Annotated in this window: 100 protein-coding genes and 1 tRNA gene (2 of these 101 running past the window's edge); 53 read left to right on the plus strand and 48 right to left on the minus strand. The window is 44.5% G+C overall.

The annotated features are described in order from the left end of the window. Positions 1–1,576, plus strand: partial view of a YfbK domain-containing protein gene (locus tag AC59JT_RS16435; protein ID WP_497400927.1) — the 3' portion only. The gene continues 413 nt to the left of window position 1, outside the view; only the last 1,576 of its 1,989 coding nucleotides appear in the window; its start codon lies beyond the left edge, outside the window; its stop codon occupies positions 1,574–1,576. A 203-nt stretch (positions 1,577–1,779) separates the two neighbouring features. Here the strand turns inward: AC59JT_RS16435 and AC59JT_RS16440 are convergent, their stop codons facing one another. Together AC59JT_RS16440 and AC59JT_RS16445 are read right to left on the minus strand one after the other, a co-directional pair. Further along, positions 1,780–3,000 carry a TlpA disulfide reductase family protein gene (locus AC59JT_RS16440; protein ID WP_497400929.1) on the minus strand — a complete coding sequence of 407 codons (1,221 nt, stop codon included), beginning with the start codon at positions 2,998–3,000 and terminating at the stop codon, positions 1,780–1,782. Between the two features lie 48 nt (positions 3,001–3,048). After that, positions 3,049–4,188, minus strand: a complete 1,140-nt coding sequence (locus tag AC59JT_RS16445) for an acyl-CoA dehydrogenase (protein ID WP_497400931.1) — start codon at positions 4,186–4,188, stop codon at positions 3,049–3,051. 813 nt (positions 4,189–5,001) lie between these two features. Here AC59JT_RS16445 and AC59JT_RS16450 point away from each other — a divergent pair. The 3 genes from AC59JT_RS16450 (at position 5,002) to arr (ending at position 7,338) form a co-directional block, all read left to right on the plus strand. Beyond that, positions 5,002–5,075, plus strand: a tRNA-Asp gene (locus AC59JT_RS16450). A 66-nt stretch (positions 5,076–5,141) separates the two neighbouring features. Beyond that, a complete protein-coding gene (locus tag AC59JT_RS16455) occupies positions 5,142–6,443 on the plus strand; it encodes a 5'-methylthioadenosine/S-adenosylhomocysteine nucleosidase family protein (protein ID WP_497400933.1) in 1,302 nt (433 codons plus the stop codon). Between the two features lie 487 nt (positions 6,444–6,930). Continuing rightward, a complete protein-coding gene (arr, locus tag AC59JT_RS16460; RefSeq protein ID WP_497401676.1) occupies positions 6,931–7,338 on the plus strand; it encodes an NAD(+)--rifampin ADP-ribosyltransferase in 408 nt (135 codons plus the stop codon). Here the strand turns inward: arr and AC59JT_RS16465 are convergent. Then, a complete protein-coding gene (locus tag AC59JT_RS16465) occupies positions 7,331–8,353 on the minus strand; it encodes an LLM class flavin-dependent oxidoreductase (protein ID WP_497400935.1) in 1,023 nt (340 codons plus the stop codon). The genes arr and AC59JT_RS16465 overlap by 8 nt on opposite strands. A gap of 153 nt (positions 8,354–8,506) precedes the next feature. Here AC59JT_RS16465 and AC59JT_RS16470 point away from each other — a divergent pair, with 153 nt between their 5' ends. Further along, positions 8,507–9,268 carry a DUF3667 domain-containing protein gene (locus tag AC59JT_RS16470; protein ID WP_497400937.1) on the plus strand — a complete coding sequence of 254 codons (762 nt, stop codon included), beginning with the start codon at positions 8,507–8,509 and terminating at the stop codon, positions 9,266–9,268. A gap of 69 nt (positions 9,269–9,337) precedes the next feature. Here the strand turns inward: AC59JT_RS16470 and AC59JT_RS16475 are convergent, their stop codons facing one another. The 5 genes from AC59JT_RS16475 to AC59JT_RS16495 all read right to left on the minus strand — a co-directional run bounded on the left by AC59JT_RS16475 (position 9,338) and on the right by AC59JT_RS16495 (position 16,834). Then, positions 9,338–11,158 (minus strand): glycoside hydrolase family 2 protein, encoded by a 1,821-nt coding sequence (locus tag AC59JT_RS16475; RefSeq protein WP_497400939.1) that lies wholly within the window; start codon positions 11,156–11,158, stop codon positions 9,338–9,340. 85 nt (positions 11,159–11,243) lie between these two features. Further along, a complete protein-coding gene (locus AC59JT_RS16480) occupies positions 11,244–13,556 on the minus strand; it encodes a GH92 family glycosyl hydrolase (protein WP_497400941.1) in 2,313 nt (770 codons plus the stop codon). A 121-nt stretch (positions 13,557–13,677) separates the two neighbouring features. After that, positions 13,678–15,087, minus strand: a complete 1,410-nt coding sequence (locus AC59JT_RS16485) for a sulfatase (protein WP_497400943.1) — start codon at positions 15,085–15,087, stop codon at positions 13,678–13,680. 285 nt (positions 15,088–15,372) lie between these two features. Further along, positions 15,373–15,879 carry a hypothetical protein gene (locus tag AC59JT_RS16490; protein ID WP_497400945.1) on the minus strand — a complete coding sequence of 169 codons (507 nt, stop codon included), beginning with the start codon at positions 15,877–15,879 and terminating at the stop codon, positions 15,373–15,375. Positions 15,880–15,940: 61 nt separating this feature from the next. Then, the gene (locus tag AC59JT_RS16495) at positions 15,941–16,834 is read right to left on the minus strand and encodes a hydroxypyruvate isomerase family protein (protein ID WP_497400947.1); all 894 of its coding nucleotides are present in this window, start codon (positions 16,832–16,834) and stop codon (positions 15,941–15,943) included. Between the two features lie 251 nt (positions 16,835–17,085). On the opposite strand from AC59JT_RS16495, the gene AC59JT_RS16500 reads away from it, so the two are divergent. From AC59JT_RS16500 to AC59JT_RS16530, 7 genes are read left to right on the plus strand one after another with little or no spacing between them, the layout of a single operon-like run. After that, positions 17,086–17,805, plus strand: a complete 720-nt coding sequence (locus tag AC59JT_RS16500; protein WP_497400950.1) for an HAD family hydrolase — start codon at positions 17,086–17,088, stop codon at positions 17,803–17,805. Beyond that, on the plus strand, positions 17,780–18,613 hold the full coding sequence (locus AC59JT_RS16505; RefSeq protein WP_497400952.1) for a phosphoribosyltransferase family protein: 834 nt from the start codon (positions 17,780–17,782) through the stop codon (positions 18,611–18,613). The genes AC59JT_RS16500 and AC59JT_RS16505 overlap by 26 nt, the downstream gene beginning before the upstream one ends. A gap of 4 nt (positions 18,614–18,617) precedes the next feature. After that, on the plus strand, positions 18,618–19,172 hold the full coding sequence (locus tag AC59JT_RS16510) for a TerD family protein (RefSeq protein WP_497400954.1): 555 nt from the start codon (positions 18,618–18,620) through the stop codon (positions 19,170–19,172). An 11-nt stretch (positions 19,173–19,183) separates the two neighbouring features. Next, entirely contained in the window at positions 19,184–19,789 is a 606-nt protein-coding gene (locus tag AC59JT_RS16515) for a TerD family protein (protein WP_497400956.1), read from the plus strand. 48 nt (positions 19,790–19,837) lie between these two features. Then, positions 19,838–20,959, plus strand: a complete 1,122-nt coding sequence (locus AC59JT_RS16520; RefSeq protein WP_497400958.1) for a toxic anion resistance protein — start codon at positions 19,838–19,840, stop codon at positions 20,957–20,959. Positions 20,960–20,968: 9 nt separating this feature from the next. Further along, on the plus strand, positions 20,969–21,925 hold the full coding sequence (locus AC59JT_RS16525; protein WP_497400961.1) for a hypothetical protein: 957 nt from the start codon (positions 20,969–20,971) through the stop codon (positions 21,923–21,925). A 49-nt stretch (positions 21,926–21,974) separates the two neighbouring features. Next, a complete protein-coding gene (locus tag AC59JT_RS16530) occupies positions 21,975–22,790 on the plus strand; it encodes a TerC family protein (RefSeq protein ID WP_497400963.1) in 816 nt (271 codons plus the stop codon). Positions 22,791–22,938: 148 nt separating this feature from the next. Here AC59JT_RS16530 and carB read toward each other — a convergent pair whose 3' ends face one another. Beyond that, complete coding sequence (gene carB, locus AC59JT_RS16535; RefSeq protein WP_497400965.1) at positions 22,939–25,755, minus strand: carbamoyl-phosphate synthase large subunit; 2,817 nt, start codon at positions 25,753–25,755, stop codon at positions 22,939–22,941. A gap of 304 nt (positions 25,756–26,059) precedes the next feature. Next, on the minus strand, positions 26,060–26,713 hold the full coding sequence (locus AC59JT_RS16540) for a DUF4397 domain-containing protein (RefSeq protein ID WP_497400967.1): 654 nt from the start codon (positions 26,711–26,713) through the stop codon (positions 26,060–26,062). 212 nt (positions 26,714–26,925) lie between these two features. Between AC59JT_RS16540 and AC59JT_RS16545 the strand changes: the two genes are divergently transcribed. Both AC59JT_RS16545 and AC59JT_RS16550 read left to right on the plus strand, forming a co-directional pair. Continuing rightward, the gene (locus AC59JT_RS16545) at positions 26,926–27,657 is read left to right on the plus strand and encodes a hypothetical protein (RefSeq protein ID WP_497400969.1); all 732 of its coding nucleotides are present in this window, start codon (positions 26,926–26,928) and stop codon (positions 27,655–27,657) included. Continuing rightward, positions 27,654–28,406, plus strand: coding sequence for a DUF1835 domain-containing protein (locus AC59JT_RS16550; protein ID WP_497400971.1), 753 nt, complete (start codon positions 27,654–27,656; stop codon positions 28,404–28,406). The genes AC59JT_RS16545 and AC59JT_RS16550 overlap by 4 nt, the downstream gene beginning before the upstream one ends. 299 nt (positions 28,407–28,705) lie before the next feature. Here AC59JT_RS16550 and AC59JT_RS16555 read toward each other — a convergent pair whose 3' ends face one another. Both AC59JT_RS16555 and AC59JT_RS16560 read right to left on the minus strand, forming a co-directional pair. Next, entirely contained in the window at positions 28,706–31,519 is a 2,814-nt protein-coding gene (locus tag AC59JT_RS16555; RefSeq protein ID WP_497400973.1) for a family 43 glycosylhydrolase, read from the minus strand. Between the two features lie 168 nt (positions 31,520–31,687). Continuing rightward, positions 31,688–33,250, minus strand: coding sequence for a S41 family peptidase (locus tag AC59JT_RS16560; RefSeq protein WP_497400976.1), 1,563 nt, complete (start codon positions 33,248–33,250; stop codon positions 31,688–31,690). A gap of 243 nt (positions 33,251–33,493) precedes the next feature. Here AC59JT_RS16560 and AC59JT_RS16565 point away from each other — a divergent pair, with 243 nt between their 5' ends. The 5 genes from AC59JT_RS16565 (at position 33,494) to AC59JT_RS16585 (ending at position 37,892) form a co-directional block, all read left to right on the plus strand. After that, positions 33,494–34,933 carry a glycogen synthase gene (locus tag AC59JT_RS16565; RefSeq protein ID WP_497400978.1) on the plus strand — a complete coding sequence of 480 codons (1,440 nt, stop codon included), beginning with the start codon at positions 33,494–33,496 and terminating at the stop codon, positions 34,931–34,933. Beyond that, on the plus strand, positions 34,930–36,192 hold the full coding sequence (locus AC59JT_RS16570; protein WP_497400980.1) for a glucose-1-phosphate adenylyltransferase: 1,263 nt from the start codon (positions 34,930–34,932) through the stop codon (positions 36,190–36,192). The genes AC59JT_RS16565 and AC59JT_RS16570 overlap by 4 nt, the downstream gene beginning before the upstream one ends. Positions 36,193–36,249: 57 nt before the next feature. After that, complete coding sequence (locus tag AC59JT_RS16575; RefSeq protein ID WP_497400982.1) at positions 36,250–36,441, plus strand: hypothetical protein; 192 nt, start codon at positions 36,250–36,252, stop codon at positions 36,439–36,441. 156 nt (positions 36,442–36,597) lie between these two features. Then, positions 36,598–36,795, plus strand: coding sequence for a hypothetical protein (locus AC59JT_RS16580; protein WP_497400984.1), 198 nt, complete (start codon positions 36,598–36,600; stop codon positions 36,793–36,795). Between the two features lie 83 nt (positions 36,796–36,878). Continuing rightward, on the plus strand, positions 36,879–37,892 hold the full coding sequence (locus AC59JT_RS16585) for a dipeptide epimerase (protein ID WP_497400986.1): 1,014 nt from the start codon (positions 36,879–36,881) through the stop codon (positions 37,890–37,892). A 24-nt stretch (positions 37,893–37,916) separates the two neighbouring features. Here the strand turns inward: AC59JT_RS16585 and AC59JT_RS16590 are convergent, their stop codons facing one another. Then, positions 37,917–38,369 (minus strand): 3-oxoacyl-ACP synthase, encoded by a 453-nt coding sequence (locus AC59JT_RS16590; protein WP_497400988.1) that lies wholly within the window; start codon positions 38,367–38,369, stop codon positions 37,917–37,919. A 351-nt stretch (positions 38,370–38,720) separates the two neighbouring features. On the opposite strand from AC59JT_RS16590, the gene AC59JT_RS16595 reads away from it, so the two are divergent. Continuing rightward, positions 38,721–38,942, plus strand: coding sequence for a FeoA family protein (locus AC59JT_RS16595; protein WP_497400990.1), 222 nt, complete (start codon positions 38,721–38,723; stop codon positions 38,940–38,942). Beyond that, positions 38,943–41,057 (plus strand): ferrous iron transport protein B, encoded by a 2,115-nt coding sequence (gene feoB / locus AC59JT_RS16600; protein ID WP_497400992.1) that lies wholly within the window; start codon positions 38,943–38,945, stop codon positions 41,055–41,057. Between the two features lie 60 nt (positions 41,058–41,117). On the opposite strand, the gene AC59JT_RS16605 is transcribed toward feoB, so the two are convergent. The 6 genes from AC59JT_RS16605 to AC59JT_RS16630 are packed head-to-tail and all read right to left on the minus strand — an operon-like array spanning position 41,118 to position 47,032. Further along, positions 41,118–42,125: an acyltransferase family protein gene (locus AC59JT_RS16605; protein WP_497400994.1), complete on the minus strand. Its 1,008-nt coding sequence runs from the start codon at positions 42,123–42,125 to the stop codon at positions 41,118–41,120. A 22-nt stretch (positions 42,126–42,147) separates the two neighbouring features. Next, complete coding sequence (locus AC59JT_RS16610; protein WP_497400996.1) at positions 42,148–43,167, minus strand: asparaginase; 1,020 nt, start codon at positions 43,165–43,167, stop codon at positions 42,148–42,150. 38 nt (positions 43,168–43,205) lie between these two features. Beyond that, positions 43,206–43,973, minus strand: coding sequence for a TatD family hydrolase (locus AC59JT_RS16615; RefSeq protein WP_497400998.1), 768 nt, complete (start codon positions 43,971–43,973; stop codon positions 43,206–43,208). Between the two features lie 47 nt (positions 43,974–44,020). Beyond that, complete coding sequence (locus AC59JT_RS16620) at positions 44,021–45,028, minus strand: FKBP-type peptidyl-prolyl cis-trans isomerase (RefSeq protein ID WP_497401000.1); 1,008 nt, start codon at positions 45,026–45,028, stop codon at positions 44,021–44,023. Positions 45,029–45,077: 49 nt separating this feature from the next. Beyond that, positions 45,078–46,019, minus strand: a complete 942-nt coding sequence (locus AC59JT_RS16625) for an FKBP-type peptidyl-prolyl cis-trans isomerase (protein ID WP_497401002.1) — start codon at positions 46,017–46,019, stop codon at positions 45,078–45,080. A gap of 2 nt (positions 46,020–46,021) precedes the next feature. Then, positions 46,022–47,032: a DHH family phosphoesterase gene (locus tag AC59JT_RS16630; RefSeq protein WP_497401004.1), complete on the minus strand. Its 1,011-nt coding sequence runs from the start codon at positions 47,030–47,032 to the stop codon at positions 46,022–46,024. A 174-nt stretch (positions 47,033–47,206) separates the two neighbouring features. On the opposite strand from AC59JT_RS16630, the gene AC59JT_RS16635 reads away from it, so the two are divergent. Both AC59JT_RS16635 and AC59JT_RS16640 read left to right on the plus strand, forming a co-directional pair. Continuing rightward, a complete protein-coding gene (locus AC59JT_RS16635) occupies positions 47,207–47,626 on the plus strand; it encodes a nucleoside-diphosphate kinase (RefSeq protein WP_497401006.1) in 420 nt (139 codons plus the stop codon). Between the two features lie 177 nt (positions 47,627–47,803). After that, entirely contained in the window at positions 47,804–48,001 is a 198-nt protein-coding gene (locus AC59JT_RS16640; protein ID WP_497401008.1) for a hypothetical protein, read from the plus strand. Here the strand turns inward: AC59JT_RS16640 and AC59JT_RS16645 are convergent. Continuing rightward, a complete protein-coding gene (locus tag AC59JT_RS16645) occupies positions 47,988–48,278 on the minus strand; it encodes a DciA family protein (protein WP_497401010.1) in 291 nt (96 codons plus the stop codon). The genes AC59JT_RS16640 and AC59JT_RS16645 overlap by 14 nt on opposite strands. After that, positions 48,265–49,371 carry a DNA replication/repair protein RecF gene (gene recF / locus AC59JT_RS16650; protein WP_497401012.1) on the minus strand — a complete coding sequence of 369 codons (1,107 nt, stop codon included), beginning with the start codon at positions 49,369–49,371 and terminating at the stop codon, positions 48,265–48,267. The genes AC59JT_RS16645 and recF overlap by 14 nt, the downstream gene beginning before the upstream one ends. Before the next feature lie 146 nt (positions 49,372–49,517). Between recF and AC59JT_RS16655 the strand changes: the two genes are divergently transcribed. From AC59JT_RS16655 to ytxJ, 3 genes are all read left to right on the plus strand, one after another. Next, a complete protein-coding gene (locus AC59JT_RS16655; RefSeq protein ID WP_497401014.1) occupies positions 49,518–50,165 on the plus strand; it encodes a tetratricopeptide repeat protein in 648 nt (215 codons plus the stop codon). A gap of 99 nt (positions 50,166–50,264) precedes the next feature. Beyond that, on the plus strand, positions 50,265–50,783 hold the full coding sequence (ribH, locus tag AC59JT_RS16660; RefSeq protein ID WP_497401015.1) for a 6,7-dimethyl-8-ribityllumazine synthase: 519 nt from the start codon (positions 50,265–50,267) through the stop codon (positions 50,781–50,783). Between the two features lie 217 nt (positions 50,784–51,000). Further along, positions 51,001–51,333: a bacillithiol system redox-active protein YtxJ gene (gene ytxJ, locus AC59JT_RS16665; protein ID WP_497401017.1), complete on the plus strand. Its 333-nt coding sequence runs from the start codon at positions 51,001–51,003 to the stop codon at positions 51,331–51,333. A 114-nt stretch (positions 51,334–51,447) separates the two neighbouring features. Here ytxJ and AC59JT_RS16670 read toward each other — a convergent pair whose 3' ends face one another. After that, positions 51,448–51,849, minus strand: a complete 402-nt coding sequence (locus tag AC59JT_RS16670; protein WP_497401019.1) for an OsmC family protein — start codon at positions 51,847–51,849, stop codon at positions 51,448–51,450. 177 nt (positions 51,850–52,026) lie between these two features. Here AC59JT_RS16670 and lipA point away from each other — a divergent pair, with 177 nt between their 5' ends. Genes lipA through AC59JT_RS16685 form a run of 3 tightly spaced genes read left to right on the plus strand, consistent with a single transcriptional unit; the run spans position 52,027 to position 54,317 of the window. Continuing rightward, the gene (gene lipA / locus AC59JT_RS16675; RefSeq protein WP_497401021.1) at positions 52,027–52,905 is read left to right on the plus strand and encodes a lipoyl synthase; all 879 of its coding nucleotides are present in this window, start codon (positions 52,027–52,029) and stop codon (positions 52,903–52,905) included. A 24-nt stretch (positions 52,906–52,929) separates the two neighbouring features. Beyond that, positions 52,930–53,481, plus strand: coding sequence for an RNA polymerase sigma factor (locus AC59JT_RS16680; RefSeq protein WP_497401023.1), 552 nt, complete (start codon positions 52,930–52,932; stop codon positions 53,479–53,481). 5 nt (positions 53,482–53,486) lie between these two features. Continuing rightward, the gene (locus tag AC59JT_RS16685) at positions 53,487–54,317 is read left to right on the plus strand and encodes an anti-sigma factor (protein WP_497401025.1); all 831 of its coding nucleotides are present in this window, start codon (positions 53,487–53,489) and stop codon (positions 54,315–54,317) included. A gap of 316 nt (positions 54,318–54,633) precedes the next feature. On the opposite strand, the gene AC59JT_RS16690 is transcribed toward AC59JT_RS16685, so the two are convergent. Next, positions 54,634–56,139 carry an NAD(P)H-hydrate dehydratase gene (locus AC59JT_RS16690; protein WP_497401031.1) on the minus strand — a complete coding sequence of 502 codons (1,506 nt, stop codon included), beginning with the start codon at positions 56,137–56,139 and terminating at the stop codon, positions 54,634–54,636. 446 nt (positions 56,140–56,585) lie between these two features. After that, a complete protein-coding gene (mfd, locus tag AC59JT_RS16695; RefSeq protein ID WP_497401033.1) occupies positions 56,586–59,930 on the minus strand; it encodes a transcription-repair coupling factor in 3,345 nt (1,114 codons plus the stop codon). A 162-nt stretch (positions 59,931–60,092) separates the two neighbouring features. On the opposite strand from mfd, the gene AC59JT_RS16700 reads away from it, so the two are divergent. The 5 genes from AC59JT_RS16700 to AC59JT_RS16720 all read left to right on the plus strand — a co-directional run bounded on the left by AC59JT_RS16700 (position 60,093) and on the right by AC59JT_RS16720 (position 63,396). Beyond that, the gene (locus AC59JT_RS16700; RefSeq protein ID WP_497401035.1) at positions 60,093–60,497 is read left to right on the plus strand and encodes a DUF4199 domain-containing protein; all 405 of its coding nucleotides are present in this window, start codon (positions 60,093–60,095) and stop codon (positions 60,495–60,497) included. Further along, positions 60,490–60,810 (plus strand): DUF2752 domain-containing protein, encoded by a 321-nt coding sequence (locus tag AC59JT_RS16705; protein WP_497401037.1) that lies wholly within the window; start codon positions 60,490–60,492, stop codon positions 60,808–60,810. Before AC59JT_RS16700 ends, AC59JT_RS16705 begins: the two co-directional genes overlap by 8 nt. A 253-nt stretch (positions 60,811–61,063) precedes the next feature. After that, positions 61,064–61,429, plus strand: a complete 366-nt coding sequence (locus tag AC59JT_RS16710; RefSeq protein ID WP_497401039.1) for a TM2 domain-containing protein — start codon at positions 61,064–61,066, stop codon at positions 61,427–61,429. 126 nt (positions 61,430–61,555) lie between these two features. Then, on the plus strand, positions 61,556–62,653 hold the full coding sequence (locus AC59JT_RS16715) for a Nif3-like dinuclear metal center hexameric protein (protein WP_497401041.1): 1,098 nt from the start codon (positions 61,556–61,558) through the stop codon (positions 62,651–62,653). After that, entirely contained in the window at positions 62,653–63,396 is a 744-nt protein-coding gene (locus AC59JT_RS16720; RefSeq protein ID WP_497401043.1) for a zinc ribbon domain-containing protein, read from the plus strand. The genes AC59JT_RS16715 and AC59JT_RS16720 overlap by 1 nt, the downstream gene beginning before the upstream one ends. A 67-nt stretch (positions 63,397–63,463) precedes the next feature. On the opposite strand, the gene AC59JT_RS16725 is transcribed toward AC59JT_RS16720, so the two are convergent. Beyond that, positions 63,464–63,919, minus strand: coding sequence for a DUF4920 domain-containing protein (locus AC59JT_RS16725; protein ID WP_497401045.1), 456 nt, complete (start codon positions 63,917–63,919; stop codon positions 63,464–63,466). Positions 63,920–63,995: 76 nt separating this feature from the next. On the opposite strand from AC59JT_RS16725, the gene AC59JT_RS16730 reads away from it, so the two are divergent. Next, on the plus strand, positions 63,996–64,505 hold the full coding sequence (locus AC59JT_RS16730; RefSeq protein WP_497401047.1) for a hypothetical protein: 510 nt from the start codon (positions 63,996–63,998) through the stop codon (positions 64,503–64,505). On the opposite strand, the gene AC59JT_RS16735 is transcribed toward AC59JT_RS16730, so the two are convergent. The 9 genes from AC59JT_RS16735 to AC59JT_RS16775 form a co-directional block, all read right to left on the minus strand. Beyond that, the gene (locus tag AC59JT_RS16735; protein ID WP_497401049.1) at positions 64,506–65,123 is read right to left on the minus strand and encodes an ATP-binding cassette domain-containing protein; all 618 of its coding nucleotides are present in this window, start codon (positions 65,121–65,123) and stop codon (positions 64,506–64,508) included. Continuing rightward, positions 65,120–65,791 carry a molybdate ABC transporter permease subunit gene (gene modB, locus AC59JT_RS16740; RefSeq protein WP_497401051.1) on the minus strand — a complete coding sequence of 224 codons (672 nt, stop codon included), beginning with the start codon at positions 65,789–65,791 and terminating at the stop codon, positions 65,120–65,122. Before modB ends, AC59JT_RS16735 begins: the two co-directional genes overlap by 4 nt. A gap of 5 nt (positions 65,792–65,796) precedes the next feature. Further along, the gene (gene modA / locus AC59JT_RS16745; RefSeq protein WP_497401053.1) at positions 65,797–66,573 is read right to left on the minus strand and encodes a molybdate ABC transporter substrate-binding protein; all 777 of its coding nucleotides are present in this window, start codon (positions 66,571–66,573) and stop codon (positions 65,797–65,799) included. A 107-nt stretch (positions 66,574–66,680) separates the two neighbouring features. Continuing rightward, on the minus strand, positions 66,681–67,907 hold the full coding sequence (locus tag AC59JT_RS16750; protein WP_497401055.1) for a DUF6515 family protein: 1,227 nt from the start codon (positions 67,905–67,907) through the stop codon (positions 66,681–66,683). Between the two features lie 144 nt (positions 67,908–68,051). After that, positions 68,052–68,621 carry a thiamine diphosphokinase gene (locus tag AC59JT_RS16755; RefSeq protein WP_497401057.1) on the minus strand — a complete coding sequence of 190 codons (570 nt, stop codon included), beginning with the start codon at positions 68,619–68,621 and terminating at the stop codon, positions 68,052–68,054. Positions 68,622–68,749: 128 nt separating this feature from the next. Beyond that, positions 68,750–70,432, minus strand: coding sequence for an alkaline phosphatase PafA (gene pafA, locus AC59JT_RS16760; protein ID WP_497401059.1), 1,683 nt, complete (start codon positions 70,430–70,432; stop codon positions 68,750–68,752). 82 nt (positions 70,433–70,514) lie between these two features. Beyond that, entirely contained in the window at positions 70,515–71,612 is a 1,098-nt protein-coding gene (locus tag AC59JT_RS16765; protein WP_497401062.1) for an acyl-CoA dehydrogenase family protein, read from the minus strand. A gap of 2 nt (positions 71,613–71,614) precedes the next feature. After that, the gene (gene pnuC, locus AC59JT_RS16770; RefSeq protein WP_497401064.1) at positions 71,615–72,244 is read right to left on the minus strand and encodes a nicotinamide riboside transporter PnuC; all 630 of its coding nucleotides are present in this window, start codon (positions 72,242–72,244) and stop codon (positions 71,615–71,617) included. A gap of 115 nt (positions 72,245–72,359) precedes the next feature. Next, the gene (locus AC59JT_RS16775; protein ID WP_497401066.1) at positions 72,360–74,750 is read right to left on the minus strand and encodes a TonB-dependent receptor; all 2,391 of its coding nucleotides are present in this window, start codon (positions 74,748–74,750) and stop codon (positions 72,360–72,362) included. 322 nt (positions 74,751–75,072) lie between these two features. Here AC59JT_RS16775 and AC59JT_RS16780 point away from each other — a divergent pair, with 322 nt between their 5' ends. From AC59JT_RS16780 to AC59JT_RS16795, 4 genes are all read left to right on the plus strand, one after another. Further along, on the plus strand, positions 75,073–76,140 hold the full coding sequence (locus tag AC59JT_RS16780; protein ID WP_497401068.1) for an acyltransferase family protein: 1,068 nt from the start codon (positions 75,073–75,075) through the stop codon (positions 76,138–76,140). A gap of 71 nt (positions 76,141–76,211) precedes the next feature. Beyond that, entirely contained in the window at positions 76,212–77,957 is a 1,746-nt protein-coding gene (gene aspS, locus AC59JT_RS16785; RefSeq protein WP_497401070.1) for an aspartate--tRNA ligase, read from the plus strand. Positions 77,958–78,041: 84 nt separating this feature from the next. Further along, positions 78,042–78,494, plus strand: a complete 453-nt coding sequence (locus AC59JT_RS16790) for an FKBP-type peptidyl-prolyl cis-trans isomerase (protein ID WP_497401072.1) — start codon at positions 78,042–78,044, stop codon at positions 78,492–78,494. A gap of 41 nt (positions 78,495–78,535) precedes the next feature. After that, the gene (locus AC59JT_RS16795) at positions 78,536–79,015 is read left to right on the plus strand and encodes an FKBP-type peptidyl-prolyl cis-trans isomerase (RefSeq protein WP_497401074.1); all 480 of its coding nucleotides are present in this window, start codon (positions 78,536–78,538) and stop codon (positions 79,013–79,015) included. Between the two features lie 3 nt (positions 79,016–79,018). On the opposite strand, the gene AC59JT_RS16800 is transcribed toward AC59JT_RS16795, so the two are convergent. Then, on the minus strand, positions 79,019–80,548 hold the full coding sequence (locus AC59JT_RS16800) for a serine hydrolase (protein ID WP_497401076.1): 1,530 nt from the start codon (positions 80,546–80,548) through the stop codon (positions 79,019–79,021). A gap of 144 nt (positions 80,549–80,692) precedes the next feature. Here AC59JT_RS16800 and AC59JT_RS16805 point away from each other — a divergent pair, with 144 nt between their 5' ends. Then, a complete protein-coding gene (locus AC59JT_RS16805) occupies positions 80,693–82,873 on the plus strand; it encodes a S9 family peptidase (protein WP_497401078.1) in 2,181 nt (726 codons plus the stop codon). Between the two features lie 71 nt (positions 82,874–82,944). Here the strand turns inward: AC59JT_RS16805 and AC59JT_RS16810 are convergent, their stop codons facing one another. Together AC59JT_RS16810 and mutY are read right to left on the minus strand one after the other, a co-directional pair. Next, positions 82,945–83,361: a single-stranded DNA-binding protein gene (locus AC59JT_RS16810; RefSeq protein ID WP_497401080.1), complete on the minus strand. Its 417-nt coding sequence runs from the start codon at positions 83,359–83,361 to the stop codon at positions 82,945–82,947. Positions 83,362–83,386: 25 nt separating this feature from the next. After that, complete coding sequence (gene mutY, locus AC59JT_RS16815) at positions 83,387–84,430, minus strand: A/G-specific adenine glycosylase (protein WP_497401082.1); 1,044 nt, start codon at positions 84,428–84,430, stop codon at positions 83,387–83,389. 174 nt (positions 84,431–84,604) lie between these two features. Here mutY and AC59JT_RS16820 point away from each other — a divergent pair, with 174 nt between their 5' ends. From AC59JT_RS16820 to AC59JT_RS16835, 4 genes are all read left to right on the plus strand, one after another. Continuing rightward, a complete protein-coding gene (locus tag AC59JT_RS16820) occupies positions 84,605–84,904 on the plus strand; it encodes an HU family DNA-binding protein (protein WP_497401084.1) in 300 nt (99 codons plus the stop codon). A gap of 11 nt (positions 84,905–84,915) precedes the next feature. Beyond that, positions 84,916–85,758 (plus strand): tetratricopeptide repeat protein, encoded by an 843-nt coding sequence (locus AC59JT_RS16825; protein WP_497401086.1) that lies wholly within the window; start codon positions 84,916–84,918, stop codon positions 85,756–85,758. Positions 85,759–85,986: 228 nt separating this feature from the next. Further along, positions 85,987–87,537 (plus strand): Rne/Rng family ribonuclease, encoded by a 1,551-nt coding sequence (locus AC59JT_RS16830; RefSeq protein WP_497401088.1) that lies wholly within the window; start codon positions 85,987–85,989, stop codon positions 87,535–87,537. Between the two features lie 118 nt (positions 87,538–87,655). After that, positions 87,656–88,120, plus strand: coding sequence for a hypothetical protein (locus AC59JT_RS16835; protein WP_497401090.1), 465 nt, complete (start codon positions 87,656–87,658; stop codon positions 88,118–88,120). Between the two features lie 5 nt (positions 88,121–88,125). On the opposite strand, the gene AC59JT_RS16840 is transcribed toward AC59JT_RS16835, so the two are convergent. Together AC59JT_RS16840 and AC59JT_RS16845 are read right to left on the minus strand one after the other, a co-directional pair. Continuing rightward, the gene (locus AC59JT_RS16840) at positions 88,126–88,287 is read right to left on the minus strand and encodes a hypothetical protein (protein WP_497401092.1); all 162 of its coding nucleotides are present in this window, start codon (positions 88,285–88,287) and stop codon (positions 88,126–88,128) included. Between the two features lie 13 nt (positions 88,288–88,300). Next, positions 88,301–88,735 (minus strand): helix-hairpin-helix domain-containing protein, encoded by a 435-nt coding sequence (locus AC59JT_RS16845; protein ID WP_497401094.1) that lies wholly within the window; start codon positions 88,733–88,735, stop codon positions 88,301–88,303. A gap of 101 nt (positions 88,736–88,836) precedes the next feature. On the opposite strand from AC59JT_RS16845, the gene radA reads away from it, so the two are divergent. Next, positions 88,837–90,285: a DNA repair protein RadA gene (radA, locus tag AC59JT_RS16850; RefSeq protein WP_497401096.1), complete on the plus strand. Its 1,449-nt coding sequence runs from the start codon at positions 88,837–88,839 to the stop codon at positions 90,283–90,285. A gap of 52 nt (positions 90,286–90,337) precedes the next feature. On the opposite strand, the gene AC59JT_RS16855 is transcribed toward radA, so the two are convergent. The 3 genes from AC59JT_RS16855 to AC59JT_RS16865 form a co-directional block, all read right to left on the minus strand. Next, positions 90,338–91,717: a hypothetical protein gene (locus AC59JT_RS16855; protein ID WP_497401098.1), complete on the minus strand. Its 1,380-nt coding sequence runs from the start codon at positions 91,715–91,717 to the stop codon at positions 90,338–90,340. A 224-nt stretch (positions 91,718–91,941) separates the two neighbouring features. Further along, on the minus strand, positions 91,942–93,063 hold the full coding sequence (locus AC59JT_RS16860; RefSeq protein ID WP_497401100.1) for an alpha/beta hydrolase fold domain-containing protein: 1,122 nt from the start codon (positions 93,061–93,063) through the stop codon (positions 91,942–91,944). 1 nt (position 93,064) lies between these two features. Next, the gene (locus tag AC59JT_RS16865; RefSeq protein WP_497401102.1) at positions 93,065–93,676 is read right to left on the minus strand and encodes a SprT-like domain-containing protein; all 612 of its coding nucleotides are present in this window, start codon (positions 93,674–93,676) and stop codon (positions 93,065–93,067) included. Between the two features lie 366 nt (positions 93,677–94,042). Between AC59JT_RS16865 and AC59JT_RS16870 the strand changes: the two genes are divergently transcribed. Beyond that, positions 94,043–94,825: a hypothetical protein gene (locus tag AC59JT_RS16870; RefSeq protein WP_497401104.1), complete on the plus strand. Its 783-nt coding sequence runs from the start codon at positions 94,043–94,045 to the stop codon at positions 94,823–94,825. Between the two features lie 101 nt (positions 94,826–94,926). On the opposite strand, the gene gcvP is transcribed toward AC59JT_RS16870, so the two are convergent. Further along, entirely contained in the window at positions 94,927–97,827 is a 2,901-nt protein-coding gene (gene gcvP / locus AC59JT_RS16875; protein ID WP_497401106.1) for an aminomethyl-transferring glycine dehydrogenase, read from the minus strand. A 154-nt stretch (positions 97,828–97,981) separates the two neighbouring features. Between gcvP and AC59JT_RS16880 the strand changes: the two genes are divergently transcribed. Further along, positions 97,982–98,440: an Lrp/AsnC family transcriptional regulator gene (locus tag AC59JT_RS16880; protein WP_497401108.1), complete on the plus strand. Its 459-nt coding sequence runs from the start codon at positions 97,982–97,984 to the stop codon at positions 98,438–98,440. Between the two features lie 76 nt (positions 98,441–98,516). Then, the gene (locus AC59JT_RS16885; RefSeq protein ID WP_497401111.1) at positions 98,517–101,957 is read left to right on the plus strand and encodes a T9SS type B sorting domain-containing protein; all 3,441 of its coding nucleotides are present in this window, start codon (positions 98,517–98,519) and stop codon (positions 101,955–101,957) included. On the opposite strand, the gene AC59JT_RS16890 is transcribed toward AC59JT_RS16885, so the two are convergent. Beyond that, the gene (locus tag AC59JT_RS16890; protein WP_497401113.1) at positions 101,954–102,670 is read right to left on the minus strand and encodes a pyridoxine 5'-phosphate synthase; all 717 of its coding nucleotides are present in this window, start codon (positions 102,668–102,670) and stop codon (positions 101,954–101,956) included. The two genes, AC59JT_RS16885 and AC59JT_RS16890, sit on opposite strands and share 4 nt — an antisense overlap. A 359-nt stretch (positions 102,671–103,029) precedes the next feature. Here AC59JT_RS16890 and AC59JT_RS16895 point away from each other — a divergent pair, with 359 nt between their 5' ends. Further along, positions 103,030–106,017 carry an outer membrane beta-barrel protein gene (locus AC59JT_RS16895; protein ID WP_497401115.1) on the plus strand — a complete coding sequence of 996 codons (2,988 nt, stop codon included), beginning with the start codon at positions 103,030–103,032 and terminating at the stop codon, positions 106,015–106,017. 81 nt (positions 106,018–106,098) lie between these two features. On the opposite strand, the gene AC59JT_RS16900 is transcribed toward AC59JT_RS16895, so the two are convergent. The 4 genes from AC59JT_RS16900 to AC59JT_RS16915 all read right to left on the minus strand — a co-directional run bounded on the left by AC59JT_RS16900 (position 106,099) and on the right by AC59JT_RS16915 (position 108,938). Beyond that, the gene (locus tag AC59JT_RS16900; RefSeq protein ID WP_497401117.1) at positions 106,099–106,467 is read right to left on the minus strand and encodes a response regulator; all 369 of its coding nucleotides are present in this window, start codon (positions 106,465–106,467) and stop codon (positions 106,099–106,101) included. 93 nt (positions 106,468–106,560) lie between these two features. Beyond that, positions 106,561–107,601 (minus strand): hypothetical protein, encoded by a 1,041-nt coding sequence (locus tag AC59JT_RS16905; RefSeq protein ID WP_497401119.1) that lies wholly within the window; start codon positions 107,599–107,601, stop codon positions 106,561–106,563. Between the two features lie 151 nt (positions 107,602–107,752). Next, positions 107,753–108,196, minus strand: coding sequence for a carboxymuconolactone decarboxylase family protein (locus AC59JT_RS16910; protein WP_497401121.1), 444 nt, complete (start codon positions 108,194–108,196; stop codon positions 107,753–107,755). Positions 108,197–108,356: 160 nt separating this feature from the next. Continuing rightward, positions 108,357–108,938, minus strand: coding sequence for a Crp/Fnr family transcriptional regulator (locus AC59JT_RS16915; RefSeq protein ID WP_497401123.1), 582 nt, complete (start codon positions 108,936–108,938; stop codon positions 108,357–108,359). 397 nt (positions 108,939–109,335) lie between these two features. Here AC59JT_RS16915 and AC59JT_RS16920 point away from each other — a divergent pair, with 397 nt between their 5' ends. The 4 genes from AC59JT_RS16920 to AC59JT_RS16935 all read left to right on the plus strand — a co-directional run. After that, complete coding sequence (locus tag AC59JT_RS16920) at positions 109,336–110,025, plus strand: Crp/Fnr family transcriptional regulator (protein WP_497401126.1); 690 nt, start codon at positions 109,336–109,338, stop codon at positions 110,023–110,025. Between the two features lie 342 nt (positions 110,026–110,367). Further along, the gene (locus AC59JT_RS16925; protein ID WP_497401128.1) at positions 110,368–111,177 is read left to right on the plus strand and encodes a hypothetical protein; all 810 of its coding nucleotides are present in this window, start codon (positions 110,368–110,370) and stop codon (positions 111,175–111,177) included. A gap of 52 nt (positions 111,178–111,229) precedes the next feature. Continuing rightward, a complete protein-coding gene (locus tag AC59JT_RS16930) occupies positions 111,230–113,536 on the plus strand; it encodes an Rv1355c family protein (RefSeq protein ID WP_497401130.1) in 2,307 nt (768 codons plus the stop codon). Between the two features lie 18 nt (positions 113,537–113,554). Next, positions 113,555–115,343 carry the 5' portion of a sensor histidine kinase gene (locus tag AC59JT_RS16935; protein ID WP_497401132.1) on the plus strand. It continues 341 nt past the right edge of the window, so 1,789 of the gene's 2,130 nt are visible here — the first part of the coding sequence; it begins with the start codon at positions 113,555–113,557; the stop codon falls past the right edge of the window.

Raw genomic sequence — 115,343 nt, forward strand, 5'->3', positions numbered from 1 at the left:
GCAGGCTTTAGCGGGCAGAGTGGCCGGATTGACGGTAACCCCCGCATCGCGCCGTTTGGCTAAAGCGAAGATCGCGAAGCCGGCTCAGGACGTGAATGAAATAGTTGTTGACAAATATCCTGGCACGGTTTACAGTCCCGGTACCGAGGATTATGAAAAAATAGTCGAAAATCAATTCATCAACCCTAAAGAAACACCACTTTCAACCTTCGCTGTTGATGTTGATGGCGCATCGTATGCCAATGTTCGCCGCTTTATAAATGGTGGCCAGCTACCGCCTAAAAACGCGGTGCGTATTGAGGAGCTGATAAACTACTTTAAATACAAACTACCCACCCCAACCAACGGAGAGCCGGTAGCTATTCAAACCGAAGTTGGTGCCGCGCCATGGAACACTAAACACCAGCTGGTGCGCATCGGACTGAAAGCTAAAGAGGTAAAAACCGATAAACTACCGCCATCAAACCTGGTGTTTTTAATTGATGTATCAGGATCAATGTATGACGAGAATAAACTGCCCCTGGTGAAAACTTCGCTAAAAATGCTGGTTGACCAGCTACGGGCTATTGACAAGGTTGCTATAGTAGTGTATGCCGGCGAGGTTGCTACTAAGCTCGAATCGACCCCGGCAACAGAGAAGGACAAAATAAAAAGAGTTATTGACGGTTTGGGCTCGGGCGGCGGCACCGCCGGTGGCGCTGGCATGCTGATGGCCTACCAGGTGGCGCAAAAGAATTTTATTAAAGGCGGCAACAACCGCATTGTAATGGCTACCGATGGTGATTTTAATGTAGGTGCATCAAGCAATAAGGATATGGAGGAGTTGATAGAAGAGCAGCGTAAAACCGGCGTGAGCCTATCTATACTAGGCTTTGGCATGGGTAATTATAAAGACAGCAAGATGGAGCTGCTGGCCGATAAGGGGCATGGTAACTACGCTTATATAGATAACATTACCGAAGCCACCAAATCAATGGTAAACGAGTTTGGTGGAACTTTGTTTACTGTGGCTAAAGACGTGAAACTGCAGGTGGAATTTAACCCCGCCAAAGTGCAGGCTTACCGTTTACTGGGTTACGAGAACCGCCTGATGGCCAAAGAGGATTTTAATAATGATACCAAACTGGGCGGCGATATGGGCGTTGGCCATACTGTTACCGCGCTGTACGAGATCATCCCGGTTGGTGTTAAAGATAGTTTTGTGGGAAGTGTTGACCCGCTGAAATACCAAAAGCCGGCTCCGGCCGAAAAAGCCAATAATTCCGACGAGTTGATGACTATCAAATTCCGCTACAAACAGCCGGATGGAGATAAAAGCAAAATGCAGTTAACCACCGTAAGCGATAATGTGGTTAGCCAACCGTCCGAAGACTTCCGTTTTGCGGCTGCTGTGGCCGGGTATGGGATGCTTTTACGTAACTCGGCCTTTAAACAAAATGCAGATTTTGATAAACTCATCGCGTTAGCAAAAAGTGCCAAAGGCAACGATGATGACGGCTACCGCGCCGAGTTTATACGTCTGGCGGAGAGTACTAAGAATATGATGAAGAGTAAGGAGTTAGCGGCGAAGAACTAGTTGATTTCGGACTTCGGATGTTCGATTTCGGGTTTGGCGTATCAGCAGGTCTCCTGAAAGGGACCCTGCGCGTGCGAAAGTCTGCATCGCAGGGTCCTCTACGAGAGACCCTGCTGGGACGAAAAGAGCTGGCGGTGAAGGAATAGTAGACACCTTGTTAGACTTACGAAGTTTTAAAAACTTCGTAAGTCTTGTTATTGAATTTACTCCGCTAGTAAATTATTGGTAAGCGTTTCAAACTCGTTGATAAACTCGGTGTAATGTTCGCCGGTGCCCGGGCCGCTAAAGCCGGTGTGTATTTTGCGTACATCGCCCTTTTTATCAATGATGATAGTTGTGGGGAAACCTACAACTTTAGCCAGCATAGGCAAGCTTTTAGCCGGTTCGCCTTTGGCAGGGGTGTAGCCGGTTATCAATAATGGGTAAGGAACATTAAACCTGTTTTTAAAGGGCAGTAATGATTTTTTTGCTTTCGCGAAGTCGGTACTACGCTCATAAGCCAGGCCAACAATTTCTACACCTTTGGGGTGATATTTTTTGTAATAGTTAACCAGGTAAGCGGTTTCGTCCATGCAGTTGGGGCACCACGAACCTAGTATCTGCACCATAACCACCTTGTTTTTAAAACGCGCGTCGCTTAGCGACACCTTTTTGCCATTGATATCTTTAAAGCTAAAAGCGATTTTTTTATAGCCGGGTTTAAGCGCGGTTAACGAGTAAGCATCGGGCAGTTTGGCGCCAGCATTTTTAATAGCCACCCAATTATCATTACTGGTTTTGCCCGAATAAAATTTACCGTTGGTGATCTTCTGGCCATTGATGATCCCGGTAAACAAATAAGCATGCCCGCCATCAAAGCACGACAGGTAAAAGAGGTTGCCGCTTACCACACCCTCCAGAAAACGGTAATCGCCCGTAGTGGAAAGAAAGGTGCCGGTTAATTTAGAGCCTGTTTGCGTAAACTCGCCCACCAATTCGTCCTTACCATCGCCTTCGCCAAAGGTAGCGGCCCAGCGGCCGGCAACATTGGCCAATGGCTTTTGAGTTTTAAAGCGCCAGGCGGTGTTATAAGTAGCGTTAAACGGCATAACCACGTCGCTATCCGCCAGGTGTTTTATCCATTGGCCTTCCAGCGCGCCGGCTTTCAGCTTTAGTTTAAACTCCGAATCAAACAAAGGCATTTTAACAAATACCGAATCGCCTTTTCCGCGTAAGTTGCTTACTTTAAAACGCTCGGCCCCGTTAATAATGGTTAATTGTTTTTTGCCCGCGGCATCGCTCACCTCAAAGTTAAAAGGTATATCAGTACCGGCAGCGGTTTTTAAAGCCCCGCGCCAGATGCCGCTTTTTAAACCGGTTTGGGCGTAGCCGACAGAAATAGAAAATAAAAATATAAGCGTAATGAAAAACCTGTTCGTTTTCATATGTATCGTCATTAATGTGTAGCTCAAAATTACAGAAAAATATAGCGCTTACTCCAACACCCCGCGCGATATGACAATACGTTGAATTTCGGAAGTTCCCTCGTATATCTGCGTGATCTTGGCATCACGCATCAGGCGCTCCACATGGTACTCTTTTACGTAGCCGTAGCCTCCATGTATCTGCACTGCTTCTGTAGTGGTGCGCATAGCCGTTTCGGATGCAAAGAGTTTAGCCATAGCGCTGGCATGACCATAAGGTTTGCCATTGTCTTTTAACCAGGCGGCTTTGTAAACCAGCAGGCGCGCGGCCTCAATTTCGGTAGCCATATCCGCCAGTTTGAATTGGATGGCCTGGTGATCAGCAATCGGTTTGCCGAAGGCTTTGCGCTCTTTGGAGTAAGCCAGCGCCAGTTCATAAGCCCCGGTGGCAATACCCAAAGCCTGCGCGGCTATGCCAATACGCCCGCCTTCTAACAACCCCATCGCAAATTTAAACCCGAAGCCATCCTCGCCTATGCGGTTTTCCTTGCTGACTTTTACGTCAGTAAAATTTAAGGAATGTGTATCCGAGCCGCGTACCCCCATTTTGTTCTCTTTGGGGCCAATTGTAAAACCGGGTGCGCCTTTCTCTACAATAAAAGCATTAATGCCGCGGTGGCGCTTGTCAGCATCGGTTTGGGCTATCACAATATAGGTTGATGCGGTGCTGCCGCTGGTTATCCAGTTTTTGACGCCGTTAAGCAGGTAATGGTCGCCCATGTCAATTGCCATGGTGCGCTGTGATGTAGCGTCGGATCCAGCCTCCGGCTCCGACAGGCAGAATGCGCCTATCACCTCGCCTTTGGCTAACGGCGCCAAATATTTTTGTTTTTGCTCTTCAGTACCATATTTCTCCAGGCCGTAACAAACCAATGAGTTTTGAACAGAAACGATCACCGATGTAGACGCGTCTACTTTTGAAAGTTCCTCTATAACAATAGCATAGGATATGGCATCCATACCACTGCCGCCGTATTGGGGTGATACCATCATACCCATAAAACCCAGTTCGCCTAGCTGTTTTATTTGTTCGGTTGGGAATTTTTGATGTTCGTCTCGTTCAATTACGCCGGGCTTGAGTTCGTTTTGAGCAAAGTGGCGGGCAGCCTGGCGTATCATTAGTTGTTCTTCAGAAAGGTCGAAATACATAATTGGCAGGAATTAGTGAGTTAAATATAAATATTATGCATGCATAATAAAAATGTTGAAACAAAAAAAGAGAGCACTTTTGGCGCTCCCTTTCCCCTAATTAATTTAAACTATTGATTAAACCCAAAACAAAGAACAAAAAACCTCAGCTTGGGCGTCTGAGAATTCAGCTTTAAAAAGTTTTTCATAGGTAGATGATTTAAACTTTTTTCACAGATTATCTGCAGGGCGTTATGCTTTAAACAAATGTAACGCCATAAAGCGGTTGCGGCAATGACTTATTCGTCAGAAATTGAAAATAGTTTTAATAAAAAATTTACTAATTTTAGTTTTGAAAGAGGCACCCCGATCTTTTTAATATACTAAGCCAATTTATAAAACGTTGCACCATGTTACTAACTGATTTTGAGTACCTTAACAATTCTGACGATGCCTTCAGGCGAAAAGTTTCGCTGCAGATTAAACGATTAAGGCGACAAAACCAGGTTACCCAGGAAAAATTTTATACCGATACAAATATTAATATTGGCAGGCTTGAATCAGGGAAAATCGACATCCGTTTAGAGACTTTACGCAAAGTTTGTTACTATTTTGACGTTTCATTGTCCGGTTTTTTTCGCGGTATTTATTAAAAAACTATACACTAGTATTAAATACTATACAGCGGGTGTTGTTTTTAAAGGACGGTTGTAGTGTTTTATGTACTAAAACAAGTATGTTAAATATTATTGACCTGAAAATGTGCCAATTAAATATTTTTTGAAAAAAGGATTTGTATAATAAAAACTGTAGCGTATATTTGCAGTCCCAAACGGAGTGGTAGTTCAGCTGGTTAGAATACATGCCTGTCACGCATGGGGTCGCGGGTTCGAGTCCCGTCCATTCCGCAAAAGCCTTTAGAGAGATCTGAAGGCTTTTTTGTTTTACTACATTTACGGGCAAATCCAAACTTTATGGCAGTTCCTCACTCAAAGATAAAAAGGGCGATAGCTCATCTAAAGTCATATTTAGAATATAATCAAGACGAATATAAAGACGCCGCACGCAGCATCCGCCCGGGAGAAGGCTGGAATATTAAAGATAGCGAGCCTGGCGACAGGCTTTACAACGCAATGTCCAGTTTGGAAGGCAACCTTTACGAAGAACTTTACCCTAAATTAACTGATGAGGTACCCGCAACAGATAATGAGATACTTGATTTTATTAGAGGTTTTTCCACCATCTTGGAAAATGATCGGTACTTTCTGTTCACCGAGGTAAAAAGTAATGTTGATGATTCGGCATTCAATACGTTGGCTAATATTGTGTTATCCTTGGTTGTCAAAACAATCTATCAATTGCAGGAAACAGAGGAACTTGCAAAAGAGGATCGTGGTCTGTTTGAAAAATACGCACGCGTTACGGATTCTGAAGAGGCGAAGGAAAATTTTCGAATCGGTATAGTAACGGCGACCACTGATGAACTTCAAGCAGTAATGGCGTTGCTAACTGATCAGAAAACATTACCAAGGTCGGAAGATGATGCCCATACTTACCATTTCGGACGATTTGAAAAAGACGATAAGAAACTTTCTGTGGTTGTTGCCAAGTGCCTTCATCAGGGAACTTCAGCAGCTGCCACGTTGACCACCAAATTGGTTTGGATTTATAAACCTGACATTATTGTAATGCTGGGCCATGCCGCAGGTAACCGAAACCTGGCGCGGGAGCAGAAAGTCGGGGACATCATGGTAGCCCAAGAAGCGGTAGACTACGATCAGGTTTCTATCATCGTTAAAAAAGATGAAAACGGAGAACCCTACACTACGGAGAAAGATCGTAAACACTATATTTCCGCAGATTCAACCATCATCGATATGATCGAGCAATATGCTGTGCAAACAAATGTGTTATCTCGGATCAAAGATAACTATCCCGATAAAGGCCTTTTTACCAACCCTCTCAATTTAAAATGTGGTAAAGTCATCACCGGTAATGCCCTTGTTCGTTCAGAAGAATGGTTTAAAAAGATGATCGAAGATAACACAGGGACCATTGGATTGGATATGGAAACACACGGATTCTATTACGCCGCACAAAACACACTTTTTAGAAAAAAGCCATTATTTGTGTCAATCAAATCCGTATCCGATTTCGGAAGTGAGCATAAAAGTTATCCTCAAGGCCTGGAAAATCATACTGTGCGAATTCCTTACGCTGTTTATACCAGTGCACACTTTTTCTTCAATTTTGCAATTGATCATTTACCGCTCTAAAACTATTGGTAACTACTATTTCGCGACAGCTTGTCGTATACTGTTACTCAAATTCTGCAAAAGCCTCCAGAGAAATCTGAGGACTTTTTTGTTTATCCCATTTTGCGTTATTTTGCTACTCACCTATTTAAACATTACATCTAGCCCAAAAATGGAATTCAACCCCAACAATCCTATTATTCAACTTTGCGTTCAAGGTATGAGCATGGAGGAGAAGGAAAAGCCTGAAAAAGCAAAACAGCTATTTTTACAAGCCTGGCATGATGCCACCAATGATTTTGAAAAATATCTGGCAGCTTATTACGTAGCTCGCCGCCAGGAAAACGTCGCTGATAAATTAAAATGGTATGAAACTGCGCTGCAATTTGCGCTTAAGGTTAATGACGTTGCTGTTAACGGAGCGCTGCCGGCCCTGTATTTAAAAATTGCCACATGTTACGAAGAACTTGGTAACACTGCTGAGGCAAAAAAGAATCATGAATTAGCTATAGTTTCAGCAGGCCAGCCGGCAGACGACGGGCCATTTTATCACGGTACCAGGGCTGATTTGCCGGTGGGTGATTTTTTAGTGGCAGGGCGCTTATCTAATTATAAAGACGGGTTCCAGATGAATCATATCTATTTCACGGCCTTGGCAAATGGTGCGGGGCTTGCCGCTTCATTAGCAAAGGGCGATGGGCGCGAACGTGTTTACATTGTTGAGCCTACCGGAAGTTTTGAAAACGACCCAAACCTTACCGACAAGAAATTCCCGGGCAATTTAACGCGCTCTTACAGAACTACCCAGCCGCTAAAGATTGTAGGGGAAGTAATAGATTGGACTAAACAAACCCCGGAGGACATTCAGAGATGGCGAGATAAGCTAGCTAATAATAAAGGAGAGATTATTAACTAACCTTTTTTATCAACGGTATCACCTTCTCCCCAATCAATTCAATAGCCCGCATTAACTGTGTATGCGTCAACCCGGCATTATCCATCTGGAAGGTGAAACGATCTACCCCTCCCAAGGCCTCGCTATGGCGTAGCAGCTTTTCAGCCACCTTTTCGGGGCCGCCAACCACCAGCACGCCTTTGGGGCCCGCCAGGTCGTCAAAATGCGGGCGGGTTACCGCCGGCCAGCCGCGCTCGCGGCCTAGTTTGGTCCACAGTTCAGCGTAGCCGGGATAGTATTCGTTAATGGCTTTCTCATCGATATCGGCAACATAGCCGGGCGAGTGTAAGCCAACTTTTAATTCTTCGGGCTTGAAGCCGGCACGGGCGCCTGCTTCACGGTACAAGTCAATCAACGGGCGAAAGCGATGCGTATGCCCGCCAATAATGGCTACCATTAAAGGCAAACCAAGCGTACCTGCCCGTGCAAATGATTCGGATGTGCCGCCTACGCCCAGCCAGATGGGTAGTTTGGCCTGTAGTGGACGAGGGTACACAGGTAAATTAGGTATCGCGGGGCGGAATTTGCCAGCCCAGTTAACGTGCGTATTTTCGTTTATCTGTAGCAGCAGGTTTAGCTTCTCGCGAAACAAGGCATCATAATCATTCAGATCAAAGCCAAACAAAGGATAAGCTTCTACAGAAGATCCGCGGCCAACCACAATCTCCGCGCGGCCTTTAGAGATCAGATCCAGCGTAGCAAATTGCTGGTACACCCTAACTGGGTCTGCGGCGCTAAGTACGGTAACCGCGCTACCCAGGCGAATGCGTTTGGTACGCGCTGCGGCGGCGGCCAGTATCACGGCGGTAGCCGAATCCAGGAACTCTTTTTTATGATGTTCGCCAATGCCGAAAACGTCAAGACCGCAGGTATCCGCGTGCACCATGCGTTCTAACAATTGCTCCATGGCAGCGTCGCTGCTCAATTCGTTTGAGCCGTACATGGCCGATGCAAAGCTATCTATCCCGATTTCCATACTGCAATTTCAGCAAACCGTGCAGATTTTGCGCAATGGGCCTGTCATTTTTTCGGTGTACCGATCATAAAAATGTTTAAACATTAATTTAAAGGCATTTTGCTTTAACTCCTTTTGTGTGTATTTTCACCCCCTCCAAATCACATTAACTGAATGATTACGCCTGATACCTTAATTGCCGCCGGAGATGCTGCTGCTAATTGTAAACATTGCGAAAGCCCGGTAAACGGGAAATACTGTTCGGCCTGCGGGCAGCCGGTAACCCTGCACCGGGTTGACAGCCACTATGTATCGCATGAGATACAACACCTGTTACATTTTGAAAAAGGGATATTATATACGGTTAAAGAGTTATTAATGCGTCCCGGGAAAAATGTAAGGACCTTTATTTCGGACGACCGGAGCCGCCTGGTTAAACCTATCGTGTATATTATCATCACTTCACTGCTGTATTCAACGGCCAACCACTTTTTTCATATAGAAAGAGCTTACGTAACATATAGTGGCGATAAAACCACAACAACAAGTTCAATATTTGAATGGGTAGAAGGGCATTACGGGTATGCTAATATCATAATGGGCGTATTTATAGCTTTTTGGCTGAAGCTGTTTTTCAGAAAACAGGGCTATAACTTTTATGAGCTGCTGATACTGTTATGTTTTGTAATGGGTACAGGGATGCTGATATTTTCGGTTTTTACCATAGCAATGGCGATATTGAAAATAGCTTTTATTATGCAGCTGGCGGCTGTTGCAGGGGTAGTTTACTGCTCATGGGCCATTGGCCAGTTTTTTAATTCGCGTAAAGTAGGGGGCTATTTAAAAGCCTTTGCAGCTTATCTGTTAGGTCTCTTCTGTTTTTCAATTACAGCGATACTATTAGGTTCTTTGATCGATTCGGTTTTGAAGCACTAATAGCTTCTGCATAAATAAAAACGCCCTTAATATTTTGGTTAAGGGCGTTTTTCGTTTATGAGATGCTATCTATTTCTTACTTATTTTGTTCATCTCTTCGCCCGCTTTTATCACCGCCTGGTTTACTTCATTTACCTTTTTGGTTTCCATTTTCTCCACTTTGCGGTCGTAAGTTAACAGGCCGTTCACTTCGTGCTCCACATCGGTGGTTTGAGTGTAAATGGCTACGCTGAGGCCTTTGTATTTCATCAGTTGCTCCACACGGTCCATTAAAAATACAAAGCGGTCTGTTAGCATGGCTGATGTTGGTTCATAAGCATAAGCATTGTTTTCTACGGGCCACATGTGTCCTCGTACAAATAACCCTACACCGCCAAATTCTCCGAGCGATGCCGCTCGTTTGGCGTCAGGTTCGGAAGCACGGTTGGGGCCTACATAAATGTGAGTGTCCACAAAGTCGCCGTTGCCCGGGTCGCCGTAAGCTTTTTGGTAGCCGGGATTGTTGTTAAAGCCCGAGTTACCATTAACCAGGCGCGATGGATCATAACGCTTGGTCCACTCGGTAATGCTTTTTACGTCAAACGCACCCCAGTTCTCGTTAAAAGGTACCCAGGTAATAATGGATGGCGAATTGTAATGATCATCCATAATAGCCTTCCACTCCTTGCGGAATGTGGCGCGGGTTTGCAAGGTATCCACATCCTGGTACCATATGCAAGGCATATCCTGCCAAACCATCAGTCCCAGTTTATCGGCCCAGTAATAAAAACGCTGCGGCTCGGTTTTCATGTGTTTGCGGATGAGATTGAAGCCGGCTTTTTTGCTGTATTCTACATCGTATTTTAAAGCTTCTTCGGTAGGCGCCGTTAACACACCATCTGGCCAGTAGCCTTGGTCAAGCAAACCCACCTGCATCATAAACTTGCCGTTGATGAACGGACGAACTACACCGTCAAGCTTACCCAATTTAATATCGCGCATGCCGAAATAACTGGTCACTTCATCGTCGGCATTGCCTGCGCCATCGGTCAAAGTAATTTTCAAATCATATAAAAAAGGGCTTTCGGGCGACCATAATTTTGGCTTATCAATAGGCAGGTAAAAAGCAGTATTGGATGCCGCAGTAGCTGTAGCAATTTGTTTTTTACCATCAAATGCAGTGGCTCTAACATTGCATTTAATGTTGGTGGTCACTTCAACTTTCAGGCGTTGTCCGTCAACATCGGGCAGTAGTCGGATATTTTTGATATAAGTTGGCGTTACCGGCTCAAGCCATACCGTTTGCCAAATGCCCGAACTAAAGGTATAATCGCCCCGCGGACCGTTTTTGCCCGACGGCGCCTTACCATCATTCGGATCATAGGCCGCTACTACAATGGTATTAGTTCCTTTTTTTAAAAAGCCCGTAATATCTAAGCTGAATGCGTCATAACCGCCGGCATGGCTTCCCGCTTTTTTGCCGTTAACAAAAACGGTAGCGTCATGATCAACCGCGCCAAAGTTAAGCTGCACATTATAGCCTTTCCAGGCTGCAGGTATTTCAACCGTACGGCGATACCACATGTTGATCTCCTGCTTACGCTGGATGCCCGACAGCACCGACTCGGGGCAATACGGCACTTTGATGCTTTCCTTCACGCCATCAAACGATGCCGCTTTCTCAGGATTTAAAGCATTAGGAGCATTTTTACCACCCAGGTATTCCCATTTACCGTTTAGGCAAAGCCAGTCTTTACGCTGCAGTTGCGGGCGTGGATATTCTGCTAAAGGCACTTCGGCTTTTAGGGCGCTTTCCGTCCACGGGGTGGGTAATTTGGCTTCCTGTGCCGTAGCCATGTTTGCTAACGCGATAAAGGCCAGGCTAAGCTTTATAAAACTTTTTGAGATCATATTTAATTGGTTGTATCCAAATATAAGCATAGTCATAAAAAAAGCGCCCGGTATGCCGGGCGCTTTTTTGCTCATCATAAAGATGTTACTTAGTCATAGAGAAAGGCCTGTCGCTCATGGCCGTGCCGCGCTGCGTATTCGGCTGCGCGCCCATGTTAAATTCTAAAGTACCGCCTTTATCTATATCGCCATAAACAATATAATTTTTGGTGTAGTTGCCGCCATTTAGCGTAGCCGATTGGATGTACACGTTTTGCGCGCTGTTGTTGTTAGCTTTTATTACGAAGGTGTTTCCATTCTCGAGTTTAAGGGTTACTTTTTTAAACACCGGGCTGCCAATAACATATTGATCGGTTCCCGGGCAAACGGCGTAGATACCCATGGCGCTTAGCACATACCATGATGACATGGCACCCTGGTCCTCATCGCCCGGGTAACCTTTTTCGGTAGCGTTGTATAGTTGCGATGTTACCATGCGTGCCTGTTTCTGGCTTTTCCAGGGCTGGCCGCTGTAGTTGTACAGGTAAGGCGTGTGCTGCGTAGGCTGATTGCCATGCGCATATTGCCCCATTTTGGCCAGCAGCATTTCCTTCATCTCGTGTATTTCCTGGCGATACGAACCGTATTTGATGCCCTGGTGCATGGTGAAGAAGGAATCCAGCTTAGCATTAAATCTGGCTTCGCCTCCAATAAGGTCTATCAATCCTTTAGGGTCATGAAAAACCGACCAGGTGTACTGCCACGAGTTCCCTTCGGTAAAGGCGCCGCCCCATTCAATCGGGTCAAAATTAGGCACCCAGTCGCCATTGCTTAATCGGCCACGCATAAAGTTTACTTTCGGGTCCCAAACGTTTTTGTAGTTGTAAAGCTGGCGGGCGAAAATGTTTTGATAATAGGTATTGCCGGTAACGCGGGCTAATTCGTACGCGCAGAAATCGTCGTAAGCATATTCCATTGTTTTGGCGGTAGACTCGTGCACCTTGCCCAGCGGAACAAAACCCTTGGTATAATAATCCTCCCAGCCTTCACGACCGTTTGAACCACCCCATGGGCCTTTGTTGGTTGCTTCGTGGAAATAGGCTTTCAGGGCGCTATCCGGGTTAAACGAACGTACGCCTTTTACCCAGGCATCGGTTAATAAGGAGATGGCATGGTTGCCCAGCATTACCCCACTCATGCCGGGGTTTGACCAGGTTGGGAAAAAGCCGTACTGCTTTTGCGCATCCAGCAGGCTTTGCATATACTGCCCCTGCATCTGCGGATGCAAAATATTGCTTAGCGGAAACTGCGCGCGAAAGGTATCCCAAAAACCATTATCGGTAAACATATAACCGTCATGCACCTTGCCATCGTACGGACTGTAATAATAGGGCTTGCCTTCTTTATTGATATCATAAAACTTGCGCGAGAACAAATTGGCGCGGAACAGGCATGAATAAAACGTAGCCTTATCCGCTTCCGAATCGCCTTCAACCAACACGCGGTTTAACAGCGTGTTCCATACTTTAAAGGCAGCTGCTTTGGTGTCTTCAAATTTCTTAAAGCTACCCAACTCACGGTTGAAAGTGATCTGTGCCTGCTCCGGGCTGATGTAGGACGATGCTATTTTCACTTCGACCGTAGCGCCCGCTTTAAACTCAATATAAGCGCCTACGCCTTTGCCACTATCGCTTTTGTTGCCGGCTTTAACTACGCCTTTGGTATTTTCCCAGGTGCCCACGGCTTTAAATGGCTGATTGAATTCCAGCACAAAAAAATTCTTAAAATCCTTGGGGATAAACAGGCCGTTATTTACCCAGCCTATGATTTTGTGTTCTTTCTCCAGGATGGTTACCTCGCAATCTTTGCGGTAGCCATCCAATACCAGGAATGCTTTTTCGCCCTTCGGGAAAGAGAAACGCATGTGCGCGCCCCGTTCTACCGGGCTTACCTCGGCTTTAATACCGTTATCAAATTTTACGGCGTAGTAGTTGGGTTTGGCGGTTTCGTTAGCGTGGCTGAAAGCGAGGGCACGGTCTTCCTCCATAACTTTTAACGAGCCGCTGTTGGGCATTAGCGAAAACACGGCGTAATCGCCCATCCAGGGGCTGCATTGGTGTACTTCCGGGAAGCCGCGAATGGTTTTAGCGGTGTACTGATATTTCCACCCATCGCCCATTTTACCTGTTTGTGCCGAAAAGAAATGTTCGCCGAAAGGCAAACCAACCGTTGGATAGGTACTGCCGTACGAGAGGCCGAAATTGGAATCTGTCCCCTGCAGCGTATTTACATATTTTACCAGGTCGGGCTGTTGTGCCGATGCCTGTAATCCGGCTACCGCCAGACCTAAAACAGTTAAGATACGCTTAAACGAAAATTGGCGAAAAGCAAGTGGCGCCCGTTTGGTAAAAATGATCATTGCTAAAAACTAATAATTTATGGGATAGGTATGTCGGTTATATTGGTTAGATAAAACGTTTTAGCAAAACTAGTATTAAAAAGGGAAACTTGCGAATTCCCTTTTAAAAAAGATTGATGAACTATTCTTCGCCACCACGGCCTTTAGGGCCTGATGGCACCATGTCGGTAATTAACCAGGTTTTCATTTTTTTGATAACAGCCTGCATCTCCGGCTTGCCGGCAATGTTGGTCCACTCGTTCGGGTCCTTTTCTTCGTCATACAGTTCCTCTTTACCGTCAGCGTAATGAATGTAGCGGTATTTGGTATCGCGCACCGCCTGGTTGCCTTGCATGTACGAGGTAACCGCCGGGTACTGCCACGCGGCTTTTGGGTTTTTCAGCAAAGGCACAATGCTACGTCCGTCAAGGTTTGATGCCGGTTTTGGCAAGCCGCAAAGCTCAACCAAGGTTGGGTAAATATTTAACAAGCTGGTTGGCTGACTGCAAACCGCACCGGCGGTAGTTACACCCGGCACGCGCCACATATGCAATACGTGGGTAGTTTGCTCCCACAAAGCAAACTTTGTAAAATGCAGCTTCTCGCCCATGTGGAAACCGTTATCGGCAAATACGCAAACAATGGTGTTGTTTTTATAGGCGCTTTTATCCAAAGCATCTATGATACGGCCAAAGTTATAATCCATAAACGAGATACAGGCCAGGTAGCTGCGCACCAGCTCTTTCCATTTGCCGCTTTTTTTCATGGCATCATAATCCACCGGCGATTTTGCCCAGCCTTTGGCGATCTCGGGCAGGTCGTCCCAATCATTTTCAAGCACCGTAGGCATTTTCATATCTTCCAGCGGGTATAGATCAAAAAAGCGTTTTGGGGCCGTCCACGGATTGTGGGGTTTGTACAAGCCGGCAGCCATAAAGAACGGCTTATCAAAGGTTTTACCCAGTTGCTCGGTGATGTAGTCTGCGGTAGCATTATCCGGGTGGTCGGTTTCGGGGCCTGTCCATGGCTGAAAGTTGAACATTGCGCCGGTCATGCCAGCCGGGAAACTTCGTGCAGTAACAGCCGGGCCGTAATTACCTATACCGCCTTTAAAATCCCACATAGCTTCTACGCGTTCTTTTGCGGGTTGCGTATGGAAAATTTTACCGCGCATAAGGGTAGTGTAGCCGTTAGCTTTAAAGTGCTCCGGCAAAAACACTGCTTTATCCAACACTTTTGAGCCGGTAATAGGGTTAGTATTTTCGTAGATGCCCGAGCGATACGGCGCAACACCGCTAAGTAACGACGCCCTTGAAGGGTTACAAATAGGCGCGGCACAATAAGCGCGGTTAAAGTTTACCGCGCTTTTTACAAACTTATCCAGGTTAGGCGTTTTTAAGCCGGGGAAGGCACGTAACTGATTAACATAATCGTTCAAGTCATCAATGGCAATGAACAGCACGTTGGGTTTGGTTCCATTTTTAGTTTGGGCAAAGCTCATGGTGCTTAAAGCAAGCATAAGTGTTACCGAGGCAAAAGCAAATTTTTTCATTAATATATATTTGAGCGCACCGGTGGCGCATTGGTTTATACTAAGTTAAAAGTAGAAAAAAGGAAGCTTAAAGAACTGATCAAACTGTTGCTGATTTATCTCAATCAGGGTGCGCCACTATGATAAGGGGTAGAAAGCAAAAATAAGTTAATTATCTGACTGTAAATTAGTTAGGCATTTTGGTGGGGTGCGCCGCATTGCGCCGCTTTTTTGCATAAAAATCTAAAAATAAACAAGTTATGAAAATTTGCTGCGCCACTTGCGCCACTTTAAAAGTGGCGCACCCTAGTGGTTTACCATCTCGCCTTCCATAATTTGGATAAGTTTATCCCGCGCCGGTCCGCTTTCTGATTTAAAACCACCCAAGGTAAGGAGATAGCCAAAAAGTATCATACCAAGAATCACGAATATGGCCGGTTCAAAATAATCTTCAATAGCCATTTTAAATAAAAGACCGATCATCGTTAAGCCAAGCACACCTATCCACATTATTATAAACCCTTTCACCACAGGGTGCAATTTCATTTTTACCTGCACTGTGCAGCCTTCCACAGCAGGTGTAACATCGCCTGTTATTTGGGGTACAAAGGAATTTCGATAGTTAATGATTGGTTGAATATCAAATTTCCCGGGGATTGTATAGCCTGCAAAGTAAAAGCCGGAAGGTTTGGCAAATAACTTCTTAAAAGTGAACCCGATATCGGAGTCGGTTTCTTTCCGAAGGCGCTCGTCTATTTCAGCTATGCTTAACGGGCTGGTGATACAAAAACTCTCATAAGGTAGGTATCTCATGTTTGCAGGTAAACTAAAAAAGCCTCGCCGTTAGGCAAGGCTTTAAAATATTATTCAATAGTTACACATCACATATCTGCACACCCTGTTTCAACGAAGCCAGCTTATCGGCACGTTTAGGTACAAACTCCTGTGCCAGGTAGCCCTTAAAGCCCGTGTCTAATATGGCTTTAATAATGGCCGGATAGTACAGTTCCTGTGTCTCGTCAATCTCGGCACGGCCCGGTACACCGCCGGTGTGATAGTGCGATATGTACTTGTTGTATTTTTTGATGGTGGCAATAACGTCGCCCTCCATGATCTGCATGTGGTAGATGTCGTATAGCAGTTTGAATTTTTCCGAACCAACAGCATCGCAAAGCGCGGCGCCCCAGGGGGTGTGGTCGCACTGGTAATCGTGGTGGTTAACCTTGCTGTTCAGCAGTTCCATTACCATGGTAACGTTATGTTTTTCGGCAATAGGCATCAAACGTTTAAGGCCGATGGCACAATTTTTTAAGCCTTCCTCATCGCTCATACCACGGCGGTTGCCCGAGAAGCAGATGATCTGTTTATATCCTGCAGCGGCCACTAAGGGGATAACTTTGGTATAGCTTTCAACCAGTTCGTCATGCAGTTTCAAGTCGTTAAAACCGTATTCAATGCCTTTGCCCGCGCCGTTTGCTATGGCTACGTCCAATCCGTATTTTTTGGCGGTTGGCCATTCGTCGGGGCCCAACAGATCCATGCCTTTTAAGCCTATTTCTTTGGCTGCCTTACAAAGGTCATCTAATGAAATTGAGCTATAGCACCAGCGGCAAACCGAGTGGTTAACGCGTCCTTTCAATTCATCGGGCAAGGCGTTCTCAGAAGCCTGTACGCGGTTAAGCAAGCTATCGCCAACCATAACCGCGGCGGTGGTTGTGGCCACTTTTTTTATCATATCTCTTCGTGAAGTATCGTTTTTGTTTTTCATTGTCTGAAAAAATTGAGGCCCCGCAGCGGTAAACAGGCTTACAAGGCAAGCGTAAAAATAGGGTATAATAGTGATTTGTTGAAATACTATTTTGTAAGTAGGCATCAGCCGGTTAGCGCTGAAATATCGTCTGACTAAATAAAATTTCGGCGTTAAGTTAGTGTAAGCAAGTGTTTATATTTCTGGTTAAAATTTTGCCCGCTCAAAATTATGCGTTACCTTACAAGGAACTTTATCCTTTAAAATTAGCAATGCTTCTATCATACAAGCACTATTCGTTCGATCTATGGCTTACGCTTATACGCTCTAATCCCGAGTTTAAGCGGCAGCGCGCGTTGCACTTTCATCAGCATTTTAACTTTAATCATAAATCGTTTGATGAGGTGTTGGCGGCCTTCAGGCAGGTTGATGTGATGTGTAATCTTATTAACGAGCGAACAGGTAAAAACATTGATGCCGAGGAGATGTACCTGATGGTGCTTAGCATGATCAATGATAATCACCCGAAGGTTTGGCAAATAAATGTTGCGCAGCTTTATGCAGATATGGAGGCCTTGATATTTAATTATATGCCGGTGGTTTACTGCGAGAACACCTTGGGTGTGCTGGCCCATATTAAAGAAAATACTAAAAGCACCTTAAGCATATTGAGCAATACCGGCTTCATCAAAGGTGTAACATTGCGCCGCGTTTTAAATCAAATAGGCGTGGACAGGTATTTTGATTTCCAGCTTTATTCGGATGAAGCGGGTATGTCAAAACCTAATCCCGACTTTTTTAAATTGATGTTAACGCATTTGCAACCCTACCATCAGCACATAAACCCCGAGCATATTCTGCACATTGGCGATAACCCGATTGCCGATATTGGCGGAGCCGATGCCGTAGGCATGCATAGCAGGCTCATCAATTCAAACAACAGCTATCTACCACAACTATTCAATTATGCACACAACGTATTCACTACATAAAATAAGCAGCACGGCCAATTTTGGTTTTAGCCCGGCTAATTATAGTCGTTTTAAGTTTGGCGATGACGAGGTGGCCCGCAGCTTTGGCTTGGAACTGGCTCTGGGCTTTATCGCCCAACATTTAAATGAACTAAGTGAGGGTAAGGAACTAGTGGTGATATCAAGCCCTTACTCGTTTATCCCAACGGCTACCTACACGCTTAAAAACCATTTTGTAGCTACCTTAAACCGCTGGCTGGCGCAAAACAACCTGCCTGTGGTGCAGGAAACAAAGGTGCATCGTACCATAACTTATAAAGAAGACTACGGCGAGTTGGATGCCGCCGAACGCCTGAGGCTGATAGGCAATGATTCGTTTCATATAGACAAAGCTTTTTTAAAAGGCAAAACCCTGGTGTTTTTAGATGATATAAAAATTACCGGTGGGCACGAGCGCATGATCATGAAAATGATACAGGAGTATAATTTGGAGAATACAATTTATATGCTCTATTTTGCCGAGCTGGTTAACCATGATATACACCCAAGCGTTGAAAATTATTTGAATTATTTTAGCGTTCAAACTATTTTTGACCTGGACGATATTATTAACAACGGCCGCTTTTGTATTAATACCCGTATAGTGAAGTATATACTAAACTATGAGCACGAAAGCTTTTGCGTGTTTTTGCAAAACAAGAGCGACAGTTTTATAAACAGCCTGTATGATATGGCGCTGGGCAATAGCTATCATACCATGGAAAGTTACCAGCGAAACCTGAATCACCTGGAGAATCAATTATCAATTTATAATAAAAACTTAGCATAATAACATGGCAATAAACTTGCAAAAAGGGCAGCGTGAAGCAATTGATGCGCCCAAATTTACCATAGGCCTGGGTTGGGATACCAACAGTTCATCTACCGGTTCGGCATTTGACCTTGACGCTTCGGTATTTATACTGGGCGATAGCAAAAAGATACTGAGCGATGAGCACTTTGTGTTTTATAACAATTTAAAAACCCCTGATGGCGCGGTTGAGCACAGCGGCGATAACCTTACCGGTGATGGCGATGGCGACGACGAGCAAATAAAAATAGACCTGTCGAAAATATCGCCGCAGGCAAGCGAGATATGCGTGGTAGTAACCATACATGATGCCGAGAACCGCCGCCAGAATTTTGGCCAGGTGCGTAACTCGTTCATCCGTGTGTTTGATGCGGCTACTAATGCTGATATTTTGAAATACGAGCTGGAAGAGGATTTTTCTATCGAGACAGCAGTAGAGTTCGGTCGCATTTACAAACGCGAAGGCAAATGGAAGTTTGAAGCTGTTGGCGCCGGCATGAAAGGCGGTTTACAGGATTACTTAAACAAATACAACTAAACCTTAAAGCAATGGCAATTAACTTAGAAAAAGGACAGCGCATTAGCCTTGAAAAAAGCAATGGCAGCAAACTAAATAACATTTGTGTAGGCATTAACTGGGGTGCCATCGTAAAAAAAGGCTTCTTTGGCTCAAAAACCGAAGCGGTAGATCTTGACGCCAGCTGCGCCTTGTTTAACGAAGGCAAGGCTTTGGAAGAGGTAGTTTACTTCGGGAACTTAAAATCAAAAAACAACTCGGTAAAACATAGCGGCGATGACCTTACCGGCGATACCGGTGGTGATGACGGCCTGGATAACGAAGTTATAACTGTTGACTTGGGGGCTTTACCTGCAAGCACCACTTATGTGGCTTTTGTACTGAACAGCTTCCGCGGACAGGATTTTGGCAGTATCCCTTTTGCATCATTACGTGTATACGAAGGAACGCCTACCCGTGTTAATGAAGTATTTGCTACGTACAATATTGCTGGCGGAAACTTTGCAGGCCACGTATCAATGGTTTTAGGTGTGTTTTACAAAAAGAACGGCGAATGGAAATTTAACGCCATTGGCGAGCCAACCAAAGACAAAAAACTACAGGAAACCGTGCAAACCGTTTCTCAGCGTTATTTATAGTATTAAAATTGCATTCAGCCATTTAAAAGCCGGATAAACAACAACATTATGGAACCTAACCTAAACAGTACCGAACCCGTTGCAGAAACAGTTAACCCTATCACAGCGGTAAAATTGATAGATAAAGAAGGCAATGTTGACCTGACACAGGCCAGCCCTGCCGACCTGACCAAGTATGCGGACCTGAACAAGAGCCTTAACCCTGCCGATTCAAATTCAATTTTGAATTATGGTGTGGAGGTGCAAAACTCCATGGAGAAGTATAGCAACCAGTTCTTGTCATCGGTGCGTACTTATAACTCGGGCGAGGTGGGTGGTTTGATCAATGAGTTGTTGACCGAGCTAAACTACATTGATGTGGATGAGTTGGAGCAAAGTGGTTTCAAAAAGTTCATATCGGCCATTCCGTTTTTAAAGAAACTGGTTTTTGATGCTAAAAAGTTGTTTCAGAAGTATGATCTTGTGGTTGCCAATGTGGATAAGATCACCAACAAGGTTAAAGCCGGCCGCTTAAACGCGATAAAGGATAACAGCTCGCTACAAACCATGTTTGATAGCAACGTTACCTACATTCATCAAATGGAGGAACTGATCATTTCCGGGCAGATCAAATACAAAGAGCTGACCGAGAAACTGGCCGAAATGGAAGCCAACCCATCAGCTTACCAGGACTATGAAATAGCCGATCTGCGCGAGTTTAACGGTCGCCTGGATAAACGCCTGGCCGATATGAAGATAGTACGCTTTATTATGCTGCAATCGCTGGCGCAGATCCGCGTGGTGCAGAATAACAATACTTCTATTGCCGAAAAAGCGCAGTCTATCGTATCAACCACTATTCCGGTTTGGAAAAACCAGCTGACCATTGCCGTGGCCCTGCAAAGGCAAAAGGCCAACGTGGAGATGCAGCGCAAAATATCAGACACAACTAACACCATCCTGCAAAAAAATGCCGACCTGCTTAAACAGAACAGTATTGACGTTGCACGCGAGAATGAAAAAACAGTTGTATCTTTGGATACCTTGAAGCGCACTACGCAATCGCTTATTGAAACGCTTAACGAGGTTAAACAAATACACGAGCAAGGTACAGAAAACCGCAAAGTGCTCAATACAGAGTTACAGAACCTGGAAACGGAACTTAAAAAGAACGTGACCAATGTAAGTTGATAGTACCTAATGGCTGATAACCCAATACTAAGTGAATCAAATAAACTTCTCAGTAAACTCCAGCTTTTATCGGCTTTTTTTGAAGACGAGATAGTTTATAAAATTTACTTACGTACACAGGTTATTCACCGCTTATATGAAACAAATCCCGAGCTTGATATTAACAAGCTCGAGATTTTTCATGTTCAGTTTACCGCCGCTGTTATTGATCTGCTCAAAAAGATCAAGAAGATAAACGAACGCAACACCAGCCTGCTTTTTGAAGAGATCCGCCTCAATAACGATCTTATCCTAAGTATAAAAGACAGCGACTTTGCCGAACCCGATTTTGATAATGATAAACAGCGGCAGGCACTTCGCATCAATACTTCTCTGCGTAAGCTATACCAGGTTTTAAGCGATGGCACGCAGGAATATCCCTTCGCCAAAAACATTAACGCCTTTAGTGCCCGCTACGCGCAGGATTACTTTTTTGATATCCCCGGCGATCTGCTGGCGCAGCTTACGTCTTACGAGCCTGTTGAGGTTTACACCAACTCATCTGCCATTATCGAAAAAAAGCTGATGGGCAGGTTATGCAAACATGATTTCCGCACGGAGTTTTACTGCGGCCTTAAAACCGGTATGCTGGCCATAGAGGTATATAAGTTTATGGATGAGGCAACCTATTACTTATTCTATCCATCGCGCAACCTGCTGCTGTTTTGCGACCATGAGCTGCTTAAAGGCGTTAACCCCAGCACCGAGGTTACCCGCAATAGCCGCATAGTGCAGGAGCTGCTGGATAAGAACGATCAGCTGCAGAGCAGTGCCTCTATCATCAAAGTAAATATACCGATGGAGGTTCGCGAGTTGTTGGCGGAGAACTACAAGAAAATATCCGACATTAACTTCCTGCAAAACATAGCCGGATTTGATGCCCAGGCCAATATTTTAAAAACTATGCTGAATACCGATATGATTTAGCATATTGTAACACCCTTGCACAATTTATATCTAAACAATAAAACACACAATGGACATTTTACATACGTTACTGGGCGATGATATACAGGCAGGCTTGCTTATTATATTAAACCTTATTGTAATTGAAAGTTTATTATCGGTTGATAATGCCGCGGTACTGGCTACCATGGTGCTTGATCTGCCTAAAGAACAACGTAATAAAGCGTTGCGTTACGGTATCATAGGCGCCTATGTATTTAGGGGTATCTGCCTGTTCCTGGCTGCCTGGCTGGTTAAAATTTGGTGGCTAAAACCACTGGGCGGTTTATACCTGCTTTATCTTGCATTTAATTATTTTAAAACCAAGCTGTCAAACAAAACAGCCGAGGAAGAAGCGGTTAATAAAAACGAAAGCTGGATCTATAAATCAACCGTTGGTTTGATGGGTAACTTTTGGGCAACCGTAGCCCTGGTTGAGGTGATGGACCTGGCCTTTTCTATTGACAACGTTTTTGCCGCGGTGGCTTTTACAGATCACGTTTTCCTGATCTATACCGGTGTATTCATCGGCATACTGGCCATGCGTTTTGTGGCACAGGCCTTTGTTAAGCTGATGGAGAAATTCACCTTCCTGGAAGCCATAGCCTTTATTGTGATAGGTGTTTTGGGACTGAAATTATCAGCTTCGCTATACACCCACTTCTACGCCGGCACGCCAATAGCTGAAGCCATAGAGGGCGAGAAAACCGACCTGTTCGTATCTATATTTACCGTAGCCATATTCATTATACCGGTAATAACATCCCTGCTGTTTAACTTCCCTAAGCGCAATGTGATAGACCCCGAAGTAGCCGAAAGCGCTGAAAAGGTATTGGATGAGAGTTAGTGGTTAAGTCTGTAGTCTTGAGTCGGAAGTCTTATGTCAGGCAATAGCATATAGAAAAGCTGCGGTGAATAAATCATCGCAGCTTTTTTGTTAAACGAAAAAGGCGAAAGAAACCTTTCGCCTTTAACCTTTTGCCTTTCGGCTTTAATTATTTACTCAAGTACATTGATTTCTCTTTGTACAAGTGTCTGAAGTATGGATCTTCCAGGTTTGGTATGAAGCGGATAGCTTCGCCTGTTGATTTCATTTCAGGGCCCAGTTGTTTTTCAACCTCAGGGAATTTATCGTATGAGAATACCGGCTCTTTGATGGCATAACCTTTTGGCTTGCGCACAATGGTAAAGTCTTTCAACTTGTTGGCTTCCAGCATTACTTTGGCCGCTATGTTAATGTAAGGTACATCGTATGCTTTGGCGATGAATGGTACCGTACGTGATGCGCGAGGGTTAGCCTCTATCACATAAACATCTTCATTTTTTATTGCAAACTGGATGTTTAACAAACCACGCACGTTAAGCGCTTTAGCTATCTTAACAGTGTACTCTTCCATTTTAGCTATCACGGTGTCTGATAAATCGAACGGTGGTAATACCGCGTACGAGTCACCTGAGTGGATACCCGCAGGCTCAATATGCTCCATTAAACCGACAATGTGTACATCGTCGCCGTCGCTGATCGAATCAGATTCGGCTTCCGACGCGCGGTCAAGGAAGTGGTCGATCAACACGCGGTTGCCCGGCAGGTTTTTCAGTAGGCTAACTACCGCTTTCTCCAGGTCCTCGTCGTTGATCACGATGCTCATGCCCTGGCCTCCCAATACATAACTAGGGCGAACTAATACCGGGTAACCCACCTGGTTAGCCACTACTAGCGCTTCTTCAGCGCTTTCGGCTACGCCGTATTTAGGGTATGGTATGTCAAGGTCTTTCAACAGGTCAGAGAAACGGCCGCGGTCCTCAGCAATGTCCATGTTCTCGAACGATGTACCGATGATCTTGATGCCATGCTCGTGCATTTTCTCAGCCATTTTCAAAGCCGTTTGGCCACCAAGCTGTACGATAACACCAACAGGTTTTTCCAACTCGATTATCTCACGTACGTGCTCCCAGAATACAGGCTCAAAGTACAGCTTGTCGGCCATGTTAAAGTCGGTTGATACGGTCTCAGGGTTACAGTTAACCATGATGGCCTCAAAGCCCGCTTCTTTCGCGGCTAGTAAGCCGTGTACACAGCTGTAGTCAAACTCAATACCCTGGCCAATACGGTTAGGGCCCGAGCCTAGTACGATGATCTTCTTTTTGTCTGATGATATCGACTCGTTCTCACCTTCGTAAGTTGAGTAGTAGTATGGCGTTTTAGCAGGGAACTCAGCCGCGCAGGTGTCAACCATTTTGTACACGCGTTTTATGCCAAGCTCTTTACGGCGCTGGTAAACTTCTTCCTCGGTAGTATTGTGCAGGATGTATGCGATCTGCGCGTCCGAGAAACCTTTTTGTTTCAGGGTGTAGAAGAAATCCTCAGGGATGTTATTCAACGAGTAACGACGCAGCTCGATCTCCAGGTTCACAATATCCTGGATCTGGTTCAAAAACCAGCGATCTATCTTAGTAACTTTACGTACAGATTCAATTGGTACGCCCAGGCTCAAGGCATCATAAATATGGAATAACCTGTCCCAGCTTGGGTGCTCCAGGCTGTGCATAATTTCGTCCAGATTGCGGCTTTGGCGGCCATCAGCACCTAAACCGGCACGACCGATCTCCAATGATTGACAGGCTTTCTGTAATGCTTCAATAAAGCTACGGCCAATACCCATTACCTCACCTACCGATTTCATTTGCAGGCCCAACTCGCGGTTAGCACCTTTAAATTTATCAAAGTTCCAGCGAGGGATCTTAACGATCACGTAATCCAGCGTTGGCTCAAAGTAAGCTGAGGTTGTTTTGGTGATCTGATTTTCAATTTCGTCAAGGTTATAACCTATGGCCAGCTTGGCAGCAATTTTAGCGATAGGGTAACCGGTAGCTTTTGATGCCAATGCTGATGAACGTGATACACGTGGATTGATCTCGATAGCGATGATCTCCTCGTTTGCCGGGTTAACCGAAAACTGCACGTTGCAACCACCTGCGAAGTTGCCAATGGCACGCATCATTTTGATGGCCTGGTTACGCATTTCCTGGTAACAACGGTCGCTCAGGGTCATGGCCGGGGCCACGGTTATCGAGTCGCCGGTGTGGATACCCATCGGGTCAAAGTTTTCGATAGAGCAGATGATGATCACGTTATCGTTACCATCGCGCAGCAACTCCAGCTCATATTCTTTCCAGCCCAGTACAGCTTGCTCCACCAAAACCTCGTGGGTTGGCGATGCTTGTAAGCCACGGCTAAGCGCCTGGTCAAAATCTTCTTTTTTATGTACAAAGCCGGCACCTTTACCGCCCAGGGTATAGCTAGGGCGAATTACCAGCGGGAAGCCGATCTCTTGCGCGCCTTCTTTACCTTCCAGGAATGAGTTGGCTATTTTTGATTTTGCTACACCCACGCCAATGTCTACCATTAACTGGCGGAAAGCTTCGCGGTTCTCGGTTTTCTCAATGGCGGCGATATCAACACCTATGATTTTTACACCATATTTTTTCCAAAGGCCCTGCTCATCCGCTTCTATACAAAGGTTTAACGCGGTTTGGCCGCCCATGGTAGGCAACACGGCGTCAATTTTTTGCTCGATAAGGATCTTTTCAAGGCTATCGGTGGTAAGCGGCAACAGATACACATGATCGGCAATAACATTATCCGTCATGATGGTGGCCGGGTTGCTGTTAATGATGGATACAGTAATACCTTCGTCTTTCAGCGAAAGCGATGCCTGCGAACCGGCATAGTCAAACTCACAGGCCTGGCCTATAATAATAGGTCCTGAACCAATGATCAATACGGATTTGATGGAAGTGTCTTTGGGCATAGTCTTTTTAAAGTCTTGAGTCTTAGGTCCTAAGTCTAAAGTCAAACAGGTCACTAAGGACTATCGACTATCGACTGTGGACTGAAATACTATGCGCTGACCGTCGGAAGCTGCCCGACCTCAGCGTCGGGATGCAAAGATAGAAAAAATAGACTATCGCAGTGTTAAATTTTCACATTAATGCGTTGGTGCCTGCGGCACCAGTTAATTAGTGACGGGTTGATTAGTGATTAGGTTACTTTCGGCAACACAATTAAGCGAAAACCGAGTCACTAATCACTAATCAACCAATCACTAAAGCCGCCTAATTTTGCGGCAGGTTATAACCGTAAAGTTCGGTTGCGGTTGTGCCGTGCAGAAAAATGGTATAAATTTTACCCGCCTGTAGCCCAAAATCAATTTCGGGGGCGGTGGTTACACTGGCAGCCTGAGGGGTAAATTTGGCGCCCGGGTCAACATTATAATAGGCCGAAGCATAACCGAAGCTAACTATAGGCACCAGTTCGGCACCGCCCGAAAGTACTTTAACGGTACCGGTTACCTGGTAATTTAAATTGATAAACCTTACACGAGCCTTGCCGGCAGGCGGAAGTGTCATGTCATCTTTAACAGCGCCTGCGACAGGTAAACCAACCGAGTTTGCATAATAAAACACGGTAGACCAATCACCGATAGCGACACCGTAGTTTAATAATGCGTTTGATGTAAGTGTACCCGTATTGGCAAAATCAATAGAGTTAAAGCCCGATGTATATGAGTAATAATTGGTACGTTGCCCAAAGGCTACTTTGCTGTTAGTCAGTTTTACGCTATTAAGGTAAACATCCTGATCTACTGAGCCCGAAACCGCGTTAACAAAGCGTATATGCGCTTCGCCTGTTGGTTCCTCTTCAATTTTTTTAGCACACGATGATAGTAATACAACCACACTCAGCACCCCAAGTAATATCCTTTTCATAACCTTATTTTTGCTTTTTAATAAATTGGTAAATCGTAATTGCAACGCAAAACGCTACTAAATTATATATAAAAAATATTTTTTGGCGAAATTTAACATCTCTTCACATTTAAAGAAGAAAACAAACCATCTAACTTTGTTTTTCAAAGTACTTTTTTATATTTTCTTTAGTGGATTTTTTGATTTAACCATAACGCCTTAAAGCCTGATTAATGAATAAACTTGAAGAAATATACAGGGAAGCAAAATCTGATAAATGGTTCCGGGCATTTACAGTGTTTTGCCGTATGGCGCTGGCTTTGAGTTTTCTGCCCGCAGGTTTTGTGAAAATTATGGGCGGACGCTTTGCAGCAGGTTTACCACACAACAATCCATTAGGCCATTATTTCGACGCGCTGCTAATTACCGGCTATTACTACACTTTTATAGGGATCGTCCAAATTGTGACTGCTGTATTATTGTTAATACCCCGAACAGCCCTGCTTGGTGCGCTGATGTATTTCTGCATGATCGTTAACATCACGGTACTAACCTACGCCACGCGTTTTGACGGAACCCGGATCGTTACCATGATGCTGATGGCCTGCAGTTATCTGCTGATATGGGATTATGACCGTTTGAAACCTACCCTAAGGCTCAAGCAAACCGAGACATCGCCCACGGCGATAAAAAAACCATTGGGTATACGTTTGAGGATCTTGTTTTTTGGAGGTTGTGTCGCCGCGTTGGCACTTTTGATTGTCGGTAACACCTATATTTACGAAATAGTACCGGGTAACTCGGAAGAAGAGTGCCGCAATCAATGTAGTGGAGAGCATCCAGAAGCTTGCAAGGTATTCTGCGACTGTATTTATACCCAAGGGTTACCGCTTCGCACCAGCTTAGCAAAGTATGAAGAGGCAAAAACGTCCCCGGGCCAAACACTAAATAAAATTAAGCAATGACCTACCATATTTTAAACGGAGACGCGCTTGCTTACAGTTTTCCGGAAGCTAAAATTGAAGGGGAGCTCATAGTTGCCAGGGAAGCGCTTATAGACGGAGACCTGTCGGGAAATAACCTGCAAGCTTTTTGGCAGTCGAGAGCAAAGTACCTCGGATTGACAGGCGCTGAATATCACGCCAACGTGGTTGCCGAATTTGAAAAAATAATGAATGCTCCTGCCGGTTCAGAATTCAATCTTTGGTTTGAGTATGATCTGTTCTGCCAGGTAAACCTGTGGTTTGTTATGTCCATCATCGATAGCGTGCCGGTAAACAAAAAGCTTTATGCTGTTTACACATCCCATTTAAGTACAACCGACAAAGATTTTTGGAATGGATTTGGGCCGGCTAATAGTGATGAGCTCCGGGTTTGTTATGCTGACAGGATCCTTTTAAGTGCTGCTGACCTAAAGTTGGGCTACAAACTCTGGACGGCCTATAAAAACAACGATCTTGATGAGCTAGATCATCTCGCAAAAAATCAATCGCCCGCTTTTCCATATCTGCAGGAAGTAGTAAAAGCACATATCGACCGTTTCCCGAAAGATGGCACCCAAGGCCGTCCCGAAAAAGTTATCGAAGACATCATCAAAAACATTTCTACCGATTTTCATGAGGTTTTTAAAGAGTTTTGGAAGAGGGAAAGTATTTATGGGTTTGGCGATACGCAGTTGAAACCGCTTTATGATAAAGTGATGCAGAGGCGCTAGTAGGGCATATCATTTACGTCAGCAAGACGAGGCCGTCGGTCAACGAGGCACCTACGGAGCCTATCTACTTGTTGGGTTGTTTGCTATAAACACGTAGCCCCTAGGGGGCTGCCAAGCCGCAGTTCAACTCCGTAGGAGTTACGTGTTTATAGAAAAGCCTTACGATATAAAAAGGGCTCCGTAGGCGCCCCGTTTATCAACATTGCCCGCCTTTACAACAATTTCCGCTTCCGCCATAAATAAAGCAACCCCGACCAAAGGCCGGGGCTGCATAAAAAAATCACAATTTTAACGAACTATTATTTTTCGAACAGGGTGATGCCATTATAATTAACCGCGGCGTTACTGCCCACCAGCCCTACCTGCGAGGCCGGCCATGAACCTTTAACCTCGGCCACCTGTTTACCATCAAGGAACACAATTACGCGGTCGTTTAACTTAACGGTGCGCAGGTTGTAATTTGATGTTTTTTCTTCGGTAACATAAAGCTTATATATCGTTGGCATTTGCGGAACGATGGCTTTGCTAACTATAGTTATCGCGTCAGCCGTTATTTTGTTAAACTCAATTTTATTGATGTTCTCCTCGCCGCCTTTCACCACTTTAAAATCAAGCGGGAACCATTCGCCTTTGTAGCGGTACGATACCATAACCGAATCAAAGATATTAACCGCAAAATCGCTACGGTTATAAACGCTTTTTACCAGCGTCAATGCTGATAGCTCGGTATTCTCTTTCAGTGTGTAAAAACGATTGTTCGAGTCTCCGTGCCTTGGGTCAGGGTACTGGATCTGAAGGTGTTTTAACGGAACATTGGTTACAGCTATAGGACTGCCGCCGTTTTTACCCGATAATACCAGGCTGTTGCTGGTAAAATCAAGCGAAGCCTGCAGATAATTATTTTTATCGGCATAAACCGGGTAAATCCCCGCGCTGCCTGTCCCCTGGTTGTGGTAGATCTGCGTGGCAAACTCGTATTGTTTTAGCTTATCGCCTTTAAATGCGGCAAAGCTTCCGGTGGCTTGGGTTTGGGCAATGCCGTTAATGGCTGTTTTCCATGTGCCGGTAGCCTTATCGCCATTTTGTGCATTACCCCAGCCGGTAATGGTGTTATTGTACTCATCAAAGCCAGGCGTATAGATAACGCCATCAAAATTAGCGGCGGTATTTTGAGTGAATATGCCTGGTAGGCCCTGTGCAGCAAAAGTTGAATAAACTTTATTGGCGCCCGGGGCTGGCATATCATCAATTAATACATCAAAACGTTTGTCGTTTTTAAAAACTGACAAGCTATGGTACACGCCAAAGTTGAACACTTTGGCCAGCTTGTTTTTCTTGATAGTTTCTTTGCCGTTGTTGACTAAGCGCGAGTACCAAACACCTTCGGCTTTGTTCAAACCTATTTCCAAAAAGTTTGTCGCGCCCGCATAATAAGCGATAATGCCGGTATTTGATTTGCCTGCCGCATTGCCTTTAACATTGGCTTTAAACAGGTAATTGCTGCTGGCATGTGCTTTTATTAAGGCATCTACTTTTCCGGTAGCAGCGGTTTGTACCAGCTCGTTATTTTGTATCTGCCATTGGCCGCCTTTAACGTTCCATTTGGTTTTAAATGCAGCAACATCGGTGTTCTCAAAAATATCGCCGAAGATGGGCTGCGATGGATCAGGATGATAGCCTGGGGTGCGAGGGCCGGTAGGGCCGTCAACAGTCAGTTCATGGTCGTTAAATAAAACTCGGTTAATAAACTGTCCGCGACGACCGCCATTTTTTATACCGAAATAGATGAGCCACCATTCCATCCCGTTAGGGCCTTTTAATATGTTTGGCTGACCTGGGTTCAGTAAAAAGTCGTCGCCCGGTTTGTTAATGTAGTCTATCAACTCCACATCAATATTACCTGCACGGCGGCTTTTTTTGCTGTGCATGGCTATTAAGTGGTTGCCGCTTTTCAGGCTTTGTATTACGTTGGCATCCAAGGCAACGGTAATGTAATTACTCGCGTCGCTTTTATAAACCTGTTTGCCATCAATATAAACTTCGGAGGCGCCGCCATGGTTAACCAGCAGTTGCAGGTTGTCTGATGGTGCCGAGGTAATGGTAAAGCTTTTACGCACCCAAATGTCGTCGCTGGTCCAGCTGGTTTGCTGGCGGTAGGTGTTGCTGCCTTTTACCGGCTGACCACCAAAGCCTTTATCGCCGGTGCTCCAGCTACCGTCGCTAAAATCGGCATTTAGCCATTTATCGCCCGGGTCGCTGGTGGTATATTTCCAGTTGGTAAAGTTTTTGGTTGACGAAGTGAACAGGTATTTCATTTCCTCAGGGTTGTCGCTAAGGTTTTGTTGTACCACGGGGTGGCGATATTTGTTGCCATCGTTAAAATCCAGCGGGCCATTAGCTTCGGCTACGCCTAAAGCATAATTACCGTACGAGTTTGCGGTATGGTTACCGTTATACATCATGTAGTATTTTGAGCGGTATTTCATTACCCATGGGCCTTCCATTACATTACTGTCATAACGTTCCCAGGTATCGGGCAGTGAGTTAAACATTTTTCTAGGCTCGCCAAGGTGGATGCGCGGGTCTTTAAGGCGCTGACCCCAGATAGTGTTACCGTCGGTAAACTTAACCATGTACAGGTAAAACGAGCTATCGGTATCCATAAACATGGCGGGGTCAATACGATCATCAAACCAGGTTTTTTTGTTAGGCTCATCATAGGGCCCTAAAATATTATCGGCTTCGGCATGGCCAACGTGTACCGTCATGTTACGCACGCCCCAATAGTTGGCCGACCAAAAAAAGTTGAATTTGCCGTTAAAGTAAGTGATATCGGCAGCATGGATCTGGTTGTCGCCAAAAGGCTTGCCCTTAACCCAATCGCCTTTCATAGAGAATACGTGGGTGGGGCCGGTCCATTTCACCAGGTCGTTACTAATATAATAGCCGCCATTGGTGGCAACACCGGCTATATAATATTTACCATTAAAGGTAATAACACCTGCATCGGCAACGCCTTCCAACACCGGGTTACTTTGGGCATAAAGTGCAGATTGCCTCGCGCCGGCCAGCAATAATGCCGCACATAGCGCATAAGTTTTTAAGAGCTTCATTTTTGTTCAGGAAATAGGGATTCAAGTACCCTTACGCAACACGGACGCTGTACGTTTAGGAGGTTTAACAAATCAGCACAACAAAAATAAAATAATAGGCGGCTGCGCAATGTATTATTTTAGTTTACAGCGTATTATTTTTATTACAATAATGAAGGTTGAAATGGCCTACTTCTTTTTACTGTCGGCCTGTATAAGGCCGACTATAAATTTCAGTTCGGTGTCTTCGCCTGTTGCCAGATCATTTACGTTGCGATTGATTGCATAGTCGGGCATTACACCGCGGCCCGGGGTATGCGGGTAGTTTTCCAAATTCATCACCCGCCTGATGAATGGAATATCAACCCTAATCTTTGATCCCGGCAGGGTAATATCCGTCCCCGAACCGGAAACCGGGCCCTCTATATCGCCTCCGCACTCTTCGCCTACAAAAATAGCATCGCGCCGGTTAACGCGGATTACCGTAGCCAGCATAGATGCTGCGGAACCTGTTGCGCCATCAATTAACACATACAGCTTGCCTTTAAAAGCATCGGGAACGGGTTGCATTGATCGGGACATAGCTTCGGTACGATATTGCGGATCGGAATGGTAGGTGCCGTTGCCCTGGGCTATAAATACCTCGGCCGGGTAATTGGGTGCGCTGGTACTATCGTTAAAATATTTGTTGAGTTGCGGAAATTTGTAATTGATAACCTGGTGATACTGGTAAGGTTTGTAAGGCGCCGTGCATACGTACTTTAGCAGATCGGCCCCGATAGCGAAATTGCCCCCCTCGTTACCCCGTAGATCAATAACCAGGTTTTGGATGTTCTTATTTTTGATGTGCTCAAAAATATTGCGATACTCGGTTGAAAAGCTGTAGTTATACTTTGACCATACCGGCGTATGAAAAGCCGAGAGGCGCAGGTAGGCTGTGGTGCTGTTCAACTGGTTAAAACCAAGCGGGTTTTCTTTCAGCTTTTTCGGGTCGTTAGTAGTAGAATATCTCCGCCAGTAATTATTGTATAAAGCAGCGGCGGTAAGCGCATCGGTTTTAATATTTTGTACCGTGCCTTGACCTATCTTTTTTATACCCAGTTCAAAAACATCGGGCCTGCCCATATATATGGCATAGTGCACCATAAAACGGTTGTAAGTTTGCTGTAGCGAAAACTGCTCCAAATGCCGTTGCCTGAACGTGCCCGAATAGCCATTGGTGGCTATGGTAGGCAGTAAAATATTCAGCACTTCGGCCATAGGTTTGCCATTAATGCTTACAATCTCGTCGGCACGGTTGAGGGATTGATCGGCACTCAGGTTGTTTTCTATATATACTTTATTATTGATGAGTTTGATGAAGAAGGGAAACAACTTGGCTTTAGTATTCAAGCTCTCGGCCGAGTATGTGGTTTGTCCAACCTCATTACGCATATAATTAGTAGATGGCATGGCAAAAGTATGTTCATCGCGCGCCGCGATTATAATAGGGTTAATAATGCGCAAGAACTCTATTTCTGTCATTGGTTCGGTAAGCCTGGCAAGGCCGGCGGCAAACAGGGAATCGTAGCTTGATTTTGGGGTATAGCGGTAGAGGCCGACATGCACGCTTTCCATCACTTTTTTTAAAATGCTGAGGTCATTGCGCAAAACTTCGGGAGGTATTTTATCGAAGGCATTATACGTTTGCGCGTTAGCCGATTGACATAGCGCTGTTACCAGCACTATCGCGGTGATTCTCAGTAGTTTCATGTGATTGATTTGGATTTGAATATAATAAAAATCTTTGACGGGTCTGCGGCGTAAAGGTTTTAATTGGTCAAGCCAATTGCCAAAATGGAAATTTTAGTCACGCACAATGTGGTTAAATTGCCAAAATGGTAATTAAACCTGCAAGACGATTAAATTTTAATAGCCGCAAAAACACATTTTTCAAAATATGTGTTTGTTTATTTGAATGAATGTTTAGTACCTTAAGCAACCTTATTCAGCCAAATGAGAATTTTCCACCTAAGTGCCGAGTGTTATCCTGTTGCCAAAGTTGGCGGCCTTGCCGATGTTGTGGGCGCTTTACCCAAATACCAGAACCGCATGGGCCATAGTGCCGCCGTGGTAATGCCTTATTACGACCGTAAATTTACCCGCGAAAACGAGTTTGACGTGGTATTTCAAAGTGCCACGCTACTGGGTACCCGCAGGCTATATTTCGAGATACAAAAGGAGAAAACCGACAAGCTGGGCTTTGAACTTTATTTGGTAAGGATACCGGGGCTGATAGACCGCGAGAACATTTACAGCTACCCGGATGAAACCGAGCAATTCATCGCTTTCCAGATAGCTTTTTTAGATTGGATAAGCTACTCGCAGCAGTCGCCGGACATTGTTCATTGTCATGATCATCATTCGGGTTTGGTGCCCTTTCTGCTTAAGTTTTCAAAGCTTTATACCCGTTTGGCTAAAACTCCAACGGTGTTTACCATTCATAATGGCCAGTATCATGGTGCTTTTGGCTGGGATAAACTATCTTATCTGCCCGAGATCGATCTGACTAAAACCGGCCTGCTGGATTGGAGCGGTGGAATCAATCCGCTGGCTTCGGCAGTTAGGTGTGCCGATACCTATACCACCGTATCGCCATCGTACCTGGAAGAACTCGCGCACAATAGTAATGGCCTTGAGTATTTATTCTTTTTAGAAAAAGCGAAAGGCGTAGGCATTATTAACGGCATTGATACCGAGGTATGGGACGCCAAAACCGACCCTATGCTGGTAGAGAAATTTACCGCAGCCAAAGTTGCCGCCGGTAAGCAAAAAAACAAAGAGGCCCTGTGCGCCCGCTTTAATCTTGACCCAGCCAAACCTTTAATAGCATTTATTGGCCGCCTGGTAGGCGAAAAGGGTGCCGATGTGCTAGCCAAAGCCATTACCACCAGCCTTAAAACCAATACCGGCAAAGTAAGCTTTTTAATACTGGGTGCCGGCGAAACCGAACGCGAAAAGGAACTGCAGGAGCTGAAAGAGAAATTCCCGAAAGACTGTAATATATTTATAGGCTATGACGAGGCCCTGGCACATAACATCTATGCCGGGTCTGATTTTCTGCTCATGCCATCGCGTGTTGAGCCTTGCGGGCTTAACCAGCTTTACTCGTTACGCTATGGCACCATGCCTATGGTACGTACCACCGGCGGATTGAAAGATACCGTTATTGACTTCGGCGATGAAGGCGGCTACGGCATACGCTACAATCATGTAAGTGTTGAAGACATCGTATATGCCATAAAGCGCGCCATAGCAGTATATCCGGATACCAAACAAATGCAATTATTACGCAAGCGCATGATGGCCCTCGATTTTTCGTGGGATGTATCGGCCAAACAATATATCAACCTGTATACCAATTTAAAACCCGTTTCAACAACAACAACAACATGACATCAAAAGTAATTTCCATTGTACTTGGCGGAGGCGCAGGTACCCGCTTGTCGCCGCTTACAGCAACACGTTCAAAACCGGCTGTGCCTATAGCGGGCAAGTACCGTTTGGTTGATATTCCTATCTCTAACTGTTTACATTCGGGTATTACGCGTATTTATGTGTTAACGCAGTTCAATTCGGCTTCGCTAAACAAGCACATTAAGAACACGTATCACTTCAGCAGTTTTAGCGAAGCGTTTGTTGATATCCTGGCGGCCGAGCAAACGCCTACCAGTGGTCACTGGTTCCAGGGTACGGCCGATGCGGTAAGGCAAAGTTTGCACCACCTGTCGGTGCACGAGTTTGAGTACGTGTTGATCCTATCGGGCGACCAGCTATACCAGATGGATTTTGACGAGATGATCAATCATCACGTAGAAAGCGAAGCTGATATTTCTATTGCTACCATACCGGTGCACGTGAATGACGTACCGGGTTTCGGCATATTACAAACCGACGATCACAGCAACGTTACGGCCTTTGTTGAAAAACCGAAGAGTGGTTTTGATAAGCTGGTATCAGAAGTTAGCCCCGAGATGGAAGCACAGGGAAGGGTTTACCTGGCATCAATGGGTATTTACATTTTTAACCGTAAGCTGTTATATAAGCTGTTGCAGGGTAATGAAAGTACAGACTTTGGTAAAGAGATCATTCCGCAATCTATCGATAAGCACAAAGTAGTTAGCTACCAATACGAAGGCTACTGGACCGATATTGGTACCATCCCTTCGTTCTTTGATGCCAACCTGGGTTTAACAGATGATATCCCGCAGTTTAACCTGTTTGATAAAAATCATATCTACACCCGTGCGCGTATGCTGCCGCCATCAAAAATATCGGGCACGCACATGGAAAAAGCTATCGTGGCCGATGGTTGTATCGTAAATGCCAGCCATGTTATACGTTCGGTAATAGGCGTACGTACCCGCATCGGTTTTGATACGCATATCGAGAACTGTTACATTATGGGTAGCGATAACTATCAAACGCTTGAGCAAATTGAGGAATGCCACGAAAACAACCAACCTATTATGGGTATTGGCGACCGTTGTAAAATAAAAAATGCCATCATCGACAAAAATACCTACATAGGTAACGATGTATGCATTAATTGCGGTGACCTGATCCCTGATGGTGATTATGGCACCCACACGGTGCAGGATGGCATTGTGGTAGTTAAAAAACGCGCCGTTATACCTAACGGAACTATAATTTAACACAACAATGAGCGGCCTTATTGGTTAAACATATAGTAACCTTTAAAAAGTGACTATATGAAAAAGATCATCATAATGGCGCTGGCCGCCATAACCGCAGGCAGTGTTTACGCGAAACCGGTGCAGCAACCGCAGAAGCCCGACACTACCAAAACCAAAAAAGTTAAGCCACGCAGCGGCACGGGTAACATCAGGATAAATGGTGATACCACCGAGGTTCGCGTTGCGAAGGATACCATTAAAAAGTAGGCATTCGCCAGATAAAACAACCGCCTTTGCATTTTGCAAGGGCGGTTTTGTTTTATAGGCGATCGCTGAATGATTTGCGACAAATTTTTAATTTTAAAAACATTTTATTTCTTTAATGCTTGATTATAGTACACTATAACACTAAAAATCAACACTATGAAAAAGCTAATTTGTATGATTGCCATAGCCGCAATTACCACCGGCACCTTCTATGTAGCCCCTGCGCAAGCCCAGGAAATGCAACAGGATACCAGCAAAATGAAGAAGAAAATGAAGATGAAGGATGATAAGAAAAAAATGAAAATGAAAGGCGACACCACCAAGTGGAAAATGAAAAAAGACAGTGTAAAATAATATCTTCGTTTTAATAGCAGAAAGCGTTCGCGGGTACAATCCCGCGGACGCTTTTTATTTAAAATACCTTAGCTTTATAGCACATGAAACTGACTTACCGGCCCTTTAGTCTAGAACTAAGGCACGCTTTTACTATCGCCAAATTCTCGCGCACCGCGACGCCTATTATGTTGGTGCAGTTGGAGCACGAGGGGCAAACCGGTTATGGCGAAGCCTCGATGGTGCCTTACATGGGCGAGAGCCACGCTACGGCCGAAGCTTTTTTGAGTAAGGTTGATGTTAGACAATTTAGTTACCCGTTTGATTACGCTGCTATTATACAATATCTGGATAGCCTGGCTCCCGGTCAACCGGCTGTAAAAGCTGCTATTGATATTGCGCTGCATGATCTGGATGGGAAATTACAAGGCAAACCCTGTTGGCAACTGTTAGGCAGCAACCCCGCGCAAATGCCGCCAACAAGTTTCACTATAGGGATTGATACGCCCGAAGTTGTGCTGCAAAAAGTAAAGGAAGCCGAAGGATTTAAAGTATTGAAAGTAAAGCTGGGCCGAGACAGTGATAAAGAACTAATAACCACCATTCGCACCCTTACCGATGTGCCGCTATATGTTGACGCCAATCAAGGCTGGACGGATCGCAAACTAAGCCTCGACCTGATCTATTGGCTGCATGAGCAAGGCGTACAATTGGTAGAGCAACCCATGCCCAAAACCGATGTGGAAGGCAATGCCTGGCTCACCCGCCAGAGTCCTATTCCCATCATAGGCGATGAAGCCATACAGCGCCTTAGCGACGTTGACCAGGCCGACGGTGTTTACCATGGCATCAACATTAAACTCATGAAATCGGCCGGGATGTACGAGGCCCAGCAAATGATTGCCCGCGCCCGACAACTTGGCCTTAAAATACTCATTGGCAGCATGAGTGAAACCAGCTGCGCCTCCATGGCCGCTGCAGCCCTGGCGCCGCAATGCGATTGGGCTGATATTGATGGACCGTTTCTTACCGTAAATAATCCTTACAAAACGCCGGAGATCATTGACGGAAGGTATGTGTTGAGTGGAGATGCGGGCTTAGCGATCAAGCACCAATAGCACTAATTTTTTCGAATACACGGATTAGTGTATCTCAATTATCAAATAATCTTTCCCATTCAACCCAAACCCATCACCAGCTTTAAGCCCCTTCATTTTAAAACCAATTGGTGCTGCCGGCGAAACGGCCATATACTGTTCGTCATCAACCATTAAAAAGCCTGCACTTATAGCGATGTAAAATTTGCCGTTGTTGGTTATAACCACGCTGCCAAGGTCGACGATATTATGCGTAGCAGAAGTGTTGACCAGGTTTAGCGCTACTTTTAATTTATTGGCTTCGTTAAGCTGGGCCAGGTTGCGATTGGTTTCCTGCTGCATCATTTCGCGGCCCGTTTCATACTTGTCGCCGGCGCTGCTTTTGGTGTCTTCGCCGGCGGCTTGCTGCGCTTCTTTTATGCCCAGTTCGGCGGCGTCCATGCGCTGCTGCACGTAAGCCAAACAGGCCTGGTATAGTTTTTCTTTAAGTGTGTTCATTTTTTGTCTCCCCTGCCGGAGATGATAAAGATAATGCGGATAACATTAGGTTGATGCCCGGAACTTTTAAACGGCAATTTTTGCCAAAATAAAAGCCCCCGTTGCACTCGCTGCTTGGGGGCTTTCAACCTAAACCTTATCACAATGTAAGCTTGCGCCTACATGAATAGTAACGTAAAAGTAATGCAATCGGTTGTGTTATGTATATTTTTTTTTAATTTTCCTTATAAAATTTTTGTGACTAAACCGGATTGTTTGCTTAATCGTTTAACAATCAATTATTTATGGCCAATTTCGCTTATTTGTATTTAATATAAATAAGACCTACTTTTGGTTGATAATTAATAATTCATGAAACTTTCGCAGCTTGAAGTAGGACAGACCGGAATTGTAAAGGAATTTACCGACCTCGAGATGTCGGTAAAATTGATGGAGATGGGATGCCTGCCCGGCGAAGAAGTTAAAGTTGCCCGTATTGCACCCCTGGGCGACCCCATTGCCATCACCGTTTCGGGCTACCAGTTAAGCCTCCGCAAACGCGAAGCTTCAACCATTATACTACATACTTTATAATTGAAAGCTGATATAAGGATAGCGCTGGTAGGGAACCCTAATACCGGCAAGTCGACGCTATTTAACGTACTAACCGGATTAAACCAAAAAATAGGCAACTTTCCCGGCGTAACCGTAGATAAAAAAGTTGGTTATACCCAGTTGCCCGATGGCCGCCGCGCCGAAATAGTTGATCTGCCCGGTACCTATAGCCTTTACCCCAAAAGTAAGGACGAGAGCATCGTGTTTTCTGTTTTAGCCGACAAGAAAAACGCGCTTACCCCCGATCTGATCGTGGTTATCCTTGATGCTACCAACTTAAAACGAAATTTATTGCTTTATAGCCAGGTGGCCGATCTGAAAATACCGGTCATCGTGGCTTTAAATATGATGGATCAGGCCAAGCGTTCGGGTTTGGAGATCGATGTTGATCAGCTGGCTAAAAACCTTGGTGTTATTGTGGTTCCCATTTCGGCCCGCAAGCAGGAAGGTATTGACGGATTGAAAACCGCCTTATCATACGCCAACAACGTAGCCTTACAGGCCGATAGTATTGACGTACGTAGCATAGCACCTACCCTGGTTGATGCCATCTGCGCCGAAATGAAGGTTGACAATCCATACTTTGCCCTGCAGCTGGCTCATCAGCATGAAACACTAACCTTCCTTACACCCGAACAATCCGATCGTATTGAGGCTTTGGAACACGAACACGGTTTCCATACCCAAAAAGCTCAGGGTGCCGAAACCATCGCCCGTTATAACAGCATCAACGACCTGTTGTACGATACGGTTAGGAAACCCGAAACGGCGCACGATGAAACCATTAGCAATAAAATAGACAAGATCTTAACCCACCGGGTGTTTGGCTTCATTATATTCCTGGGTATATTAATGTTCATGTTCCAGTCGATATTTGCCTGGGCATCATATCCGCAGGACTTGATAGACAGCCTGTTTGTTTGGATACAGGAATCTTTAAATGGCGCTTTGCCTGCCGGTCCGTTAACCAGTTTGCTGGTTGATGGCGTGGTTGCCGGTTTGGCAGGTGTAATGGTATTCATCCCGCAAATCGCAATCCTGTTTGCCTTTATATCTATACTGGAAGATACCGGCTATATGGCCCGTGTTACCTTTATGATGGATAAGGTGATGAGCAAGGTGGGCCTCAGCGGAAAATCAGTAGTGCCGCTTATTGGTGGCTTTGCCTGCGCGGTACCATCAATTATGGGTACCCGTACAATTGAAAGCTGGAAGGACAGGATGATCACCATCATGGTGACGCCATTAGTAGCTTGCTCTGCGCGGTTACCGGTTTACACGCTGCTTATAGCTTTGGTGGTGCCTGACCGTAACGTTTGGTGGATATTTAACCTGCAGGGCCTGGCATTAACCGCAATGTATGTGTTGAGTTTGGTAACCGCTATCATCGTAGCCTGGGTATTTAAATTTATACTTAAAAGTCGCGAACGCGGATACTTTATCATGGAGTTGCCGGTATACCGCATGCCGCGTTGGGCCAATGTTATATTTTCTATGTATGACAGGTCGAAGTCGTTTGTGCTGCAGGCGGGTAAGGTTATCATCGCCGTATCCATTATTTTATGGGTGATGGCATCGTACGGGCCCGGCGATAGCTTTGAACAGATCGACAAGAAATATCAGCAGGAACAGTATACAAAAAAATTGACGCAGGACGAGATCGACCTCGCGATAGCGACAGATAAACTGGAAAGCTCGTACGCTGGTGTGCTGGGTCATGTTATTGAGCCTGCCATAAGGCCCTTAGGCTTCGATTGGAAGATAGGTATCTCGTTGATCACCTCTTTTGCCGCGCGCGAAGTATTTGTGGGCACCATGGCCACCATTTACAGCGTACACGGCGATGCTGATACGACAGACTCCGTACTCGAGAAAATGCGTAACGCTAAAAATCCCGAAACCGGGCAGCCAGTATTTACCCTGGCAGTTGCTTTCTCGTTAATGATGTTTTACGCCTTTGCCATGCAATGCGTAAGCACCGTAGCCATTGTTTACCGCGAAACCAAAAACTGGAAATGGCCTGCCATACAGTTGGTATATATGACTGCGCTGGCTTATGTGGCTAGCTTGGTTACGTATCAGTTGTTGAAGTAATAACTTGCGACTTGTAACTTGACTTGCACTCGTTTGCAAACGAGTGCAAGTTAAAGCAGCTTAATCCAGCAATTGCTTACGCAAGCCTTTACGTACCGGTATGTCAAACCAATAAGTTATCATAGCAGAAATCATAACAACTGCTGCAATGGCTATTACAACAGCTGCTACATACCCAGTTGTTGGTTCTAGAATTTTTTCAAGATCAATACCGAACGAATGGTGTATGAGGTATAGCGGATAAGAGATAGCCCCGCCTATGGCAAGCACCTTATTATTTAACACACTCATTTTCCCGGCTACGATCAGCGCAAAAATCAGGTAAAACACGGCAGTACATGCCAGGTGTTCCCAAACATTTAAAAAGCTGATGATCATTACGCTATGACCGTGCGTCACCAGTACTGTTAACAGGCAGGCACAAAGCAATAGCAGGTATGTCAATTTAATGCCCCGTGTATGCACCAGGTAAAATACAATGCCGGCTGCAAAAAAATGGAAATGACTGATCAAAGGAAATACGCCACGCGTAATAATAAAGAAACGTGTAAAAGCCGCGTTGGTATTGCCGGTAAGCAGGTACGATCCGTTTATCAGCCAGGTAATTATCAAGCCGACAAAAAGCAACAGTTCTATGTTTTTTAGTTTGTTTAAACGCCATGCTAAAGCTATACAGGCGTAAAAGCACATTTCAACATACAAAGTCCAATAGGCACCTACCAGGTTGGTGGTTTTAAACAAGGGTTGCAGCATACTGATGTTGCCTGCCCAAAACTTAAAGCCTGTTGGCAATATGGTGTTGGTAAACAGCATTGTGCTGGCTATGGCTATTAATATAGATAGCCAGTAAGCAGGATATAGCCGTATAAACCGCGCCGTAAGGAAATGCTTTACATCGCGGGCATTTAGTAATGATAGGTAAATAACGAAGCCGCTGATCATAAAAAACAGATCGACCCCGGTACAGCCGTATTTAAACAGATTTAAATGAAATAGAAAAACGGCCATTGCCGCAATACCGCGCAGGGCATCAAGCTCGTAAAACCGTTTATGAGGGGTGGCGTTCAAGTACCCTAAGGTAGCAATATGTTTACGATACCGTCAACTCGCCGCGCAGATCAACTTCCAGGTAATGTTTAACCTGTTTGGGGTCGTCAAATTGGCCTAACAGGTACATCATTTTAGTTACGGCGGCTTCAAATGTCATGTCGTAACCGTTGGCTACGCCCATGTCTTTTAGCTCCTTGCTGGTTTCGTAGCGGCCCAGTTCAACAGTGCCTACTTTACATTGCGAGATGTCAAGAATCACTTTGCCACTATCTATAGCGGCTTTCAGCAAATCGGTAAACCATTTGTCGGTGGTAGTATTGCCGGCACCGAAAGTTTCCATAACAATGCCACGTACGTTTGCTTCCAACACGGCGGCTACTACTTTAGGGCTTATTCCGGGGTATAGTTTAAGTACGGCAACCTCGTTCACCAGGTTTTTATGCAGTACCAGTGGAGCATCGGTAGGATGCTTAATATCATTGACGCTGAAGCGTAAGTGTACACCCGACTCGGCCAGTATTGGGTAATTAGGCGAACGGAAAGCTTCAAATTTTGATGAATTATATTTAAACGAACGGTTGCCGCGAAAAAGTTTATAGTCAAAATAGATACAAACTTCAGGCACCCGGGCACGGTCATTCTTTTTTGATTTGGCAATTTCTATCGCCGTCATCAAGTTCTCCTTGGCATCGGTACGTATGGCGCTTATCGGCAGTTGCGAACCGGTGAAGATAACCGGCTTAGCCAAATTCTCCAGCATAAAGCTCAACGCCGAAGCAGTGTAAGCCATGGTATCTGATCCGTGAAGGATAACAAAACCATCAACCGTATCATAATTTGATTCGATAAGGCCGGCCAACTCGCTCCATATTTCGGGGTTCATGTTTGATGAGTCGATGATCTCGTCAAACGAATGTACTTTGATCTTGCAGTTCAGCTTTTCCAGCTCGGGTACATTATCCATTATCTGTTCAAAGTTAATGGGTTTAAGCACTTTGGTAACAGGGTCACTCATCATGCCTATAGTACCACCGGTATATATAATTAGTATCTGGCTCATTAATAGGGGCTCAAATTAACAAAAAAAATTTAAGCGTTTCACACGCCAAACACCTGTTTGGAGTTGTTGGTAGTTATAGCGGCCACGGTATCCAGATCGGTGTTGTACACATCGGCAACCTTTTGAGCCACATATAATAAATACGAACTTTCGTTAGGTTTACCCCGGTGCGGAACGGGCGAAAGATACGGAGAATCCGTTTCTAAAACGATATGACTCAGATCAAATTGGTGTAAAAATTTATCCAGTCCGCCGTTTTTGTAGGTAACCACGCCGCCTATGCCCAGGTAAAAGCCTAGGTCAATCGCGCGCTGTGCCTGCTCTGCATTACCGGTAAAGCAATGGAAAATACCACGCAGCAACTCATCCTTCTCTTCCTCCAAAACGGCAAACACTTCATCAAAAGCCTCGCGACAATGTATTACTATAGGCAGCTGTAGGCTTTTGGCCCAGGCAATTTGTTGTTTAAAGGCCTGTACTTGCTGTGGCAGGGTGGTTTTATCCCAATACAGGTCAATTCCAATTTCGCCAATGGCATAAATTTTCTGTTGGTTTTCGTTGGCGCGGATGGCAGCAAGCTCGGCCTCCCAGTTTTCCTTTACAGAACATGGATGTAGCCCCAACATAGGATAGCACATGTTGGGATAAGCATTAACCAACTCAAACACCTGCTCAACCGATTCTGCATCCACATTGGGCAGAAACAGGCGCTCCACACCGTTTTGACGGCAGCGTTGTATCAACGCCGCGCGTTTATCGGGGTCTTGCTCGTAGTATAGGTGGGTGTGCGTATCGGTGAGTATCATGCTGCAAAAATAAAAAAGCCTCCTGATATGTCAGGAGGCTTTCAAGCTTATTTCTTTTTCGGAGCCGGTTTGGCTGCCGGCTTTGCGGCGGGCTTTTTGGCTGTCACCGTTTTTTTAGCGGTGGGTTTGGTAGTCGTGGTTTTCTTTGCCGGGGTTTTGGTAGCGGCTTTTGGGGCAGGTACAACTTTTACCAGTTCAACATCAAATATTAAAGTGGCACTTGGCGGAATACCCTGGTTGCCTTGCGGGCCGTAAGCCAGATCTGACGGGATCACGAAAGTTGCTTTTGAACCTTCGTTCAACAACAGCAAACCTTCGTCCCAACCTGCTATCACCTGCTGTGTGCCAACCACCAATGGTAGTGGTGAATATGGCCTGCCGGGTTGCAGCACACCGGCTTTTTGCGCTTCGGCTTCAATGCTGGTATCAAATACCCTGTCATCAATGGTGCGGCCAACGTAATTAACATAAACCGAATCGCCGGCCATAGGCTTGCGTTTTACCGATGGTTTGGTAATAACGTATTTTAAACCGGATGCAGTGGTTTTTAAAGTCAAATTGTGATCAGCAATGTATTTATCACGACTGATAGATTCGCCTGCTTTAATTTTTTCCATTTGGGCGTTACGCTCGGCAATAGCCTCGTCAAGCGTTTGCACCTGCTCCATTTTAATAACAAAGTTTAACGCGCTGCCTTTAGGCAAAAACGGCGGGCGCGATTCTTCATGACCTTTAAATAAGCTATCAGTAGGTACTTTAACCCAAACGCTATCCTTTACGGTCATTAGCACAAAAACGTCCATCAGGTCGCCTTGTGGTTGTACCTGTGTTTTAACCGGGCTGCCGTTTAAATAGGTGCTAAATAAAACCGAGTCCTTATCAGTTTTTTGCACTACGTTAAAGGTAATAACCTGGCCTTCTTTAATGCGTTCGCCGGGGTTATTAGTAATGAGGCGGTATTGGGTGCCTTTGGTGGTGCGTTTGTATTCAACCTGGGCGCTCGCTTTAAAAGTAAACGCGGCTAATAAAGTCAGTAAGATGTATTTTTTCATCATATAAAAAAGCCTCCCTGGTACGCAGGGAGGCTATACTTTTGTTTAAAACTTATTTTGTTGCTAGCGGGGCAGATGGTTTACCGCCTGGTTTGATAATATCAGTTATCTCAATTTCAAACACTAACGGAGAATACGGAGGAATTACCGGATTGCCTTGACCGCCGTAAGCCAGGTTTGAAGGAATGATCAAAGTAGCTTTTGAGCCTTTGTTCAACAATTGGAAAGCCTGATCCCAACCTGCAATTACCGCACGCACACCTACCGCAAATTTTAAAGGCTCGTAAGGGCGTTGTTCAGCACCCGGTAGTTTACCTTTTAAAGCTTCTGCTTTAATGTTAGTATCAAATAGTTTACCGGTTGTAAATTTACCTACATAGTTAGCTACAACAGTATCGCCTTTGGCAATCAGCGGGCCGTTACCGGCTTTGGTTACGTTATAGTAGAAACCAGAATCAGCTTTGGTAAAGTTTTGTTTTGAATCGGCAATGAATTTCTGAATTTTGGCAGGTTCTTTATCCTGTAAAGCTTTTGATTGAGCCTGGATGTAAGTACCTACAGTTGTTTGAAACTCCTGGTCGGTCATTTTACCTTTCGGTATTACTTTCTCGATTTTGATGTCATAAACAATGTATTTGCCTTTAAAGCCCGGAGGACGTGTAGCTTTTTTGAAGATGCTGTCAACAGATACTTTTACAGTTGCGCTATCACCTTCGCCTAATAAAGCTAACGCGTCAATAACGTCGCCTTTAAATTGTGGCTTAGGTACTATAAGCGGCTGTTGCTGGCCAGAATCATATGAGTTTGATAATACCGAGTCTGCATCATTTTTCACTACTAAGTTAGCACTGATAAAGTCGCCCTCTTTAATTTTTGGTTTGCCTTTTTCAGTGTGTATATTATATAACATGCCACCTTCACCTTGCTTAAAACCACCGTTGCAGCTTGCAAAGCCAATGGCAGCAAGAGCAAGAAACACTACATTTTTTCTCATTTTTATTGAATTAACAGTTTTTTATATTTTGGTAAAATTAATTTAAATTGGTTAACCACCTCGGCCAGGCTATCAGATGATTGTCCGCCGGCCGCATTTCTGTGTCCGCCGCCGCTAAAGTACAATTTACAAATCTCATTTGCAGGAAACTCGTCCTTTGATCGTAAAGAAAGTTTCACTTTGTCTTCGCGCTCCACAATAAAAGCGGCCAGGCGTATGCTGGCGATGGATAATGCATAGTTAACAATTCCTTCTGTATCGCCGGTATTTACATCATATTTTTCCAGATCGGCCTTATTTACAACGATTAGAGCGGTGTTATATTCCGGCAAGATCTCCAAACAATTAGTTAAACAATGACCTAAAAAGCGCAGCCGATTCTCCGAAGCGCTGCTGTAGATCAGTTCATGTATCCGGTAATTAACCGCGCCCGCGTCAATCAGATCGGCAACCACACGGTGTACTGCTGAAGTGGTGTTAGGCAAGCGGAACGATGCCGAATCTGTCATGATACCGGTATACAGGCAGGTAGCCACATCCTTATTGATAAGCGCCTTGTTGTTTAATATGTTGACTATAAAATCATACACCAACTGTGCTGCCGCGCAGGCATTAATGTCCCAATGGCGGAAATCATCAAAATCCTCGGGCTCCAGGTGATGGTCTATCATTATTTTATAGGCACTGCTGGCGCGCACCAGTTCGCCCATATCATTTATCCGGCTCAGGTTGTTAAAGTCAAGACAGAAAATAATGGTAGCGTTGGCAATAAGCTCGGCGGCTTCGGCAGAGTGTTCAGTATAGATCATTACTTCCTCATTGCCGGGCATCCAGCTTAAAAAGTCGGGATAATCCGTAGGGGCGATAACTTTAGTATGGTGGCCCTGCTGTATAAGGTAGTTATACAAACCTAATGACGAACCCATGGCATCACCATCAGGCTTATGATGGGTGGTGATAACAATTTTTTGCGGCTGCGCTAATAGGTTATTAAGCGAGGTGATATCTAACATTAAATTTTTTAAAAAAGAGTTGCAAAGCTATGTAAATTAAAATAAAAGCGTTTATTATTTAACTAAAAAAGCTTTACCATTCAAGGCTAAAAGCCTACTTTTGCAGCAATATTAAAAAAAGGAGCGCATTTTGCACAGTTAACGCCGAAATACGCCCATCAATACAAAACAGAAATGGCAAGTAACAGAACTTTTACAATGATTAAACCCGATGCAGTAGCTAATGGCCACATCGGAGCAATTTTGGATAAAATAACTCAAAACGGGTTTAAAATAGTAGCCTTAAAATACACTGCTTTAAGCGCAGAAAAAGCAGGCGAATTTTACGCTGTACACAGCGAGCGTGGCTTTTTTGCCGACCTGGTGAAATTTATGACTTCGGGCCCTATTGTAGCTGCGATCTTGGAAAAGGACAACGCTATCGAAGATTACCGTAAGCTAATTGGCGCTACAGATCCTACTAAAGCCGAGGCTGGCACTATCCGCAACCTGTTTGCAAAATCAATTGATGCAAACGCGGTACATGGTTCAGATTCTGACGAGAATGCCGAGATCGAAGGCAACTTCTTCTTCTCTGCTTTCGAGCGTTTCTAAGAATAAAAATCTCACCCTACGTAAAAAGGTTTCTAAAGGTTTCGTAAAACGAGACGTTTTAGAAACTTTTTTTCGTTTACGCTTGTTTTCATTGCAATAAGTTGTAGATTTACATCAGTAATTACCCGAAATGGCCCGATAGTTGTTTGTTTAAGGGGAACACTAAAATAAAAGGATATGAAAGCACTAACTAAAATATTATTATATGCGCTTATTGTAGGCGTTGTAATACTAGTGCATACACTATTTTTCATCCACCACCCACCAGAGGTGCAATTGGCTTTTTTAACGCCGGGCGTAACATTACTGGGATACTCTATCATTCGCGATGACCTTTATGTAAGGCCAACAATGCGATGGATCAGAGAAAGATAATCTCTTCTATAAGCGTAGCTTTAGCTTCTGAATTTATTTTTTCGATGATTTGCGAGCGTATCATCATCAATTCGTTTTTTATTACGGATGATTCTATACGCAGAAAAAGCTTTTTATCGCTGATGAATAGCTCTTTCGTCCGATTGGCTACCGGCTTACCTACCAATTCGGGCCAATGCGCTATCACTGCCGATTCATTGTACTTGCGCTTCAGTTTGTAAACCTGAAGCATTTGCTCTATGGCTTCCTTCAGGGTTTTGTCGTTAGTTTTGCGCATATATCTCTCCCTGGTTTACGGTAAACAATTTAATAGGCACGCCCATGTTATTAAATATCTGCTCAACACGGGCTGTGCTGGTATCGGTAATTATAACCTGTCCAAAGTCATGATTTGATACCATTTGCATCAGTTTGGTAACACGCTTGTCGTCCAGTTTATCAAAAATATCATCTAATAACAACAACGGTTTAAAACCTTTTTGCTGATCAAGGAAGCTATACTGTGCTAATTTTAGCGCAATTAAAAATGATTTTTGCTGCCCTTGCGATCCAAACTTTTTCATCGGCATGCTATGCACCAAAAATTGTAGGTCATCTTTATGTATACCGGCCAATGTGCGCTCCATTACACGGTCGCGTTCTATGTTCTTTTTCAGCAGCGCTTCAAAATCGGCAGTTAACAGCTGCGACTCATAAGCCAGCTCAACTTGTTCGGCATCATCCGTTAAAAAACTGTAGTGCTTGTTAAACACTGGGGTAAACACTTCCATAAAGGCACGGCGCTTTTCAAAAATGCGCTGACCCGAGGCGATAAGCTGATCGTTTATGATCTCCATCAGGTTGGGGTCATAGCGGCCCGTATCAGCAATTGATTTAAGCAGGGCGTTGCGGTTGGCCAACACCTTATTATAGGCAATCAATTCATCAAGGTATGAATTGTCTGTTTGCGATATCACATTATCAATAAACTTGCGTCGCTCTTCGCTGCCTTCTATAATAATGCTTATATCATAAGGTGATACCATTACCAGTGGCAACAGGCCAATATGATCCGCCAGGCGGGTGTAGTCCTTCTTGTTGCGTTTAAACTGCTTTTTCTGGTTCCGTTTTACCGAGCAGGCAATGTTTTCGGCATTGTAGTTTTTGCTGAACGCTCCGGTAATGATAAAAAAATCGGCACCTTGCTTTATCTGCTGGCTATCAATAGGGTTAAAATAACTTTTGCAAAGCGATAGATAGTGCACGGCATCCAATAAATTGGTTTTGCCCGCGCCATTATCGCCCAAAAAAGCGTTTACGCCCTCGCTCAGCACAATTTCGGCCTCGGCGTAGTTTTTAAAATTGATGACTGATAGCTGCTTTAAATACATAAAAGTGCTTCAAATTTAGCAATAATATAGCCCGTTCCGGGCGGATTGCGCTTAAAAACGGCCGCATTTTTATTAACAAAAAAAGCTATTGCTATTACTTTGTAAAAAATGTAGTTTTGCAAACTTAATTTTATTTTAGCATAGAAATGTCAAACACCCAGGAAAATACCAACGTTGGTAAATTCGCACAAGAGAACAGAAAAAGCTTAGTATTTATAGCTTCGGCAGTTGTTGCCCTTATATTGGTTTATGTACTTTACCAAAAACTGTACCTGGCACCAAGAGAAGAGAAAGCCGCAGGCCAAATGCATGTAGCACAGGATTTTTGGGCGCAAAAACAATGGGACAAAGCTATTAAAGGCGATGCGGGCTACCCTGGTTTTGAAAAAATTATTGCCGATTACAGCAACACCAAAGCCGCTAACCTGGCTTATTTTTACCTAGGTGTAGCTTATTTAAATAAAGGCGAGTACCGTAAAGCTATTGACGCGTTTACCGATTTTAGAGCTGATGACAGCATGGTTGCTGCCGAAGCACTAGGTAATACCGGCGACGCCTATGTTGAATTGAAAGAGTATGCTAAAGCTGCTGATTTCTTTAAGAAAGCTGCCGACAAAGCAAGCAACGACTTTTTATCGCCATTATACCTTAAAAAGCTAGGAATAGTTTACGAGGCGCAAAACGACAACAAATCTGCGGCGGATACGTATAAGTCAATAAAAAACGATTATCCAAGAAGCACAGAAGCGCAATCTATCGATGGGTATATTGCCCGCGTAGAAGCTAAATTGTAATAATTTCGAATTTCGGATTTTCGATTTCGAATTTAGAGGTTCGTTAAATGGCTGATCATTAAATCCGAAATCGAAAATTCGAAATCCGAAATTCACACCATGGCTACCCAATATAAAAACTTATCAGATTTTGAAGGTATTGAGATCCCTTCGGCTGCGCCGTACCGCTTTGGTATAATTGTATCCGAATGGAATACCGAAATTACCAACGCCCTTTACCAGGGAGCTTTTAAAGAACTTTTGGAGCGAGGCGCTCTTCCCGATAATATTTTTACCTATACCGTTCCCGGAAGCTTTGAATTAACCGCCGGTGCTGAACTTTTATCAAAAACAGCCAACCCCGATGCAATAATTTGCCTTGGCTGCGTTATACAAGGAGAAACTAAACACTTTGATTTTATTTGCGATGCTGTGGCCCATGGCTTAAGTAACGTTGGAATTAAATACTCAAAACCTGTTATATTTGGGGTATTAACCACTAACAACCAGCAACAGGCCCTTGAGCGTGCCGGTGGTAAACATGGTAACAAAGGTGTTGAAGCAGCGGTTACCGCCATAAAAATGGCCGACCTTGCTAAAACTTTAGAGACCCGTTTTGCGTATAATAGAAAAAAATAGGAAATGAAAAAACTGATATACATAGGCTTGGTTGCATTTGCTTTATTTACACTGGCATCATGCTCGAGCAAGCTTTGCCCGGCATACAGCACATACCCACGTAGCGGCCGCAGGTAATAGCAGCCCCCCTGAATCACCATTTTTATATTGCTTAAAACAAATATTTGTTTGACGCTGTAATTACTATTAACAAAATGGTCATTCGTATCTTTGCACTATGGTGAATTGGATTTCTTTACAGTCGGCAGATCAGCTGAATAACATTAAACAGCAACAGGGTTATAGTTTAATTTTTAAGCACAGCACGCGCTGCTCTATTAGCATGATGGCCAAAAGGCGCTTTGAAATGGACGCCGACCAACTGCCGGCAAACCTTCCGCTGTATTTTTTAGACCTGATACAATACCGCGAAGTATCAAACCAGGTAGCACAACTGTTTGATGTTCATCATGAATCGCCACAAATGCTTTTAATAAAAGACGGCGAGTGTATCCTCGATCAATCGCACGGCGGTATTTCTGTTGATGAAGCAGTATCGGAAATTAGTTAATTAGTGATTGGAGGTTAGTTTAAAATATAAAAGCCCGATGTTTTTACATCGGGCTTTCTTTTTATCTGACAGAAACTAATCTCTAATTAACCAAATCACTGATTAACTAAATCCCTACCATCCAAAATCGATAGTTTTAACCACATCGGGATGCAAGCTTACAGCAACAGGGCAGCCCAGCGCGGCTTTTGTTAATATTTCTTTCTCTTTATCTGTATAAGTTTTCGGGAATTTAAAGTTGGTTATAACCTCGGCCACCCTGCGTGGGTTAGCAGCCATAACTTTAGTTACCTCGCATTCGGTTCCTTCCATTTCAATGCCATGTACATCGGCCGCGATAGCCATTGTAGTTAGCATACAGCCTGCTAGTGATTCTGCCAACAGGTCGGTTGGCGAAAAAGCTTCGCCCTTGCCTTTGTTGTCCGTAGGCGCATCAGTAATAATTTTAGTGCCCGATTGTAAGTGTGTAGCCTCGGTACGTAAGCCGCCAAGGTAAGTGGTGTGTATAGTTGCCATATAGCAAATTTATAAAAATATCGAACACCCAATATCGAATAATGAATATCGAAGTGCGCCTTCATTATTCGATATTCAGCATTTGGTGTTCGATATTAAAATAACCTTATATCAACCAACTGTAATAAAAATATTCCCCCTTTAGGGCGTTAAGCGGTTTTTACCTATTTTTGTATCATGATCGAATTGCCGGTAGTACCAGTTGAACAAAAACAACGTAAGCCAGATTGGTTGCGCGTTAGGCTTCCGGTAGGAAAAGAGTATGCTCACGTGCGTGGCCTTGTAGACGAACACAAGCTGCATACCATATGCGAAAGCGGTAATTGCCCTAACATGGGTGAATGCTGGGGCGCCGGTACAGCTACGTTTATGATATTGGGTAACATTTGTACCCGTTCATGTTCGTTTTGCGCGGTAGCGACCGGCAGGCCGCTTGCGGTTGATACTGATGAGCCTAACCGTGTAGCTACATCGGTTAAACTGATGCAGGTTAAACACTGCGTTATAACTTCGGTTGACCGTGATGACCTGAAAGATGGCGGTTCCATCATTTGGGCCGAAACCATCAATGCCATCCGCCGCGAAAGCCCTGAAACTACTTTAGAAACTTTATTGCCAGATTTTCGTGGCCAATGGGATAACCTGGCGCGTGTTATTGAAACCCGCCCTGAAGTGGTATCGCATAACCTGGAAACCGTACGCCGCTTAACTAAGGAAGTACGTATACAAGCAAAATACGACCGAAGCCTGGAAGCTTTACGACAAATATCAGAAGCCGGACTGCGCACCAAATCGGGCATTATGCTGGGTTTGGGTGAGCGCGAAGAAGATGTTTTAGAAGCCATGGACGATCTTTTGACCGCCGGTGTACACATCCTTACTTTGGGCCAGTATTTGCAGCCCACACGCAATCATCACCCTGTTGTTGATTGGATACACCCGGATCAATTTGCCTTTTACAAACAAATCGGGCTGGAAAAGGGTTTCAGATATGTAGAGAGCGGTCCCCTTGTGCGCTCATCTTATCATGCAGAAAAACACTTGTTTGAAATCTGATAATTCCTTTATATCTTCATTGCGTTGAGTAGAAGAACTAAAATATCCCTTTCGGAAGAGGAACTTATTCTGGCTTTGCGAAATCGCGAGAAGATAGCGATAGAGGCATTGTATGATATGTACTCCGCCTCGTTGTATGGTGTTATATCGCGTATTATTATCGATACCCCCACCGCCGAAGATGTTTTGCAGGAAACTTTTGTAAAGATATGGCACTCGTTTGCCGCTTACAGTGCTGATAAAGGCCGTTTGTTTACCTGGATGGTCAATATCGCGCGCAACCTTTCTATTGATAAATTAAGGTCGAAAGACTTTAAAAATCAAAACAAAAACCAAGAGCTTGAAAATAACGTAACTTTTATTGACGAACAAAGAAACACGGTTTACAAACCTGAGCTGCTGGGAATTAAAGATTTAGTGCAAACACTAAAACCCGAGCAAAAGGCCATATTGGATCTGGTTTACTTTAAAGGTTATACCCATGTTGAAGCAGCTGATGAGTTGGGCATCCCGCTAGGGACGATCAAAACACGCCTACGAATGGCCATCCTCGAACTGCGCAAACATTTTAATTAATTAAATTGGAAGACGTTAAGGTATATATTGAATCAGGCATCTTGGAGCTTTATGTTTTGGGCGACGTTACGCCCGAAGAAAAGCTACAGGTGGAAGCTACCGCCGCCCAACACCCCGTTATAAAAGCGGAGTTGGACGAGATAGCTATTTCGCTGGAGATATATGCACAGGTAAACGCTGTTGAACCTGAAGACAACACCCGTAATAAAGTGTTAAACAGCCTGCTCACCAATTTTGCCGACGACAGGACTTTCCCCACCAAACAGGTAAGCGAAGCTGATGAGGATAATGTAATTGCCTTACCAACCCCGCGTGCTAATAGTTTTTATAAATATGCGTTTGCAGCTAGTGTGGCTTTGTTATTAGCAAGCACTGTTGCATTGTATAACGTATACGGTAAATTGCAAAGATCGAATGAGCAGTTGCTTGCACTATCGGGCCAAAACCAGCAATACGCCAAAACGGTTAATTTGATGAGCGAAGAGATAGGTGTATTTCGCGATCCGTCATTTAAACTGCTAAAGTTAAAAGGTACGGCCAAAATACCTGATGCCGGCATGACCGTAGCCTGGAGCCCCACCAAGCAAAAGGTAATGATTGATATGGTAGATATGAAACTGCCAGCTAATGACGCGCAGCATCAATACCAGTTATGGGCCATTGTTAATGGCAAACCGGTTGACCTGGGTGTTTTTGATAAAACAGTGGCCGATACAAGCGATATGAAACCGATGAAATCGGTAGCCCTGGCAAGTGCATTTGCCGTAACCCTTGAACCCAAAGGCGGCAGCACTAATCCTACCATGGACGAGATGGTGGTTATCGGGCAATTCTAAAAAATCTTCGAATTTTGCGTTTAAAGTGGCTTTTTGGATAAAAAGACAAGCTTGTGCTATTTGTTAAATCCTACCTTTTTATTGAAAAAATGTATTATTTATGACCTTTGTAATATTAAATCAATAAATACGAAGGCAAATCAACCGATTGTATTATCATTTTAATATTAATTACTAAAACTAAAATTTAGGTGTAACGAAATGGGATATTTGTGTGTCTTATAGATATAAAACATCACACCAAGAGTATTAGTTCTTTATAAGATCAGTTAATATGTTATATCAAGCGGATGCATAATACTGGCATCCGCTTTTTTTATGCCGTTAATTTTGCCATGGTTATCGGCAACTGTTTGACCAGTTGTGTTGGCAATACCACATTAAGGCGATTGGGCAGCGCCAATTCATCTCCGGCTTTTCCATGAATATATACACCCGCCAGGCAAGCATCTAAGGGTGAATATTTTTGTGCCAATAGTGAAGTTATAATACCCGTAAGCACATCGCCCATACCACCGGTAGCCATAGCCGGATTGGCGGTAGGGTTGAAATAAACTTTCCCTTCGGGCGTGGCCACCATAGTATAGTCGTTTTTTAACACGATATATATTTGATGTTGTATTGCTTTTTTAATGGCGGTTTGCAAGCGTTGCCACCAGTTGGCACTATCGCCAAATAAGCGGTCAAACTCCTTCATATGCGGGGTTAGTATGCTCCCGACAGGTAATTTACTCCAAAGTCCCGGATGGGTAGCCAGCAGGTTTATCGCGTCGGCATCTAATACCACAGGTTTTTTATAGTTATCCAGTATATGGGCCATCAACGTGTACGCGTCATCATCCTTGCCTAACCCCGGGCCTATACCAATAGCGCTGTATTTTTGCCAGTCGGTATCGGGTAGTTGATCAGACTGACGGGTTACCGCCATCACTTCCGGATGCGCCGTGTTTAAAGCCGTTAAACCGCTTTGCGGGATACAGGCGGTTGTAAGCCCGGCACCGGCGTAAACGCTTGCCGAGGCCGCTAATAAAGCCGCTCCCATGGTTTGTTCCTGTCCGGCAACTATCAGCGCGTGGCCGTAGGTGCCTTTGTTGCTAAAATGATAGCGGGGTTTTAAAATTTCCCGCACGTCTTTCTCTTCAATAAGTTGATAAGGGGAATCAAGCAATCGCACAAAACCTTCATCAATGCCAATGTTCACCACTTCCCAGCAATTAATATGCGTTGCCGATTCGGGCAGCAGGAAGTTGATCTTGGGTTGTTGGAAGGTAATGACCAGGTCGGCTTTAATTACGGTCGCGTCGGGTTCTATTTCGCCATCGGTATAAAAACCGGTAGGTATATCAACCGCCACAACGGTTTTATCAAGATTATTAATAAACTCGGCCAGCCGTTTATAGTCGCCTTCCAAAGGTTTGTTAAGGCCGCTGCCAAGCAGGGCGTCAATGATAATACCTGATTTATCTTCCGGGAAATCGCGTTCGGGTTTGAGTTCCCGCATACTGAGGCCGTTGTCTTTCAGGCGCTCAAAGTTAGTGTCAAAATCTGCGGTCGATTTTTCAGAGAAACGTGCTACCCGCACTTCCAGGTTAGTGTACTTATGCTCATACAACATACAGGCTATGGCCAAACCGTCGCCACCGTTGTTGCCGGTACCACAGTAAATAGTGATGCCTTGCAGTTTTTCGGGGAAATGATTAACAAACCAACCCACAAACGCCCGGGATGCCCGCTCCATCAGTTGTATAGAGGGAATGGGTTCGTGCTTGATGGTGTGCGCGTCCGCTTCGCGGATCTGTTGGGCGGTGAGTAGTGGTAGCATATTTATAAAATTACGCTTTATGCTTTTTGTTTGGCGAAAAGAATTGGAAAACTCTTTTGTCATCCTGAGCATAGCGAAGGATCTTGTCTGCATTACAGGTCGCCTTTAGAAGATCCTTCACTATGCTCAGGATGACAAGTTGTTGGTTTCACCACCCGCTGTTTGTGTCCTTACAAACAGCATACATAACCTATAAAGAATTAACAATTGAAGACCCACTCAAAAATTACCAGCAGGGGTGCGCCACTTTTTAAAAGTGTAAATTATTAAATATTATAAATGGTTGATATTCAAGCAATTGTAAAATGAGTAGGGTGCGCCGCATTGCGCCGCTTTTTTGGCTAATTATTTGATAATGAGTTGTTTGTGAAATTGGGGTGCGCCAAGTGCGCCACTTTAAAAGTGGCGCACCCTAAGGGTAAAAGGGGGTGTTTTTTCTGGTTGTTTTACCAGCTCAATACCGCGTCCAGCAACTCCACCGCTTCATCAATACCCTGCACATTTTCGATGCTTAAACGCAAGGTGTTCTTCACCTCTTTTAAGTTAGTGCGGCGCGGATTGGTTTGTACAAAGGTGAGGATGTTTTTAAACGCGTCGCTCTCAAAGTAGGATGATTGCTGGTTGGTGATGAAATAGCCGCGCATCACGCCTTTTTTCAACGATATTTTTTCGAAGCCAATGGCCTTGCCCAACCATTGCAGGCGCATGGTGTTCAGCAGATCGTTTACCTGTGGTGGTACGGGGCCAAAGCGGTCGTGCAGTTGTTGTTGGAAAGCCGCTAGCTCCGCCTCATTCTCCAGTTTCGACATTTCCGAATAGAGGTTATACCGCTCGGATAAACTGGTTACATACTCGTTCGGGATCAGTATCTCCAGGTCGGTATCTATTTGGGTGAAGCTTACAAAAGCACGTGGTTTATCTTCAGGGAAGAGGCCTTTAAACTCATCGTCCTTCAGTTCGTGAATGGCTTCGTCCAGTATTTTATGATACATCTCAAAACCTATCTCGGCAATAAAGCCGCTTTGCTCGGCGCCCAACAGGTTTCCGCTGCCGCGAATGTCCAGATCGCGCATAGCCACGTTAAAGCCGCTGCCCAGGTCGCTAAATTCTTCAATAGCGCTCAGTCGCTTACGCGCCTCATTGGTCAGGGTTGACAGTGGCGGACTCAGCAAATAGCAATACGCCTTTTTATTGCTCCGGCCCACCCGACCACGCATCTGGTGCAGATCGCTCAAGCCAAACATGTGGGCATGGTTAATGATGATGGTATTGGCATTGGGAATATCCAGCCCCGCTTCAATAATGGTTGTAGCCACCAATACGTCATACTCATGGTTCACAAACTTCAGCATTACATCCTCCAAAGCATCGCCTTCCAGCTGCCCATGCGCTATACCAACGCGGGCCTTCGGCGCCAGTTTATGGATCATGCCGCCCAACTGCGGCAGATCGGCCACACGATTATGGATAAAAAACACCTGGCCGCCACGGTCAAGTTCAAATTCTACCGCTTCTTTGATCAGCTTATCATTAAACACATGCAGTTCGGTTACTACCGGCTGGCGGTTTGGTGGTGGAGTGGATATGATGGAAAGATCGCGTGCGCCCATCAAGGAGAAGTGCAGCGTACGGGGTATAGGCGTCGCGGTCAGCGTCAGCGTATCTACGTTGGCACGCATTTGTTTTAGCTTTTCCTTGGTGCTAACGCCAAACTTTTGTTCCTCGTCAATGATCATCAGGCCAAGGTCCTTAAACTTAACATCCTTACTCACCAGGCGATGCGTGCCTATGATGATATCCACCTTACCATTCTTCAGGTTCTCTAAAGTGTCCTTGATCTGTTTGCTTGATTTGAAGCGGTTAACGTAGTCGATATTTGCAGGAAAGCCCTTCAGCCTGTCGCTAAAGGTTTTAAAATGCTGGGCCGCTAAAATAGTAGTAGGCACTAGTATGGCCACCTGTTTGCTATCGGCCACCGCTTTGAATGCCGCGCGTACGGCTACTTCGGTTTTGCCAAAACCTACGTCGCCGCAAATCAGGCGGTCCATTGGGTGTGGCGATTCCATATCGCGCTTGAAATCGGTAGTGGCCTTTTCCTGGTCGGGGGTGTCTTCGTAAATAAAAGAAGCTTCCAGTTCGTTCTGCAAGTAGCTATCCGGCGAAAAGGCATTACCCACCTGCGATTTCCGCAACGCGTAAAGCTTGATCAGATCGCGGGCTATGTCCTTAACTTTTTTTTTTGTGGTTTTCTTCAGCTTCTCCCAGGCATCGGTACCCAGTTTGTTCATTTTAGGTACAGTACCCTCCTTGCCGCTGAACTTGGAAATGCGGTTAAGCGAGTTGATGTTTACATACAACAGGTCGTTATCCGCATAGATCAGGCGGATCATCTCCTGCTGCTTGCCGGCAACTTCCACTTTTTCCAGGCCGGCATATTTGCCTACGCCATGGTCTATGTGCGTTACGTAATCGCCGGGTCTCAGGTCGCGTAGTTCTTTCAGGGTTATGGCCTGCGAACGTTGGTAACCCTTCTTGGTTTTGTATTTATAATAGCGGTCGAATATCTGGTGGTCCGTATAAGCAGCCAGTTTTTGCTCGCGATCTATAAACCCTTCGCGTATAGCAATGCTGATTGGCGTGAACTTAACGTCCTTATCCAGATCATCTAAAATGGCGTACAAGCGCTCTACCTGTTTGGCTGAATCCGTCAGTATAAAGTTCTCTATCTTTTCGGCCTCGTTGTTCTTGAAGTTATGGATAAGCAGGCTAAAGTCTTTGTTAAACGACGGCTGTGGGCGCAGGTCGAAGTTGATGGCGGTAGTGGCCTGGTAAAAAAACTGCTTGCCAAATTCAACAATAGCAAAATCGCGTAGCTGATCGGCTATTAGCTTTTCGTCTGTAAAGCCAAACTTGGGGTCTATCCAATCCGGGTTTTTAGTTTTATCATCGGCTGATAGGGCGTTCCATAGTTGGGTAGCTTTTTTATAACCGCTTTGGATGATATCAAACGTAAACTGTACATCCTTGATCCATATCTGGCTATCGCTCTCAATGTATTCTAAAAGCGAAATGTTGTTTTCTGTCAAAAACTTTGATTGTACGTTAGGTACAATGGTGATGTTTTTAACATGCTCAACCGATAGCTGGCTTTCGATCTCGAACGTACGGATAGATTCGATCACATCGCCAAAAAACTCTACCCGGTAAGGCAGATCATGCGAAAAAGAGAATATATCAACAATACCACCACGTACAGAAAACTGGCCCGGCTCGTATACAAAGTCAACCCTGTCGAAATCATATTCCACCAAAAACTCATTGATGAAATCGATACTTAGTTTGGCGTTGACAGCAATTTCGAGGGTGTTTTTTTCCAGCGATGCGCGGTCAATTACCTTTTCGGCCAGTGCCTCGGGGTAGGTTACGATCAGTTTGCCGAACTCTGAGGAGTGATTAAGCTCATTTAAAACTTCGGCACGCGCCAAAACATTGCTGCTATCGGGCTGGGTAAACTCAAAAGGCTTGCGGTATGATGAGGGGAAAAGCAATACTTCTTTACCGGTAAGGTTCTCCAGATCGGCCTGGAAATAGCCGGCCTCTTCGCGTTCGGGCAGTACAAACACCATATGGCGATGCTGCAAAAAATACAATGCTACCGCCACTGTCGCATCGCCTGATCCAACCAAACCTCGTAGCTGCACTCGTGGATCTTTAGAGCTGTTTAGTGCCTTAGCCAGTTCTTCAATCCGCTCATCAGCTTTATATCGTTCTAATATATCACGGATGTTCAAAGTGCTGCAAATATAGGTAAAAAGGGGCTTTAGGCGGATATAAAAAGCAATATCATAACATTAATAAAACAAAGTGACACTCAAATCACTTTTAATGGTAATTGAAATAACGCAAGCTATTTGATTAAAAAACTCACAACATTAACCTAATACTTAAAAAAAATGAAAAATGCACTTATATGGGGCCTGGTTATCGGCGTGTTAAGCGGTGCCTGGCTATTTTTAATGCACGGAATGGGCTATGATATTACAGACAGTAAAGCATCGCCGTATGAATATTTCTCGATCATTATCCCTGCCGGCGGCCTGTTTTTGGGAATATGGAACTATCGTAACCAACTAAACGGAAACATGGGCTTTTTTGAGGCCCTGATAGAAAGCTTTAAAATTTTACTGGTTGGCGGTGTATTAGCCGTTTTTGCCGGTATTGTTTACATCAACTATATATCTGCCGATAATAACTTCAGCGCCTTCTCGGGCCGTATGTTCGGCGCACTGCTTATTGGTTTGTTAAGCGCATTAGCTGTATCTTTGGTGCTGGCCACCAAGAGCAACAAAGTTGATTAGAAAACTATTTTTAAAATACTTCGAATTAAGCTTCTGGGTCGCGGCGCTGATTGCTTTGGCGCTGAGCGACCCGGCAAGCCGCTCGCACTTTACCTTATGCCCGTTTAAATTAATGGGCATAACCTGGTGCCCCGGTTGCGGCATCGGCCACGCCATAGCCTACCTGTTGCATGGCGATATCAAAAATTCATTTCATGAGCATTGGCTGGGTGTACCGGCGGTGATTGTTATTGTTTACAGGATATATGAGTTGGCCCGCAGGGCATTCTATCCACAACGCCAGATATTTACCATTAATAATATCGAACACTGAATATTGAATACCCAACACCAAAGTACTTCATTATTCGATGTTGGATATTCAATGTTCAGTTTACTATAGGGGCGCTCTTCAGTAATTCACCGACATTCCTTTTTCTCCCGCCATTTTCACCGCCAAAATCCCACCATCTGCCGATATGTTTCTCGGCTTAGCCTATTTTGTGTTCGCGATTTTTTAATTGTACATTAGTTTTGAGGTATCAAATAAAACAAAACAATAACCAAAAACTAAAACAACAAAGATCATGGACTTCTATCAACAAAACCCATACATGTCATTACCTGGTGTCACCGCCGAAGAATTGGCATTTTTACAACAAGCAACTGCCGAGTTGAACGAGAATCAGAAAAAAAACTTTTTTATGATCTACACCGGAAAACGTAAAAGCCCGCAGGATATTTTGATATTCACCCTGCTTGGTTTCTGCCTGGTGGCAGGTATACAACGCTTTATGGTTGGCCAAACCGGCATGGGTCTGCTGTATTTGTTCACCGGCGGTTTCTGCGGTATAGGTACCATTATCGACCTGGTTAACCACAAAGACCTGGCTAACGAGTACAACCGCAAAATGGCTTTTGAAAGCTTCCAGTTTGCCAAATCAAGCAACTAAGCTCCTATGTAAGGACGATAGCTACGCCCTGAATCCATCATATATTGAAAAAGACGCGAGTTTTGCCCGCGTCTTTTTTGTTTGAGGGAGGATTTTTAATACATTTATCAATCTGCCCGAACATAAATGAAACTAGGACAACTTACCGCATATTTAGAAACGCTGGCCCCGCCCGCCTACCAGGAAGATTATGATAATTCGGGCCTGATAGTTGGCAACCCGGATATGGACGTGCAGCAGGCGCTGATATCGTTAGATTGCATCGAAGCCGTGGTTGATGAAGCTATTGCCACCAACTGCCAGGTTATCATATCGCATCACCCCATTGTTTTTAAAGGGCTGAAAAGATTTAACGGAAAAACGTACGTGGAGCGCGTGGTAGAAAAGGCTATCCGTAATAACATCGCTATCTACGCCATCCATACCAACCTGGATAGTATAATGGGCGGCGTTAATACCCGCATTTGCGAAACACTGGGTTTAGAGAATTGCCACATACTGGCACCCAAAGGTGGTTTGTTGAAAAAGCTGGTTACTTATGTGCCACTAAGCCACGCCGAGCAAGTACGCAACGCTTTGTTCCATGCCGGAGCGGGTAACATTGGCAATTACAGCGAGTGTAGTTTCAGCAGTGAAGGCACTGGCTCGTTTAAAGGTAATGATGATAGCGACCCATACGTGGGCCAACGTGGTGAACGCCACCTGGAAGACGAGATCAAAATAGAAACCGTTTATCCGGCCAACCTGGAAAGCAAAATCATCATGGCTTTGATACTGGCGCATCCTTACGAGGAAGTAGCTTATGACCTGTACAATATCACCAACCAGCATCAGCAGGTAGGCTCGGGCATGGTGGGCGAACTGGATGACGCGATGGACGAGGTTGCGTTTTTATACCATGTAAAAGAACGCATGCGCGCGCAGGTTATCAGGCACACTGCACTTACCGGCAAGCCCATTAAAAAGGTGGCGGTTTGCGGCGGTGCCGGAGGTTTTTTACTGAAGCAGGCCATAGCCGCCGGAGCCGATATTTTTATAACGGCCGACTATAAATACCATGAGTTTTTTGATGCCGAAGGGAAGATAGTAATTGCCGATATCGGACACTTTGAGAGTGAGCAATTTACACAGCAATTATTGTATGAAATAATTCAAAAGAAATTTAGTACCTTTGCCATCCGTTTAACAGAAATTAATACAAACCCCGTCAAATATTTTATTTAATGGAACAAACCGTAGAACAAAAGCTTAAAGCTTTATACGAGCTACAAACTATCCACACTAAAATTGATAAAATTCGCCAGATTAGAGGTGAATTGCCAATGGAAGTTGCTGATTTGGAGGATGATGTTGCTGGTTTAGAAACCCGTATCCAAAAGATCAAAAGCGAGCTGGATGATTTAGAAGATGATATTGTTACCCGCAAAAATCTGATCAAGGATGCGCAGGCTAACACCAAAAAATACGAAACTCAACTTAATGAAGTAAAAAATAACCGCGAGTATGACGCAATTTCGAAAGAGATTGAGATACAGGGTTTGGACATTCAGGTAAGCGAAAAGAAAATACGTGAGTATGGTTTTGAGATCACTTCAAAAACCCAGGTTTACGAAAAAGCTTTAGCCGATCTGGATTCTCGTAAGAGCGATCTTGATGCTAAAAAAGCGGAACTAGGTACTATAACTGCCGAAACTGAAAAAGAAGAGAACGAATTAAATGCGCAGGCCGAGAAATCTATCCCGAACATTGAAGAGCGTTTATTATTTGCTTATAACCGTTTACGCAAAAATGCTAAAAACGGCTTAGCGGTAGTAACTATACAGCGTGACTCATGCTCAGGTTGCTTCAACCAGATCCCGCCTCAGCGTCAGTCTGACATCCGTCAGCGTAAAAAGATCATCGTTTGCGAGCACTGCGGTCGTATTTTGATTGACGAGCAAATTGCTTTGGAAGCTGAAGAAGCGTAACCAACGCTTTTACTAAATAAAAAAGAGCATTTACCAAACCGGTAGATGCTCTTTTGCTTTAGGGCTACTATTGATATATCATCAACCCTTTTACTTCAAAGTCAATTTTGGGTTTGCGCGGCGGCTCTTTAGCTGCTTTAACCCCGCTGTCGCCGGCATAATGCTGCGAAGGATCGGCCTTGAATTGTTTGGCTGCCACTCCTTCTATCAGTACCGTACGCCCGGCCAATTGAAGTGGGATGCTTACGTTGTAATTTTTAAAATGTGCTTCGATGGTTTTGCCTTTGCCTATATCCAGCAAAAACCAGCCGCCTTTTTGTTTAATAACCTTGCTTACTTTGCCCCGCAGCGTAGTGCTTATGCGCACTTTACGACCCATGTAGGCTTCGATGCTAGTGGCCGAGATAATTTGTGTGGTATCGGGCTTGCTGCCGTAAACCATGCCGTGTGGTAGTGCAACAGGCTTTTGTGCCATCGCGTTAGTATAAAAAAACAAACCGAAAACCAGGAGTAGAGCGCGCATGCCTAAACAACAAGCAATATTGGCCATGGTTTTAAAAGCATAGTTTAAATTGGTTAACTTGGCGCTTTAATTCGTCATGAAAAAGCTTTTACTACTCCTTACATTTTGCAGTACGTTGGCCTTCGGCCAGGAAACCCTTAAGCAAACCAATAAATTCAGTATTACTGGCGTGGTAAAGAAAACCTCTGTTATTACCATGGACTCGCTTAAGCAATACCCTAGCGTTGCTATTGGCGATATGAGTATCACCAATCATCTCGGCGATTTTAAGCATAAGGATGACCAGCTCAAAGGCGTTTTACTGACTGACATTTTAAGCCATACCCTATTTAACGTTGGTGGCCCCAAGCTGTTGAGCACCCTGTATTTTCAATGTATCGGCAGCGATGGCTACCAGGTGGTGTACTCGTGGAACGAGCTATATAATACCGAGGTTGGCAAACACGTATTCATCATCACCGAAAAAAACGGCGTTAAAGCAGCCGACATGAAAGAAAGCCTGCAAATGACATCGACCATGGATTTTAAAACCGGCAGGCGCTATTTGCATAACCTGGACAAGGTTATAGTGTCGCAGGCGAAGTAGTTAGTGGATATACAACTCCCCATCACAAAGCCCTCCCAACTCCTGTGGGTTATGACTTACAATTAACACCGTAGCCTGCAGCTCTTCAAAAACTGTTTTTAGCTCCGCGATAAGCGAGAGGCGCATTTCGGGGTCAAGGGCTGAGAAAGGCTCATCCATTAATATCACTCTAGGCTTTATGGCCAATGCCCTTAAAATGGCCAGCCGCTGCTGCTGCCCGCCAGATAGGTGCGATGGCTTATGCGTTGTCAGCGTATCTAGTTTACCTAATTTCAATAATTTATCTATCCAGGCTTGGTCCTTGGTGGCATATTGCAGATGTTGCAATACCGTCATATTAGGAAACAGGGCATAATCCTGGAAAACGAAACCAACGCGGCGTTTTTGGGGTGATAGGTTGATCTTGCTTGTTGTATCCAGCCAGGGTTCGCCATCAACAGTAATTGTTCCTTTTTCGGTAGCTGTTAAGCCGGCAATTATTTTTAACACCGTGGTTTTGCCCGCGCCGGATGGCCCGTAAATTTTGGTGATGCTGCCGGTGGCGAATTGATGGTTTATATTTAGTATTCCATCGCCTGCATAAACCCGTAAGGTTTTTTCAATAGCAATGCTGATCATGAAAAAGGCCCTTTCCCCTGGTATTTATTGAACAGGAAAACACTCATCACCAACACAAAAGTTAATGCGAATAAAATCAATGAATAGGTATTCGCAGCCGCGTAATCCATTCGCTCAACAGAATCATACACCGCTATGGATGCTACGCGTGTAACGTTCGGAATATTACCGCCTATCATTAATACAACGCCAAACTCGCCCAACGTATGGGCAAAGGTGAGTACCGCAGCTGTTAACAATGATGGCTTGATATTAGGCAGCAGTACGCTTTTAAACGTTTGCCAGGGCGATTTACCTAGTGTGTATGATGCCTGCGCCAGCGACGGGGGCAATTGCTGTAACGCCGATTTAATAGGCCCTATCATAAACGGCATGCTGTAAATAAAGGAAGCCAGCACCAGGCCCGGAAATGAAAATACCAGCTGCACATCAAACGTATCCGCCAGCCATTTACCCAACCCTCGCTGCGGGTTAAACGCCAGCAACAGATAAAACCCCAATACCGATGGCGGCAAAACCAAAGGCATGGTAATTAAAGCTTCAATAATGAGTTTGATGATAGATCTCCCGCGCGATAGCCACCAGGCTACGGGCAAACCAATGGCTAGCAATATTAACGTGGTAGTTCCTGCCAGTTTAAGGGTGAGCCATATTGGGGATAGATCCATTGGTGTTATTGTGTGCGATATCCGTATTGCTCAAATATACGCCTTGCTTCGGCACTCAATAAATAGCGGTAAAACTTTTGTGCTTCGGGGTTGCCGGCAGCGCGTTTTAATAATACCATGCCTTGTTGTATAGGTACATACAGTTTAGGGTCGACGGCTTTCCAAAAGAGTGTTGTTTTGTTGGCGGGATCTTTAACCAGCGATAAGGTGGTGAATCCAATTTCGGTTACGCCTGTGATTATATAGGTATTTACCTGTGCTATGCTTTCGCCAAAAACTATCTTTTTTTCAATATCGTCCAGTATGCCCTTTTTCAATAAAGCTTCCTGCGCGGCCTTGCCATAAGGGGCTATACTTGGGTTTGCTAACGCGATTTTTTTTACCCGGCCGGTAAGCAGGGTGCGTGGCCAGTTTTCAAGGCCGATATCCTGGCTGCTGCAAATAATTAAACTGCCGTAGGCATATACCACGGGCACCGCGGTGCTTAAGCCATCTTTAAACAAAGCGTTAGGGAAATCCATATCGGCCGACAAAAAGATATCAAAAGGTGCCCCGGCTTTTATTTGGGCCACCAATTTGCCTGATGAACCAATGATAGGTTCGATGACCACTCCTGCCCTTTGCTTGTAGTCTTTCTGCAGAGCTTCCATTACCCCCTGTAAATTGGCGGCAGCGGCAATCCTTAAGTTTTGTGCCGAAGCGGACAGGCTCAACAATAACGCAATGGATAGGCACAAACCCGTAGATAATAGCCGGCGATAAACAGTAAGCAGCAAATTCATGATATAAACCTATCAATTTTAATGCTAAATAGGAAAGCCACTACAGTATATCAATAAAAAAGGGCGAAGATCAATAACCTTCGCCCTTTAAAATATGCTGTGTTTTACTATTGTTTTGGTTGCGTTACTTCCTCTTCTTCGGGTACGCCGGCTACTCTATAAACTTTGTTACCTTCGCTATCAACCGCATCCTGGAAATGATATCCATCAGGTGTTATGTAATATTTCTGGCCGTTCAGCTTAATGATCTTGTACTCGTATGGTAAAGCATCAACCAGTTCGCCTATTTGTAGTGGTGGTTCGTCGGCAAGCGGGCCATCGGTATTCAGTTCGCCGTCTTTACCGGCAATTTGGTACAGTATGCTGCCGTCATCCTGTTTTATTGGCTCATAATAAACACCGTTCGACTCATAGTACTGTACGCCATTAATTACAATTGATTGCGCATCATCCGGTAATGATTTAATAGCTGCACCAATTGGTGGCGCCACTACGCTGTAATTGTTGGCATCGGCATTACGCTGGTAGTACAAACCATCGCTGTAATAATATAATGAAGGCCCGTAATAAAACGGATAATAGCCATAAGGCAGCGTATTTAAACTAAAGCCCAACTGCGGCGCATAATAAGTGCCGTAGTAACCACGGTTACGATAGTAAAACCCTTGCGGACGAACCGTAATTTGGTTTTTACCATACTCCAAACCCGGATAGCTGCGGTAATAATAAGATTGCTGGCCCTGGCGGTAACCATTACCATAACCACTTCCGTAGCCGTTACGATTGCCATAATATCCGCCATTATTGTTACGACCGTAGTTGCCGTTGTTACGGCCGTTATAGCCGTTTTGACCTTGGCTACCACGTTGTGGCGCGCTGTTATTATTGGGGTTGCGCGATGTTGCTACGTTTGGCGCGGCATGCTCGGCACCACGTGGCTGCCCGCTGCCCCAGGTAGTAACCTGTTGCTGATCGGGACGCATGCCTTGTGGCATATTACGTTGTGGCGATGGCGCGTTATTGCTTTGCACACTACCACGTTGCGGTGGTGGCGTATAAGTTTGCTGTTGTGGTGCTGGCGCGCTACGTTGTGGCGGCGGGGTATAAGTTTGTTGCTGCGGGGCCGGCGCGCTTACTTGTGGCGGGGTGTAAGTTGGCCTTGCTACCTGCGGCGCGGCCTGTGCCGGCGGCGGCGTGCTGGCCTGTTGTGTTGAACCACCACCTCCGTTAGCTTGCTGGCTGCCACGTTGCGCGTGGGCAGCGGTGCTTAATAACAATAAGGCGCCAAAGGCTATCCTCATCGCGTTGTTATTTATCTCTTTCATCTTCATCATCGTATTATAAATGGCCGGGCATTGTTACACACCCTTGTTGCTTTTTTAGACTAAAAGTTTAGCAAAAAGTTTAATGTAAAGGTACTAATAAACGATGCGTTTTTATTTACCGTATAAGTCGCAAAAAATGTTGCAAAATATGCGCTAAATACCCTCTGCGATAAACAAATAAGGCTCATCAAACTGCAGGCTGAAAAAGCTGTCGGCAAGGGTTTCGAAGCGATTATCAGTAAGCGCCCGCAGGCCGGTATGGCTTAGTTTTTTTGTGGGGGATAAGATTGATATAAGCTCGCCGCCCGGCTTCCATTTACTAAAGCCAGGGGTAACGGTGTATATTTTCTGCTGATCGAAGAATATCACCAGGTTAATTTGTGTAGCGAAGCTGAGATAATCTGCCATATCAAATTCATCTGTAACTACATTAACTGCCGGATAGCCTGCCGTTAGCATGTAGCTAAGTGCGGCTTGCAAAGTAGCCTGCCCACCGGTGGGTAAATGTTTAACGTCTGATTGTAGTTGCGGGTCCACTTCGTCGGCTACTACCCAATCTACTTTAATCCCTTGCGCATTTAACTTTTCGGCCATTAATGGCGTGGCAAAAACAGATGGGCTCCACTCTAATAACTGCCCTAGCTGCTCGTCATCAAAGTTATCAAGCCCTAATACCAGTAAGGCAGGTTCCTGTTTTTCGCGAACAATGTGGTGAGATGACATAGGACCGTTGATTTATTTGATTTGATGATTGCGTTGATTTTTTGTTGTTGATGGCAAAGTAGCTAAATAAAAATGCCATTTCAAACCGGGGTTCGAAATGGCATTTGATTATTATTTCTGAAAGAAAATTATTTTTTAATAACCTCGTCGACCGCTTTACCTATTGAGCCATTTGGTGCCTGTATGTGCAGCAGGGCGGCAATAGTAGGTGCAATATCCGTCATGTTGGTTGGGCGGGCAATAGCGCCATGGTTAATGCCCCAGCCGAAGAATACCATTGGTACGTGGGTATCATACGGGTTCCAGGCGCTGTGCGTGGTACCGGTTGGGTATTTACCATTGCTAACGCGACCTGTTAGTCCATTTGGTTTTAAAATGATCTGGATAACGCCACTGTTTTGAGCATTGTAACCATTTACAATTTGCTCGCGCAGTAATTGCGGTACAGCAGCGGTAGCTGCTTTTTTCATATCTACCACAAATTGTATTTCGTTTTGCTGCTCCAGGTATTTGATGCAATCAGCTTTTATGGCCTCTTCATCCAGCTTGTTAGCTCTAATAGCTACATTGTTCAGGTTTACCTGGAAGTTGCCTAAGTTCAATATCAGTTTGGCTACTTTGTATTTGTCTTCCAACAGCTTGTTCATATCGCGTAAGGCAGTTCCACTATCCCAAAGCGGAGCAGGTATGTTATGATCGTTTAAAAAGCCTACATTTTGCACAGCACCATGATCGGCAGAAAGAAATACCGTGTATTGACCCTTGCCTACTTTAGCGTCAAGGAAACTGAAGAAAGCAGCCAGATCTTTATCTAAACGAAGATAAGTGTCTTCTGTCTCGATAGCGTTAGTGCCATATTGGTGGCCAACATAGTCGGTTGATGATAAACTCACCGCCAGGAAATCGGTCACTACATTGTTGCCCATTTTCTCGGCATTTACGGCAGCCATCGCCAGGTCAAGCGTCATGCTATTGCCGTAAGGCGTACTGCGTATCATGCCCATATTGCCTTTGTGTAAGGCTGACGTTTTGATAGGAAACGTAGCCGTAGTGGCGCCACTTAATTTACCCTCGTACTTGTTATCATCTTCAGTAGATTGCAGATAGGTGTTGATAGGATATAGCGTGTTCCAGTCCTTGTTTAAATAACTTAGTGGTACACCTTTGGCATTAAAATCCTTAACCCATTGCGGCAGGTCGTTCATGTAATAGGTGCTGGTTATCCAGGCACCATTTTTATCATCAAACCAGTAAGCCGCGTTCGCAGCATGGCCTGCGGGTAATATGCCACCGCGATCTTTCAAAGCTATACCAATAACTTTCGAGCGGAAGTTGGTAGCCAGTTTCAGCTCATCGGTAACTGTAGTAACCAACAAATTACGGGGCGACATTTTGCCCGCGCTTGAAGTGCTGCCTACACTTTGTACCGAAGTATCGCCGGCGCAGTACATATTTTTACCGGTAGCCTGTATGGTAAAATCGTTACCCGCAATACCATGTATCGCCGGAACCGAGCCCGTGTAAATTGAACTGTGACCGATAGCCGTAACCGATGGCAGATAATTAATGTAGGCGTTCTCGCAGCTAAAGCCTTCGCTAAGCATGCGTTTAAAACCGCCTGTGCTGTAACGGTCGTAATAACGGTACAGGTAATCCCAACGCATTTGATCAACCACTATACCTACCACCAGCTTAGGGCGGGGTAAAGTAGCCGTGGCGGGTGCAACCGCGGTTGTTTTTTTCTTGGTTTGAGCGTTTGCGTTAACAACAACACATGCGCCTAACACAAATAACAAGTGTTTAATTTTCATGATTGGAGGATAAATTGGAAAAGCCAATATTACACATTTTAACTTTAAAAGCTATTTAAGCCAGCGTTAACATAGCGTAACCTCATCGCCCTTCGGCAAAGGTTAATAAAGCATGCTGGCTCGCGGTATGTATATCGCGCCATACCCTGTTTACCTCCGTATCCGGCGATGCTGCCTGCAAACCACAGTAGGGATACAGTATATTAACCGTTTGTTCGGCCTGTTTGGCCAGGGCCAGGCTGGTTTTGGTAACCTCCTGTAAATGCGCCTCGCTCATATCAGTCCATGAGTTATCTACAGCCGTAAAAAAATTGTTACGTAATCCGTTCACCAGGTTGGTTTGGGTTGCCAACACTCCGTCAAGCTCAATTTTTTGCGCGGCGGTTACGCGTGGTTTTTCTTTTCTTTCCTCAAAAATGCGCTCACAAAGCTCCATAAAATGCAGGGCCATGCCCGATAGGTTTACCGCCAATGTAGCCTCGGCTAGTTGCAGGAACGGATATTGATAAAGCAGCCCCTTAACTTCGGCATAATTAGGGTCTATATGGAAGTATCGGTCATCAGCCACATGAAGGTTCTCGATAGAAAAAGAATGACTGCCTGTAGCCACCATGCCGATGTATTTCCAGGTCGGTAGCAGGGTGACGTCTTTCTTGTCGACAATGAAAGGCAAAACCCAAGGCTTGCCTTTATGATCAAGCACAACTTCGCCGTCTTTTTCGATGGTACAATTCGCAGTAAAATGTGTGGCATGGTGCGCCCCGCTGGCGTAGTTCCAGGTACCGTTTAAAATGTAACCGTTGGTGGCAATGCTTGCAGTGCCGCTAACGGCCCCGCTGCCGGCCAGGCAAACTTCCGGGTCGGTAAATATTTGAGATGCTATTTTGGGCGATATAAATCCGCCGAACCAGCCCGCGCCGCTGCACAAAGTAAGCACCCAGCCCAGGCTGCCATCGGCCCAACTGGCGGCTTCCTGCAGGCGAACAAGCTCGGGCAAAGTTATTTCCAATCCGCCGTAAACTTTAGGTACTAAAAGCTTGAACCATTGTTCGCGGTATACTACTTTAAGTTGCTCCGGGTGGAGCATACCCAGTTGCTCGGCTTCGGCGGCGGTGTTACGGATGATGGCGACATCGCGCCCTTTAATATATGTTGAAGGATGTAAAATGGTAGTTTCCATAATTAAGCAGATGCTTTGTTATCCAACCTTTCTTTCTTCCAAATGGCCCGCCAATCAAAGAAACCGAATATCGCCACCACAAATAAAAATAGCGTAAGCACCGCAAACATTACCAGTTGCTTGTGCCATAATAGCGGTATTGCAAATAGGTTGCTGATGTTGAGCAATACCCAGTTCTCCAGTTTGCGCCTTGCTAATAGCCACATGCCTGCCCATGCTGTTGACGATACCCAGGCATCCCACACAGGCACGGTGGATGGCGTAAAGTTTTTAAGTAACAGGTATAAAATCCCCCAGCCTAAAAATACAATGGCTAAAGTGGCTACCCATTCGTTGCGTGTAGCGGTGCTGATCTTTACCGGCGGTGCATCTTTTTTCCTGATCCAGTGCACCCAGCCGTAAATGCTCATTACCAGGTAATACAGGTTAAGGGCCGATTCGGCATACAAACCCGCCGTGGTTAAAATAGACATGCTTAAAACAATGCCCACTATCCCCGCAGGGTAAAGCAAAATATTATTAACCCGCGCCAGCAAAACTTCGGCTACGCCAAACGATACGGCTACCCACTCTAAAACGGTGGTTTGCTGTAGTTGACTGATGAAGAGATCGATGTAGGGTTGGATGTTCATTTACATAATAAATTATGTCATTTCGACGAGGAACGAGGAGAAATCTTATACGCCTTGCTACTTAGCAGAATGTATAAGATTTCTCGCTATCGCTCGAAATGACAGACTTATTTCTTTAAAACCTAACATTAACCGACGCCAAGAAATTAGCCGGTGCCTGGGTAAAGAAATAGTTATAGTTATCAATTTTACCGCCCGAAATACCCGGGTAAGTAGCACCGTCCGACGCATATTTAACGCTGAATATGTTATTTACCAATAAACCCAGGCCAATGTTTTTAACACCACGTACGCTGAAGTTATAATTCAGGCGCACATCGTTTACAAAATAGCCTGCTAACGATCGGCTTTGGGTTGATGTGTTATCCAAATACTGGCGGCTAACATATTTGCTGATAAAGGCAATTTCGGCATTTTTTACAGGTGCGTAGGCAATAGTACTTCCGCCGATAAAACTTGGCGAATAGGCTATATCTGTTTTGCTGTATTGGGTTAACTCCAATGCGTCGGTATCATAGTTATACAAATACTGCTGAAAGTTTTTAACCTTATTGGTGCTTAACGACGCATTAGCCAGCCAGGTTAAAGGCTGCGCGATCTTTACACGGGTACTTAGCTCAACACCGGCACGGTAGCTATCGTCAACATTGGTACGTATAGCGCCGCCCACGTCGTTTAATGATCCGGTTAGTATCAGTTGGTTTTTATATAGCATGTAAAAGCCGTTAATGTTGGCGCTAAACTCCGGCGAGCCAAAACGGTAACCTGCTTCAAAATCATTCAGGGTTTCGTGTTTAGGGCGGCTATCCGGCGATGAGTTTGTAAAATCATTACGATTAGGCTCGTGGTTACCCCTGGCAAACGATGCGTATATATTGCTGTTATCAGTTACATTAAGGGTAAAACCTACTTTAGGGTTAAAAAAGTCGAGTTTAGCAGCCTGCTGTACGTTGTTCAGGTTACGGTCGTACCCCAGGAAAGAGTAGTTGATGTGGCGGTATTGCAAATCTGCATAAAGAATGATATCACCTGCAGTATACTCGGCACGGCCAAAAATATTGAAGTCGGTTTTCTTAGCGTCATTGCGCGAATACTCATAACCTTGCGGGATATTGGTGCTTTGCTGCGTCCACTGGATATTATCAAAGTGGTCGCCTTTGTATTCGTTGTAAGCGCCGCCAAGTATAATGTTCCAGTTGCTTTTTGGGCGATAGTTAAAGTTGTAGGTAACGCCATAAAAATCGTTGGCTAACCAAAGCCGGCGTATCAGGTCGGTATTGGTAATAGATACACCGCCAATAACAACCGGGGTTAAGCCGTAGGCAGTAACTTCCTGGTCGTTTTTGTACTCCTCGTAATAACCAGAACCACGTGTATAGTGTAAAGCTCCGCTAAATGCCAGTTTGCTGCTCAGCTGCTGGTCGTACAACAGCTGGTAGTGTGTTTGGGTATAATTATCCGTTTGGTTATCATAAAACGTTTTGCTTTTTTCTATATAACCAACTTCATTATAACGGCGATCGCCTGCAATTACCCGGTCTTCGGGTACACCATTCCAGGCCTGGTAGGTTTTTTCGTGGCCCGAGAAAACATTTAATCGCAATACATTGCTCGCGCCGTAATAAGCAGTGCTTAAAAAGAATGAACGAAGGTCAGACTTAGCTCTTTCAATGTAACCGTCGGATTGGATCTTTGATAACCTACCATCTACACTAAAATGCCCGCCGAGCAAACCTGTACCCAGGCTTACGGTATTTTTTAACGTACCGTATGAACCGCCCGAGCTATTGATCTCGGCATAAGCCGAATCTTGCCGGGTATTGGTTTGTATATTAATGCTGGCGCCGAATGATGCCGCGCCGTTGGTTGATGTACCCACACCGCGTTGGATCTGTATACTATTAATTGACGAAGCCAGATCAGGCAGGTTAACCGAGTACGAGCCCTGCGACTCGGCATCGTTAATGGGTATGCCGTTTACCGTAAGGTTAATACGCGTACCATCTGATCCGCGAATGCGAATGCCTGTGTAACCGATACCTGCTCCCGCGTTTGAGCTTACTACCGTTGACGGCGTTTGCTCCAGCAGGTACTCAAAACCACGGCCCGAATTATTTTTGGCGATGTCTTTTTTGCTCAGGTTAGCAAAAGCCGTGGGCGATTTGGCCGATGCCCGGGTAGCATTAATAGCTACCTCGGACAGAACGGCATCATGGCTAAGTGCAAAATTGGAAGTAGTGTTGGTGTTTAATGTTATTGTTTTTTGTGATAGTAAGTAACCTACAAAGCTTACTTTAATGGTGTAGCTGCCGCTGCTTAGGCTTTCTAAGCGATAGTTTCCGTTTGCATCGGCAACGGTGCTTTGTTGTTGGTTTTGAATGCTGATGGTAGCGCCGGGCAGTGCTTCGCCGGTTTGCTGATCGGTGATTTTACCCGATACAGTGAGTTGAGCCGATGCCAAAACGGGCAACAGCAGGGCAAATAATGCCGCAAATAAATTTTTCAAAATGTGTAAAAAAAATAAAAATTGTTAAACCATCTGCCCACCAGGGTTGAATGTGCAGTACACTTAACTTTATTACCTCTCCCTACGCCGGCATTACCCGGATCAGGTGTATGTTGATCGGTTTCCTTGGATACTTCACAACAATGGGTTTGATCTCAGCCTGTCTTTCAGTTTGGTAAAATAACCTGCAGTTTATTTTATAACCAAAGCAAGGCACCCCTTGAGAATTATGAGGGCAAATATAGGTTTTGGTATCGACTAATAAACCCCAACGCTAAATTATTTAAAGCCATCTACGTAAATATGCTATTTTTGGAGGGCAATGAAACTCCTGAAACAGCTTGATTTAGATAGAAATAACAATTTCGACCTGCTTCGTTTTATAGGTGCCACGCTCGTTGTTTTTTCACACTCATTCCTGGTAACAGGTAATTTTACAACCGAGCCATTATTTAATTATACCAGGAACAATCTCGACCTGGGTGCCCTGGGAGTAGCCGTTTTTTTCTGCATCAGTGGGTTTTTAATTACCAAAAGTTTGGTACGCCAACGCAACTTAACCACATTTATCGCCGCCAGGTGCCTGCGCATATTTCCGGGCCTGATTGTAGCAGCATTATTTTGTGCATTGGTGATAGGCCCCCTGTGCACAACACTATCCCTGCCGGCATACTTTACAAATGGCGCTGTTTATGATTTTATTTGGCGGCACGCGGCTCTTATCAATTTTCCGGATAGTTTGCCTGGCGTGTTTTACAATTTGCCTTACCCCAAACATGTAAACGGCCCCATCTGGACATTGCCGGGCGAAATTTTACTATACGGCGTGGTGCTTTTGGCCGGCATTTTTTTATTCCTTTATAAAAGGCAATACAAAGCCATAAGCGCATTGCCGGTAATTGTATTGATAGCCCTTTGTTTTTGGGTTGCCCGTTTCCAGGATTGGTATTGGGGGTATTTTCAAGGTTGGCTGTACATGTTCGCTTTTGGCGCGGGCTATTTTTTGCTTCGCGATAAAATAATTATCAGTATCCGTGTATTAATTGCACTACTCCTCATACTGGCGCCGGTTACCTATTTAAATATGCCTCATAATTTCAAACTCTTTCGTTTTGTATTGGCTTACGCGATATTTGTGTTTACTTATCACCCGTTGTTGCAGTTTAAAAAGTTTCATAAACTGGGCGATCTATCCTACGGTTTATATATCCTTGCTTTTCCAATACAACAAATGCTTAGTTTAAAGCTTCCGGGACTCAATCCGGCGTTGCATTTTGCTATCAGTTTTACACTGGTATTTCCGTTGGCATGGCTATCATGGCATTTTGTCGAAAAGCCCATGCTCAAATTAAAACCGTCATCATCTGTAGCCGCAGGCGGCGGCAATTAAATTTGCAAAGCTTTACCTTTCGCCTTTCACCTCAAAACACTACTTTTGCAAACTTTACAAAATACACAACTATGCTACGTACACATACTTGCGGCGAATTAAATATCAGCAATTTAGGCCAGTCGGTAACTTTATGCGGATGGGTGCAGAAATCGCGCGACCTGGGCGGTACCACATTTATTGATGTGCGCGACCGTTATGGTTTAACCCAATTGGTGTTTAATACCGATACCAGCGACGCTATACGCGAAGCCAGCCGTACCCTGGGTCGTGAGTTTGTAATTAAAGTTGACGGTACCGTAATTGAGCGTACCAACAAAAACACCAAGATACCTACCGGCGAAGTTGAAATTGCAGTTAGTGGCCTGGAAGTATTGAACGCGGCCAAAATACCGCCATTCCTGATTGAAGACGAAACTGATGGCGGCGAGGAGCTGAGAGCGAAATATCGCTACCTTGACCTGCGCCGTAACCCTATACGTAACAACCTGGTGTTACGCCACAAAATGGCCCAGGAAGTACGCAAGTATTTAGACGGCCTTGATTTTATTGAGGTTGAAACCCCGGTACTGATCAAATCAACCCCTGAAGGCGCACGCGACTTTGTGGTACCAAGCCGCATGAACCCCGGCGAGTTTTATGCTTTGCCGCAGTCGCCGCAAACATTTAAGCAGTTATTAATGGTGAGTGGCTTTGACCGTTATTTCCAGATCGTAAAATGTTTCCGCGACGAGGATTTACGCGCCGATCGTCAACCGGAGTTTACACAGATAGACTGTGAGATGGCTTTCATCACTCAAGAAGATATCCTGAATATATTTGAAGGCTTAACCCGCCACTTGTTTAAAACAGTAAAAGGTGTTGAGTTTAATGATTTCCCGCGTATGCAGTATGCTGATGCGGCACGTTTATATGGTTCAGACAAACCGGATATCCGTTTCGGGATGCAGTTTGTGGAATTAAACGACGTAGTTAAAGGCAAAGGCCTGGGCATTTTTGACAACGCCGAACTGGTTGTTGGTATCAACGCCAAAGGTTGTGCCGAGTATACCCGTAAGCAAATTGATGAACTGACCGAATGGCTAAAACGCCCGCAGATTGGTGCAACCGGCATGATCTATTGCCGTTACAACACCGATGGTACCTTAAAATCATCAGTCGATAAATTTTACAGTGAAGACGACCTGAAAAACTGGGCAACCGCTTTTGATGCCGGGCAAGGCGACTTAATGCTGGTATTGGCCGGCACAACCGATAAAGTGCGCAAACAGTTAAACGAGTTACGTTTAGAAATGGGTAACCGTTTAGGCTTGCGCGATAAAAATACTTTCGCACCGCTATGGGTGCTAGACTTTCCGCTGCTGGAGTGGGATGAAGAAACAGAGCGCTATCACGCTATGCACCATCCGTTCACATCGCCAAAACCAGAAGATATTGCACTGTTAGATACTAAACCGGGTGAAGTACGAGCAAACGCCTATGACCTTGTAATAAACGGTACTGAAATAGGCGGCGGCTCAATTCGTATCCATGATCGTGCTTTGCAAGCCCTGATGTTTAAACATTTAGGCTTTTCGCCTGAAGAAGCGCAGAAACAGTTCGGCTTTTTAATGGACGCATTTGAGTATGGTGCACCTCCACACGGTGGTATAGCCTTTGGTTTTGACAGATTGGCTTCTATTTTCGCGGGGCTGGATTCTATCCGCGATGTGATCGCATTCCCTAAAAACAATTCGGGCCGCGATGTGATGATCGATTCGCCATCAACCATTGCCGATGCGCAATTGAATGAGCTTAAAATTAAAACAGCACTCTAATTATTATCCGCGAAAGCGTTAAAAGAAGTTAAATTTTAACCGCGTATAATTTTTATATATAATTTCGTTATTCAGAGTATAAATATGAAAAAATACCTTTTGTTGTTAAGCTTGCTGATTATTGGCTTGTCGTCGTGCGAGAAAGTTGATGTGGTAGCCGAACAAATAGCGATAGATGACGCCAAGATACAGGCTTATATAAAGGCAAATAACATCACCGCCACCAAAGATGCGTCCGGCGTTTATTACCAGATCATTAATCCGGGAACCACGCCTAATCCAAACCTGGCTTCAACTGCACAGGTAACTTATACCGGCAAATTTTTAAATGGTGAAACCTTTGACTCAGGCAGCGTTGTTAACGTTAAATTGTCCGGAACTATAAAAGGCTGGCAGGCTGTTATGCCTAAAATAGGTACCGGCGGTCGTATCCTGTTTATCGTACCCTCTACCAAAGCTTATGGCTCAAACGCGTCAGGCAGCATACCTCCAAACTCGGTATTGGTGTTTTCGGTAGATTTGATAGGCTTCTACTAAACAATATTTGATCAAGACAGCAAATAACAGTTACAGTTATTATGAAAAAATACTTTATACTTTCCCTTTTAATAATCAGCGTGGCATTTTCATCATGCCGTAAGGTGGTTAACACAACCGCTTACGAATTTAATGCAGAAGCACAAGCGGCCGAAGATGACGCCAGCATAAAATACTATTTACTTACCAATAATATAACAGCAACCAAAGATCCGTCGGGCCTTTATTATGTGATACATAACCCGGGTACCGGCGCACACCCTACAGTAAACTCAAGCGTAACTATTGCTTACAAATTGATGCTGGTTGATGGTACCGTAGTTGAAACTAAAAACAGCATCAACTTCCCTAAACTGGCCGACCTGGTAAAAGGCTGGCAAATTGGCTTACCAATGATCGGTAAGGGCGGATCGATCACGCTTTACATACCTTCCGGTTTAGGATACGGTAACCAGGAAGGTAGCATCCCTGCCAATTCTGTGCTTATTTTTGATATCAGCTTACAAGGCTTCGTAAACTAAAACCTAGTTTACTTTTTTAAATTCGTAAGGGTCCTGCTCAACAAAGTCGGCAACTTTTACGCGTACGCTTGTTATCCGCCCGTTTTGTACCGTAAACGGGAACACGGATTTACCGTATATAGGATCTGAAAACACGGCATAAAAACGATTTCCACCCAAAGGTTGCATGCGCACATACATTTTTGGGTGGTGTTCAAAGCGCATTTCCAGGTCGTTACCTTCGCCACGGGTTATAGTGGCATCTCCATACAGGTCATTGTGATATTTACCCGTATAGTTATTTACAGATTGTGCCGGTTGTAGTTTCAGTGTGGTCGAATCGCGTAGCTTTTTATTAGCCAGGTTTTTAGCAGTTGTATTGTTTTTATAGTTTGCCAGGTAGCTATCGCTGTAATTGCGGAAAGGCATCTTGAAATAGGCATCCAATATCTCCCAACGCAGGGCTTCATAAAACTGGTTCTCGTCGGTATTGGTCAATATAACAATGCCAAGGTTATCCTGCGGCGATAAGGTTACTGATGACACATAACCATTTACTCCGCCATCATGCATCACCAGGCGATGCCCTGAATAGTCCTGCAAAAACCATCCTAAGCCATATAACTGATAGTTGATCTCGCCGTTTAAATGGCTGCTGCTGCCCACAATACTTTGCGGCTGGCGCGTTGCCTGTATGGCTGATAAGGGGATAACCTGCCTGGCGCCTACTTTGCCATTATCCAACAAAGCCCTTACCCATTTACCCATATCATTGGCTGATGAGGAGATGCTGGCCGCCGGTGCCAGCCCGTCTAACTGGCCATAAGGTATAGCCGTTAAGCGTTCATCAACCAAAGTATGTGCTACGGTACGGTTTAATGCTTTTGGCAGGTCGGCAGTTAACGCCAGGGTGTTGGTCATGCCTATGGGAGCAAATATTTTCTCCTTCATAAATGCTTCCCAGGGCTGTACAGCTACTTTTCCTAATATTTCGCCTGCGGTTAAAAATGCCGCGTTGCAGTAACCCCATTTGGTGCGGAACGGGTAAGGGGCTTTTAAATGCCCCAACTTCTCAATAATTTGCGGGCGGGTGTAGTTACTGTTAAAGAATGTAAAATCGCCCTGGAAGGTTTTATAACCCAGGCGGTGGCTCAACAAGTCGCGAATATTAGTCTGGTCGGAGGCCGCTTTATTGTCCAATTTAAACCATGGTAGATATTTGGTTACAGGGTCATTTAAATTGAGTTTGTTCTCAGCTTCCAGCATAGCCAGGCCTGTGGCAGTAAAGGCTTTGGTGTTGCTGCCTATCATAAACAGGGTATTCTCGTCTACCTTGTCATTTAAGCCCAGTTCGCGTATGCCATAACCGCGCGATAGTATGATATAGTTATCCTTAATAATAAAAACTGCTGCGCCCGGTATGCGCCATTTGGTTAGGGCCTGGTTAATATAAAGGTCAAGGCTGTCGCGTATAAAAGCATCGCGGTTTACGCGTTGCGCGAAGGTTGTGCTTGCCAGCAAAATAAGACAGAATAACAGCCCTGTTTTTTTCATTTGTTTAACCATAGTGTATATATGCAACGGATAATTAAATTTGTGGTCTTATGGGTTTATTAAGATAACGTTAAACGCGCCTAAAAGTGCACATTTTATCCAAAATTTAAATAAGCCATAACCATTAACTGATAAATAAACTATATGAACATTAGCGTAAGACACTTACTACTAAACGCTGCCGCATTAATGCTGTTTGCCGGTGTGCAAACAAAAGCACTAGCTCAACGCGGCGGAGCCACCTACTGGGCCAAAGACGGCTACCAATACTACACCACGCAGGATGGTGAGATCGTTGAATTAGACACCCGCGACGCATCCAAAAAAACCGTTATCGTTACTAAAGCTATGCTTACCCAGCCGGGTAAAGCGCCTTTGGCTATCCGCAGGTTTACTATTACCGAGGACGGAAAAAAGGTACTGATAAACAACAACACCAAGCGCGTATGGCGCCAGGATAGCCGTGGCGATTACTGGGTGTATGATACCGAAGCTAAAACTTTAAAGCAATTAGGTATTGGCAAACCGGTATCGTCGCTGATGTTTGCCAAAATATCTCCGGATGGTACTAAAGCCGCTTATGTAAGCGAGCATAATGTTTATGTAGAAGACCTGGCAACAGGCGCTATTAAACCAATGACTACCGACGGCACATCGCGCCTGATAAACGGCACTTTCGACTGGGCCTACGAAGAAGAGTTTGGTTGTTTAGATGGTTTCCGCTGGGCACCGGATAGCCGTACGATAGCTTACTGGCAGATTGATGCCCGCAAGATCAAAAACTATTTAATGTTGAACACTACCGACTCGATATATCCGTACGTGGTACCGGTAGAATACCCTGTAGCAGGCGAAGACCCGAGCTCGGCTAAAATTGGTGTGGTTGAAGTAAGCTCGGGCAAAACAACCTGGATCAATGTTCCGGGCGATGCAGTGCAGCATTATCTGCCACGTATGGAGTGGACAAACAACCCGAACGAGATCATCCTGCAGCAACTAAACCGCGCGCAAAATGAAAGCCGCATTTTTATCGGCAATATATCAAACGGTACTACACGTGTTATCAGCTCAGAAAGCAATAACTCATGGGTTGATGTTAGAGGCACCTTTGGTAAATGGGATTGGATAAACAGCGGCAAACAGTTTATTTGGCTAAGCGAAAAAGACGGCTGGAAGCATATTTATAAAATAAGCAAAGAGGGGAAAGAAGAGCTGATAACCAAAGGTAATTATGATGTAATAAGCCTTACCCTGGTTGATGAAGCAGGCGGCTATGTGTACTATATCGCATCGCCGGACAACGCTACGCAGAAATACCTGTACCGCACTAAACTAAATGGCAGCGGTAAAGCTGAGCGCTTAACCCCGGCTAATTTACCCGGTACGCACAGTTATGAAATATCGCCTAATGGTAAAGTAGCCATACACGGCTTTCAAAACAGCTACACTGCTTCGGCCAGCGAAATCATCAGCCTGCCGGATCATAAACACATCAGCGGTGCCGAAATTAAGTTAAACGCCACCGCTAAAAACAAACCCGAGTTTTTCAAAGTAAAAACCGTTGATGGTATTGAAATGGACGGCTGGATGGTTAAACCAAGCAATTTTGATCCTGCCAAAAAGTACCCTGTTGTATTTATGGTTTACGGCGAACCCGCTACTCAAACCACTGCAGATACTTATAGCGCCGGCAAAAACCGCCTGTATGCAGGCAGTATGGCTGATGACGGATATATCTATATTTCTGTTGATGGTCGTGGCTCACCGGCGCCAAAAGGGGCTCCATGGCGCAAGGCGATTTATAAAAACATTGGTTTGATCAATATCCGCGACCAGGCGATGGCTGCTAAGGAGATATTGAAATGGCCTTTTACGGATTCATCTCGTGTGGCGGTACATGGCTGGAGCGGCGGCGGTTCGTCAACCCTTAACCTGATGTTTCAATACCCGGATATTTACAAAACCGGTATATCTGTAGCAGCCGTTGATGACCAGTTAACTTATGATAACATTTACCAGGAGCGTTATATGGGTGTGCCGATTGATGATGCCGGCAGAGCACCGTTTATCAAAGGCTCGCCGGTTACTTATGCCAAGAACCTGCGTGGTAACCTGCTATTGATACATGGTACCGGCGATGATAACGTACACTATAAAAACGCCGAGTTAATGATCAATGAATTGGTTAAGTATAACAAACAATTTCAATTGATGGCGTATCCTAACCGTTCGCATTCAATCTCAGAAGGCGTTGGTACATCATTGCACCTGCAAACTATGTTCACTAAATATTTAAGGCAGTATTGCCCTCCGGGAGGAAGATAGAGTTGCCAGAAAAAAAGGAAGCCCCGCTAAAACTAGCGGGGCTTTTCTTTTTTGGTTTGATATAGTTTTAATTAAAAAGGCATATTGTCCAGATCTTCCGGGCCGAAGCCGGCAGCGTCTGTTTTTGAGGATGACTGGCGGGTTTCGGGTTCGAAATCTGTTTTGCGGCCAAGCATGGTAAAGTTTTCGGCCACTACTTCGGTAGTATATTTTTTTACGCCCTCTTTGTCTTCAAAAGATCGTGTGCGTAATTTACCTTCGATGTAAACCAGTTTGCCTTTTTGCAAAAATTTAGCGGCCACATCGGCCAGGCTTCGCCATAATACTATGTTGTGCCATTCGGTTTGTTCAACCTTTTTACCGTCTTTATTAAAGGTTTCTGATGTAGCCAAAGGGAAACTGGCTACTGATACGCCGCCCTCTAAATAACGAACTTCGGGATCTTTTCCTAGGTGACCTACTAGTATTACTTTGTTTATTCCAGACATGGGGTTAAATGTACTCTCTTTATTTCTAATTTAAAATATTATCTAAAAATATAAAAATTACTTTAGGTAGGGCCACTTTTTTTAAATTTTCTACTTCTATGAAAAACCACTCTGGCGATATGCTTATAGGTTGTTTGCTTAAAATGATAAATCGCACGTACAAATGCTGGTGTGTTAGAATATGTTTTTTTATGGGAAAATTTTCGTTTAAGTTAATGTTGTTTCCGGCCAGGTCAATTGTTTCGGGCAATTCGGCTAGTTCATAAACGGTAAGCTGCGTTTGTGTTTCAATCAGCGGAAAATCATACATGTTGGCCCATATGTCCTTTTCATCACGCTTTTTCATCAGTACGCCACGCTCGTCCGTATAAACAAAATAGTTCAGAAAGCGCTCCCTTATTTTTACCGTTTTAAGTTTTATCGGCAAAGCGGTAGTGGCGTTATTTAAAAAGGCATAGCAGCCTTCCTTAACCGGGCAGGTACCGCAAGCCGGATTTTTAGGTTTGCAAAGCGTGGCGCCAAACTCCATCATGGCCTGGTTGTGCAGAGCCGGGTTTTGCCGGTTCAGTAAATCATTAGCCAGTTGCTGGAACATCTTCTTACCCTGCGTGCTGTTAATAGGCTCGCTAATGCCGAAATATCGCGCCAGCACACGGTACACATTGCCGTCGACTACGGCCCGCGCTTCGTTGGCAGAAAATGAGGATATGGCCGCCGCGGTATACTCGCCTATGCCTTTTAGTTTAATGAGCTCATCATATTGCTGCGGAAAAACCCCACCATACTCCTGCTGAACCAGTTGCGCCGTTTTAAGCATGTTGCGCCCGCGTGAGTAATAACCCAGGCCCTGCCATAGTTTTAGTATGTCGTCTTCGGGCGCGGCGGCAAAATGGGTAACGGTGGGATAATGTTCAACAAAGCGGTTAAAGTAAGGCAGGCCCTGCTCAACCCGGGTTTGTTGTAATATCACTTCTGATAGCCAAATAGTGTAGGCATCGGTGGTATGTCGCCAGGGTAAATCGCGCTTATTATTATGGTACCAGTTTATAAGTTCGTGGGCAAAATTCATGGGTAACAAAAGTAACTTATATGTGCCTAATTGTATGGCGTTTGTAAATATTCCACTACACTTTTAGCGCTAACGAAAAAAATGGTATAATAATTTCATTCTTTACTAATAAAGAGATACTTTTGCAACCCCAAATAAGTTAAGTAATTATATATTAATTAAGTAAAGTTAGATATGACTAAAGCAGAAATTATAACTGAGATCTCATCTAAGACAGGTATAGAGAAAGTTGATGTGCAAGAGACAGTAGAGGCGTTTTTCAAAGTGATCAAGAACTCGATGGTTGGTGGCGAAAACGTATATGTTAGAGGTTTCGGTAGTTTCGTTGTTAAAAAAAGAGCTAAAAAAACTGCTCGTAACATTTCAAAAAATACTGCTATTATAATCCCCGAGCATTTTGTACCTAGCTTTAAACCGGCAAAAACCTTTGTTGAGAAAGTAAAAACAGGTAACAAAGCATCAAAAGCAAAATAATTTTTAAACCGATGAAAAAAATCCAAATAGCTGTTATTGTAGCCGTTTTAGCGGTTATGGGCTATTTGTATGCACAACCGGTTAAAGGAATTAAATCAAGCGAAACCCATGATACGGCAACCGGCGCCCCTGGCGAACACACCGATGCCCATGTGGATGTAGCTACCGTATCAGAGCCTGCTAAAACTGCCATTGGCGAAGCTTTAGCAGGCCCTATTACTGAGCTGGAAGGCCAGTTAAAAGCAGCATCGACGGATGCCGATAAGATATCGTTAGAAAAAGAGTTGGCAAAACACTGGGACGATGTAAATCAGCCCGCGCCGGCAGCATTTTATTACCAGGCAATTGCCCGTAAAGATAATAGCTATGCCGCATGGTTAAACGCCGGCACCCGCTTTAACGATGCTTATAAGTTTAGTAAAGACACTATTTCGGCGCCTACGTTTGTAGCGAATGCTGTTGAAGCCTTTACCAACGCAAGCAAACTTAAGCCCGAAAGCCTTGAAGCAAAAACAGGTTTAGGTGTTGCCTATGTAAACGGCGGCGCCAGCCCAATGCAAGGTATAGCCTTGCTGCGCGAGGTAGTGGCTAAAGAACCAAACAATTTGAACGCTAACCTTAATTTAGGTTTGTTCTCCATGAAATCAGGCCAGTTTGATAAAGCTATACAGCGCTTTAAAACTGTTGTTAGTGTTAGGCCCGATTTTGAATCATACTTTTACCTGGCTGAAAGTTACAAGCAGATAGGTAATAAACCCGAAGCACTTGCGGCTTATAAAAAATGCAAAGAATTAATGCCTGATCCTACTTTCGGTCAGCGTATTGACGAGTATATAAACGAATTACAGAATTAACACATTTAAAAAATTATTATTATGCCAAGCGGTAAAAAACGTAAAAGACATAAAATGGCCACTCACAAACGTAAAAAACGTTTAAGAAAAAACAGGCACAAGAAAAAATAAGGGGCTAACCCCTTATTTTTTTTATTTGCTTTGTAGCGAGTAAATAAGGCATTATTGTTTTTTACCCTTTAAATAGTAAGCGGTAAAAATTTGCCGTTTCAAGAAATGGAGTAGCAGTTGATAAAAGAATTAATTATCGATTCATCCCCTAACGGGGCTACCATTGCATTATTACAGGATAAACAACTCGTAGAGCTTCATAAAGAGCAGATCAGCAACAATTATACTGTTGGTGATATTTATTTAGGCCGCATTAAAAAAATTATGCCCGGGCTAAATGCTGCTTTTGTAGATGTTGGCTACGAGAAAGATGCGTTTTTGCATTATCTTGATCTTGGTCCGCAGGTGCAAACGCTCCTGAAACTGACCAAGCAAGTGCGTGGTGGAAGTTACCAGTCAAAGCTATTAGATGGTTTAAAGCTTGAGGAAGATATCAGTAAGGGAGGAAAGATCTCTGAGATATTATCCAAAAATCAGCTCATCCCTGTGCAAATAGCCAAGGAGCCTATATCAACAAAAGGTCCCCGCTTAAGTTCAGATCTATCTATAGCCGGCAGGTATGTGGTACTGGTGCCGTTTTCCGAGGTTATCTCTATATCAAAAAAGATAAAGAGTAACACGGAGCGTACCCGTTTGCGCAAAATTGTTGAGAGCATTAAGCCTAAAAACTTTGGTGTAATTATCCGTACCGTGTCTGAAGGCAAGGGTGTGGAAGAGATGCAGAAAGACCTGTTAGACCTGATATCAAAGTGGGAAGCATTTACTACCCGCCTGCCATCGGTTGAGCCGGCTAAAAAAGTATTAGGCGAAATTGGCCGCACGTCAACTATCCTGCGGGATATATTGAATCCGGATTTTCAGCATATTTATGTAAACGACGCGGGCCTTTACGAAGAGGTGCGCCAATACGTACAAAACATATCTCCCGACCTGGAGAACATCGTTAAGTTACACAAACACAAGGATACCATATTTGAGCACTACGGTGTTGAAAAACAAATAAAAGGAGCCTTTGGTAAAACCGTGAACTTGGCCGGTGGCGCTTACCTGGTTGTTGAACATACCGAAGCCCTGCACGTTATTGACGTAAACAGTGGCAACCGTACAGCCAACAAAGAGAACCAGGAAGAAAACGCTTTCCAGGTAAACAAAGAGGCAGCTAAAGAAATTGCGCGCCAGTTACGCCTGCGCGATATGGGCGGCATTGTGGTGATCGATTTTATTGATATGCACAAGCCAAACAATCGTAAAGATCTGTTTGATTTTCTGCGTGCCGAAATGGCGCACGACAGGGCTAAGCACACCATATTACCGCCAAGTAAATTTGGCCTGGTGCAAATTACCCGTCAGCGCGTACGCCCGGAGATGAACATTGTAACTACCGAGGTTTGCCCTGCATGTAATGGTACAGGTACTATACGCCCAACAGTATTGTTGATAGACGATATAGAGAACAACTTTAACTATATACTGGGCGAGCAAAACGAGAAAGGTATAACCCTTTGTGTGCACCCGTATATTGAAGCTTACATTAAAAAAGGCTTAGTTAACCGTCAAATGAAATGGTTCTTTAAATATAACCAATGGATAAAGGTTAAAAGCAACCCGGCTTACCAGTTAACCGAGTTTCACTTTTTTAATGCGAAAGAAGAAGAGATCAAATTGTAATAGCGCCCCAAGCGGATGAAGCAAAAAGAGCAGATGTTGGTTAACGTCTGCTCTTTTTGTTTTTGGGCAATTAGATATGCATCTATCTTAATATATTTATGTGGCATTACATTTCAAAATGAATTGGGATCAGCTTAAAAAGCACGTTTATTTTATAGATGGTTCGTTGCGCGACATAGTTGTAAAAGGAACCACTAAGGAAGATTGGATCAAATGGTCGGACTTGGTAAATCGGAATTATGATACAACTTTTCATGTTCACGAAACCGACACAACGAAAAAGCAAATTGATATTAAGAAGGTTTTTCGATCCTGGGAAGATACAGACGCGTGGGTTTTATCAGCAACTGTTTTATTAGACGACATTAGTATTAAAATTTACTTCTTTACCGATGAAGAAATTGAAAATGATATAGATCCCAAAGAAATCAGCTCAATTGCCAAGCATAAAAGTCTGATTGAGTATATGTCCAATATTGCTCGTGTACTTAATAAGCCAGTGATACTAACTCCGGAAAATACGCCTGATGTCGAACTGATTTGTATTAATAAGGGCTCTATTAGCTTTATGATAAAAGACTAATCTAGTTAACGTCTGCTCTTTTTGTTTTTGTGCGATTTTTGGGTGGGATAGATGCCGGTGCTTTTTACAATGGGCGATATCAGCGATATTTCTCTTGCTTTACCTGGCGGGATGTTTTCCTGATAGGCGTTGGGTATCCATTCTAAATTTATTTTGTCAGGTTTCATATCGATTGTTCTTTTACTTAGGCCTCGTGGCTGGATAGCCATTCCGATTACGGAATGCCTTACGCTCAGCGGTAAAATCCCACCATTGCTTTTTGCTTTGCGGATTGTTAGCGTAATGAACAACTAACCTGAATTGATCTTCCACACAAGGATCAACCCGGGAACCCAGTTTTAGTTCATAAGTATCTAACAGATCGGGCCCGCTCTTATCTTTCAATTGAGCCAGGCTGTAATAGTTTAAAAATATCAGGTCTCTTGCAAACTGTAGGCCTATTGATGGAAGACTTTGAAACTCAAACAAGGCACTTAATGTTTTTTCGCGTTGGGGTAATGGTTGAAGAACTTCGATGATCTCGTCAATAGCCAAACCATCCAAGGCTTTTTGAGTTACTTTTTTCTGTTTCAAAACAAGCTTTTCAGCTTCTGTCAGTTCCAAATTTACCTTCATTGTATAAGCGCATCTTTATTGCTAATAAAATTAGTAATAAACTTTGCAATAAACCAATTAATCTGCACATTTGCACATCTGCATATCTGCACATCAAACAAATGGCAAAAACCAAATTCGCATATTTCTGTCAAAGCTGCGGCTTCGAGTCGGCTAAGTGGCTGGGTAAATGCCCATCGTGCCAACAATGGAATACTTTTGTTGAAGAAGTTATTGAGAAAGATAACAAAGCCATCCCGGCCTGGAAGACGGCGACCAGTACCACCAGTCAGCAACGTGCTAATAAGCCTGTAGAGGTAAATCAAATTACATTTACCGAAGAAGACAGGCTGATAACGCCTGATAAGGAATTTAACCGCGTATTGGGAGGCGGTGTGGTAGCGGGTTCGTTAACGCTGATAGGCGGCGAGCCGGGTATCGGTAAGTCAACCCTGATGTTACAGTTGGCCCTGAATATGCCGGGACTTAGAGTGCTATATATTTCTGGCGAGGAAAGTGAGAAGCAGATCAAAATGCGGGCGGAAAGGCTATCCGAAATAAATCATTTAAATAAATCCGAAATCCGAAATCCGAAATCCGAAATCACCCCCGGCTGTTTTATCCTTACCGAGACATCAACCCAAAACATATTTAAACAAATAGAAGAACTGGAGCCTGATCTGGTAGTGGTGGATTCGATACAGACTTTGCATTCCTCGCATATAGAATCAACGCCGGGCAGCGTATCGCAGGTGCGGGAGTGTACGGCTGAGTTATTGCGCTTCGCGAAGGAAAGCTCCACACCGGTTTTCCTGATAGGCCATATTACCAAAGACGGCATGATAGCCGGCCCCAAAATACTGGAGCACATGGTTGATACCGTACTACAGTTTGAGGGCGACAGGCACCATGTTTACCGGATATTGCGGACGGTTAAAAACAGGTTTGGCTCATCATCAGAATTAGGCATTTACGAAATGTTGGGCGAAGGATTGCGCGAAGTATCCAATCCGTCAGAAATATTATTATCCCAACGCGACGAGGCTTTAAGCGGCATCACCATATCAGCCACTTTAGAGGGCATGAGACCGATGCTGATAGAAACCCAGGCCTTGGTAAGCCCGTCGCCCTACGGAACGCCCCAGCGTAACGCAAATGGCTTTGACGCCAAACGAATGAGCATGCTGCTTGCCGTGTTGGAGAAACGTTGCGGGTTTAAACTAGGCGCGCAGGATGTTTTCCTGAACATTACCGGAGGTATTAAGGTAGAAGACCCGGCTATTGACCTTGGACTTGCAGCGGCCATCATCTCATCCTATCAAAATATCCCCATACCGTCAAAAACCTGCTTCGCCGGAGAGTTGGGCCTGTCGGGCGAGATACGCGCTGTTAACCGCGTTGAACAACGCATCGCCGAAGCACAAAAGTTGGGTTTTGAGCAGATCTATATTTCCAAATACAATATGCCATCTGCTGCGCAGGATAAAAAACGTATGGACCTATCGCGGTATACCATTGATATAAAAATGGTGGCCAATATTGAAGAGGTATTTACCTTACTTTTCGGCTAAACACAAAAGGCCATCTTTTTTGAGATGGCCTTTTGTTTATTTTTTTGATTCTTTACGGAACGTTAACTATCGCGATTTTACGAATGGCATTATTGCCAAAATCGCTTACATATAAATTGCCTGCATTATCAAAAGCCAGGCCTTGCGGCGAGCTAAAGCGAGCATCGGCACCAACGGCATTAACAAAACCGGTAGCGCCATATTTTCCGGTAAGGGTGGTTAATATGTTGCCATTTGCCAGTTTTAAAATACGGCCATTTTGGTCGGCAATAAAAAGAGAACCGGCTGCATCAATAGCTAAGCCCACCGGCGATCCGATTATTTTTGGATATAGTGTACCACCACCAACAGTAGTTACCACGCCGGCAGATGTTACTGTTCTGATAGCCATGTTTTTATAATCGGCTACGTACAGCGTACCTGCAGCATCAATTGCCAAAGCAACCGGTTGATTGAAAGTGGCGGCAGTGCCGGTGCCGTCGGCAAAGCCGGGTGTAGTTAAACCAGCCAATGTGCTCACTGTACCGGTTGAAGTTATTTTACGAATGATGTGGTTATTTCTGTCGGCCACGTATACTGTACCAGATGTGGCATCAACGACCACGCTTTGCGGATTGTTAAATTTAACTATCGATCCTGTGCCATCAGCGTATCCGGCTGTGCCGTTGCCTGCAAATGTACTTACCACGCCTGCTGCAGTAATTTTACGGATAACGTTATTACCGGCGTCGGCTACATAAGTGTTTCCGGCGGCGTCGGTAGTAGTCCCCCTTAAACCATAAAACTGAGCAGTAGCTAAATTACCCTCGATGTAACCCAACGTAGGGTTGGTTAAAGTGCCCGATGTGCCGCCAAGTGTAAGCGTGCGTATCAAATTGTTGTATGAGTCAGATACATAAAGGCTGTTTTTGCTGGCATTGTAACTAATATTCAAAGGGCCATTAAATAAGATGGCAGATCCGGCACCGTCGGCGTTACCATATTGGCCGGTACTGCTGCCCGCCAAAGTTGTAACCGTGGCGGTGGTAGATGCAGTGGCGCTTGCGGTTTTAAATGTGATAACACCACCATAACCTGCGCCGGCTTCATTAACTACATAAGCACGTATATAATAAGTGGTATTTGGCGTTAAGCCTGTTAACTTGCTCGTATAAGTAACACCCAGGGTATCGGTAGTTTTTGAGTCGGCTACGGTTGGGGTTTGGTTTGAAGAGCTCCAGCAAACGCCATTGGCACTAATGCCTGATGAGGTTGAATAATATGGATTAATTCCGCCGCTTATTGCTGTTGTTGCAGTAACTTCAGACACAATTTTTATAGTCGCTGCAACAGCTGTAGCGCCTTGACCAGAGTTATCATCTTTTTTGCAAGCCGTTATAAAAACGGAAGCGGTTAATAATACTATAAAAATGCTTTGTAGCGATTTTTTCATGCTTTTATAAATAATTAATTTTCACACAGGCAATAGTTAAATTACTAAATGCCAACCTGTCCAACGCGGGCAAAGATAGCGTTTATTGTGATTTACATAAACTGCTGCCCAATGCCCCTGCTAATATTTTTTAAATATATTAATTGATAGCTAATTATAGCGGCGCGCGATGGTTTCAGGAGGTTTTTTAACAAAAATTAACACCGAGGTACGCTGCATCAAATTTATTTTGTGGTAACAGTATTTAAAAATGCAGCTACAGCGAAGGTTGATAACTGCCCGCCCGGACCGGTAAAATCATAGTCGAACCCATGCGTGGCCCAGGGCAGCTTTAGCCAATAATGTTTAATGCCGTTTTGTTTAAGTTTTTCGGCCAGCCGCCGACTATGGTCATAGGCCACCAACACATCCTGCCTGCCATGAATGATCAGGGTAGGTACAGATTGTTTGCTCACAAACTCGACCGGAGAACTTTTTTTATACTTTTGCGGAACGTCAGCATACTTGCCACCCAGGTAAGCCTCCATCACCGCGCGCGAATCCATTACCCAGGGGTTGGCCGGCAATGAATACCCCCATACCATATCTGCCGGGCCATAAAAATCTATAACACCCACAATACCTTTGTTTGGCAGTGTGTATGCAGCCAGCAAGGCTATCTGCGCCCCTGCCGATCGCCCCAGCAGTACAAATCGGGTGGTGTCAATTTTATACTCTTCGTTATGAAGCTTAAGATAATTCAACGCGGCATCAACATCTTGCACAGGTGCTGGGTTATGATATCGGGGCGCCATTCGATAATTGATAGAGGCCACATTATAGCCAGCCCGCGCCAGGTAACTATTTAATTCGGGCAATTGCTGGCTATCGCCCAGGCTCCATGAGCCACCGTGAACTACTATCACGCAGGGCCTTTTACCCGGCAATTGTAATTGGTAAAAATCCAGGCTTAAACTTTGATCAGGGTAATTGACATAGTCGACTGTTTTGTAAGGAAGATCTGCCGTGGTGGTAAACATATGCCAGAAACTGAACGGACTTTGCGCAGGGAAATTACGGGTGCCAAATGCTGCCGCCATCTCTTCCTTTATTTGACCTGCCACGAAATAAGCCCGCACTGTTGGCGAAAAAAACAATACCAGTGCGGCAATACCCACTACGGTACCAGCCTGGCTATATTTCTTTATCCAATAGCCACTGCCCATAATTACCAATGTAATCCCACCAAATATTAACGGAAACTCGCTAACCCCGATGGCTAATAACCACAGGTAATAGGCCGGCGCATCAACTACGGTGAGCAGTGATGCAAGAAATAACAATATGAGGAGGATCAGCCGTACCATATCAATCGTCGATCAATTCCACCTCGGCAACAGGGCTGAACAGGTAAACGCGTTTGGTGGCCAGTTCGGTACATTTGTAACGCTTGCGCAGCTTTTCATCTTTGCGGAAAATGCGGCCGTCCTTCAGCTTGAATACCGCCAACATCGGCAATTTCTCTACTGTAAAAACATCCGCCTTGGGCGCGTCATATTTGCGCAGCGAGCGGTATAACGATAGGTCAGAACAACTGGAGGCTGCGGGGTTATTGAGGTAATTGGTGATGGCCTGCTTTACATCGGCCGGGAAAATTTCCTTTTCGAAAAAGGGCTGCATCATTTTTTTGAAATTGCTTTTCCACTCGGTACCGTGCGGTTTGGCTTTATGCTTATGCTCGTTCCAGGTGTGCAGGTGGGCAAATTCGTGCACGGTGGTTACCAGGAAGGCGTACGGGTTTAAATCATAATTTACAGATATGCGGTGACCCTTGCCCTGGTACGGCGCGCGGTAATCGCCGAACTTACTGTTACGGTTACGCGAAATTTTAAACTCGCACTTAAAATAATCTATCCAGCGGCCTATCAGCGGGGCTGCCTCGGGTGGAAGATACTGCGCTAATACTTTTACTTTATCCAATGCTTACCTCGCTGTAAATATACCGGTTTTCGCGCAAAAATTTTACAAACCGGGCGCGGTAAAAAAGGGCGAAGTGTAGCGCCGTATGCGTAGCACGCTACACTGCTACACCTGGTGTAGCACGTTACAGTGTTCGTTGTCAGGTGTTTGGGTTTTTTGGTGGCGCTGTTTTGTCAGTATCGCATTGCAAATGCTACACCAGATTAAGCGCTCGTTGCAAACGAGTGTAAGACCAGTTTTTTGGTGACAGAGTTTTGGTTTGCAGTGTATTGCAAACGAACGCTTATCTATTTATATTAGAGAGTGAGTTTTACATAACGGCTAGTTACGCAAGTCTTAAGTAATTTTACGAGTAATTGCGACAAAATGAAAAAATACAACAAATCTATTTTAACGATTTTCTTAGTATTAGCATATATTTTTTGGGTGTATGACAATTATTTGTTAGCAAATAAATCCGAGTTTGGTCCAATTGTAAGCCTTACCTCAACTTTTGTGTCTAGTCTAGCCCTTATATGGCTGATTTATGGTTATCAACAACAGTCAGAAGAGCTGAAGCTACAGAGGGTCGAGTTACAGCATCAAGTTGAGAATACGGCGAAGCTAGTGTCACAATCGGAACTACAGTCTCGTATTAATTTAGAACTTATTGAAATAGAAAAAGCTAAAATTAAAGAAGAGTACATCCATAATATAAGGCCAATGTTAGTTTTTGGTATTACTAGAATTAACGAATCCGGAAAAAATATGTGGTCAGTTAAAAATGTAGGAAACTCTTCAGCTATCAATGTAATTATCTCATGTTCTAATAAAGTAAGAACCTTTCTTGACGAGGATAGTTCAATTTTTCCGTCAGTAAACACAAATGATATTTTAGAATTATTCTGGACTAAAAAGCATGGAGTTCTTTTAGCGATATATTCAGATATTGAAGGGAACCAGTACACAACAACCTGTCACCATAATGAAAATAATATTGAAAAGGGTAATCTTTATCCCGATCTAAAACCTAAAGATGCCGCATGGCAAAAGAAAGATACGTCAAGACTACAAGAACAACCTCGTCGAATTTACAAACCCGATTTAAAATATCTTATACGACCAACTCGCCAGGAGGTGATTTATCGCTTAGGCAGATTTAAAGCCTGAGGAGAGTCAATAACCCAAAAAAGGGCCAACTCACGCCGGCCCCTTAATAAGATTATATCCATCTGCACATCTGCATATCCTCACATCTGCACATCAAAAATTCACGTTCCAAACTCAGGTGTGGTAACCTCTGTTTCTTCAAACTCATAGTCCGTTAGCGGAGGGCATGAACAGATCAAAGTTCTGTCACCATAAGTATCGTTCACCCTACCAACAGATGGCCAGAACTTATGAGCCAGTACATACGGCAGCGGGAAAGCTGCGGTGTTGCGGCTATAGGTATGGTTCCAGTCGTCGGCGGTGATAACGCTCATAGTGTGCGGTGCGTTTTTCAGCGGGTTGTCTGCTTTGTCTGACGCGCCTTTTTCAATGTCGCTTATTTCGCGGCGGATGGCGATCATGGCATCGCAGAAACGATCCAGCTCATGTTTAGGCTCTGATTCTGTAGGCTCAACCATTACTGTACCCGCAACAGGGAACGACACTGTTGGCGCGTGGAAACCATAGTCCATTAAACGTTTGGCAATATCAACCACCTCGATGCCTGCTGCTTTAAACGAACGGCAATCCAGGATCATTTCGTGCGCGCAACGGCCTTGTGAGCCTGAGTACAATACCGGGTAATGACCTTCTAAGCGTGCTTTAATATAGTTAGCGTTCAATATCGCATATTTGGTAGCGTTGGTTAAACCATCCGGACCCATCATAGCGATGTACGCATGCGAGATCAACAGGATTGATGCCGAACCCCATGGCGCTGCAGATACAGCAGGGATAGCTTTACCGTTGTCAATATCAACCACCGCGTGGCCCGGCAGGTAAGGTACCAGGTGTTTGGCTACGCCGATTGGGCCCATGCCCGGGCCGCCGCCACCGTGTGGGATACAGAAGGTTTTGTGCAGGTTAAGGTGGCAAACATCAGCACCAATAGTAGCCGGACTGGTTAAGCCCACCTGCGCGTTCATGTTGGCGCCGTCCATATAAACCTGGCCGCCATTGTCATGAATGACCTGGCATATCTCGATGATCGATTCTTCGAACACACCGTGGGTTGACGGGTAAGTAACCATCAAACATGAAAGATCATCTTTGTGCTGTTCGGCTTTGGCTTTCATATCGGCCACGTCAATGTTGCCGTTCTCGTCGCATTTCACTACGACTATCTTCATGCCTGCCATAGCTGCCGAAGCCGGGTTAGTACCATGTGCCGAAGCCGGGATCAATACCACGTTACGGTGATCATCGCCACGATCTAAATGATACGCGCGGATAACCATTAAACCGGCGTACTCGCCTTGCGCGCCCGAGTTTGGTTGCAAGCTCATGGCGGCAAAGCCGGTAATTTCGCTTAGCCATTTGTTCAGTTCATCAAACACCTGCATGTAGCCACCGGTTTGGTCGGCCGGCGCGAAGGGGTGCATGCGGCTAAACTCGGCCCAGGTAACAGGCACCATTTCGGTAGTGGCGTTCAGCTTCATGGTACATGATCCTAAAGCGATCATCGAGTGGCATAAAGAAAGGTCTTTTGCTTCCAGCAATTTGATGTAACGCAGCATCTCATGCTCTGAGTGGTGCAGGTTAAATACCGGGTGCGTTAAGTATGGCGCGGTACGTTGTAAGCCTGCCGGGATAATGGTTTCTACATCGCCGGTCAGGTCAACATCGTTCAGGGTTTTGCCTTTTACTTTGGCAAATACACGAACGATGGTTTTAATATCCTCAGGCAAAGTAGTCTCATCAACAGAGATAGTAACTACCGAACCATTATAGTTAAAGTTAAGCTCGTTATTCAGCGCTTCAGAATGTACGCCACTAACCAATTCGCCCAGGTCAAGCTGGATGGTATCGAAAAACTCGTTGTTAAGTTGTTTGTAGCCTAAAGAAGTTAAAGCGTTGCTTAACTGGATAGCCTGGCCGTGGATACGCTCCGCGATCAGTTTCAAACCTTGCGGGCCATGGTACACAGCATACATACCGGCCATAATAGCCAGTAAAGCCTGCGCGGTACAAATGTTTGAGGTTGCTTTATCGCGGCGGATGTGCTGCTCGCGGGTTTGCAGCGCCATACGCAGGGCGTAATTGCCCGCGCTGTCAATAGTAACACCGATGATACGGCCCGGGATAGAGCGTTTGTATTCCTCCTTCGTGGCAAAAAATGCGGCATGCGGACCGCCGAAGCCCATCGGTACACCAAAACGTTGGGTTGAACCAACCACAATATCGGCACCCCACTGGCCCGGAGGCGTTAACAGTACCAAACTCATAATATCGGCAACAACGGTTAGTTTAATGCCTTTTTCGTGAGCGCGGTTAGCAAAATCGGTATAATCATAAACCTTTCCGTTACCTGCCGGATACTGTACAATAGCACCAAAAATATCTTCGGTAAGTTCGGCAGTTTCATGGTCGCCCACCTGCAGGGTGATGCCGTAAGGTTGCGCGCGGGTTTTTAAAATATCTATGGTTTGGGCAAAAACATCTTTAGATACAAAGAAGGTTTTGGCAGCATCGTTTTTACGCAGGGTATATTGCAAAAACATAGCCTCGGCAGCAGCGGTACCTTCGTCAAGTAACGACGCGTTGGCTATTTCCATACCGGTCAAGTCAACCACCATGGTCTGGAAGTTTAACAGGGCCTGTAAACGGCCCTGAGCAATCTCGGCCTGGTACGGGGTGTATTGGGTGTACCATCCGGGATTTTCGAGGATGTTACGTTGAATAACGCCCGGTACGATCACATCATAATAACCCTGACCGATATAGCTTTTAAAAACTTTGTTTTTTGAAGCCGTTTGTTTCAGGTCCTTCAGGTACTGAAACTCGCTTTTGGCGGCAGGTAAATTTAAAGCAGCTTTAAGCCTGATAGCCGGTGGCACGGTTTGCTCTATCAGCTCATCCAGCGTTGCGGCGCCGGTAGCTTTTAACATTTGCGCGGTATCGCCCTGGTTAGGCGCGATGTGGCGTGCTTCAAATTTCTCTTCGTACGATGTGTTTAATTTCATGCTCAGCTAATTATCCGCCGCAAATTTACATATTAAAGATTTTTTATGCGATAAGATTAGTTGCATTGGTAAATTTTTCTGTCAAATACATTATTTTTATAAAAAAAATCTGTGAAAAGTAATTTTTGGGCTGATAATTAGAAAATTGTTTTTAATGTATACTATAGATGAAATTGACCGCAGTATTTTGCGCGAGTTGCAAAAGAATGCCAAGATAACCACCAAGGAGCTGGCGCAGCAGTTAAACCTCACCATATCGCCTGTTTATGAGCGTATTAAACGGCTGGAGAGCGCCGGTTTTATAAAGGATTATGTGGCCATTCTGGACAAAAATCTTATTGGTAAACCCTTCACCAGCTACTGCCAGGTATCCATGCGTTATCACGAGGAATATATCGACAAATTTGAAGAAGAAATTTTAAAGCTTGACGAGGTACAGGAATGTTACCACATAGCGGGGCAGATAGATTTTTTACTTAAAGTAAATGTGGGGAGCATTGATGAGTATCATGAGTTTATACGTTCAAAACTGACCAAGATAACCAATATTGGTACCGTAAACAGCGCCTTTGTTTTAAAGGAGATCAAGAAAACTTATGCTTATAATATCTAGCAGCAGAGGTATTTATAAAAATATATGATGACTTTATCGACATAAGTATTATTTTTAAAGAACCAATTATGCTGTTGTGATCACTAAGAAGGCCCTCCTACTGATCTTATCCATATTGCTGAACCTGAAAGTTTGGGCTACTGATTTTGTGGTGACCAGTAATGCCGATGCCGGCGCCGGCACCCTCCGCGAAGCGCTGACTTTAGCTGCCGCGAATGATAGCACACAAACAGACTATATTAAATTTAACCTGCCCGATATAAGCGAAGCCGGACGAACAATAACCTTGTTAACCCAACTGCCGGATCTGAGTGCCAATTTGGTTGTTGATGGTTCGACGCAGCCAGGCGCTAAGTTTGGGGTGAGCGATGCAAAGGTGAAGCTATTGTATATGCCTGCGGTGCCGCAGGCCATAAATGGTTTGCGGGCGGTTAACCATGCTAATATTTCTGTTTACGGTTTGTACATAGTTATGGGCGTGCCTTTGCCCCTGAGTGATGCCAGGATATATGCTGGTTTGCGGTTGGAAAACGGCAAAAACATACAGATAGGCGCGGCCGGCAAGGGTAATGTGATGTGCGGCTTTAGATACAACTTTGCCGTAAACTATTTTGATAACCTGCCGGAGAACTTTTATTTCCAGAACCTTACCGTGCAGTCTAATTTCTTTGATGTAGAAGCTGATGGAAAAACCACATCTGCCAATACTACCTGGCACACTACCATACAGTGCGTAGTTGGGCAGTTAACACTTGGTGGTAGCGCAGCCGAAGGCAATGTTTTTGGGCGGGGTGTGCAGCTGTACCAGATCAACAGTTCGGCATCAGTGGCTTTACAGCAACAGCCGGCTACCGTGCTGGTTAAAAATAATAAAATAGGTGTTGATTATGCCGGCGACCAAGCCATTGCCAGATCGGTAGGTTTTTCATTAAAAGCTCCGGAAGTTAACAGTAAAAACACCGTTAATATTGAAGATAACGTAATTAATGCCGATAGCCACGAGGGTATTTATCTGAGAAACATAGGGCGCAAGGTAACTATAGTACGTAACTACATTGGCACCAACCAAACCCGGCAAAAAAACTACACGGGTACTACGGCCGGCATCTCCGCCGAACAAATGAATGAAATGGTGATTGGCACCAGTAATCCCGCCGAGGCCAACTACATTGCCAATTGTGAAAACGCGGTAGATCTATATCCAAACGCTAAGGCTGCAGTTAACAAGAATAGTTTTTATTGCATAAGCAGCCCACGCCCTATGCATTCGTTTGATGTGGCCAATTCAACTAATTACCCCGAGGTTACCATCGGCTTTAAAACAGGGAACACCATAAGCGGTACTGCTAGTCGGCTGGCAACCGTCGAATTATTTAGCAGTGATAATTGTGGTACCTGCTCGCCGCAAACCTATTTTGCCTCCGTTACTGCCGATCAGGATGGTAAGTGGACCTATACCGGGCCCATGACCGGCACCATCATAGCCTCGGCAACGCGCTTTAATAATACTTCCGATTTTACTACAACGTCTATAGTTAGCACCAATATTAGAGCGTTTAGCATATGCGATGGAAATGACGGCTACATAACAGGCGCGCGCACTATTAACGCTACCAGTGTAAAATGGGTAAATGAAAATAACGTTGTGGTGGGCACAACCCTTAACGTGTATAATTTACCTATGGGTAAATACAGAATGATAGCCGAAAATGGCAACTGCAGCGTAGTGGCAGGACCCTATGAGGTGAGAAGGGCGCTAAAATTTTATGACGATTATAAGTTTTCGATAACGCCGGCAACTTGCGGCAAAAGCGACGGGCGGATCAGCGGCGGCGCTTACGAATATCATGTCCTTCTCGGAACAGTGGTTAAATGGTACTGGACCAATCAAAATGGTATTAAAGTAGATATAAATAACGGGCTTCCGGCCGGCAGCTACTATGTTGTTATGACAAGCGATGTCCCGAAATGTACCCAGGTTTTTGGTCCGTATGTGATCAAAAACATAGCCGGGCCTAATATAGACGACACGGGCAAAGTTATTGCGGCTAGTGATTGTTCAGCGCCAAACGGATCGGTAACAGGCATTACGGTTACCGGCACGGCCCCGTTTAAATATAGCTGGAAAGATGAGCTTGGGGTTGAGGTAGGCACAACCGCCGATTTGTTTAATGTAAAGCCAGGCAAGTATGTTTTGGAGGTGACAGATGCGTTGGCCTGCGGCAAATCGTATAGCGGCACCGTTACCATTCCCGAAAAGTACCCGGTTACGCTTGATTTTCAAAAACTGGAAATTGCGCCCATCGCCTGCGGCGAGCCCAAGGGCGCTATTAAAGGGATAACTGCCAACGGGGCAACAATGTATAGGTGGGTAAATAAATTAAATACCAACGTAACCATAGCTAATACGCCCGACCTGACAGACGTGCCTGCCGGCGATTACTTGTTTACCGCCTCAAATACAAACGGCTGCTCAAAGTCCGAGAGTTTTACTGTAAATGCATTATCGCCTACGGTTTATCCTAACTATTGGGTAAACAAAACGTCCGCGTGTTACGGCATGGCCAATGGCTCGGTAGAGGTTGTGGTAGATACCTTAGTAAAGTCGCAACGATGGGAAGATAGCACAGGAGCACGATTGGGTACCGGCTCATTATTAGCTAATTTAGCCCCGGGCACCTACAAGTTTTTTGTAACCGATACGAATGGCTGCGAAACCCCTTATGGCCAATATGTAATTGATGAACAACCCCAATTGATCATTAAACCCAACTCGGAAACCATCACTAATGAAACCTGTGGGGCGAGCAATGGCAGCATTAAAAACATACAAGTTACCGGTGGCTCAGGTGCTTATAAGTATGAATGGATCAATAGCAGCGGTACCATATTCGCTTACAGCGCCAATATTGATAAGCTGGCGGCGGGCACCTACACCATAAACGCTTTTGATATGCGCAATTGCAGCCAGGCCACTACAGAATACACGGTAATAAATACAGATAACACTATACCCTCCCCAACAGCAGATAATATATCTGTTTGCAGCCCGGGCGATATAACCATCAAGGTAAAAAGCCCTTCAACCCAATACGGGTACAGGTTGTATGATACGCCAACGGGCACTACCCATATTCAGCAACAAAGCAGCGGTATATTCACGGTAAATATTAAAAAAGCGGGCAGCTATTACGTGTCGCAATACTTAGGCACCTGCGAAAGTCCGCGTGCTGAAGTAAAAGTATCGGTTGGTTTATCCGCTTTGAGTATTGCCAATACATTCACCCCAAATGGCGATGGTATTAATGATTTTTGGCAGATACAGGGCCTCGAAAACAATGCCGTGGTGGCCGTGTTTAACCGCGCGGGGCAAAAGCTGTTTGATTCCATCGGTTACAAAAAGCCTTTCGATGGTACTTACAACGGCAAAATCCTCCCAACAGGTACGTATTACTACACCATTAACATGAGTGGCACCTGCGGGATGATTTCGGGCAGTATCACTATTATTCGTTAGGCCAGCTGCCTTAAATACTGCTGAATGGTGTTTTCCAAACCGTAATATAAAGCGTCGCATACCAAGGCGTGGCCGATACTTACCTCCAGTAAACCCGGTACGTTTTGGGCAAAGTATTTCAGGTTATGCAAATCAAGATCATGCCCGGCGTTAATGCCCAGTCCAACTTTTTGGGCAACCTCGGCGGCAGCTACGTAAGGTGCTATAGCGGTTTCTTTATTTTGATGATAGTTATGGGCGTAGCCTTCGGTGTAAAGCTCAATACGGTCGGTGCCGGTTTTGGCGGCGGCTTCTACCATCTCGGCAACAGGGTCAACAAAAATGGATACACGGATGCCGGCATTTTTAAACACCGAAATGATATCCTTTAAATATTGTTGGTGGGTGATGGTGTCCCAGCCATGGTTTGAGGTTATCTGCCCTAAGGCATCGGGCACTAAAGTAACCTGCTCGGGTTTGCTGGCCAGTACCAGGTCAACAAACTTTTGTTCCTGGCAGTTGCCCTCTATATTAAACTCCGTAGTAACAGTTTTTTTCAGGTCGAAAACATCCTGGTAACGTATATGGCGTTCATCGGGGCGTGGGTGCACGGTTATGCCCTGCGCGCCAAAACGTTCGCAATCTAAAGCAACTTTTACCAGGTCGGGGTTATTGCCGCCGCGCGAGTTGCGCAGGGTAGCTATTTTATTGATGTTTACAGATAAGCGGGTCATGGGCGTACAGTATATTTATGGGCAGATATTATTTCCGCAAGCAAATATCATTATTGTTACTTAATACATAAACATTTTAATTTTCATTTAGTTGCGTGGTTGCGCAATCCATTGCATAACAGGTAATTTACATCGTACTTAAAATGATACATTGTGATGTTGGTTGTATTGTTATTTTTGCGGCCTTAAATCATGCACAAACCGTTGTAGGATAGTGAATTTGTAACAATATGATAACATGCAGCTTCAACTCTGTAACAATCATATTAATTATAATTCTTAAGCGTAATTTAAATTGAACCTTTGCATTGTATTTGCATCAAAGCGTAAATATTAACAAACACACGACAATAATTTTTATGAAATATATAATTCTCCCCTTTCTATTTTTTGTGCTGATAACGCGCACGGCGTTTGCACAAACCCATGAATTGCATGGTACGGTGATAGATACCACAAAGGCTACTATCCCGGGTACAACGCTTAAGCTGATATCAGACGCAGGCGATAGCACCATCACCGTTACTGATATTGACGGTAAGTTTGGTTTTAACAATGTTAAAGGCACCAAGATCACTATCACCGCAACTTCAATAGGTTTTGAAGCTATACGTAAACGTTATACACTGGATGTTAACGATGGCAAACCTGTAACGCTTGACCCGATCATACTAAGAACAGAAAGTAAGCAATTAAATACGGTTACCATTGTAGGCGTTATCCCGGTAAAAATTAAAGAAGATACGGTTGACTATAAAATATCAGCCTACAAAGTGCGCGAGAACGCGCCGGTAGAGGATGTATTGAAAAAAATACCGGGTGTTGATGTAGATGCTGCAGGTAACGTTACCACGCAAGGTAAATCGGTAACCAAAGTACGTATCAATGGTAAAGACTTTATGGGTGGCGACGTACAAGCTGCTACCAGGAACTTCCCGGCCGACCTTTTGGAAAGCGTACAGGTTATTGATGATTACGGCGACCAGGCCAACCTAACCGGCATCCGCACCGGCGAACCAAACAAAATATTAAACTTCACTATCCGCCAGGATAAAAACTATGGCTATTCATTACAAGCTACAGGTGGCGGCGGCGCCGATCTGTTGCCAAAAGTAAATGGTAAAGATGTAAACGAAGGTCGTTACACCGGCCAGGTTAACTACTTTAACTTTAAAGGTAACAGGCAAATAACCATCATTGGTAACATTAACAACATTAACGCTAACACCTTTAACTTTGGTGGCGGCGGCGGTGGCGGCGGTAACAATGGCGGTGGCGGCGGCCGTACAGGTGGCCGTAGCGGCGGTAGCGGCTTGGTTAGTACCCGTGACGGTATTACGCTTGCCCGTTCTGTGGGTACCAACTACCGCGATCAGTGGGGTAAATATATATCAGTATATGGTAGCTACAGTTTTTCTGATAACTCAACCTATACTACTTCATCAAACATTCGTTACAACAACAACGGCAGCGGTAACACCAACGAGTCTGTTAGCAACGAGAACCCGATAAACCACCGTTTTCAGTTCAACTTTGAGTATAAGCCTGATACCGTTAACTATTTAAAAATAACGCCTCAATTTACTTACTCAAAAAGCAATACCGATCTGACCGAGAATGTAACTTACAACAACGCGGGTGGCATATTGGCAAGATCATACAAAACGGTAACCGGTAGTAGTTCGCAATCGCCTAACTTTAGTGTTAACGCTTTGTATAACCACAGGTTCCCGGGTCGTCGTAACCTGAGTGTTAACCTGAATGCAGGTATCGCGCAATCGCAGTCATACAGCAACCCTATTGTTACGCTAACTGCAGGTTCGGCAAATACGCCGTTACACCAGGTTATTAATACCGATAATCACACCAAATCATACAGTGCTAACTTATCATACCTGGAGCCGGTGGGTAAAATATCTTATTTAGAGTTTAACTACACCTACAGCACCTCGCGTACATCAAACGATAAGGAAACCGATACGTTATCAAACGCGGGTACATTTAATAACTATGCACGTTTAAGCAATAACTACAACTTTAACTTTACCACCAACAAAATTGGTTTAGGTTTCCGTGTTATTGGCGAAAAATACAACTATACCTTAGGTATCGGCGTACAACCATCGGTATTGGATGGCCGCTCGATAACCAATAATGTAAGTACGCACCGCACACAGACCAACTACATCCCTGCAGCGCGTTTCATTTATAACTTCTCACGTAACGAGTCGTTAAGCATTAACTATAACGGTAGCGCCAGCGCGCCTTCGTTTAACCAGTTGCAGCCGGTTGTCGATCTGTCGAACGCTTCGTACCCGGTACAAGGTAACCCTGATCTGAAACAACAGTTTACCAACAATATCTCTATCCGTTACAACACCTTTGGTATTGCAACAGGTAATATCATGTTCTTTAACGCGTCGTTCTCAAAAATTGATAACTACGTAGCAAGCCGTTCTACTACCTACCGTAGGTTGAATCCTACCCTTGTAGCAGCAAATCCTGCACTTAGAAACTACGAGAACACTACCCTTACCCGTTATGAAAATGCCGACGGTTATTATTCAGGTTTCGGATCGTTCCTGTTTTCAAAACCATGGGCCGAGCGTAAATACACCGCATCATTTAACATGAACGTTGGCTACACGCAATACCCTAACTTTGTGGATAGTGTAAGCTTTAACAACCAGCAATCGGCTATGCTGAAAAACTTGTCAAAAACCTTAACATTTAGCCCTGGCGCACGTTTCAGGTTAGATCTTACTGATATTGTTGACGTACAAGCCAGCGCAAATTATTCTATCAACAAAACAACTAACTCGTTAACCGGTCCCGGCTTTACACAAAGTAACGCTAACGTACGTGGCTTAACTTTAGGTTTAACCGGTAAAAACTACTTTGGCGACTGGACATTTAGCTACGATTACAACAAACAAATAAACTACGGCTACTCCATAGCGGTAACCAACCCTAACATATTAAGCGTGTACCTGGAGCGTCGTTTCCTGGCACAAAAAAGAGCAACTATCCGTTTAGCAGCGTTCGACTTGTTTAACCAAAACACCGGTTTCTCGTTTAACCCGGATGGTACAGGTTATACCCAAAGTAACGTAAACAGGTTAGGCCGTTACTTTATGGCTACTATTGCTATCAGGTTGCAAAAATTTGCAGGCCGTAACCCAATGCAGGAAAGCGAGCGTGGTGGCCCGGGTGGTGGTCGTGATGGCGGCGGCCGCGACAGAGGCAACCGCGAAGGCGGCGGCAACTTTGGCGGTGGCAACCGTGGTAACTTTGGCGGCGGTGGCGGCGGCAACTTCGGTGGCGGCGGTGGCCCGGGCGGCATGTAATATTAACGCATACCTCATTAAAATAATAAAGCCCTCATGGTATTACCATGAGGGCTTTTGCTTTATGTCAAAAAAAATAATTTATGATAACACTTTGTTGATCACCTTCTCCAGGTCGTCCAGGTCGAAAGGTTTGGCCAGGTAGGTTTCGGCGCCGGCGTGGCTGGCCAGCAATTGTATATCGCTATTGGCTGAAAAATAAATAACCGGTATTTTTTTAAGCGCCTCATCTTTTTTAAGGGTTTGGGTAGCTATAATGCCGCCCGCATCGGGTATCCAGTTATCCATAAGTATAACACGCGGTTGTATTGAAGTAACCTTTTCAACAATGTTATTACAGTCGGTATAGGTATGCACTTCCCAGCCGTGCTCTTCTAATATATATGTACAAACCGATAGGATATCTTCATCGTCATCAAAAATGATAACCTTTTTGTTGGTGCTGCTCATTAAAATATTGGTTCGTTTGGGTGCTCACGACAAGCCGTGAAACTATAGATAACTTGAATAACAACCAAATGTTTTAATGCAATAAAAATTTTTCTAAAATTCAATGTATGCAAAAGTAGTTAGCTGTTTTTTGCTGCCATTGGCATCGGTAATGATCAGGGCGCCTCTATCAAACAGTGTTATCCCTTCCCAGTTATTTTTGTACCCGTCGAAGCTGGCAACCTGCTTCCATTGTTTATCCTTATGACTATTCAACATAACAATACGCGCATAGGTGCTGCGGCCGTTGTTTAAATAAGTCGGGTTGTTATTTATGCTGTCGCGAAGATCGGGCACGCTTTGTTTGATGGCTTCTTCCAAATGGCTTGCCAGTTTATTGTTGAGGTATGGTTTATAGTCGCCGTTCCAGTAGTAATTAATGCCGTAAATGCGGCCATCTGGTCGGGCAGCAATATCTGTTAACCTGAAATAAAGAAACGGCGTAGTAATAGTTTTTACCGCCGTTTTAAAATCGGGGTCTATCAAATAACCCTTACCCCCGCCTGCCGAGGCGTTAAATTCATACATAGCCAATAACTTGTTTTGCTGTGACAGATAAGTTACGCTTTCAAACCCGGCATTTTTGATGAACAGCGGGCGTTTTAATACCAGGTAGTGTATAGGGTCTATAACAACCTCGCCTTTGGCAACATTTAAAAAACCTTTTAATAAATAGCAATTGCTGGTGGCGCTATCGGTAGTCTCCATAGCCATGTAAACACGGTTGTTTACTATGGTGAGTGTTTCAAAGCCTTCGTAGTGTTGTTTTACGCTTCGCGGAAGTTTGTTAAGGTTTAAAACTTTGATGGTGCGATAACGGGTCAATGCGGTATCCGCGCCGGTAACAACACGGTTTATGCTATCTGTACTAATACTGTACAGGTTAAACGCGCCATCCAGTTTGGTGGCTTTATGGCTGCCGTATTGCGGTAAAAAGTAAACCCGGTTTTTATAGGTAGCCAGGCCCGAAAACTCTTCGGCAGGGTCGTTAATGGCGGCGGGCAGTTTTATGGGGATGTACTTGCTTTGAGCGATACTGCTATGTGCCGATAACAATATCGTGAAAGCAACTAACAAGCATTTACTTTTAAACATAGCATGATCAATGCTTAAAGGTAGCTCTTCCGGATGGAGTTTTTGAAGTTTAACCTAAATATAATAAGCAGCAAAAAAAGGAGAAGCTCATACGCCGCGATAACAAAACGTATAAGGTTTCTCCTCGTACCTCGTCGAAATGACAAATGGGTTATTTTTTGTCTGCTTCAGGCTGTTTATGGGTGCTGATGCTGATGCGGTTCCAGGCGTTGATGATCACAATGCCGGCGATGATCTTAGCCAGGTAATGCTCGTCAAACAGGCGGGCAGCTTCGTTATAAGTAGCGTCTGACACGCCGCCCTGGATCAGGGTTACTTCTTCAGTAAGTGCCAGTATGGCTTTTTCCTCGTCGGTGTAAAACGTAGTATCGCGCCATGCCGATAGGGTGAATATGCGTTGCTCTTCGCCCATTTTTAGCAGGTCTTTGCTGTGCATGTTCAGGCAAAAAGCACAGCCGTTAATTTGCGACGCGCGTAGTTTGATCAACTCGTAATGTAATTTGCTGATACCACTGGCGGCCATATAGCCTTCTAAACCAACTATGCCTTTAATAAAATTAGGCTCTAATGCGAAAATGTCTATTCTGTTGTTCATGATGTTTGTATGTTTTTAACACCACAAAGTTGAGGAATAGATAGTACCGAAAAGTTAATCGAGATTAAGAAAGTAATGACTAGAGGTTGGTGATTATAGATTAGATGAACCGTTTATATATTTTAATATTTGTTAAGCCCAATCTCTAATTAGCAAATCACTAATCACCACGCGCAGCGCGCCCCCTTATCTTACTCAAAAACTGTGGCGTAAAACCCAGGTAAGATGCCAACATGTATTGCGGTACTCGCTGCAAAAATTCGGGGAACTGGCTACTGAAGGATAGGTAGCGCTCTTCATCGCTCATGCCGTAGATAAACTCAATGCGGCGTTGCGAAGCCGTGTAGGCCCGTTGCAGCATTTTGCGGAAGTATCTTTCCAGTTGCGGTATTGCATCAATAAGCTCTTCCTGGGTTTTTATATCCCAGGCAACTACGTTAGTATCTTCAAGCGCTTGTATATAAAATCGTGCCGGTTGTTGCATTTCAAAGCTGGCAAAATCAGTAAGCCACCAGTTCTCCAAACCGAAGTGGGTTATTTGCTCCAGGCCTTTGGTGTTTATAAAATACATGCGCAGCAGGCCGCTGCTTACAAAATAGTTATAGCGGCATTGTTTGCCGGGCTCCAATAAATAAGCCTTCTTTTTAAAACTTTTGATGGTGAGTTTTTGCTGCATAAGCGTTTCGTCCTCTAGGCTAAGTGGTACAAAACGGCGTATGTGTGCAAACAGTTCATTAAACATGGCTTAAAATTGCGAAATATTTACAGAATCCACCAATGTGCTTTTTGGCGCTTTAAAATGGAAAAATCGATATATTTTTATTTATCGCCATTCTTTTTCTTCAGAATGGAGTCAAAATGTCCTAATAAATAAAAATTTGATAAGAATTCGCCATGTTTTTTCTTGAAATCTTATGTTTTTTGCAAATCTGCTGAGTTATTGACATTAATGGCAATATAATTTGGCTTTAATGTAAAAATATAGAAATATATACTGAATTATTATCTATAAGATATAGTCATTTTGTCGTCTTTATATGATAAAAGATATATAATGAGTCAATTATTTTATATTTTTTGTAAAAAACTACTATTTTTAATATTAATTTTTAACTAATATTGTATATAAATTCAAAAACATGAAAAAAAGTAAAGTAGCATGCGATCCAAACACGTGTTTTTTAAGCAAAAACTGTTTAAAAGAATGGCAATCGGCTATTTTGCAGAATCAAAAAACCTTTAAAGTAAAAAAAGGCGAAACTATTTTTAAAGAAGGCGATAAAGTAACCGGTGTTTTCTTTGTAAATAACGGTAATGTTAAGGTGCATAAAAAGTGGGATAATGATAAAGAATTGATCATCCGCTTCGCTAAAACCGGCTCCATAGTAGGTCATCGTGGTATTGGCAGTCATTTGGTTTACCCGGTGTCGGCTACGGCTTTGGAGACTACAGTTGTTTGCTACGTTGATATGGATTTTTTTGAAACCACCCTTAAAGTAAACACCGAGTTCACTTATAAACTCCTCATGTTTTTTGCCGAAGAGCTGCGCGAGTCGGAACGCAAGATGCGTAACCTGGCCCATATGTCGGTAAAAGGTAGGGTGGCCGAGGCGCTTATCATCCTCAGAAAGCAATTTGGCGAAACCGCATCCGGCCTGATCAATATCGACCTGAGCCGCCAGGACCTGGCATCGTTTGCAGGCGCTACTTACGAAACGGTATTCCGTGTAATTAACGAATTGGTTGGCGATAAGCTGATCAGCCTGTCTGGAAAAAGCATCGCTATCACTAACGATCACAACCTGACAAAACTTACCGAGCAAGCCTGATCTGGCTTTTTTGCTTAAAAATTTTCGAACAACCGCGTCCTTTGTTTGTTTTTACTTAAAATAAACAAATTAGTTGTGTGTGATGCCGGATTTTATTTAATTTAACGTTCAGTTAACTGCATCGTTTCAAACCTATGGCCTGTAAGGCAATCGATTGATTTTCCGTTGATTATCAGCAGTGGTGATTAACCTTAGCGCAATATTTGCCCCGGGGTTTTCACTGGCCGGGTGTGATGCCTTGCATTTAATTACCCATTAAACTAACTATTTATTTTTTTGAACGTATTAATGTGCGTTCCGATAGTAATATTGCAACCAAAATTTTAATACCCCCTGAATTAAATGAACGGCAGTATAGATAAGGACAATCCGGAAGTACGGTTAAGGGCCTTCAGAGCTATTGACGAACCAGAAACATGTGCCCTCTTTATTGAAGGACATACACATGTATTAACCAGCATTGGTGTAACCAAAGTATCCTATAGTAAAAATGAATGGGTGAATAACCCGGCCGTTTTTGTAATGGTTGTTGAATCGTTAGATCGAAAACGCGTATACGGCGGCGCCCGCGTGCACGTATCAGGCGGTACAGAACATCTGCCCATAGAGACCGCAACAGCCGCTATTGATAAAAGTATTTATGACGTGGTATGGCAATACGGCAAATATGGCACCGGCGAGTTGTGCGGACTTTGGAATTCGCGCGAGATAGCCGGTTATGGCATTGGTAGTATTTTTTTAATACGTGCAGCCGTTGTAATTGCTTACGAAATTGGCCTGCAGTCGCTTTTTGCGCTGTGTGCGCCTTATACGGTAAAGCCCGTGGCAAGCGTGGGTATGGAACTGGAGGACAGTGTGGGCAATCAGGGTACTTTTTACTATCCTAAATTGGATCTTATCGCTACCAGTATGGTTTTAAAAGATGTGCCCCAATTAAGCAAAGCCGAAGAAGGCGAGAAAAGCGCTATCATGAAAATACGGGAAAACCTAACTACCGTACGTAATGAAACCCTGCGCGGTAAAAACCTGATCATACATTACGAATGCGAAATACCAAACCTTGACCAGTGGGACCTGCAGGCCACCATCGGCAACGCCGAAAAGAACCTGAACAATATTAAAACGGTTGACAAGGACTGGGATTTTATATAGAAACAAAGCTTTAACAGGTGCGGTTTACGCGCCAACATTGTAAATAATATCAATGGAAAATTTATCATCATTATTGGCAGAGGCACAGCAGTTAAAGAAAGTTCACGTTCCGCAAATATTACGTATTACGGATGCTGAGGATAGAAAAGTGTTTGATGCATTACTTAGCGAGGGTAAGGTGTCGTTTGTAAGCGATGAGCTATATGGCCAGTTGCAGGAACTGGTTAAAAGTCAGAATCCATCGGTTAAATTAAAGGCCGACGAGTACCCGCCGTTGATTGAGCGCCATTTAAACGGCCGTAATATTGATGAGTACGGTGTTTGGGTTTATTATCCATGGAGCCAACGCCTGGTGCATATGCTTGATGAGGATGAGTTTGTTGAAATGCGCACCAACCGTAATCAATACAAAATAACCCGCGCCGAGCGGGATAAGCTGGGCACCAAAAAAATAGGCATTATCGGTCTTTCGGTGGGGCAGTCTATTGCCTTAACCCTATCGATGGAGCGTGGTTTTGGCGAATTGCGCCTGGCGGATTTTGATGAGCTGGAGCTAAGTAACTTAAACCGCATACGTGCCGGCATCCATAACCTGGGCCTGCCCAAAGTAGTGGTTACCGCCCGCGAGATTGCCGAGATAGATCCGTTTTTAAAGGTAACCTGCTTTTTTGACGGCCTTACGGAGCAAAACATGGATGAGTTTTTCCTGGGCGGCGGTAAGCTGGATATTTTGGTGGATGAGTGCGATGGCCTGGATATCAAGATCAATTCGCGTGTTAAAGCTAAGGCACTACGCATCCCGGTGGTAATGGATACCAGCGATAGGGGTATGCTTGACGTGGAACGTTTTGACCTGGAGCCTGATTACCCTATCCTGCACGGTACGGTTGAAGGCGTAGATACATCAACCATAAAAGAGCTGACCAACGAAGAAAAGATCCCGATCATTTTACAAATGTTGGGTATTGAAAATGTATCGCTACGCATAAAAGCATCCATGATAGAAGTGGAGCAAACGATAAACACCTGGCCGCAGTTGGCCAGTTCGGTAGTATTAGGTGGTGCTGTTGGTGCTGACGTTTGCCGCCGTATTTTACTGGATCAGTTTCATGATTCGGGCCGTTATTATGTTGATCTGGATGAGATCGTTGGTGATAGAAACCCTGCGCCGTTTGTTACCGAGGTTCCGGCTAATCCGTTTACGCCGATGTTGGTTGAGGAGATGGAGCAATTGGCCGGGCAATATCAATCTACAGATAATTCAGCTTATCAACCCGATAGCAATACCATAACCGAACTGGTAAACGCTGCCTGCGCAGCACCATCAACCGGTAATGATCAGCCCTGGAAGTGGTTGTACAAAACCGGTACGCTGTTTTTATACCATGATGAATTCCGCTCATTTAGCTTCGGCGATTTTCAGAAAACAGCATCTTTCATCACCTTCGGCGCCGCTTATGAAAACCTGAGCATTCGTGCGCAGGCACTGGGGCTTGAAGCATCGTACGAGTTTGTACCTGGCGGGAACGAGCGCCTGGTGGCAGCCATCCGCTTTGCGAAAACAAACGCTGCTCCTAAGCCCGAAATATTAAGCTTAGACAAGGCTATTTATAAACGCCACACCAACCGTAACCCGGCGCCCAAAACGCCTATCCCGGTAAGCACTATTGAACAGCTGGGCGCCATTGCCGAAACTATCCCGGGTGCCAAATTCCAGTTTTTTACAGATGAGGCTGTACTAAAAGAACTGGGCGACATCATAGGCGCCTGCGACCGCGCCAGGCTGTTAAACCCTGCCGGCCACAACGATTTTATCAAACACGAAATGCGCTGGACAACCGAGGACGCCGAACGCACACGCGATGGTATTGACACTAAAACCTTGGGCTTTACCAATTCGCAACTGGCCGCGCTTAATATCATCCGTAACGAAAAGGTAATACAAACCATTAATAAACTGGAGGGCGGTTTGGGCTTTGATTCGCTGGCGCGGAAAATTGTAAAAACGGCATCGGCCCTGTGTATGATCACTTTGCCCGAATATAAGTTATCCAACTTTTTTGAGGGCGGTCGCGCCATGGAACGCTTTTGGTTGGAGGCTACTAATTTAAATTTAGCGGTGCATCCGGTTATATCTCCGTTTTACTTGTTTTCGCGTATATTGCATGGCAATGGCGAAGGTTTGTCTGACCGTTTGATAAAAGAATTAACCGAATTGCGTAAGCATTTTGACCAGATAACCGGCCTTGGCAATAACCGCGCCGAGGTATTTTTAACCAAAATAGCCATAGCCGAAGAGCCTGTACTTAAATCGCACAGGCTGCCTTTGGAGCAGGTTTTAGTACTTGACAAATCCTAAACGTATTACCTTATCACAATGAAAAAAATTCATATCAGCCTTTTGTTATTGTTTGCCTTTTGCTTACCCAAAGCATTTGCACAACAGCCGATTGTTTTTAAAGGAGAGAATATTGTTATTGGCGAAAGCGTTGGCCTATTGGAAGACTCGACCGGTAAATTAGATATTAACACGGTGCGGGCCTCAGGTAAGTTTGTGCAATCAAAAACACAGGTGCCTAACATGCAGTTGAGCGCCTCGAATTTTTGGTTGAAATTTACCATCACCAATAAACACGAGGATGACCACCTGTTGCTTAACCTGGAGTACCCAACGCTGGATATATGCGAGTTTTATTACCCGGCAAACGGCGGCTACCAGGTTGAAAAGCTAAGCGACCGTAACCCCTTCAACCTGCGCAAATACAAGCACCAGGACTTTATTTTTGACGTTAGCTTACCTACCGATAGCACCGCTACCTACTACCTTAAAGTAAACAGCGGGCAGCAAATGGTATTGCCACTGGTATTGGGCACGCCCCAAAAAGTAGCCGAGTCAAAACTAACCAATGATGTGCTTTGGGGTTGTTTGGTAGGTATATTATTTGTAATGATGTTGTACAACCTGTTTGTATTCATCTCTACCCGCGATATTAGCTACCTGTATTACGTATCCTATACCTTGTTCATCGGCCTTACGCAAACAACGCTTTCGGGCTACACTTACCGGTTCTTGTTTCCAAACTCGCCCGAGGTTTATAATGCTGTTATAATTATTTTCCCGGCGCTGGCGGGTATATCGTTAATGATGTTCTCGCGGTCGTTTTTGGGTATGCAGCAGCGTATGCCTATTATGGGGCGGATATTTCAGGCGGTTATTGTACTGTATGTTATAGCTATTATTCTGCGTTTAAGCGGTCAGGTACTGATCAGCTACCGCGCTATCGATATTTCGGCTTTGTGTTTGTCTATCAGTATTTATGTGGCGGTTATCACGCTTTCAATCCGGGGGTTCCGCCCTGCTAAATTCTTTGCTTTGGCATGGACGATATTTTTAGCGGGCCTGGTATTGTTTGTGTTGCGCAACCTGGGTGTGTTGCCGTATAATGATTTTACCAACTACACCATGCAGGCGGGTACAGCTATCGAGGTTACCTTGCTATCCTTAGCATTGGCCGATAAGATCAACATATTTAAAGCAGAGAAAGAACGTTCGCAGGAAGAAACCCTGCGTGCCTTGCAGGAAAACGAACGCATAGTGCGCGAGCAGAATGTGATGTTGGAGCAAAAGGTAGAAGAGCGTACGCACGAGTTAAACCAGTCTTTAGAAGATCTGAAGCAAACACAATCGCAACTGGTTGAGTCGGAGAAGATGGCATCGCTGGGTCAGTTAACTGCCGGTATAGCGCACGAGATCAATAACCCGATAAACTTTGTTACTTCCAACATTAACCCGCTTAAGCGCGACGTAGAGATGGTATTGGATGCTATGGAAGCTATTGAAAAAATGAGCCTGGCCGACGAGCCTTTAGAGGAGAAGCAAAGAAAAATAGAAGAATATAAAGAGGAACTGGATTTTGAATACCTGCTTGTTGAGATAAAACACCTGATAAAAGGTATACACGAAGGTGCATCGCGTACGGCCGAAATTGTTAAGGGCCTTAAAATATTCTCGCGCCTGGATGAGGATGATCTGAAACGGGCGGATATTAACGAGGGTATGCAATCAACCATGGTTATTGCTAACAACCTGCTTAACGGCCGTATTAAGGTGATAGAAAACTACGGACAGGTGCCGTTGGTGGAGTGTTATGCCGGTAAGCTTAACC

This window comes from Mucilaginibacter sp. A3364 (genome assembly GCF_059690715.1).

Bases quoted from the DNA above. Each gene is read 5' to 3' on its own strand.
- AC59JT_RS16440 (WP_497400929.1), bottom strand. From the start codon at position 3,000: ATGAAAACGAACAGGTTTTTCATTACGCTTATATTTTTATTTTCTATT.
- AC59JT_RS16445 (WP_497400931.1), bottom strand. From the start codon at position 4,188: ATGTATTTCGACCTTTCTGAAGAACAACTAATGATACGCCAGGCTGCC.
- AC59JT_RS16455 (WP_497400933.1), top strand. From the start codon at position 5,142: ATGGCAGTTCCTCACTCAAAGATAAAAAGGGCGATAGCTCATCTAAAG.
- AC59JT_RS16465 (WP_497400935.1), bottom strand. From the start codon at position 8,353: ATGGAAATCGGGATAGATAGCTTTGCATCGGCCATGTACGGCTCAAAC.
- AC59JT_RS16470 (WP_497400937.1), top strand. From the start codon at position 8,507: ATGATTACGCCTGATACCTTAATTGCCGCCGGAGATGCTGCTGCTAAT.
- AC59JT_RS16475 (WP_497400939.1), bottom strand. From the start codon at position 11,158: ATGATCTCAAAAAGTTTTATAAAGCTTAGCCTGGCCTTTATCGCGTTA.
- AC59JT_RS16480 (WP_497400941.1), bottom strand. From the start codon at position 13,556: ATGATCATTTTTACCAAACGGGCGCCACTTGCTTTTCGCCAATTTTCG.
- AC59JT_RS16485 (WP_497400943.1), bottom strand. From the start codon at position 15,087: ATGAAAAAATTTGCTTTTGCCTCGGTAACACTTATGCTTGCTTTAAGC.
- AC59JT_RS16490 (WP_497400945.1), bottom strand. From the start codon at position 15,879: ATGAGATACCTACCTTATGAGAGTTTTTGTATCACCAGCCCGTTAAGC.
- AC59JT_RS16495 (WP_497400947.1), bottom strand. From the start codon at position 16,834: ATGAAAAACAAAAACGATACTTCACGAAGAGATATGATAAAAAAAGTG.
- AC59JT_RS16500 (WP_497400950.1), top strand. From the start codon at position 17,086: ATGCTTCTATCATACAAGCACTATTCGTTCGATCTATGGCTTACGCTT.
- AC59JT_RS16505 (WP_497400952.1), top strand. From the start codon at position 17,780: ATGCACACAACGTATTCACTACATAAAATAAGCAGCACGGCCAATTTT.
- AC59JT_RS16510 (WP_497400954.1), top strand. From the start codon at position 18,618: ATGGCAATAAACTTGCAAAAAGGGCAGCGTGAAGCAATTGATGCGCCC.
- AC59JT_RS16515 (WP_497400956.1), top strand. From the start codon at position 19,184: ATGGCAATTAACTTAGAAAAAGGACAGCGCATTAGCCTTGAAAAAAGC.
- AC59JT_RS16520 (WP_497400958.1), top strand. From the start codon at position 19,838: ATGGAACCTAACCTAAACAGTACCGAACCCGTTGCAGAAACAGTTAAC.
- AC59JT_RS16525 (WP_497400961.1), top strand. From the start codon at position 20,969: ATGGCTGATAACCCAATACTAAGTGAATCAAATAAACTTCTCAGTAAA.
- AC59JT_RS16530 (WP_497400963.1), top strand. From the start codon at position 21,975: ATGGACATTTTACATACGTTACTGGGCGATGATATACAGGCAGGCTTG.
- carB (WP_497400965.1), bottom strand. From the start codon at position 25,755: ATGCCCAAAGACACTTCCATCAAATCCGTATTGATCATTGGTTCAGGA.
- AC59JT_RS16540 (WP_497400967.1), bottom strand. From the start codon at position 26,713: ATGAAAAGGATATTACTTGGGGTGCTGAGTGTGGTTGTATTACTATCA.
- AC59JT_RS16545 (WP_497400969.1), top strand. From the start codon at position 26,926: ATGAATAAACTTGAAGAAATATACAGGGAAGCAAAATCTGATAAATGG.
- AC59JT_RS16550 (WP_497400971.1), top strand. From the start codon at position 27,654: ATGACCTACCATATTTTAAACGGAGACGCGCTTGCTTACAGTTTTCCG.
- AC59JT_RS16555 (WP_497400973.1), bottom strand. From the start codon at position 31,519: ATGAAGCTCTTAAAAACTTATGCGCTATGTGCGGCATTATTGCTGGCC.
- AC59JT_RS16560 (WP_497400976.1), bottom strand. From the start codon at position 33,250: ATGAAACTACTGAGAATCACCGCGATAGTGCTGGTAACAGCGCTATGT.
- AC59JT_RS16565 (WP_497400978.1), top strand. From the start codon at position 33,494: ATGAGAATTTTCCACCTAAGTGCCGAGTGTTATCCTGTTGCCAAAGTT.
- AC59JT_RS16570 (WP_497400980.1), top strand. From the start codon at position 34,930: ATGACATCAAAAGTAATTTCCATTGTACTTGGCGGAGGCGCAGGTACC.
- AC59JT_RS16575 (WP_497400982.1), top strand. From the start codon at position 36,250: ATGAAAAAGATCATCATAATGGCGCTGGCCGCCATAACCGCAGGCAGT.
- AC59JT_RS16580 (WP_497400984.1), top strand. From the start codon at position 36,598: ATGAAAAAGCTAATTTGTATGATTGCCATAGCCGCAATTACCACCGGC.
- AC59JT_RS16585 (WP_497400986.1), top strand. From the start codon at position 36,879: ATGAAACTGACTTACCGGCCCTTTAGTCTAGAACTAAGGCACGCTTTT.
- AC59JT_RS16590 (WP_497400988.1), bottom strand. From the start codon at position 38,369: ATGAACACACTTAAAGAAAAACTATACCAGGCCTGTTTGGCTTACGTG.
- AC59JT_RS16595 (WP_497400990.1), top strand. From the start codon at position 38,721: ATGAAACTTTCGCAGCTTGAAGTAGGACAGACCGGAATTGTAAAGGAA.
- AC59JT_RS16610 (WP_497400996.1), bottom strand. From the start codon at position 43,167: ATGAGCCAGATACTAATTATATATACCGGTGGTACTATAGGCATGATG.
- AC59JT_RS16615 (WP_497400998.1), bottom strand. From the start codon at position 43,973: ATGATACTCACCGATACGCACACCCACCTATACTACGAGCAAGACCCC.
- AC59JT_RS16620 (WP_497401000.1), bottom strand. From the start codon at position 45,028: ATGATGAAAAAATACATCTTACTGACTTTATTAGCCGCGTTTACTTTT.
- AC59JT_RS16625 (WP_497401002.1), bottom strand. From the start codon at position 46,019: ATGAGAAAAAATGTAGTGTTTCTTGCTCTTGCTGCCATTGGCTTTGCA.
- AC59JT_RS16630 (WP_497401004.1), bottom strand. From the start codon at position 47,032: ATGTTAGATATCACCTCGCTTAATAACCTATTAGCGCAGCCGCAAAAA.
- AC59JT_RS16635 (WP_497401006.1), top strand. From the start codon at position 47,207: ATGGCAAGTAACAGAACTTTTACAATGATTAAACCCGATGCAGTAGCT.
- AC59JT_RS16640 (WP_497401008.1), top strand. From the start codon at position 47,804: ATGAAAGCACTAACTAAAATATTATTATATGCGCTTATTGTAGGCGTT.
- AC59JT_RS16645 (WP_497401010.1), bottom strand. From the start codon at position 48,278: ATGCGCAAAACTAACGACAAAACCCTGAAGGAAGCCATAGAGCAAATG.
- recF (WP_497401012.1), bottom strand. From the start codon at position 49,371: ATGTATTTAAAGCAGCTATCAGTCATCAATTTTAAAAACTACGCCGAG.
- AC59JT_RS16655 (WP_497401014.1), top strand. From the start codon at position 49,518: ATGTCAAACACCCAGGAAAATACCAACGTTGGTAAATTCGCACAAGAG.
- ribH (WP_497401015.1), top strand. From the start codon at position 50,265: ATGGCTACCCAATATAAAAACTTATCAGATTTTGAAGGTATTGAGATC.
- ytxJ (WP_497401017.1), top strand. From the start codon at position 51,001: ATGGTGAATTGGATTTCTTTACAGTCGGCAGATCAGCTGAATAACATT.
- AC59JT_RS16670 (WP_497401019.1), bottom strand. From the start codon at position 51,849: ATGGCAACTATACACACCACTTACCTTGGCGGCTTACGTACCGAGGCT.
- lipA (WP_497401021.1), top strand. From the start codon at position 52,027: ATGATCGAATTGCCGGTAGTACCAGTTGAACAAAAACAACGTAAGCCA.
- AC59JT_RS16690 (WP_497401031.1), bottom strand. From the start codon at position 56,139: ATGCTACCACTACTCACCGCCCAACAGATCCGCGAAGCGGACGCGCAC.
- AC59JT_RS16700 (WP_497401035.1), top strand. From the start codon at position 60,093: ATGAAAAATGCACTTATATGGGGCCTGGTTATCGGCGTGTTAAGCGGT.
- AC59JT_RS16710 (WP_497401039.1), top strand. From the start codon at position 61,064: ATGGACTTCTATCAACAAAACCCATACATGTCATTACCTGGTGTCACC.
- AC59JT_RS16715 (WP_497401041.1), top strand. From the start codon at position 61,556: ATGAAACTAGGACAACTTACCGCATATTTAGAAACGCTGGCCCCGCCC.
- AC59JT_RS16720 (WP_497401043.1), top strand. From the start codon at position 62,653: ATGGAACAAACCGTAGAACAAAAGCTTAAAGCTTTATACGAGCTACAA.
- AC59JT_RS16725 (WP_497401045.1), bottom strand. From the start codon at position 63,919: ATGCGCGCTCTACTCCTGGTTTTCGGTTTGTTTTTTTATACTAACGCG.
- AC59JT_RS16730 (WP_497401047.1), top strand. From the start codon at position 63,996: ATGAAAAAGCTTTTACTACTCCTTACATTTTGCAGTACGTTGGCCTTC.
- AC59JT_RS16735 (WP_497401049.1), bottom strand. From the start codon at position 65,123: ATGATCAGCATTGCTATTGAAAAAACCTTACGGGTTTATGCAGGCGAT.
- modB (WP_497401051.1), bottom strand. From the start codon at position 65,791: ATGGATCTATCCCCAATATGGCTCACCCTTAAACTGGCAGGAACTACC.
- modA (WP_497401053.1), bottom strand. From the start codon at position 66,573: ATGAATTTGCTGCTTACTGTTTATCGCCGGCTATTATCTACGGGTTTG.
- AC59JT_RS16750 (WP_497401055.1), bottom strand. From the start codon at position 67,907: ATGATGAAGATGAAAGAGATAAATAACAACGCGATGAGGATAGCCTTT.
- AC59JT_RS16755 (WP_497401057.1), bottom strand. From the start codon at position 68,621: ATGTCATCTCACCACATTGTTCGCGAAAAACAGGAACCTGCCTTACTG.
- pafA (WP_497401059.1), bottom strand. From the start codon at position 70,432: ATGAAAATTAAACACTTGTTATTTGTGTTAGGCGCATGTGTTGTTGTT.
- AC59JT_RS16765 (WP_497401062.1), bottom strand. From the start codon at position 71,612: ATGGAAACTACCATTTTACATCCTTCAACATATATTAAAGGGCGCGAT.
- pnuC (WP_497401064.1), bottom strand. From the start codon at position 72,244: ATGAACATCCAACCCTACATCGATCTCTTCATCAGTCAACTACAGCAA.
- AC59JT_RS16780 (WP_497401068.1), top strand. From the start codon at position 75,073: ATGAAACTCCTGAAACAGCTTGATTTAGATAGAAATAACAATTTCGAC.
- aspS (WP_497401070.1), top strand. From the start codon at position 76,212: ATGCTACGTACACATACTTGCGGCGAATTAAATATCAGCAATTTAGGC.
- AC59JT_RS16790 (WP_497401072.1), top strand. From the start codon at position 78,042: ATGAAAAAATACCTTTTGTTGTTAAGCTTGCTGATTATTGGCTTGTCG.
- AC59JT_RS16795 (WP_497401074.1), top strand. From the start codon at position 78,536: ATGAAAAAATACTTTATACTTTCCCTTTTAATAATCAGCGTGGCATTT.
- AC59JT_RS16800 (WP_497401076.1), bottom strand. From the start codon at position 80,548: ATGAAAAAAACAGGGCTGTTATTCTGTCTTATTTTGCTGGCAAGCACA.
- AC59JT_RS16805 (WP_497401078.1), top strand. From the start codon at position 80,693: ATGAACATTAGCGTAAGACACTTACTACTAAACGCTGCCGCATTAATG.
- AC59JT_RS16810 (WP_497401080.1), bottom strand. From the start codon at position 83,361: ATGTCTGGAATAAACAAAGTAATACTAGTAGGTCACCTAGGAAAAGAT.
- mutY (WP_497401082.1), bottom strand. From the start codon at position 84,430: ATGAATTTTGCCCACGAACTTATAAACTGGTACCATAATAATAAGCGC.
- AC59JT_RS16820 (WP_497401084.1), top strand. From the start codon at position 84,605: ATGACTAAAGCAGAAATTATAACTGAGATCTCATCTAAGACAGGTATA.
- AC59JT_RS16825 (WP_497401086.1), top strand. From the start codon at position 84,916: ATGAAAAAAATCCAAATAGCTGTTATTGTAGCCGTTTTAGCGGTTATG.
- AC59JT_RS16835 (WP_497401090.1), top strand. From the start codon at position 87,656: ATGAATTGGGATCAGCTTAAAAAGCACGTTTATTTTATAGATGGTTCG.
- AC59JT_RS16840 (WP_497401092.1), bottom strand. From the start codon at position 88,287: ATGAAACCTGACAAAATAAATTTAGAATGGATACCCAACGCCTATCAG.
- AC59JT_RS16845 (WP_497401094.1), bottom strand. From the start codon at position 88,735: ATGAAGGTAAATTTGGAACTGACAGAAGCTGAAAAGCTTGTTTTGAAA.
- radA (WP_497401096.1), top strand. From the start codon at position 88,837: ATGGCAAAAACCAAATTCGCATATTTCTGTCAAAGCTGCGGCTTCGAG.
- AC59JT_RS16855 (WP_497401098.1), bottom strand. From the start codon at position 91,717: ATGAAAAAATCGCTACAAAGCATTTTTATAGTATTATTAACCGCTTCC.
- AC59JT_RS16860 (WP_497401100.1), bottom strand. From the start codon at position 93,063: ATGGTACGGCTGATCCTCCTCATATTGTTATTTCTTGCATCACTGCTC.
- AC59JT_RS16870 (WP_497401104.1), top strand. From the start codon at position 94,043: ATGAAAAAATACAACAAATCTATTTTAACGATTTTCTTAGTATTAGCA.
- gcvP (WP_497401106.1), bottom strand. From the start codon at position 97,827: ATGAAATTAAACACATCGTACGAAGAGAAATTTGAAGCACGCCACATC.
- AC59JT_RS16880 (WP_497401108.1), top strand. From the start codon at position 97,982: ATGTATACTATAGATGAAATTGACCGCAGTATTTTGCGCGAGTTGCAA.
- AC59JT_RS16890 (WP_497401113.1), bottom strand. From the start codon at position 102,670: ATGACCCGCTTATCTGTAAACATCAATAAAATAGCTACCCTGCGCAAC.
- AC59JT_RS16895 (WP_497401115.1), top strand. From the start codon at position 103,030: ATGAAATATATAATTCTCCCCTTTCTATTTTTTGTGCTGATAACGCGC.
- AC59JT_RS16900 (WP_497401117.1), bottom strand. From the start codon at position 106,467: ATGAGCAGCACCAACAAAAAGGTTATCATTTTTGATGACGATGAAGAT.
- AC59JT_RS16905 (WP_497401119.1), bottom strand. From the start codon at position 107,601: ATGTTTAAAAGTAAATGCTTGTTAGTTGCTTTCACGATATTGTTATCG.
- AC59JT_RS16910 (WP_497401121.1), bottom strand. From the start codon at position 108,196: ATGAACAACAGAATAGACATTTTCGCATTAGAGCCTAATTTTATTAAA.
- AC59JT_RS16915 (WP_497401123.1), bottom strand. From the start codon at position 108,938: ATGTTTAATGAACTGTTTGCACACATACGCCGTTTTGTACCACTTAGC.
- AC59JT_RS16920 (WP_497401126.1), top strand. From the start codon at position 109,336: ATGAAAAAAAGTAAAGTAGCATGCGATCCAAACACGTGTTTTTTAAGC.
- AC59JT_RS16925 (WP_497401128.1), top strand. From the start codon at position 110,368: ATGAACGGCAGTATAGATAAGGACAATCCGGAAGTACGGTTAAGGGCC.
- AC59JT_RS16930 (WP_497401130.1), top strand. From the start codon at position 111,230: ATGGAAAATTTATCATCATTATTGGCAGAGGCACAGCAGTTAAAGAAA.